Annotated in this window: 133 protein-coding genes, 7 tRNA genes and 1 pseudogene (1 of these 141 cut by a window edge); 43 read left to right on the forward strand and 98 right to left on the reverse strand. The window is 43.1% G+C overall.

Annotated elements, in window-relative coordinates; translation table 11 throughout:
* A partial coding sequence (locus KT990_RS02175; RefSeq protein ID WP_218209056.1) for an acyl carrier protein occupies positions 1-529 on the reverse strand: 529 nt, incomplete at its 3' end.
* A 248-nt stretch (positions 530-777) separates the two neighbouring features.
* On the opposite strand from KT990_RS02175, the gene KT990_RS02180 reads away from it, so the two are divergent.
* From KT990_RS02180 to KT990_RS02190, 3 genes are read left to right on the forward strand one after another with little or no spacing between them, the layout of a single operon-like run.
* Positions 778-1,380, forward strand: a complete 603-nt coding sequence (locus KT990_RS02180) for a PAAR domain-containing protein (protein WP_218209369.1) — start codon at positions 778-780, stop codon at positions 1,378-1,380.
* A gap of 2 nt (positions 1,381-1,382) precedes the next feature.
* The gene (locus KT990_RS02185; RefSeq protein WP_005171502.1) at positions 1,383-1,925 is read left to right on the forward strand and encodes a type VI secretion system amidase effector protein Tae4; all 543 of its coding nucleotides are present in this window, start codon (positions 1,383-1,385) and stop codon (positions 1,923-1,925) included.
* Positions 1,925-2,299, forward strand: coding sequence for a hypothetical protein (locus tag KT990_RS02190; protein WP_100355069.1), 375 nt, complete (start codon positions 1,925-1,927; stop codon positions 2,297-2,299). Before KT990_RS02185 ends, KT990_RS02190 begins: the two co-directional genes overlap by 1 nt.
* A 52-nt stretch (positions 2,300-2,351) precedes the next feature.
* Here the strand turns inward: KT990_RS02190 and KT990_RS02195 are convergent, their stop codons facing one another.
* From KT990_RS02195 to KT990_RS02210, 4 genes are all read right to left on the reverse strand, one after another.
* Entirely contained in the window at positions 2,352-2,768 is a 417-nt protein-coding gene (locus KT990_RS02195; protein ID WP_005171507.1) for a GlcG/HbpS family heme-binding protein, read from the reverse strand.
* 165 nt (positions 2,769-2,933) lie between these two features.
* Positions 2,934-4,235 (reverse strand): glutamate-1-semialdehyde 2,1-aminomutase, encoded by a 1,302-nt coding sequence (gene hemL / locus KT990_RS02200; protein WP_180039854.1) that lies wholly within the window; start codon positions 4,233-4,235, stop codon positions 2,934-2,936.
* A 38-nt stretch (positions 4,236-4,273) separates the two neighbouring features.
* Positions 4,274-4,894: a thiamine phosphate synthase gene (gene thiE / locus KT990_RS02205; RefSeq protein WP_179999552.1), complete on the reverse strand. Its 621-nt coding sequence runs from the start codon at positions 4,892-4,894 to the stop codon at positions 4,274-4,276.
* A 796-nt stretch (positions 4,895-5,690) separates the two neighbouring features.
* Positions 5,691-6,074, reverse strand: a complete 384-nt coding sequence (locus tag KT990_RS02210) for a DUF962 domain-containing protein (RefSeq protein ID WP_005171513.1) — start codon at positions 6,072-6,074, stop codon at positions 5,691-5,693.
* A 335-nt stretch (positions 6,075-6,409) separates the two neighbouring features.
* Between KT990_RS02210 and KT990_RS02215 the strand changes: the two genes are divergently transcribed.
* Positions 6,410-7,867, forward strand: coding sequence for a CYTH domain-containing protein (locus KT990_RS02215; RefSeq protein ID WP_218209057.1), 1,458 nt, complete (start codon positions 6,410-6,412; stop codon positions 7,865-7,867).
* 130 nt (positions 7,868-7,997) lie between these two features.
* On the forward strand, positions 7,998-9,452 hold the full coding sequence (locus tag KT990_RS02220; protein ID WP_218209058.1) for a CYTH and CHAD domain-containing protein: 1,455 nt from the start codon (positions 7,998-8,000) through the stop codon (positions 9,450-9,452).
* A gap of 22 nt (positions 9,453-9,474) precedes the next feature.
* Here the strand turns inward: KT990_RS02220 and KT990_RS02225 are convergent, their stop codons facing one another.
* Complete coding sequence (locus tag KT990_RS02225; protein WP_005096604.1) at positions 9,475-10,107, reverse strand: hypothetical protein; 633 nt, start codon at positions 10,105-10,107, stop codon at positions 9,475-9,477.
* A 112-nt stretch (positions 10,108-10,219) separates the two neighbouring features.
* Here KT990_RS02225 and KT990_RS02230 point away from each other — a divergent pair, with 112 nt between their 5' ends.
* Positions 10,220-10,621: a DUF3144 domain-containing protein gene (locus KT990_RS02230; protein ID WP_005096603.1), complete on the forward strand. Its 402-nt coding sequence runs from the start codon at positions 10,220-10,222 to the stop codon at positions 10,619-10,621.
* Between the two features lie 117 nt (positions 10,622-10,738).
* Positions 10,739-11,803 carry an amidohydrolase family protein gene (locus KT990_RS02235; protein ID WP_180049975.1) on the forward strand — a complete coding sequence of 355 codons (1,065 nt, stop codon included), beginning with the start codon at positions 10,739-10,741 and terminating at the stop codon, positions 11,801-11,803.
* Between the two features lie 377 nt (positions 11,804-12,180).
* On the opposite strand, the gene KT990_RS02240 is transcribed toward KT990_RS02235, so the two are convergent.
* A complete protein-coding gene (locus tag KT990_RS02240) occupies positions 12,181-14,952 on the reverse strand; it encodes a M16 family metallopeptidase (RefSeq protein ID WP_159515898.1) in 2,772 nt (923 codons plus the stop codon).
* Between the two features lie 142 nt (positions 14,953-15,094).
* A complete protein-coding gene (locus KT990_RS02245; protein WP_100329731.1) occupies positions 15,095-15,916 on the reverse strand; it encodes a PhzF family phenazine biosynthesis protein in 822 nt (273 codons plus the stop codon).
* A 153-nt stretch (positions 15,917-16,069) separates the two neighbouring features.
* Here KT990_RS02245 and KT990_RS13455 point away from each other — a divergent pair.
* Positions 16,070-16,413, forward strand: a pseudogene (locus tag KT990_RS13455) (flavin reductase); the annotation flags it as partial.
* A 115-nt stretch (positions 16,414-16,528) separates the two neighbouring features.
* Complete coding sequence (gene gloB / locus KT990_RS02250; RefSeq protein WP_218209059.1) at positions 16,529-17,263, forward strand: hydroxyacylglutathione hydrolase; 735 nt, start codon at positions 16,529-16,531, stop codon at positions 17,261-17,263.
* Positions 17,264-17,278: 15 nt separating this feature from the next.
* On the opposite strand, the gene KT990_RS02255 is transcribed toward gloB, so the two are convergent.
* Positions 17,279-17,551 carry a hypothetical protein gene (locus KT990_RS02255; protein WP_074383176.1) on the reverse strand — a complete coding sequence of 91 codons (273 nt, stop codon included), beginning with the start codon at positions 17,549-17,551 and terminating at the stop codon, positions 17,279-17,281.
* 436 nt (positions 17,552-17,987) lie between these two features.
* Between KT990_RS02255 and KT990_RS02260 the strand changes: the two genes are divergently transcribed.
* Positions 17,988-18,191 (forward strand): hypothetical protein, encoded by a 204-nt coding sequence (locus tag KT990_RS02260; RefSeq protein WP_005096596.1) that lies wholly within the window; start codon positions 17,988-17,990, stop codon positions 18,189-18,191.
* A 159-nt stretch (positions 18,192-18,350) separates the two neighbouring features.
* Here KT990_RS02260 and KT990_RS02265 read toward each other — a convergent pair.
* From KT990_RS02265 to KT990_RS02275, 3 genes are all read right to left on the reverse strand, one after another.
* Positions 18,351-18,435, reverse strand: a tRNA-Leu gene (locus KT990_RS02265).
* 37 nt (positions 18,436-18,472) lie between these two features.
* Positions 18,473-18,546: transfer RNA gene (locus KT990_RS02270), tRNA-Trp, on the reverse strand.
* Between the two features lie 33 nt (positions 18,547-18,579).
* Positions 18,580-18,664 (reverse strand) — tRNA-Leu (locus KT990_RS02275).
* A 573-nt stretch (positions 18,665-19,237) separates the two neighbouring features.
* On the opposite strand from KT990_RS02275, the gene KT990_RS02280 reads away from it, so the two are divergent.
* The gene (locus tag KT990_RS02280; RefSeq protein WP_218209060.1) at positions 19,238-20,263 is read left to right on the forward strand and encodes a site-specific integrase; all 1,026 of its coding nucleotides are present in this window, start codon (positions 19,238-19,240) and stop codon (positions 20,261-20,263) included.
* A 247-nt stretch (positions 20,264-20,510) separates the two neighbouring features.
* Here the strand turns inward: KT990_RS02280 and KT990_RS02285 are convergent, their stop codons facing one another.
* From KT990_RS02285 to KT990_RS02525, 50 genes are all read right to left on the reverse strand, one after another.
* Positions 20,511-20,789, reverse strand: a complete 279-nt coding sequence (locus KT990_RS02285; protein WP_104500359.1) for a hypothetical protein — start codon at positions 20,787-20,789, stop codon at positions 20,511-20,513.
* A complete protein-coding gene (locus tag KT990_RS02290) occupies positions 20,789-21,538 on the reverse strand; it encodes an N-acetylmuramoyl-L-alanine amidase (protein ID WP_218209061.1) in 750 nt (249 codons plus the stop codon). Before KT990_RS02290 ends, KT990_RS02285 begins: the two co-directional genes overlap by 1 nt.
* The gene (locus tag KT990_RS02295) at positions 21,535-22,092 is read right to left on the reverse strand and encodes a DUF1664 domain-containing protein (RefSeq protein ID WP_218209062.1); all 558 of its coding nucleotides are present in this window, start codon (positions 22,090-22,092) and stop codon (positions 21,535-21,537) included. Before KT990_RS02295 ends, KT990_RS02290 begins: the two co-directional genes overlap by 4 nt.
* A 76-nt stretch (positions 22,093-22,168) precedes the next feature.
* The gene (locus KT990_RS02300; RefSeq protein ID WP_218209063.1) at positions 22,169-23,293 is read right to left on the reverse strand and encodes an SGNH/GDSL hydrolase family protein; all 1,125 of its coding nucleotides are present in this window, start codon (positions 23,291-23,293) and stop codon (positions 22,169-22,171) included.
* Positions 23,294-23,424: 131 nt separating this feature from the next.
* On the reverse strand, positions 23,425-25,422 hold the full coding sequence (locus KT990_RS02305) for a right-handed parallel beta-helix repeat-containing protein (protein WP_218209389.1): 1,998 nt from the start codon (positions 25,420-25,422) through the stop codon (positions 23,425-23,427).
* Between the two features lie 54 nt (positions 25,423-25,476).
* Positions 25,477-28,347 (reverse strand): host specificity factor TipJ family phage tail protein, encoded by a 2,871-nt coding sequence (locus KT990_RS02310; RefSeq protein WP_218209064.1) that lies wholly within the window; start codon positions 28,345-28,347, stop codon positions 25,477-25,479.
* A complete protein-coding gene (locus KT990_RS02315) occupies positions 28,322-28,696 on the reverse strand; it encodes a hypothetical protein (RefSeq protein ID WP_218209065.1) in 375 nt (124 codons plus the stop codon). Before KT990_RS02315 ends, KT990_RS02310 begins: the two co-directional genes overlap by 26 nt.
* On the reverse strand, positions 28,693-29,217 hold the full coding sequence (locus tag KT990_RS02320) for a DUF1833 family protein (RefSeq protein ID WP_218209066.1): 525 nt from the start codon (positions 29,215-29,217) through the stop codon (positions 28,693-28,695). Before KT990_RS02320 ends, KT990_RS02315 begins: the two co-directional genes overlap by 4 nt.
* Entirely contained in the window at positions 29,217-29,693 is a 477-nt protein-coding gene (locus KT990_RS02325; protein WP_218209067.1) for a hypothetical protein, read from the reverse strand. The genes KT990_RS02320 and KT990_RS02325 overlap by 1 nt, the downstream gene beginning before the upstream one ends.
* Positions 29,693-32,272: a hypothetical protein gene (locus KT990_RS02330; RefSeq protein WP_218209068.1), complete on the reverse strand. Its 2,580-nt coding sequence runs from the start codon at positions 32,270-32,272 to the stop codon at positions 29,693-29,695. The genes KT990_RS02325 and KT990_RS02330 overlap by 1 nt, the downstream gene beginning before the upstream one ends.
* A 57-nt stretch (positions 32,273-32,329) precedes the next feature.
* The gene (locus tag KT990_RS02335; protein WP_218209069.1) at positions 32,330-32,857 is read right to left on the reverse strand and encodes a hypothetical protein; all 528 of its coding nucleotides are present in this window, start codon (positions 32,855-32,857) and stop codon (positions 32,330-32,332) included.
* Between the two features lie 9 nt (positions 32,858-32,866).
* Positions 32,867-33,298, reverse strand: coding sequence for a hypothetical protein (locus tag KT990_RS02340; protein ID WP_218209070.1), 432 nt, complete (start codon positions 33,296-33,298; stop codon positions 32,867-32,869).
* Positions 33,299-33,362: 64 nt separating this feature from the next.
* Positions 33,363-33,533, reverse strand: a complete 171-nt coding sequence (locus KT990_RS02345; RefSeq protein WP_218209071.1) for a hypothetical protein — start codon at positions 33,531-33,533, stop codon at positions 33,363-33,365.
* 41 nt (positions 33,534-33,574) lie between these two features.
* Positions 33,575-34,024, reverse strand: a complete 450-nt coding sequence (locus tag KT990_RS02350) for a hypothetical protein (protein ID WP_218209072.1) — start codon at positions 34,022-34,024, stop codon at positions 33,575-33,577.
* Positions 34,021-34,509 carry a phage tail tube protein gene (locus tag KT990_RS02355; protein ID WP_218209073.1) on the reverse strand — a complete coding sequence of 163 codons (489 nt, stop codon included), beginning with the start codon at positions 34,507-34,509 and terminating at the stop codon, positions 34,021-34,023. The genes KT990_RS02350 and KT990_RS02355 overlap by 4 nt, the downstream gene beginning before the upstream one ends.
* Positions 34,510-34,580: 71 nt before the next feature.
* Entirely contained in the window at positions 34,581-35,117 is a 537-nt protein-coding gene (locus KT990_RS02360; protein ID WP_218209074.1) for a Rha family transcriptional regulator, read from the reverse strand.
* Between the two features lie 136 nt (positions 35,118-35,253).
* On the reverse strand, positions 35,254-35,586 hold the full coding sequence (locus KT990_RS02365; RefSeq protein WP_218209075.1) for a hypothetical protein: 333 nt from the start codon (positions 35,584-35,586) through the stop codon (positions 35,254-35,256).
* A complete protein-coding gene (locus KT990_RS02370; protein WP_218209076.1) occupies positions 35,579-36,436 on the reverse strand; it encodes a hypothetical protein in 858 nt (285 codons plus the stop codon). Before KT990_RS02370 ends, KT990_RS02365 begins: the two co-directional genes overlap by 8 nt.
* Before the next feature lie 3 nt (positions 36,437-36,439).
* A complete protein-coding gene (locus KT990_RS02375) occupies positions 36,440-36,658 on the reverse strand; it encodes a hypothetical protein (protein ID WP_218209077.1) in 219 nt (72 codons plus the stop codon).
* Positions 36,659-36,721: 63 nt separating this feature from the next.
* Entirely contained in the window at positions 36,722-37,093 is a 372-nt protein-coding gene (locus tag KT990_RS02380; RefSeq protein ID WP_218209078.1) for a DUF3168 domain-containing protein, read from the reverse strand.
* Positions 37,090-37,548 (reverse strand): HK97-gp10 family putative phage morphogenesis protein, encoded by a 459-nt coding sequence (locus tag KT990_RS02385; protein WP_218209079.1) that lies wholly within the window; start codon positions 37,546-37,548, stop codon positions 37,090-37,092. The genes KT990_RS02380 and KT990_RS02385 overlap by 4 nt, the downstream gene beginning before the upstream one ends.
* 3 nt (positions 37,549-37,551) lie before the next feature.
* Positions 37,552-37,881, reverse strand: coding sequence for a phage head closure protein (locus KT990_RS02390; RefSeq protein ID WP_218209080.1), 330 nt, complete (start codon positions 37,879-37,881; stop codon positions 37,552-37,554).
* 121 nt (positions 37,882-38,002) lie between these two features.
* Positions 38,003-38,293: a head-tail connector protein gene (locus KT990_RS02395; RefSeq protein ID WP_218209081.1), complete on the reverse strand. Its 291-nt coding sequence runs from the start codon at positions 38,291-38,293 to the stop codon at positions 38,003-38,005.
* The gene (locus KT990_RS02400) at positions 38,290-39,732 is read right to left on the reverse strand and encodes a phage portal protein (protein ID WP_218209082.1); all 1,443 of its coding nucleotides are present in this window, start codon (positions 39,730-39,732) and stop codon (positions 38,290-38,292) included. Before KT990_RS02400 ends, KT990_RS02395 begins: the two co-directional genes overlap by 4 nt.
* A 10-nt stretch (positions 39,733-39,742) precedes the next feature.
* On the reverse strand, positions 39,743-39,910 hold the full coding sequence (locus tag KT990_RS02405) for a hypothetical protein (protein WP_218209083.1): 168 nt from the start codon (positions 39,908-39,910) through the stop codon (positions 39,743-39,745).
* An 83-nt stretch (positions 39,911-39,993) separates the two neighbouring features.
* Positions 39,994-41,334: a phage major capsid protein gene (locus tag KT990_RS02410; protein ID WP_218209084.1), complete on the reverse strand. Its 1,341-nt coding sequence runs from the start codon at positions 41,332-41,334 to the stop codon at positions 39,994-39,996.
* Positions 41,331-41,921, reverse strand: coding sequence for an HK97 family phage prohead protease (locus tag KT990_RS02415; protein WP_218209085.1), 591 nt, complete (start codon positions 41,919-41,921; stop codon positions 41,331-41,333). Before KT990_RS02415 ends, KT990_RS02410 begins: the two co-directional genes overlap by 4 nt.
* A 54-nt stretch (positions 41,922-41,975) precedes the next feature.
* Positions 41,976-43,643, reverse strand: a complete 1,668-nt coding sequence (locus tag KT990_RS02420) for a terminase large subunit (protein ID WP_218209086.1) — start codon at positions 43,641-43,643, stop codon at positions 41,976-41,978.
* Positions 43,644-43,651: 8 nt separating this feature from the next.
* A complete protein-coding gene (locus KT990_RS02425) occupies positions 43,652-44,113 on the reverse strand; it encodes a terminase small subunit (RefSeq protein WP_218209087.1) in 462 nt (153 codons plus the stop codon).
* A 104-nt stretch (positions 44,114-44,217) separates the two neighbouring features.
* Positions 44,218-44,388: a hypothetical protein gene (locus KT990_RS02430; RefSeq protein WP_218209088.1), complete on the reverse strand. Its 171-nt coding sequence runs from the start codon at positions 44,386-44,388 to the stop codon at positions 44,218-44,220.
* Positions 44,385-44,675 (reverse strand): HNH endonuclease, encoded by a 291-nt coding sequence (locus tag KT990_RS02435; RefSeq protein WP_218209089.1) that lies wholly within the window; start codon positions 44,673-44,675, stop codon positions 44,385-44,387. The genes KT990_RS02430 and KT990_RS02435 overlap by 4 nt, the downstream gene beginning before the upstream one ends.
* Positions 44,611-44,892 (reverse strand): hypothetical protein, encoded by a 282-nt coding sequence (locus tag KT990_RS02440; protein ID WP_218209090.1) that lies wholly within the window; start codon positions 44,890-44,892, stop codon positions 44,611-44,613. Before KT990_RS02440 ends, KT990_RS02435 begins: the two co-directional genes overlap by 65 nt.
* Before the next feature lie 2 nt (positions 44,893-44,894).
* Complete coding sequence (locus tag KT990_RS02445; RefSeq protein WP_218209091.1) at positions 44,895-45,095, reverse strand: hypothetical protein; 201 nt, start codon at positions 45,093-45,095, stop codon at positions 44,895-44,897.
* Between the two features lie 314 nt (positions 45,096-45,409).
* On the reverse strand, positions 45,410-45,901 hold the full coding sequence (locus KT990_RS02450) for a recombination protein NinB (RefSeq protein WP_218209092.1): 492 nt from the start codon (positions 45,899-45,901) through the stop codon (positions 45,410-45,412).
* A gap of 17 nt (positions 45,902-45,918) precedes the next feature.
* Entirely contained in the window at positions 45,919-46,134 is a 216-nt protein-coding gene (locus tag KT990_RS02455) for a hypothetical protein (RefSeq protein WP_218209093.1), read from the reverse strand.
* Positions 46,134-46,409, reverse strand: coding sequence for a hypothetical protein (locus KT990_RS13460; RefSeq protein WP_228730812.1), 276 nt, complete (start codon positions 46,407-46,409; stop codon positions 46,134-46,136). The genes KT990_RS02455 and KT990_RS13460 overlap by 1 nt, the downstream gene beginning before the upstream one ends.
* On the reverse strand, positions 46,351-46,572 hold the full coding sequence (locus KT990_RS02460; protein WP_218209094.1) for a hypothetical protein: 222 nt from the start codon (positions 46,570-46,572) through the stop codon (positions 46,351-46,353). Before KT990_RS02460 ends, KT990_RS13460 begins: the two co-directional genes overlap by 59 nt.
* 17 nt (positions 46,573-46,589) lie before the next feature.
* Positions 46,590-46,778, reverse strand: a complete 189-nt coding sequence (locus KT990_RS02465) for a hypothetical protein (RefSeq protein ID WP_218209095.1) — start codon at positions 46,776-46,778, stop codon at positions 46,590-46,592.
* Positions 46,779-47,577: 799 nt separating this feature from the next.
* Complete coding sequence (locus KT990_RS02470) at positions 47,578-48,018, reverse strand: hypothetical protein (RefSeq protein ID WP_218209096.1); 441 nt, start codon at positions 48,016-48,018, stop codon at positions 47,578-47,580.
* A 10-nt stretch (positions 48,019-48,028) separates the two neighbouring features.
* Positions 48,029-48,367, reverse strand: a complete 339-nt coding sequence (locus KT990_RS02475; RefSeq protein WP_218209097.1) for a DUF1064 domain-containing protein — start codon at positions 48,365-48,367, stop codon at positions 48,029-48,031.
* A complete protein-coding gene (locus tag KT990_RS02480) occupies positions 48,360-48,680 on the reverse strand; it encodes a DUF6378 domain-containing protein (protein WP_218209098.1) in 321 nt (106 codons plus the stop codon). The genes KT990_RS02475 and KT990_RS02480 overlap by 8 nt, the downstream gene beginning before the upstream one ends.
* Positions 48,677-49,120 (reverse strand): hypothetical protein, encoded by a 444-nt coding sequence (locus KT990_RS02485; protein WP_218209099.1) that lies wholly within the window; start codon positions 49,118-49,120, stop codon positions 48,677-48,679. Before KT990_RS02485 ends, KT990_RS02480 begins: the two co-directional genes overlap by 4 nt.
* Entirely contained in the window at positions 49,117-50,337 is a 1,221-nt protein-coding gene (locus KT990_RS02490) for a hypothetical protein (protein ID WP_218209100.1), read from the reverse strand. The genes KT990_RS02485 and KT990_RS02490 overlap by 4 nt, the downstream gene beginning before the upstream one ends.
* On the reverse strand, positions 50,334-51,083 hold the full coding sequence (locus KT990_RS02495; protein ID WP_218209101.1) for a hypothetical protein: 750 nt from the start codon (positions 51,081-51,083) through the stop codon (positions 50,334-50,336). Before KT990_RS02495 ends, KT990_RS02490 begins: the two co-directional genes overlap by 4 nt.
* Positions 51,080-52,399 (reverse strand): replicative DNA helicase, encoded by a 1,320-nt coding sequence (locus tag KT990_RS02500; protein WP_218209102.1) that lies wholly within the window; start codon positions 52,397-52,399, stop codon positions 51,080-51,082. Before KT990_RS02500 ends, KT990_RS02495 begins: the two co-directional genes overlap by 4 nt.
* The gene (locus KT990_RS02505; RefSeq protein ID WP_218209103.1) at positions 52,399-53,130 is read right to left on the reverse strand and encodes a replication protein; all 732 of its coding nucleotides are present in this window, start codon (positions 53,128-53,130) and stop codon (positions 52,399-52,401) included. Before KT990_RS02505 ends, KT990_RS02500 begins: the two co-directional genes overlap by 1 nt.
* A complete protein-coding gene (locus KT990_RS02510; protein ID WP_218209104.1) occupies positions 53,123-53,293 on the reverse strand; it encodes a hypothetical protein in 171 nt (56 codons plus the stop codon). The genes KT990_RS02505 and KT990_RS02510 overlap by 8 nt, the downstream gene beginning before the upstream one ends.
* Positions 53,290-53,865, reverse strand: coding sequence for a GIY-YIG nuclease family protein (locus KT990_RS02515; RefSeq protein WP_218209105.1), 576 nt, complete (start codon positions 53,863-53,865; stop codon positions 53,290-53,292). The genes KT990_RS02510 and KT990_RS02515 overlap by 4 nt, the downstream gene beginning before the upstream one ends.
* A gap of 2 nt (positions 53,866-53,867) precedes the next feature.
* The gene (locus tag KT990_RS02520) at positions 53,868-54,188 is read right to left on the reverse strand and encodes a hypothetical protein (protein ID WP_218209106.1); all 321 of its coding nucleotides are present in this window, start codon (positions 54,186-54,188) and stop codon (positions 53,868-53,870) included.
* A gap of 2 nt (positions 54,189-54,190) precedes the next feature.
* Positions 54,191-54,406, reverse strand: a complete 216-nt coding sequence (locus KT990_RS02525; RefSeq protein ID WP_218209107.1) for a hypothetical protein — start codon at positions 54,404-54,406, stop codon at positions 54,191-54,193.
* Between the two features lie 106 nt (positions 54,407-54,512).
* Here KT990_RS02525 and KT990_RS02530 point away from each other — a divergent pair, with 106 nt between their 5' ends.
* From KT990_RS02530 to KT990_RS02580, 11 genes are all read left to right on the forward strand, one after another.
* Positions 54,513-55,166 carry a LexA family protein gene (locus tag KT990_RS02530; RefSeq protein ID WP_228730813.1) on the forward strand — a complete coding sequence of 218 codons (654 nt, stop codon included), beginning with the start codon at positions 54,513-54,515 and terminating at the stop codon, positions 55,164-55,166.
* Positions 55,167-55,358: 192 nt separating this feature from the next.
* Positions 55,359-55,751 carry a hypothetical protein gene (locus tag KT990_RS02535; protein ID WP_218209108.1) on the forward strand — a complete coding sequence of 131 codons (393 nt, stop codon included), beginning with the start codon at positions 55,359-55,361 and terminating at the stop codon, positions 55,749-55,751.
* On the forward strand, positions 55,741-56,088 hold the full coding sequence (locus KT990_RS02540; RefSeq protein WP_218209109.1) for a hypothetical protein: 348 nt from the start codon (positions 55,741-55,743) through the stop codon (positions 56,086-56,088). The genes KT990_RS02535 and KT990_RS02540 overlap by 11 nt, the downstream gene beginning before the upstream one ends.
* Positions 56,085-56,591 (forward strand): hypothetical protein, encoded by a 507-nt coding sequence (locus KT990_RS02545; protein ID WP_218209110.1) that lies wholly within the window; start codon positions 56,085-56,087, stop codon positions 56,589-56,591. The genes KT990_RS02540 and KT990_RS02545 overlap by 4 nt, the downstream gene beginning before the upstream one ends.
* 1 nt (position 56,592) lies before the next feature.
* Entirely contained in the window at positions 56,593-56,784 is a 192-nt protein-coding gene (locus KT990_RS02550; protein WP_218209111.1) for a hypothetical protein, read from the forward strand.
* Between the two features lie 11 nt (positions 56,785-56,795).
* Complete coding sequence (bet, locus tag KT990_RS02555; protein WP_218209112.1) at positions 56,796-57,677, forward strand: phage recombination protein Bet; 882 nt, start codon at positions 56,796-56,798, stop codon at positions 57,675-57,677.
* Complete coding sequence (locus KT990_RS02560) at positions 57,658-58,275, forward strand: lambda exonuclease family protein (protein WP_218209113.1); 618 nt, start codon at positions 57,658-57,660, stop codon at positions 58,273-58,275. The genes bet and KT990_RS02560 overlap by 20 nt, the downstream gene beginning before the upstream one ends.
* On the forward strand, positions 58,272-58,505 hold the full coding sequence (locus KT990_RS02565; RefSeq protein WP_218209114.1) for a hypothetical protein: 234 nt from the start codon (positions 58,272-58,274) through the stop codon (positions 58,503-58,505). The genes KT990_RS02560 and KT990_RS02565 overlap by 4 nt, the downstream gene beginning before the upstream one ends.
* Entirely contained in the window at positions 58,505-58,819 is a 315-nt protein-coding gene (locus KT990_RS02570) for a hypothetical protein (protein ID WP_218209115.1), read from the forward strand. Before KT990_RS02565 ends, KT990_RS02570 begins: the two co-directional genes overlap by 1 nt.
* Entirely contained in the window at positions 58,816-59,076 is a 261-nt protein-coding gene (locus KT990_RS02575; RefSeq protein WP_218209116.1) for a hypothetical protein, read from the forward strand. Before KT990_RS02570 ends, KT990_RS02575 begins: the two co-directional genes overlap by 4 nt.
* Positions 59,066-59,377 carry a helix-turn-helix transcriptional regulator gene (locus KT990_RS02580; RefSeq protein WP_218209117.1) on the forward strand — a complete coding sequence of 104 codons (312 nt, stop codon included), beginning with the start codon at positions 59,066-59,068 and terminating at the stop codon, positions 59,375-59,377. Before KT990_RS02575 ends, KT990_RS02580 begins: the two co-directional genes overlap by 11 nt.
* A 61-nt stretch (positions 59,378-59,438) precedes the next feature.
* Here the strand turns inward: KT990_RS02580 and KT990_RS02585 are convergent.
* From KT990_RS02585 to KT990_RS02610, 6 genes are all read right to left on the reverse strand, one after another.
* A tRNA-Leu gene (locus KT990_RS02585) sits at positions 59,439-59,524 on the reverse strand.
* 402 nt (positions 59,525-59,926) lie between these two features.
* Positions 59,927-60,011 (reverse strand) — tRNA-Leu (locus tag KT990_RS02590).
* A gap of 37 nt (positions 60,012-60,048) precedes the next feature.
* Positions 60,049-60,122, reverse strand: a tRNA-Trp gene (locus tag KT990_RS02595).
* A 33-nt stretch (positions 60,123-60,155) separates the two neighbouring features.
* Positions 60,156-60,240 (reverse strand) — tRNA-Leu (locus KT990_RS02600).
* Positions 60,241-60,347: 107 nt separating this feature from the next.
* Complete coding sequence (locus KT990_RS02605; RefSeq protein WP_005096595.1) at positions 60,348-61,172, reverse strand: protein kinase domain-containing protein; 825 nt, start codon at positions 61,170-61,172, stop codon at positions 60,348-60,350.
* The gene (locus tag KT990_RS02610) at positions 61,159-62,670 is read right to left on the reverse strand and encodes a DUF3336 domain-containing protein (protein ID WP_218209118.1); all 1,512 of its coding nucleotides are present in this window, start codon (positions 62,668-62,670) and stop codon (positions 61,159-61,161) included. Before KT990_RS02610 ends, KT990_RS02605 begins: the two co-directional genes overlap by 14 nt.
* Positions 62,671-62,858: 188 nt before the next feature.
* Here KT990_RS02610 and KT990_RS02615 point away from each other — a divergent pair, with 188 nt between their 5' ends.
* Positions 62,859-63,731 carry an ATP-binding protein gene (locus tag KT990_RS02615; RefSeq protein ID WP_100358063.1) on the forward strand — a complete coding sequence of 291 codons (873 nt, stop codon included), beginning with the start codon at positions 62,859-62,861 and terminating at the stop codon, positions 63,729-63,731.
* Positions 63,732-63,792: 61 nt separating this feature from the next.
* Here the strand turns inward: KT990_RS02615 and KT990_RS02620 are convergent, their stop codons facing one another.
* Positions 63,793-64,839, reverse strand: coding sequence for a hypothetical protein (locus KT990_RS02620; RefSeq protein WP_180077339.1), 1,047 nt, complete (start codon positions 64,837-64,839; stop codon positions 63,793-63,795).
* A 544-nt stretch (positions 64,840-65,383) separates the two neighbouring features.
* On the opposite strand from KT990_RS02620, the gene KT990_RS02625 reads away from it, so the two are divergent.
* Entirely contained in the window at positions 65,384-65,629 is a 246-nt protein-coding gene (locus KT990_RS02625) for an EexN family lipoprotein (RefSeq protein WP_180072088.1), read from the forward strand.
* A 147-nt stretch (positions 65,630-65,776) separates the two neighbouring features.
* Here KT990_RS02625 and KT990_RS02630 read toward each other — a convergent pair whose 3' ends face one another.
* On the reverse strand, positions 65,777-66,715 hold the full coding sequence (locus KT990_RS02630) for a sensor domain-containing diguanylate cyclase (RefSeq protein ID WP_218209119.1): 939 nt from the start codon (positions 66,713-66,715) through the stop codon (positions 65,777-65,779).
* Positions 66,716-66,917: 202 nt separating this feature from the next.
* Positions 66,918-67,934 carry a tRNA (adenosine(37)-N6)-threonylcarbamoyltransferase complex transferase subunit TsaD gene (gene tsaD / locus KT990_RS02635; RefSeq protein WP_218209120.1) on the reverse strand — a complete coding sequence of 339 codons (1,017 nt, stop codon included), beginning with the start codon at positions 67,932-67,934 and terminating at the stop codon, positions 66,918-66,920.
* A 146-nt stretch (positions 67,935-68,080) separates the two neighbouring features.
* Between tsaD and rpsU the strand changes: the two genes are divergently transcribed.
* On the forward strand, positions 68,081-68,296 hold the full coding sequence (rpsU, locus tag KT990_RS02640) for a 30S ribosomal protein S21 (RefSeq protein ID WP_001136722.1): 216 nt from the start codon (positions 68,081-68,083) through the stop codon (positions 68,294-68,296).
* A 33-nt stretch (positions 68,297-68,329) separates the two neighbouring features.
* On the forward strand, positions 68,330-68,776 hold the full coding sequence (locus KT990_RS02645; RefSeq protein ID WP_218209121.1) for a GatB/YqeY domain-containing protein: 447 nt from the start codon (positions 68,330-68,332) through the stop codon (positions 68,774-68,776).
* Between the two features lie 70 nt (positions 68,777-68,846).
* Here KT990_RS02645 and KT990_RS02650 read toward each other — a convergent pair whose 3' ends face one another.
* The 13 genes from KT990_RS02650 to KT990_RS02710 all read right to left on the reverse strand — a co-directional run bounded on the left by KT990_RS02650 (position 68,847) and on the right by KT990_RS02710 (position 81,771).
* Entirely contained in the window at positions 68,847-69,206 is a 360-nt protein-coding gene (locus KT990_RS02650) for a hypothetical protein (protein ID WP_100355077.1), read from the reverse strand.
* A 109-nt stretch (positions 69,207-69,315) separates the two neighbouring features.
* Positions 69,316-70,758, reverse strand: coding sequence for a M48 family metalloprotease (locus tag KT990_RS02655; RefSeq protein ID WP_218209122.1), 1,443 nt, complete (start codon positions 70,756-70,758; stop codon positions 69,316-69,318).
* A gap of 86 nt (positions 70,759-70,844) precedes the next feature.
* Complete coding sequence (locus KT990_RS02660; protein ID WP_218209123.1) at positions 70,845-71,813, reverse strand: 2-hydroxyacid dehydrogenase; 969 nt, start codon at positions 71,811-71,813, stop codon at positions 70,845-70,847.
* A 21-nt stretch (positions 71,814-71,834) separates the two neighbouring features.
* Positions 71,835-72,476 carry a hypothetical protein gene (locus KT990_RS02665; RefSeq protein WP_100329781.1) on the reverse strand — a complete coding sequence of 214 codons (642 nt, stop codon included), beginning with the start codon at positions 72,474-72,476 and terminating at the stop codon, positions 71,835-71,837.
* A gap of 205 nt (positions 72,477-72,681) precedes the next feature.
* Positions 72,682-74,571 carry a M48 family metalloprotease gene (locus KT990_RS02670; RefSeq protein ID WP_100355079.1) on the reverse strand — a complete coding sequence of 630 codons (1,890 nt, stop codon included), beginning with the start codon at positions 74,569-74,571 and terminating at the stop codon, positions 72,682-72,684.
* 90 nt (positions 74,572-74,661) lie between these two features.
* Entirely contained in the window at positions 74,662-76,197 is a 1,536-nt protein-coding gene (purF, locus tag KT990_RS02675; protein ID WP_218209124.1) for an amidophosphoribosyltransferase, read from the reverse strand.
* A gap of 24 nt (positions 76,198-76,221) precedes the next feature.
* Positions 76,222-76,803: a CvpA family protein gene (locus KT990_RS02680; protein ID WP_005096581.1), complete on the reverse strand. Its 582-nt coding sequence runs from the start codon at positions 76,801-76,803 to the stop codon at positions 76,222-76,224.
* A 5-nt stretch (positions 76,804-76,808) separates the two neighbouring features.
* Positions 76,809-77,810, reverse strand: coding sequence for a quinone-dependent dihydroorotate dehydrogenase (locus KT990_RS02685; protein WP_218209125.1), 1,002 nt, complete (start codon positions 77,808-77,810; stop codon positions 76,809-76,811).
* A gap of 90 nt (positions 77,811-77,900) precedes the next feature.
* Positions 77,901-78,380, reverse strand: a complete 480-nt coding sequence (gspM, locus tag KT990_RS02690) for a type II secretion system protein GspM (RefSeq protein WP_005096579.1) — start codon at positions 78,378-78,380, stop codon at positions 77,901-77,903.
* Positions 78,380-79,519: a type II secretion system protein GspL gene (gene gspL / locus KT990_RS02695; RefSeq protein ID WP_218209126.1), complete on the reverse strand. Its 1,140-nt coding sequence runs from the start codon at positions 79,517-79,519 to the stop codon at positions 78,380-78,382. The genes gspM and gspL overlap by 1 nt, the downstream gene beginning before the upstream one ends.
* A gap of 29 nt (positions 79,520-79,548) precedes the next feature.
* Positions 79,549-80,004: a phosphohistidine phosphatase SixA gene (gene sixA / locus KT990_RS02700; RefSeq protein ID WP_100358070.1), complete on the reverse strand. Its 456-nt coding sequence runs from the start codon at positions 80,002-80,004 to the stop codon at positions 79,549-79,551.
* A gap of 78 nt (positions 80,005-80,082) precedes the next feature.
* Positions 80,083-81,156 (reverse strand): NAD(P)H-dependent glycerol-3-phosphate dehydrogenase, encoded by a 1,074-nt coding sequence (locus KT990_RS02705; RefSeq protein WP_005096576.1) that lies wholly within the window; start codon positions 81,154-81,156, stop codon positions 80,083-80,085.
* A 33-nt stretch (positions 81,157-81,189) separates the two neighbouring features.
* The gene (locus KT990_RS02710; RefSeq protein ID WP_179999566.1) at positions 81,190-81,771 is read right to left on the reverse strand and encodes a nitroreductase family protein; all 582 of its coding nucleotides are present in this window, start codon (positions 81,769-81,771) and stop codon (positions 81,190-81,192) included.
* A 265-nt stretch (positions 81,772-82,036) separates the two neighbouring features.
* Here KT990_RS02710 and KT990_RS02715 point away from each other — a divergent pair, with 265 nt between their 5' ends.
* Positions 82,037-82,414 (forward strand): hypothetical protein, encoded by a 378-nt coding sequence (locus tag KT990_RS02715; RefSeq protein ID WP_005096572.1) that lies wholly within the window; start codon positions 82,037-82,039, stop codon positions 82,412-82,414.
* A 59-nt stretch (positions 82,415-82,473) separates the two neighbouring features.
* Here KT990_RS02715 and rhlB read toward each other — a convergent pair whose 3' ends face one another.
* Together rhlB and KT990_RS02725 are read right to left on the reverse strand one after the other, a co-directional pair.
* A complete protein-coding gene (gene rhlB / locus KT990_RS02720) occupies positions 82,474-83,625 on the reverse strand; it encodes an ATP-dependent RNA helicase RhlB (protein ID WP_005096570.1) in 1,152 nt (383 codons plus the stop codon).
* A gap of 101 nt (positions 83,626-83,726) precedes the next feature.
* On the reverse strand, positions 83,727-83,942 hold the full coding sequence (locus KT990_RS02725) for a cold-shock protein (protein ID WP_004280099.1): 216 nt from the start codon (positions 83,940-83,942) through the stop codon (positions 83,727-83,729).
* 385 nt (positions 83,943-84,327) lie between these two features.
* Here KT990_RS02725 and KT990_RS02730 point away from each other — a divergent pair, with 385 nt between their 5' ends.
* From KT990_RS02730 to KT990_RS02750, 5 genes are all read left to right on the forward strand, one after another.
* Positions 84,328-84,561: a sulfurtransferase TusA family protein gene (locus tag KT990_RS02730; protein WP_227523968.1), complete on the forward strand. Its 234-nt coding sequence runs from the start codon at positions 84,328-84,330 to the stop codon at positions 84,559-84,561.
* A 136-nt stretch (positions 84,562-84,697) separates the two neighbouring features.
* The gene (gene rpoH, locus KT990_RS02735; protein WP_005096567.1) at positions 84,698-85,567 is read left to right on the forward strand and encodes an RNA polymerase sigma factor RpoH; all 870 of its coding nucleotides are present in this window, start codon (positions 84,698-84,700) and stop codon (positions 85,565-85,567) included.
* Between the two features lie 119 nt (positions 85,568-85,686).
* Complete coding sequence (locus KT990_RS02740; protein ID WP_005096565.1) at positions 85,687-86,052, forward strand: DUF423 domain-containing protein; 366 nt, start codon at positions 85,687-85,689, stop codon at positions 86,050-86,052.
* Positions 86,053-86,087: 35 nt separating this feature from the next.
* The gene (thiS, locus tag KT990_RS02745; protein WP_100329788.1) at positions 86,088-86,285 is read left to right on the forward strand and encodes a sulfur carrier protein ThiS; all 198 of its coding nucleotides are present in this window, start codon (positions 86,088-86,090) and stop codon (positions 86,283-86,285) included.
* Positions 86,286-86,299: 14 nt separating this feature from the next.
* Positions 86,300-87,082, forward strand: a complete 783-nt coding sequence (locus KT990_RS02750; protein ID WP_100329789.1) for a thiazole synthase — start codon at positions 86,300-86,302, stop codon at positions 87,080-87,082.
* Positions 87,083-87,146: 64 nt separating this feature from the next.
* Here KT990_RS02750 and KT990_RS02755 read toward each other — a convergent pair whose 3' ends face one another.
* From KT990_RS02755 to KT990_RS02765, 3 genes are all read right to left on the reverse strand, one after another.
* Entirely contained in the window at positions 87,147-87,653 is a 507-nt protein-coding gene (locus KT990_RS02755; protein WP_157797502.1) for a YiiX/YebB-like N1pC/P60 family cysteine hydrolase, read from the reverse strand.
* Between the two features lie 97 nt (positions 87,654-87,750).
* The gene (locus tag KT990_RS02760; protein ID WP_218209127.1) at positions 87,751-88,161 is read right to left on the reverse strand and encodes a DUF4878 domain-containing protein; all 411 of its coding nucleotides are present in this window, start codon (positions 88,159-88,161) and stop codon (positions 87,751-87,753) included.
* A gap of 73 nt (positions 88,162-88,234) precedes the next feature.
* A complete protein-coding gene (locus tag KT990_RS02765) occupies positions 88,235-88,846 on the reverse strand; it encodes a glutathione binding-like protein (protein WP_005171574.1) in 612 nt (203 codons plus the stop codon).
* A gap of 215 nt (positions 88,847-89,061) precedes the next feature.
* On the opposite strand from KT990_RS02765, the gene KT990_RS02770 reads away from it, so the two are divergent.
* Entirely contained in the window at positions 89,062-90,507 is a 1,446-nt protein-coding gene (locus KT990_RS02770) for a SulP family inorganic anion transporter (RefSeq protein WP_218209128.1), read from the forward strand.
* 151 nt (positions 90,508-90,658) lie between these two features.
* Complete coding sequence (gene trmB, locus KT990_RS02775; RefSeq protein WP_218209129.1) at positions 90,659-91,375, forward strand: tRNA (guanosine(46)-N7)-methyltransferase TrmB; 717 nt, start codon at positions 90,659-90,661, stop codon at positions 91,373-91,375.
* Positions 91,376-91,467: 92 nt separating this feature from the next.
* Here trmB and KT990_RS02780 read toward each other — a convergent pair whose 3' ends face one another.
* From KT990_RS02780 to KT990_RS02800, 5 genes are all read right to left on the reverse strand, one after another.
* The gene (locus KT990_RS02780) at positions 91,468-92,244 is read right to left on the reverse strand and encodes a Rossmann-like and DUF2520 domain-containing protein (protein ID WP_218209130.1); all 777 of its coding nucleotides are present in this window, start codon (positions 92,242-92,244) and stop codon (positions 91,468-91,470) included.
* A gap of 83 nt (positions 92,245-92,327) precedes the next feature.
* The gene (locus tag KT990_RS02785; protein WP_005096553.1) at positions 92,328-93,125 is read right to left on the reverse strand and encodes a thioesterase family protein; all 798 of its coding nucleotides are present in this window, start codon (positions 93,123-93,125) and stop codon (positions 92,328-92,330) included.
* A gap of 63 nt (positions 93,126-93,188) precedes the next feature.
* Complete coding sequence (locus tag KT990_RS02790; protein WP_100329794.1) at positions 93,189-93,860, reverse strand: class I SAM-dependent methyltransferase; 672 nt, start codon at positions 93,858-93,860, stop codon at positions 93,189-93,191.
* Positions 93,861-94,226: 366 nt separating this feature from the next.
* The gene (locus KT990_RS02795) at positions 94,227-95,915 is read right to left on the reverse strand and encodes an AMP-binding protein (protein ID WP_005096547.1); all 1,689 of its coding nucleotides are present in this window, start codon (positions 95,913-95,915) and stop codon (positions 94,227-94,229) included.
* A gap of 97 nt (positions 95,916-96,012) precedes the next feature.
* Complete coding sequence (locus KT990_RS02800; RefSeq protein WP_035337915.1) at positions 96,013-96,648, reverse strand: TetR/AcrR family transcriptional regulator; 636 nt, start codon at positions 96,646-96,648, stop codon at positions 96,013-96,015.
* Between the two features lie 147 nt (positions 96,649-96,795).
* Here KT990_RS02800 and KT990_RS02805 point away from each other — a divergent pair, with 147 nt between their 5' ends.
* From KT990_RS02805 to KT990_RS02840, 8 genes are all read left to right on the forward strand, one after another.
* Positions 96,796-97,968 (forward strand): isovaleryl-CoA dehydrogenase, encoded by a 1,173-nt coding sequence (locus KT990_RS02805; protein WP_005096545.1) that lies wholly within the window; start codon positions 96,796-96,798, stop codon positions 97,966-97,968.
* 35 nt (positions 97,969-98,003) lie between these two features.
* Entirely contained in the window at positions 98,004-99,605 is a 1,602-nt protein-coding gene (locus KT990_RS02810) for a carboxyl transferase domain-containing protein (protein WP_218209131.1), read from the forward strand.
* A 12-nt stretch (positions 99,606-99,617) separates the two neighbouring features.
* Entirely contained in the window at positions 99,618-100,412 is a 795-nt protein-coding gene (locus tag KT990_RS02815) for an enoyl-CoA hydratase/isomerase family protein (protein WP_074382975.1), read from the forward strand.
* Between the two features lie 19 nt (positions 100,413-100,431).
* On the forward strand, positions 100,432-102,426 hold the full coding sequence (locus KT990_RS02820) for an acetyl/propionyl/methylcrotonyl-CoA carboxylase subunit alpha (RefSeq protein WP_218209132.1): 1,995 nt from the start codon (positions 100,432-100,434) through the stop codon (positions 102,424-102,426).
* A complete protein-coding gene (locus tag KT990_RS02825) occupies positions 102,423-103,325 on the forward strand; it encodes a hydroxymethylglutaryl-CoA lyase (protein WP_004729990.1) in 903 nt (300 codons plus the stop codon). The genes KT990_RS02820 and KT990_RS02825 overlap by 4 nt, the downstream gene beginning before the upstream one ends.
* 93 nt (positions 103,326-103,418) lie before the next feature.
* Complete coding sequence (locus KT990_RS02830) at positions 103,419-104,123, forward strand: CoA transferase subunit A (protein ID WP_213687121.1); 705 nt, start codon at positions 103,419-103,421, stop codon at positions 104,121-104,123.
* Between the two features lie 2 nt (positions 104,124-104,125).
* Entirely contained in the window at positions 104,126-104,764 is a 639-nt protein-coding gene (locus KT990_RS02835; RefSeq protein ID WP_004646586.1) for a CoA transferase subunit B, read from the forward strand.
* Positions 104,765-104,860: 96 nt separating this feature from the next.
* Positions 104,861-106,273, forward strand: coding sequence for a short-chain fatty acid transporter (locus tag KT990_RS02840; RefSeq protein ID WP_004646585.1), 1,413 nt, complete (start codon positions 104,861-104,863; stop codon positions 106,271-106,273).
* Positions 106,274-106,327: 54 nt separating this feature from the next.
* Here the strand turns inward: KT990_RS02840 and KT990_RS02845 are convergent, their stop codons facing one another.
* The 4 genes from KT990_RS02845 to KT990_RS02860 all read right to left on the reverse strand — a co-directional run bounded on the left by KT990_RS02845 (position 106,328) and on the right by KT990_RS02860 (position 110,831).
* Positions 106,328-107,812 (reverse strand): OmpA family protein, encoded by a 1,485-nt coding sequence (locus tag KT990_RS02845; protein WP_218209133.1) that lies wholly within the window; start codon positions 107,810-107,812, stop codon positions 106,328-106,330.
* A gap of 192 nt (positions 107,813-108,004) precedes the next feature.
* Positions 108,005-109,240 carry a dihydroorotase gene (locus KT990_RS02850; protein ID WP_218209134.1) on the reverse strand — a complete coding sequence of 412 codons (1,236 nt, stop codon included), beginning with the start codon at positions 109,238-109,240 and terminating at the stop codon, positions 108,005-108,007.
* A 10-nt stretch (positions 109,241-109,250) separates the two neighbouring features.
* Positions 109,251-110,267: an aspartate carbamoyltransferase catalytic subunit gene (locus KT990_RS02855; RefSeq protein ID WP_005171612.1), complete on the reverse strand. Its 1,017-nt coding sequence runs from the start codon at positions 110,265-110,267 to the stop codon at positions 109,251-109,253.
* Between the two features lie 219 nt (positions 110,268-110,486).
* A complete protein-coding gene (locus tag KT990_RS02860; protein ID WP_005096530.1) occupies positions 110,487-110,831 on the reverse strand; it encodes a hypothetical protein in 345 nt (114 codons plus the stop codon).
* 232 nt (positions 110,832-111,063) lie between these two features.
* Here KT990_RS02860 and rlmKL point away from each other — a divergent pair, with 232 nt between their 5' ends.
* Positions 111,064-111,745, forward strand: partial view of a bifunctional 23S rRNA (guanine(2069)-N(7))-methyltransferase RlmK/23S rRNA (guanine(2445)-N(2))-methyltransferase RlmL gene (gene rlmKL / locus KT990_RS02865; protein ID WP_005096529.1) — the beginning only. It continues 1,523 nt past the right edge of the window; 682 of the gene's 2,205 nt are visible here — the first part of the coding sequence; its start codon is at positions 111,064-111,066; its stop codon lies beyond the right edge, outside the window.

Raw genomic sequence — 111,745 nt, forward strand, 5'->3', positions numbered from 1 at the left:
TGTCTAGCTGTTCTGCTACAGCCAACATAATACCTTTGGTTGATAAGACATAGTCTGAGGGCGCACTTAAATCCCACAACCGTGTCAGACTATAAGTATTTAAGTGATGCACACCTTGACTGGAAATATTTTCGATCCACTGAATATGCTGTTCCTGATTGGCCAATAAGATTGCGTCATCGACCACACCTATTTGATCCGTCACACTCATCAAATGCGGTAAGATTTGCTTGAGCATCGGTGTGACCTGCCCGGCAAAAATCAGTTGTGGATGCGTGGAGGCATATTCACCAAGCTGTTGCATGCCCTGCATCAGGTCATCACCATATAAATCGACAATGGGAATATCCAGTGCTTTGGCTTTATTGGTCAGTTGAATCAAATTTGCCATGAGTGCACTTTCTTGTATGCCCTGTTGCATACGCAAGTTTTGTAATCCGACTAAAACCAAAACCGATTGGTTCGATGCAAGCTGCCATTTGGCTTGAGATGGGGCAAGTTGGATTTTTTTGGGTATTGGGTACAGCATGGGAGACTCTTTGGCTTCAGACAGTCGGCTTTTTCGTAACTGTATATGCTAACTCAGATTGAGGGTTACTCAATACTTTAAAAGTCAACAGGGCTATATTTAAAAAATTAAAAGCAAAAATGCTTGTATCTATATTCAGATACATTCAGTCATTATATACAAACTGATTAAATGAATTTTAAACTAAACCTTTCATTTTATATTGTCATGTTATTATGGTCTTTAATAAAAATAATAACCAAATAATAATGAGAGCATTAATAACAGTCGGCTGTAAAACCGATCATGGGGGAATCATTACTTTTGGCGACCCTTCCTTTCTGGTGGAAGGAAAAGCTGTGCATTTGGATGGAATGGTACATTATTGTCCTAAATGTAATGTCCTATCGAAAGCTCTTGCTTCTAATCGAGGCTTTATGGTCGTCCTGGGTAGAAGCATTGTTGCGGCAGGAGACACATCAACTTGTGGTTCAAAATTTCTAAAAACTTCTGATTTGGCTGTCATAAGTAATGGTATTATCTCAAGTAAAATTGATCAATTAATATCAGATACAGCTACTAAATACATTGAAGAAAAAGAAGAAAAGATCATTAATAATATTTATTGGAGTTATGGAGATAACCTTATTCTTCTAAAAAGAAAATCTAGATTTTTTGATGACTTGAATTTGCATATAGAAACTTCAGGTTATGCACAAGGAGATACTATTGATATAGAAATAAAACCAGAATCTTCTGAGATAAACTCATTTCATCCATTTACGATTTCACTTGATATTGATGCTGAAGGTAAGGGAGTGCTTAAAAATATTTTTAAAGGAAAAACTATATTAATTGATACGGAATATTAAATATGGTGAGTATAACTGCAAGGGCTGGTGGTCGGTCTTCGACCATACAAGCAAAAAGACCTTTATTTTCCGAATTATGGAAATATTATCCGGTAAAAATGTCAGCAAGTGATGTGTATTCTATGGTGGGAGGTCAAGCTATGGCTTTATATCAAGAAAATCCTACAGGATACGCAAATGCTTGTGCTTTAAGATTAAGTAGATCTTTCAACTACGGCGGAATGCCAATTAAACAGTCAACCAGAGGTTATAAAGTCAGAGGCGCTGATCATAAACCTTATTTACTTAGGGTTCGCGAGATGATCAGCTTTGTTGAACAAAATTTAGGAACTGCAGATCTCTCCTTCAAGCCTCAAAATAACCAGGATTTATCATCACAATTAAAAGGGAAAAAAGGAATTATTATTTTTAAAGTCTCTGGTTGGGGAGATGCTTCTGGACATGTCACTTTATGGAATGGAAATGATTGTGGAGATAGTTGCTACTTTATTCATGATACACCGAGCCTAAGAACCACAGATATTCTGTTTTGGAATTTAAGATAATGAAAATAATTGCTGTACTTTTTAGTTGTCTAGTGATGAGTGCATGTTATGCAAAAGACTTAATTCCATCCATATCAAATGAGGATGAGCTCAATATCAAAAATTTTGGCTTTAGTTATTGTCTGACGAGGGCTCAGGATCAATCCCTCAGTTCTGAGGCTGCTCTAGCGATGGGCGGGTATTTCCAACAGGGTTCATATGAAGAACCCGCGTATAAAAATTTGAAAGAATATATAAACCAATCTATGAAAGCAAAAACTGAGGTGTATAAAAATCAAGCAAGGCCAGCCATATTAATGAGCTGTTTAGAGCTGTATAACTCGACAGAATATAATGAAATGGTTAAACAACAGCATCACTATCTTATCCGATAGTTATTTTTAACTTAGACTTGAGAAGATAAGTACATTCTCAAGCGTATAATGTTTAGCCCTGCTGCGCCAAAAACTTCTTAATCGCCACCTGCGCAATCTCAGCGTCCTCAAATGATTTCACACCTGATACACCCATCGCACCCACTAATTGCCCTTGATACAGAATCGGTTCGCCACCTTCCAGCATTCCCGAGAAACTTTCCATAGTCAGAAAGCCCATCTGCCCGCCTTTGATAATATCTTCAAACAGCTTGGATGGACGACGACTCATCGCCGAGCATCTGGCTTTTTCAATGGCCAGATTTGCAGTCATCGGTGCTGCACCATCCATACGTTTCATCGCAAGCAAATTGCCCGTTTCATCGACTAAGGCAATACTGACATTGAAGCTGTTCTGAATTGCATATTGATGGGCGTGATCCAATAGAAATTCCGCATCACTTAGAGTCAAATAATGTTTGGTTTGCATGAATGAATATCCCTAATTTTAGAATTTAATCTCCCCTAACCCTGAGTCAGATATGGCGCAAGGAAAAGAGGAGTAAATTTTATTATTTGTACAGATAAAACTCCCTCCTTTAAAAAGGTGAAAAGCACCGCTTCGCAAGAGGGAGGATTTTAAAAAAATTAAAATTTAAGCTTTCATCTCAGCAAAAGTCTCGATCGCAGCCTGAATGGTAAATTCAATATCTTCATCGCTGTGTGCAGCCGAGAAGAAGCCAGCTTCGAATGCAGAAGGTGCTAAATTCACACCCCGATTCAACATGCCATGGAAAAATTTACGAAAAGCATCGACATCACATTTCAACATCGAATCAAAGCTGGTGATGTCTTCCTGATCGGTGAAGTACAGACCAAACATCCCACCGACCTGTTGGGTTTTAAAGGGTACGCCCGCCTCGTCTGCTGCTGCTTGTAAACCTGCAAGAAGGTTTGACAACTGCGCAGATAGGTTTTCATAGAAACCTTCAGCACGAAGATGCTTAAACATCTCAATCCCGGCACGCATTGCCAATGGATTACCCGACAATGTTCCTGCTTGATACACTTTACCCAGTGGCGCAATGCATTCCATCACTTCACGTTTACCGCCAAAGGCACCGACTGGCAGACCTGCACCAATAATTTTACCCAATGTGGTTAAATCCGGAGTTACGCCATAATGTGCCTGCGCACCGCCTAAGCCAACACGGAAACCGGTCATCACTTCGTCGATGATAAAGACTGAACCATGCTCATCACAAACATCACGAATCGCTTGCAGAAAACCGTCAATTGGTTTCACCAGATTCATGTTGCCTGCCACAGGCTCCACAATCACGCCGGCAATTTCAGCACCAAACTTGGCAAAGCATTCTTTTAAAGTCGCAATGTCATTGTATGGAAGCGTGATGGTATGCTTGGCAAAATCAGCTGGAACACCCGCAGACGTTGCTTCGCCCTCACCTTTAGTTAACAAGCCCGAACCTGCTTTTACAAGAAGCGAGTCTGAGTGACCGTGATAACAGCCTTCAAATTTTACAATCTTGTCACGGCCGGTATAACCGCGCGCTAAACGAATCGCTGTCATGGTGGCTTCCGTGCCCGAGTTGGTCATACGTACCAATTCAATCGACGGCATGATCTCGCAAATAATATCGGCAAGCGTGGTTTCATGAACTGTTGGCGCACCAAAGCTTAAACCATCTACTGCGGCCTGTTGAACGGCTTGAATAATTGCAGGATGGGCGTGACCCAGAATCATCGGTCCCCATGAACCGACATAGTCCACATAACGTTTTCCGTCTACATCATACAAATATGCGCCTTGGGCTTTTTCGATAAAGACCGGTGTACCACCGACGCCGTTAAATGCGCGTACAGGTGAGTTGACGCCACCCGGAATATGTTTATTGGCTTGTTTGAACAATTGTTCTTGCTTTGGAGATAAGCTCATGAAGGCACTCGACTCAAAATTAAATCAATCAAAAAATTCTATGCTGTAGCTTGAAAAAGCGCAGACCATTCATCTAAACGTTCAGGAATGGCATTCATCGGTAAGCCCAATATATCACTAATCACGGCGCAATAATCCGCACCTGACTCAATGACTTCTTTGGAATTTTCAACCGTTAAACCGCCAATGGCACATAAAGGCACGTTCAATTTCTCTTTGGCCAGTTTTAAGGTTTCCAAGCCAATATTACCGGCTTCAGGTTTACTGTCGGTGGCATAGATGGCACCAAATGCCACATAGTTTGCACCATCGGCAATGGCCCGTTCAGCCAGCTCAAGCGAGTTATTACAGCTACGACCAATCAAGACATTTTTCGGCAAGCGTGCAACTGCCTCGACAATAGACCCGTCATCCTGACCCAAATGCACACCCACCCCGTATTTAACGGCCATTTCAAGATCATCATTAATCACAAAAAGCACACCATATTCAGCACACATGGCTTTCATATACTCGATTTCGTAAATTTGATCTTGTTTGGCGACTTTTTTACGGCGATATTGCAATACTGCAATGCCGCCATTGGCCATTGCGCCTTCCAGTTTTGCCAATAAAAGTTCTACGGGATCATCATTGGTAATTAAATATAAACCGCGCATCTTGCTCGCCACTTGCTAGGATGGCTCTATTATAGGCATAACTCGGTTTAATTGCCGCAGTCCTGCTGTTTCCGCGACCGGGTAGCAACAGATTTGTAGTTTTTTAGCGCAATTTTCCAGTTAAATCTAAAATATCACCATTTTCAGGGATATACCGACTATAAAATATGGGTTTTAATCGCTTTATAACAAAAATAATAAAGTGTTAATGCTTACGCCCTCCGACAAACGCTTTTAGGATTTTGCAGATAACTTGGTGGAGAAGTTGCAAAATTCTAAGAGCGGTTTTTTTTGCCTTTAAATTTTCAATATTGTTAAGCCTCTTTAAGATTAAACTCAAAAAGATTAAAAAATACCCAATTTCAGGGATGGCCCAATTAGCGCGAAAAGACTTAAATAGCGTTAGACACAGAAAATAACCAGAAAAATAAATACCTGTGTTGGTGACACCCGATCCTTTCTAGTTTTGAATAATACGTTTGTGGGGAGACGTTTCAAAGCTAGAAAGGATCATTTTCTTTATGTATGATCCGCATGACTTGTTCTATGAATATTTACGCAATAATGGCAACGAAGTCAGTAAATTTATTTAAAAAATAGAGATATAAAAAAAGCCCGGAGAAGGTCGCTCCAGGCTTGGAAAACTATTTTATTCAGTAAACTATAACTTTTGATCAAATTCCATCAAACTGAATAAGCAATAACACAATTAATAGAATAATAAATGGCGACTTGCAAGTCTTTTATCGAAAGATCATGTTCCCTAGCCACACAATCCGATGAAAGTTACCTGAGTTTAACTTGAAATCTTATCGTATTTGCGATCAAGCAGACTGAGACGACCACGCAGGACATCCGCAAACATACGCCAGTCTGAAATAAAGCTATACACCGGCTGTTTAAAACTGGCCGGTTTGTTGCGTTCAAAGATAAAATGGCCAATCCAGGCACAGGCATAGCCCGAAAGCAAACCATAAGCAAAATATCGCGGTTTGCCCTGGCGAATGGCTTGAGTAAAACAATATAGGCCGATACTGCTACCTGCGACATGTAAACGGCGACTGACCATATGCCGGTGTTCGGTCAAATAAAAGCGGTAAAACTCATGATAATTGCCAATCGGCATCTGGGGTTGATGCGCGATCACATGGGTATTCTCTGGCTGTACTTGTACATTCATTTCTCATCGTCCTGATGTTTTCTTTTACCTTAGCCTATATTTTGGCCAATTAACAGTCTCTTGATTTGCTCGAATATTCTTAGATATTTTCCAAGCAAAGCCGCAATTCCTCTCGCTTTGCAACCCTATTAACAGCTCAAAGCCAATATTTAAATTCCTGTTCAATATTTTTATATGCAGGTCAAGTCTTACATGCATTTTGATTTTGGTTACAATCTGCCACGCATACATCTAAAAATATAATTGCGGCGATTGCCCGCCGAATTTTCAGCATCTCATTAAAGCGAAAAATATCAGTACATGCTGGCGTGTACTAAACAGATAGGAAAATCATTATGGTTGAAGTTGAACTCAAGTTCCAGATTCCTGCGGCACGACGCACTGCGCTGCTCAAGGCACTTGATCCGAAAAAGTCTCAACAGATCCAGCTTCAAGCCAAATATTATGATACTGCCGACCGTCAACTGGCCCAGCACGGGGTAGCACTACGTCAGCGTCTGGAAGGTACGCGCTGGGTGCAAACCCTGAAAGCTGCCGGTAAAAGCCATATTGAACGCTTTGAACATAATCATGATCTGGGGGAATTAACTGAATCTCCTGAACTGGATTTAAGTATTTATACCCAGTCCCCAGAAGCACAGGCGATTCTGAGCCATGCGCTCGGCAATCAGTCTAATCAGCTACAACTGCAATTCGAAACCGATATTGCCCGCACCTTGCGTGTAATTGAATACCAAGACACACAAATCGAAGTCAGTCTGGATATTGGGCAGATCCGTACCCGAAATGCTGAACAAGAGGTACATGAAGTCGAGTTTGAGCTAAAAAGTGGGTTGATACACAATTTATTGGCATTCAGTTTTGAATGGGTCAAGAAATATCAGCTCTGGCTCGATGTACGCAGCAAGGCAGAAATTGGTAATTTATTGGCCACCTCACAACGCGTGAGCCCGGCCACCTTCGCCAAAGAGTTCCAGATCAGTAAAAAAGACAGCGCTGGTAAAACCCTATGCAGTCTGATTGCGCAGCAGATGCAACATTTATTGCCAAATATCGCCGCGATTTCAGCTCAGGTTGCACAGCAGGAACATATTCAGCAGGCTCAACTGGCACTGGATCAGCTATATCTCACTTTGCTGCTGTTTAAAGACTGGCATCCGCAGCTTTCGGACAAATGGGCACATCAAATGGCTGCCTTTAAGCAGCAGTTCGAGCATTTACAACATTTGCAGCATATGCAAAACAGCTTGGCCAGCTTCCTGCAAAATCCGACCACTGCGGAAAATCTGAGTAAAGATATTCTGTATGCTCAGGAAAAACTGGGCAATCTAGTCAAATCAACGCAAAATGTGCATCATTATCTGGAGTTATTGACTTTTAGTTTAACTGAAGATGAACATGCTGCTCTGGATTTAAAAACTGCTGCACAAACCACGCTGCAACAACAGTATAAAGTGCTGCAAGAACAGATGAACCAGACTGAAATTAACAATTTTGAAAGTCTGGATCAATTGGCAAGCCGGATTCAGGAACTCAAATTCAGCTTCCCGATTTTAACCACAATCTATGACGTCAAAAACTTGCAGAAGTACAGCAAAGCGCTGAATGATGCACAACTTGCAGCCGGTGAATATCAAACCTTGGCCTCTTCGGCAGTGTATATTCAGCAAACTGAACTGGAAGCGAGTGACTGGTTTGTATTAGGCTGGCTGACTGCTAAACAGGAAGTCTATGCCCAGAAACTGCTTGAGGCGACAGAACAGTTCCTGGTGAGCCGTAAATTCCTCAAATAAATATCTTTAAGAACATTTCAAAGCACGCTCCCTCTACGGCGTGCTTTTTTTGTTGCAGAAGCACATCACAATGTGACTAATCTTTGAGCTATATTAATCTATAGAACCAACGTCGCGGAGGAATGACCCGATGGCAGAAATAGAACTCAAATTCCAGATCCCGCCACAGTCACGTGCGCAATTTGAACAGGATATTCAGAAGCTTCAGCCGACCCGGCATCGCTTATGTGCACGCTACTTCGATACTGAAGCACAACAACTCCAACAAAATCAAATCGCCTTGCGACAACGTCTAGAAGACCAGCAATGGATTCAAACCCTGAAAGCACCTACTGAGCAGCAATTTGAACGTTTTGAACTTGAACATACATTAAAAAGCCCACCTGCAAGCTGTGATTTTCAGTTATATCGCAAACACAAACCGGCAAAAAAAATCCTGAAACAGGCGCTTGGCGATTTGGATATACCGCTTATTCTGCAATTTGAAACAGATGTCGCGCGTTATGTGCTGACCGAAACACATCAAAATAGCCAGATTGAGATTGCCTTTGATGTAGGGGAAATTCGCCATAAGGATCAAGCCATTGATATTTATGAAGTCGAATTTGAGCTAAAATCCGGTCAATTGAGCGAATTGATTGATTTCATTCGGCCATGGATTCAACGTTATGATTTATGGCTGGATACGCGGAGTAAATCGGAACGCGGTTATGCCCTATTACAGGGTGAAGAAAGTCTGCCTGTGCAGCATCAGCTGCCATTAGAACTTGAGCAGAAAGATCAGATTGCTACTATTTTAAAGAAAATCGTAGCCAACTGTCTGGCTCATCTTTTTCCGAATGCAACTGCGATTGCCGCTGATCATTATAACAGCGATCATGTGCATCAGGCACGTGTCGCGATCCGGCGCTTACGCAGTGCCTTTAAAATTTTCCAGTCTGTGACTGAACATGTACAGCCAGAATGGCCGGAACAGCTGCGAGATATTTTTCAGCAACTGGGTTCTACCCGAGATCGCGATGCCCTTGCAGAAAGTCTGATTCCGCAACTGGAAAAAGCCGGCTCACCCTTATTAAAATTACCACCACATCGACAAAAACAGCCAGATATTAGCGCGCTGTTCAGACATTCAGCTACAGTGGACTTGATACTGCAACTACTCAGCTTTAGTCAGGAAAAAACGCATAGCAAAGCCAAATCTTCGCATAAAATTTTGTGTAAAGGTTTGAGCAAGTTACATCAGCAAATTTGTCAGGATGCCGAAAACTATCAGGAACTGGATATTGAATCGCGGCATCGCACGCGTAAACGGGTGAAACGCTTGCGCTATAACGTAGAATTTTTACAGAGCTTATTTCCTGAAAAGGATGTGAAAACTTATCTGAAAGCCCTAAAACCCTTACAGGAAAGCTTGGGGCATTATAACGACCTGTTTGTGGCAGACGAACTGTTTAGACCGTATGTCAAGCAAAATAGCAAAGCCTGGTTTGTGCTGGGTTGGATAAGCGCGGAACAGCAGCGTTTGTCGAGTGAAGCAGCCGAGCGTTTACAGCAGTTTGCTGAAAATACCAAACCCTTCTGGTGAAAAATGGCTTAATCAAGCTGCATTAGCGATATTTGCCAAACACTTTCCAGGTATTATTATCGGCTAGAGGGTCATTATAACTATCACTGCGTTGCTTACGTGGTTTATCACGGGCATCGATCAGCTCAAAATGTGGCTCGACACTCAGCACGATACCATTCACATAAAAACGGGTACGTGTATATTCACTTTGACCATGCTGAAACACATAAGTACGTAAGTCTACAAATTCGCGGTGTGCCACCAAAGCCGCGGTATCATCACTGTCGAGCCAGTGTCGCATGGCTGCGATCTGTTCGGGTTCAAACTGCCCGCATTTTTCAATCAGGCTGGCCACACCACGAAAAGTTTTAGATTCTTTGGCCCGGGTTTTATTTAGCCTGATTCGGTCAACATGAAAATAAAACAGCGGCAAGTTTAAATGACTGGGAAGATGGATAGCATCTAGGGTTTCATCGTCCATGAAAGGTTGGAACAGATCCTGCGCCCTTTCAATCAGACCAAGCCACTGGGTGTAATATTCTTCGACCTGCGATTTGGTTCCATAATAAATCGGCAGACCTTCGACATTGGCCAGATTTGCCGGTGGCCAGATATTCTGGCGCAATAAGGCAATATCACTTTTCAGACTTTGTACCGCAATCGCATCCTGCATGGCATTCACTTTTATATGCTTAGGCTATTTTTAGATTAAGGCAAAGGTTTAGTTTCTGCAAGGCTTTGCCTATAATTAGCCATTAAGATTTTATGATGGTCAGGAAAAATTCATGGTTCAAAAGATTGAAGCAACCGATGTAACCGAAGAAGAAGCGTTAAATGCGGCATTCTTTGAACGTGCTGATGAATTTATTCAACAAGCCAACGAGTTTTGTCGCGTAGAAAAAGGCTCGCAGGAAAAACCGAGTGATAAGCGCGGTCAAGTCAGTGCAGCCATGTTATTTGGTACTGCCCGTTTCAATACCTGGGTGGCAGCGAATAACTTTAAAGATGGCAACGAAATGCGCGATGCCAAAGATCAGGTGATGTCTTATATTATGCAGCAATTCCAAATGATGCTGGAAGATAACTATGATGAATACTGTGAACAGTTCGAAAACTATTTACGTTTCCGTCACAATGAAGAGTTTCATGCCAACAAGCATAACCATGATCACAAGCACGATCATTGATTAAAATATGAAAAGCCCCGCGGGGCTTTTTTATTTGCCTTAATTTATCATCTTGACTTCGAACTGATTTTAGCCCCATATAAATTGAATAATAAATACACTAAAACAAGGCATAGCATGCAGCAACTTCCCTTCCCGATCATTGACCCACATATTCACCAATGGGATCCGTACAACACCCCACACGCGGCAGCATTTGCCGTAAAACTGTTTGGCAAATATCCTAAATTACTGGACAAAATGGTGCGGCTGCTCAAACCTAAAGATGTGATTGAGACCATTGGCCTGACCGAGCATCTGACCGCCCCTTATCTGCCTGCGAACTACAACAAAGATCTAGGGCATTATGAAGTCGAACAAATTGTGCATGTTGAAGCCAGCTGGCATGATCAGAAAGGTACAGGCGTGGTGGATGAAACCCGTTTTGTGGCCGGACTTTCTTTTGATCAGCATAATATCCAGCTCGGTGGCATTGTCGCTACGGCGGATCCGCGGCAGAAAAACTTTAAGCAATTGATTCAATTGCATCGCGAAGCTTCTCCAAAATTTCGCGGCATCCGTAAAATGGCTGCGGTACATCCAGACAAAGGGATTCATGCCTGGACAGATGAGCCGCATCTCTACCGTAATAAAAACTTCCTGAAAGGATTTGAAGAACTGGCCAAGCAAGACTTAAGTTTTGATGCCTGGGTCTATTCGAGCCAGATTGCGGATGTGACTGCACTGGCCAAAGCCTTTCCTAAAACACCCATCGCACTGGATCACCTCGGTACGCCTGCCGGCTTATTTGGCAAGGTGAGCAAAGCTACAGGCAAGACTGAACAAGAACGCGCCCAGATATTTTCAAGTTGGCAAGATCAACTGGCTGAACTGTCCGAGTGCAGAAATGTATCGACTAAAATGTCTGGCCTGTTTATGCCGGTGCTGGGTCATGATTTTCATCAGCAGAAACGGCTGGCAACTAAACAGGAATTATTGGAACGTGCAGCTCCCCTGATTCAGCATGCCTTAGATTGCTTTGGTTCTGAACGCCTGATGTTTGCCTCCAACTTTCCAATGGACAGTGTCAGCAGCTCACTCGTGAATATCATTGATGCTTTTAGCGATATTGTTCAGGACTATGATGAAAACGCATTAAAGCCGATCTTTTATGAGAATGCGAAAGCATTTTATAAATTATAAAAATAAGAGTCTGAATCCTTAAAAAAAGTAGGAAAATACGTATGCTCTGGGAAGAAATGATCGCGAGTCCCCGATCAGATAAGCTTTTCTATACTTGCTGAGCAATCTTTTCTAGTTTAATCGCATCATATTATTACCAACATATTATTCACTTCGCTTTTAAGAAAGATATCGCTGTTGAAGCAATATTAGTATCAGCTGGGATTTTCCTGTTTCTTTTTGCCACTTTCTGGTGGAACTTACCCAGTGCTGTGCTATCTGGCGTTTTAAGTAGAATCCTGCTTACCAGAAAAGCAACTTAAATTAGAGCTTTTAATTATATTGAAGAATAAAAAATCCCCCTATTAGAGGAGGACTTTTTTTAATGTAGATCAATTCTATGATTTTTTGATTTCTTTTCCATATTGATCGGCCATCACTTCGACCAACTGATCCAGCTTGATGTATTTTTTAATCACGGCATCAATGTCGGCTTTCGTCAGTTGGGCAATCGCCTGATCACGTTTTTCACGGTAAATCAGCTTACGATCTTTTTCCAGTTGAGGAACCAACATACTGTGAATACGGCGATCATCTTCCAGTGCATTGACACGTTTTTTCAAAATGCTGGCTTTGGCCGCTTCCACTTCCTGTTCAGTTACACCACTTGTTAACAGCTCATTGAGTACCTGATGCACCGTTTGAGAAACCTGTGCAGATTTACCTGCGGTATAATTGGCACCCAGTGCCAAAGCACCTGAATCGGCCCATTCATTAAACTGAACATGGGCACTAAAACCGTAGACCAGCGCATTTTTTTCACGTAATTCCTGAGCCAAACGGGAAGACAGTTGAGAGTCACCCAGAATATGACGGAAGACTTGTAAAGCAGGTACATCTGCATGGTCTGCCCCCACCGGGAAGGTCAGCAATGCCTGATAACTACCGAACTCACGTTGTTCAGACAAGGCATGAATTTTTTGGGCTGGATAGCTTCGATATTCTGATTTCAGGCGTTCATAAGGCTGTACCGCTTTCCAGTCCGCGAAACTATTTTTCAGCATTTTCTGTATAGATTTTGGCTGAAATTCCCCAGTCACTGCAATGTGTGCATGATGCGTTTTAAAGAATTGCTGATACAAAGCGACCACTTGCTCACGAGTGGCTGCTTTAAACTGCCTGGTGGCCAGTTCAGGTTCAAAATGGAAACGAATGTCACCGGGTTGATAAACTTCAATGGTTCGCGCCATAGTCAGGCTCGACACTGTATCTGGCTCGGTATAAGGACGATCCAGACTGGATAAGGTCTGACCCTTGATCAAATCAAACTGGCTTTGCTCAAATGCAGGGTTTTTTAGTACATCAACCACATATTGGAAAAACTCTGCAAACTTCTCTTTTTTGGCACTGATCTGTATGTTCAGGCCATTACTCGATGGGCTGGCAGTCGCTGAACCGCCTACTTCGATAATTTTGTCAGCAATCTGCTGCAAGCTCTGGCTTTCCGATGAGCGCAGCATTAAATACGCGGTCAGATCCAGAATCTCGCCTTTATTCATCAGGCTTTGCGCAGTCCCAAAATCCAGAGAAATTGTGGCATACACCTTGTCATCGCGAATATTGGTTGGGAATAGCGCATATTTAATGCCATTTTTTAACTTACCACGCTGAATCTGCTTGTCCTTGGCAGATAAATACTGCTTGGATTGCGCTACATACTGCTTCACTTCCGCCTGATAAACACTGACATCCTTTAAAGGCTCTTCTGTCTCAGCCTGTTGGTCCAGTGTTTTTTTCGGTGCTTCCGTCTGTGTCACTTCCTGCGCTTTTTTCTGATCTTCCGGTGTTGGCAGGATATTGCCAGAAATACGATATTCAGGTTTTAGAAAGCCTTTATAGACCTGATTAACCTGACTCACATTCAGGTTTTCAATCGCATTCAGATCTTTAAAATACTGGCTCCAGTCACCCGAATAAGCCACGGCATAATCACTTAAACGTGAACCTAAAGCAGTCGCGCTATTTTTAATATTATCAGCCTGATTGCGGGTCAGATTTTTAACTCGGTTTAATTCGGCCTCGGTAAATGGCTGGCTTTGCTCTACGCCTTGAATCAAACTTTGTTCCACAGTTTTTGGCTGATGATTGGGTGCATAGATCGCGCCCATAAACACCAGATTAAAGTCTTTATCTAACCAGGTGCTAGATTGCACCATGGTCGACTTTCCACTTTCCACCATGCTCTGATATAAATGCCCGCTCGGTTGCAAGGTATAGAGCGTCGGTGAAACAGCCAAAGCAGTCTTGATCTTTTCATCCGGGCCATTCAGGTAAATATTGAATTTGGCCAGATCACTGCCCTTTTGCACAGTAAATTCACGCTGTTGAATCTGCTCAGGTTTTAAAGCCGGAACTTTCACTTGCGCCGGTACACTTCGCGATTGAATCGGACTGAAATGGCTATCAATCTGCTTTAATACTTCTGCCTTATCAAACTTGCCTGAAATCACCATAAAGGCATTATTCGGTGCATACCAGCTCCGGTAAAACTGGTTCAATTCCTGCATATTGATGGATTGCAGCTCATTCAGATCACCAATCGGTAAACGGCCCAAATACTGATTGCCATAAGCCGACTTAAACACCTGATCCATGAGTACTGAAAATGGCTGATCCAGACGAATTTCGCGTTCGCGCTTTACAATATCAATTTCGGTCGGTACATATTTTTCCTGAAGAACCAGCTGATCCATACGCTCGGCTTCAAGGAAAATTACTTCACTTAGCGCCGTTTTTTCAGGACGAATGACATTGGTATATTTGGTTGAATAATAATCGGTACTGGCATTGGTCATTAAGGTATATTGATCGAGCCGACGCTGAAATTCATCACCTTTGACATTTTTAGTGCCTTTAAAAGCCAAGTGTTCCAGCAGATGCGCCAGACCACCTTTTCCTTTAGGATCATTCAGTGAACCGGTCAAATACACCGTATTCATAAAAATTTTATTTTCTTTATCATTCGGTGCCAGGATAATTCGTAAACCATTATCAAGACGATATTCCTCCACATTCTGTTCAGTTTTCACCAAAACAGGTTGTGCAAAACTCAGCGCACTACAACCCGACAACAAAATCGCCAAGCTTAAATTCTTATAACGTACCAACATTATTCATCCAGATTTTCAATGTAAATTTTTATTCGCGCTCATTTTAGAGAATGATTCTTATTCTGAATAGTCTTTTCTAAATTGAATCATTAAAATAACATGCCGCCTTGCCTGACGACATGCATATCTATGTAATCAGAGATTAAAGATAAAGTTCAGCCTGCATATATAATTTGCCATAACCCGAAATTTCAATTCGTTCCTGATCTTGCAAAGCACAATAAAGTACACCACCGCGCGCTGATGCCTGATAAGCGACCAGTTCATTTTTACCCAGTTTGTCTGCCCAAAGTGGCGCAATTCCGGTGTGAATAGACCCTGTGACCGGGTCTTCATTGATTCCGTTACTCGGTGCAAAATAACGTGAAATACAATCATATTGTGTATCTTGCGAGGTAATCGCGACATCTAAAAAGCTATTCTGAGCAGTAATCGCGGTACGCTTGCCATTTAATTGTTTTAATAATTCAAAATCAGGTGATTCATCTAGCACATCCTGTACCGATTCATATTCGACAATATAACCTTGTGCATTCAGATAAACCTGCTTAAACGGTTTGCTCAATGCCTGTCTTAAGGCCTCAGGATATTCTGTGACGGCTACTGCGCGGCGAATTGGAAAGTTCATTCTGATCTTGCCATCTGTATCCTGATCAACCACAAAGATCCCCAGATCTTTCACATGAAACTGGATCGTTTTTGCCGTACCAAATTGATTGAATAATACAAAGCTGCTGGCCAAGGTTGCATGACCACAAAAATCCACCTCCTTGGTCGGGGTAAACCAGCGAATAGCATAATTTTCTGCATCAATTATTTTCACAAAAGCTGTTTCAGACAGATTATTTTCCAAGGCGATATTTTGCATCAGGCCATCTTCGAGCCAGTCCTCCAGCACAATCACCGCAGCTGGATTTCCTTTAAACAGTTCCGTGGTAAACGCATCGACCTGGTACATTTTCATTTTCTGAAGTCCTCAATATCACAATCTCTAGTTTAAAAGCTTTTTTGCAAGAGTGAACTTGAATATGCTAATAATCTAACTAATCTAGCCACTTAAATACACCAATATAGTGAATGATGCGGTATGACCAACCCCCATCTTCAAAGTATTCTCCTAGAAAAATCCTATCGGCTAGGTAGGCTGAGCCTACATGATGTACCTGAAAAATTGGCACCATCTGGCCTAAGGTTATTTAAATTCTCTGGTTTTGATATTTCTCTGGGCAAGGCTGTGCTGCATGGATACTCTGCGAGCTGATTCCCGGGCCGCATAACCAGCAAATGCATGATCTGTTTATTGGCAAGATGATTGCTGCCTATGCCGATGATCAGATCTTCCGCGACAGTCACTGACATTATCATGTAGTGAGTGAAGAATGGAAAAGCACTCATCATGTGACTGGTGGACAATTTTATAGCATTGGCAAGGCGGTAAGCGTTGATGATTCGGACGTATAATTTTTTAAATGGGACATAAACAAAAATTATCCCGGATGAGCAGATAATATCTGCAAGCCCAGAGCATCTGAAATTATGCTACTTTATTCTCAATCTTCATTTGGTCTAATGCGCTATGATGCCTTTTAAAATTCACTGTATTGATGTCCAGAACTCGCTGCAAAATTATATCTGGTTGCTGGAACATACGGCTTCTCATCAGGTCGCAGTCATTGACCCGACCGAAGCAGGATTGGTGCAAGATTATTGTGCCGAACACGGTTTAATCTTAAGTCAAATCTGGTTAACGCACTGGCATAAAGACCATATTGGCGGTGTGCCCGGCTTAATTCAGGGACAAAATCTGCCTGTTTATGGCCCGCGTGCAGAACTCAGTAAAATTCCGTTTATCACGCATCCACTTGAGCATGAAGAACAGTTCAGCTTTCATGGGGCAGATGTTCAAGTGATCGCAGTACCAGGCCATACATTAGGCCATATCGTTTACTTCATTGATGCGATTGATGTGCTGTTCTGTGGCGATACTTTATTTACCATGGGCTGTGGCCGGGTTTTTGAAGGTACTTATTCACAGATGTATCATTCACTGTCACGTCTGGCAGCCTTACCGCCGCGTACGCAGGTCTATTGCACACATGAATACACCCTCTCGAATGCCCAGTTTGCCAAACATGTCGAACCGGACAATCAGGCAATTCTGGAACGCTTCGAGCATATCGAACGCTTGCGTATGTTAGGCCAGTGCACGCTGCCAAGCAGCATTGAAGATGAATTACAAACCAATCCTTTCCTGCGTGCGGATAGTGTGGAAGAGTTTCAGCGCTTGAGAACCCTGAAGGATCAGTTCTAGAGTTAAAGATCCATATTAAAGAATCTGGTGACTTTGCGCATAAGCATCCAGTTCGTCTTGAGTGACGACACGCACTGCCTGCATTTCGTCAACACGTACCAGCAGCAAACCAGCTAAGGCCGGTTGATAACGACGTGCACTACCAAACGGCGTATAGGCTACTTTCGATTGCACTGTAAAATTCAACCAGTCCTCATGTCCCAGCATCACAGCAACCGGATCTAAGCCCTGTTGCTGCATCCATTCAATTTTCTGATTCACATTGTGTTCAATCGTCAGCTCAGTCATGGCAATCGTATTTAATTCAAGAATTACATTTTTGATAGTATAGGGCATGCATCTCAAACGATAGCTCAGAAAACCAGCAGCTGCTAATGATCCGATTAAATAATCAATGCAACTTTAATATGCCGATGCTTCGGCATTCCCTATTCTTACATTTTATGGTGTTGATAAAGTTCAAATTTAGATCAATAGCAAAATAAACCTTTGAAATTAAAGTATAATTAAATTTATTTACATGCTATAAAAACTTAATATTTAGTTACAACCTATTCAATATTATAAAAATCATTTACTTAAGTCATAAACTGCTTCTTTAGCGAGCATACGATGTTCACTAAACATTCAAATTAGATTAAATTAATTAAATATGGGAATTTGCCCTTTAAAACAAAATTTCTCACCCTTATTTAAGATAGAACAATGATGAAGGAGTGATCTCGTGAAAAAAGTGGTTAAAGCTAAAAATCTGATTGCATTTCGACTATGGTTAGAAAAATTAGGATATTCCGTTCGCACCCTGGCTGATGATCGTGGTTTCAGTTTCAGTTTCAAAAAAGAATACGGTCTGGTCACCTGTGATCTGGCCGGCAATGCACTCGCGATCCAGCTGGGTGAGGAATTTGAAGATCATTTAAAAGCCTGATGCAGGTTATTTTCAATCAAAAAAATAAATAAATTATTCCACTGATTCAGCAACTCTATTCTCCAATCTTTAGCCCGTTTCGATGGGCTTTTCTTTTTATCTTGATTAAATAAATTTCAGGCAATAAAAAAGCAAGGCATCAGCCTTGCTTTAATATGATGGTGGGGACGGAGAGACTCGAACTCTCACACCTCGCGGCGCTGGAACCTAAATCCAGTGCGTCTACCAATTTCGCCACGTCCCCATCAGGGTACCAACTTAGCGTTGGATTTTTCAAACTTTGGCAGAGGATCAAGGACTCGAACCTTGACGAACGGTTTTGGAGACCGTCATGCTACCATTACACCAATCCTCTACTCGGCCAGTTTACTCAATTGCTCAAGTAAATTGGTGGGGACGGAGAGACTCGAACTCTCACACCTCGCGGCGCTGGAACCTAAATCCAGTGCGTCTACCAATTTCGCCACGTCCCCAATGGCTGTGTATATTATAGAGATAGACCGTCATTGACAAGCGATTTTACAAGCAATCACATTCTATTCCGCTAGAAATTAAACAGTTAATTATATTTTTTTACTTTTGATAAAATTTATCAAGACAATTTGACTCTTTGAAGACGAAACCACAAATTCAGTATTTTAAAAGGTCTGAGCTTTATTTTGTGTCATAAAAACCAAAATGTATAAAAAACAAACTACAGATCAAGCCTTATATTGTATGGCCTCAGCATTCAAAATAATGCAACCATGCTTTTTATATAACTTCCGTCACACACGTTCTATCAAGCAAAATAAGGATTTAAGAATAAGATCAATGAAAATTGCTGTATAAAATTTCAGGCAATAAAAAAGCAAGGCATTAGCCTTGCTTCAATATAATGGTGGGGATAGAGAGCATATCGCCATTAAATTGAAACCCTTATTCTGTAAGGGTTTTTCTTTTAGCCATTGATTTTTAATAAATTAATGTTGTATTAGAATGTATTGTAATGTGATTTAATACATCATCTAAACATCTAATTTGCACCAATTCTGCACCACGACATTATGAAGATACCAAAGGCTATTCAGCGCGGTGATAGTTGGCGTATTTGCGTCAATCATCAAAACAAGCGCCACACATCTACCCATGATACAGAAAAAGAAGCACTAGAGTGGGCAGCTCGTAAAATTATTGAACTTAAGGATGCGGCCAAGGCATCAAAAGGCGAATTGCCTAAACACACCTATCAAGAAGCCATTGAGTATTATCTTAAGAATGTCACGCCCAAAAAGAAAGGTGCGCGCTGGGAAACTTTACGCTTAAGAAAGCTGATCCGTGACAATCCGCAATTAGTGTCAAAAAACCTTACAGATCTCAAGTCGTTTGATTTTGTGAAATACCGTGATGCCAGAATCAAGGATGTAACCGCTACGACTGTTTCAAGGGAAATGGAATTGCTTAGTGCTGTACTGCATTGCTGCATCCGTGAGTTGGGTTGGTTGCACTCCTCTCCCTTGACTACAGTATCAAGACCAAAGCTGCCACCACCGCGAAATAGACGTGCAGCAGATCATGAGATTGAGGCTATTTTAAATGCCTGCTCTTATGTTGAAGGTGAACCAGTTAAAACCAAAGGCCAGGAAGTGGCTTGGGCCATGCTGTTTGCACTTGAAACCGCAATGCGACTTGGTGAAATCACAGCAATGACCTGGAAGAATGTTCACATTGATAAAATGTATGTGCATCTGCCAGACACTAAAAATGGCCTAACTAGAAACATTCCTTTATCTGAACGTGCTGAAGAATTGCTGCGCCACATGCAAGGTGTAAATAGTCCACGTGTTTTGAGTATTGATTCGGATTCCCTATCCTCTCTATTTAGAAGATACCGGGATAAATGTGATATTCATGATTTGCGATTCCATGACCTGCGACACGAAGCCACTACTCGCATGGCCCAGATAATCCAAAACCCTGCTGATCTAGCCAAGATTACCGGACATACGGATATTAATATTCTGGTGAATACCTACTACAATCCGACTGCTACCGAGGTTGCGCAACGATTAAGAAATGGGTTTAGGGGATAATAATGAAAACATGGGAACAGCATTACATCGAGCATTGCATTAAATTTGCCGAGCCGTGGGGTAAAAGATTTGGCTGGGCTGTCTGGCATAGTTGCTTTGAATATTGGGATGGATGTACGAGTGAGTATGCCGTTTTAAGCAAAGTGAGAAGCTGAAGTAATTTTTAAATTACTCCAACACATATCCCCACATTCACATTCGTCGCAATTGAATGAGCTGTGTAGCCCTCACTTGAGGGCCTTCTTAATTAAAAAATAGCTTTCTTGAGCAAATTGAATGCGGTCTTAACAGCATTAATAAAGCGGATGATTAAAGGCAGCCAGTAATCAAGATTATTAAACACATCTTTGATTTCTTTCTTAGCATACTCAATAACCCAGTTTCGCTTTTCCTCACCAGACAAAGTGCTTTCTTTTAGCTTTTCAGCCGCATCCATGTACTTCGCAACCTGGCTTAGAATTGGGCCGCCAGATTCAGCAACCTCAAGCGTTGATTTAGCGACTTGTTCAATTGTTAATGCTGTCATTATTTAATCCCTTTCTCATAATCAATCAGCACTTTGACCACAGCCTTAGCAGCCAGCCAGTACCGCGCATTAAATCGAGCAAGTTCATCTTCATTTGAGATAAAGCCAAGCTCTACAATTAAGCCACCGGCATTCACATAAGCAAGACGGCCACGTGCTGACTTAGATTGATCAATCCAACCGTTATCACCACGTAAACGACTACCAAGCGCATCTGCCACGGCCTTCGATAAGTCTTGAGCTAGTTTTTTGTCTTTAAGCAAAGCAATGGTTTCAATACCGTTTGCCTGTTTTGATGTTGCAGCATTCATGTGGAATTCAACCGCCACACTTGAGCCGTGAATCAACTTTACTGCAGCAGATAATGGATCGTTTTTGGTACCAGTGCCATCGGTTTTGACTTGCAGCCCTGCTTCACGCAAATAATGAGTTACTGCATTTCGGAAGTTGACGACCAGATCGGCTTCTTTCACTTTGCCATTGACTGCACCGGGGTCTGTATTACTGTGCCCTGCTGTAACTGTGACAAAACCTAAGGACTGATTGTGTAATTGTGGCTGTGCGATTTTACGACCTACCCAGCTTAGGGCTGGCAATACAGTACCAATGATAAAGGGCGCATATTGCTCAGGGATAAAATTAAAGTCTAATGCCCACTGAATAGCTAAAACTGCAAGCATTAAAAAAGCCCCCAGTAGTGGGAGTTTTACGGATAAGTACTGTAATGCACTTTCTTGGATTAATTTCATTTTTCCTCTCTCATATTTCGCTCATAAAGCTTGTTGCGGATTTCTTCGACTGTTCTCAAAAGCTGATCGGACTGTTTTTCAAGAACTTGAATGGACTGGCTGTTTGCCATGGTTTGAGTGTTTACCGTGTCTGTTTTGCTCGTCTGAGTATTCCAAGCGACGACAAATAAGCCAGCTAAAAAAATGCCACCAAATCGCACAAGACTTGTGGTGTTATCAATCTTGGTTTTGCTTTCACTTAGCACCCTGATCTGCACATCCATTTCTTTAAACTTCGGATCAATCTCATTTCGGACTTGCTTGATCTCGCTTTTGAAGTTTGACTTGGCTCGATCCAGATCATCTTGCAGATTGTCCCGAGTCTGAGTTAAGTCATTCCGAGTCTGCTGATGCTCTTTATTTAGCTGCTCTAACTGCATATTCATGCGATCAAGTTTTTGGGGCATTTCAGCTAACTTATCCATACTTTTTCCAAGATCATTAATCTTGTCTGAGATGGCAAGAAGTTGCCCTGCTGTTGCTACTGGTGGGTCAGATGAGTAGTCATTAGACATTGCGCCCCCTAAATTTTGGCAATAAAAAACCCCGATCTTTATTAAAAGCCGGGGTTTATGGTGGTTTGTTGGGTGTTTAAATAGAAAGAATAGTTAAAAAAGCATGATGAACAAAAATACCCTCTTTACTCCAAGGTCTCAGTCCAATTTTAATTTTTGTACAGTTTTCAGGTATTTCTACATCAAATATTTTTTCAATACGCTTATCCTGGTGGCCTGAAAAATACTTGTAATACCCTATTTCTGGATTTTGAGATTTAATTAAAGTCGTTTGTTTTGGGTCGCAAAAGTAATCAATAACATACAAAGCAGGTGCTTTTGAATCTCCTAAATGCTCAAAATCCACAACCAATTTAATTTTAGTAGTAGGATTTACGATTATTTCATCACTCCATAATGTTTGTTTTTCCAACAATCCTTTACATCCAAAATCTATGACTCTTAATTCTTTTTCGCTATTTTTATCTAAACTATCTTTTAAAGATTCGAATATTTTATTGGCAAAAAATTCAGAACCTTTCGGTAAAAAATGCAACTTATCATAGAAGAAGTCGGGATTTTTTTGAAAATCTAATTCCAAGTCCAAGAAATCAATTTCATGTTCTTTACAATATTCTCGTGCAACATTATTTAAAATATTTAAGCTATCCACATCGCCTGTGTAGCAAATAGATGTAAGTATTAATTTCAATTCAAGTTGTTCACATATAGCCTTTATAAGACCCAAACCCCTCTTGTAGAGATCTAAATCAGGATCAGTGTTTGTTTCAACTCTCTTATCAGTAGCGGGTATGATAGTGGAGTGATAGCGATGAGATGAAAAATACCCATCCTTATAAAGCAGTGGTCCATTATCATTTGATGGCAAGGTTAAAATTACTGTTGATCCCTGCTTGTTATATAATTTATTTATTAACAAGTTAATAATATTAAGCGACTGGCTACCAGAAGCTCCAAGATTATTTACTTCATAATCATACTGATTTTCAAGTAAAAATCGCTCTAATACTGAATGTATTTTCTTGCTTGGACGTAGATACAGACATTCTATAGATGAAGCTCCAAGCATAAATATCTTATTTTTTGAAACATTACCAAGGACCCCAAACTGATTACCGTCTTTATTAGTGCGAACTTCATAAATTTCATTTTTTTGGAGAGCTGGGCAATTTTCCAAATAATCAGAAGAAGGGGTATACACCTTACTTATATCCACCCCCAACTCTTTAAGACGAATACTACGTTTTTGCATAATAAAAAATATTGTGATTTGATTGGCAGCAAATTCTAGAGTGTGTTACTACATATAGCAACACACTGTTTTATGTTGTATTAAAGTGGAAGCACCTCGTTACCGCGGTTAATGTGCGTTCCTGTGCTGCTTTGAATTAACACAGCTCCTTCATACCCAATAGCAGTATTATTAATAGCGATAATATTCTTACAGCCTATAAATTGAATTGCGGATGATGCGCTTACTGCTGATGATGTAGCTTGCACTACATTATCTCTAACGTCTGGATTCTTGAAAGGCATCATTACTCGAACTGTAGCGCCGGAATTAGACTCAACATAATTATCTGAAATTTTCAAACCAAGAACTTCTGTATCCGTTGTATGCTCAAGATTGATAGCTCTTTGACTTTGATTATGGAATTCGCAGTCCGTAATTTGAATATTATCAGGATTTGAAAGAGATTCTCCTGTAATTGTTGAAACACCAAATCGCCCGCCATACTGTTTTAAATTATTAATTTTTAAGTCACGTGCCGCAGACCTTAAAACTACCCCATATTGTGTTGATGCGTCTGGACGTAATGAGCGCACTGTTAAACCATCCACTACCATGTTAGGAACACGAATATCCGCACCAGCAGCGCAACCAGTCGATGAGCAATGAATAATCTTGCCATGTTCATTGTTGGTATGTGTTGCGAATGAAGTACCATTTTGCCCAACACCTTGAGAATTTAAAATGTTTACATATCTCGATACACCCTGCCTTGCTGTACCTGAATCAGTCCATGCTACTGCATGTCGCCCATTCCTTGATGTACCATTTGAGATTTCCCCATACATCGATCCGCCGATAATCGCCACACCGTATTGAGGGCCTGTGGTTGCCAATGTCGGTACGTGTGTTATGTCAAAGTCGGTGATGCTAAAATTTAAGCATCGGTTAGCACTTATTGCGTGAAAATCTACACTATCAATGGTTGATCCAGAAACACTGAAACCTTTAACAAGCTCACCAGATATGCCAGAATCACCACTAGAATCATCAAGAAAACGCCCTGCCCCGATAATATTCATGCCCTCAAAGGCCACATTACTTGCAAAGTTAATCTTACAAACATTTGATACATTAGATACGAGATAGTTTGCATGCAGTGCTTCGTGTAATGTAAGTGCGTCCCCTGACTTCGATACAATCCGCGCAAACTCGCCTTGAGTGTCGTAACTATAAACGCCAAAAACCGCATTTGAAGTGATCAGGATATAATCACCAACATTGTAAGCAGCAGCACCACCTGCTATGAGTGTAATAACTTTTGTGTCAATGAGTGCATCAGAAGCCAAAGCATGAGTTGTTCCGCTCTGTGTTCCACTTGCTTTAAATAGTGTTCTACGCGATCCTGATTTAGCCCAATTTGAGTGATCAAGTACAGCATTCCCTTCACAAATTACACGAGCGCCATCCGGCACAATGATTCCGCTATTTAACCGGCTTGCAAAACGGTATGTTCGTGAGCCAGTGTAAGGATTGGTGAATACAATCTCGCGACCTCGTGCTGCTGCAAATGCTGCTTTCACTCCGGCATAAACGTCCTGTGTGTCATCACTAGATACATAGTCAGCAACATCAATATAACGACGACCTGAAATAAAACCGCGCCAATCATTCATATTTTCATTTGGATCGCTTGTGTTGCCTGTAGTTATTGACTGAACAATAACTCCGTCATCACGGATAACTTTAGAGCCTGGTGGATAAATGCCTGGCTCATGAGTTTTTGCACCATACAGATTGATCTGCTTTTGGTTTTGACTACCATCAACAACAAGGGACGCAGTCCATCCTGCCGCACCAGCACCAGCTGCTAATGCTACATTAATCGCATCAGTTAAATTTGCAATTTCCACATCAGCTTGCAGTTTATATTGATCAATAATCGCTTGAATCGTTGAAACTGAATAACACTTGCGCCCCAGGCGGGTTTCAACCTCAACCAATGGTGCTTCATTCATAATTAATTCAAGCACTTTTGCATCAACTTGAGCATTAATTAGTTCTTGCAAAGAAATAATCTTGTTTGGATTTGAAGTCATTGCTTTTCTCCAGGCAATAAAAAACCACCCGAAGGTGGCTATATTTTTTAAAATCTAAATGAGGTTGTTAATGTGGTCTTTGTCGTTGCTGTAGTAGCGGGTGTCATACTTAATCGCACTCACCCCTGTTTCAAAGGTGGCACTCGGGGATTTCTCTTGAATTAAGTATGCCTCGCTTTCTTGATCACTGGCTTTGGTGATGCTGTATGTAGCACTCACAACACCGCTTACAACCAAGGGCATGAGCGGTATTCGCGCCAATTCAACCCGATTTTCATCAAGTTGATCAATAATATTAATTACATCAACCGAACCATCTTTGAGCTGCAAGTGAATGACATAGCTTTCATCAGCTTCCAGATTGATGGGATTGTCTAGTGTTAAGACTGTATTGTTTTGAGTCTCAACTTCACCACTCCCCAGCATCTTGAAAACATCATCAACGATAGCAATGCGGTCATTTCGTGTCACCAGATCAGCTTCACCGTATGCAGTCAATTCAATGGTTTTACGATTGAACTGCATTTTATTCCAAGCTCGGTGTGCAAGGAGATGCGCCTGAATAGCATTAGTCACGCCATTGCTTTCAATGGTTTTGTAGTTGGCTAAGCCGTCGTGTGGCAGCTTAATCACCGCCTCAGCGTAGTCATCTTCTGCATCACGCCACTTAAATTCAATACCTTCATATTCATCTGGCGCACCAAACAGATTGGTCTTGGTTAGGCTTTCCGGCTTAATATTTCGGTGGTTGAACAAAATCAAAGAGTTTGGTGTTTCTTTCTCAAAGGTGAAAAAGTGTTTGCCATTTTCCCGGCGTGCTGTACAGAAAACCGCTTCAGCAACAGCAAAGGCCATCTCTTGATAACTGCTATTCTTGTTATCAAAAGTGTAATTAAACTCACATGCTTTTGGCGTACCAAAATAGGCTTCTATTTCATCTGACACTTCATACAGCGACTGAACATCAATTTCCGATATACCAAAACGACCAATGAATGGATCGAGGGCTATATTGATAATGATGTCTGCAAAGTTACTGGTTGGTATGCGCTCGGCAGATTGAATGCCATCACGGTATGAGTAAAGCTTTCGTGTTACAGGTAGATTAAGCTCTGACGCATTGGTCCCTGATCCAATGGCAAGACGTTTTAATCTGATCGTCGTATCGTACTCATAAGCCAACTTTTTCGTTTCATAGAAACTGTAAGCGCTCTCAAATACCACATCATCAATCAGATTTGCACTGCTACCATTATCGTTAATACGCTTGGCACGGAAACGAAATTGACCGGTAAACGGTAATGTCTCACGTACGGTTGCCCCCACTTGGTCACGGTTGTTGGCCTTGCCCTGCATCACCAAGCCTGTTTTGTAGATTTGTCCAGTCGGCACACCATCAATCACCTGCTGGTAATGGACTTCAATAGCAACCTGCTTAGCTCGATCCCCCTCATAAATGCCGTTGGCTGCCAAAAAGTTCAGCATCATCCCTTCGGTGTCTTTATTTCCAGCGTAGTACCAACCAATAAAGTTTTCGCTTGTGCCTTTAAAGGTGATGCTCCGCCCAAGCATATCTGCAATCTGCTGCTGTGTAAGGCTCGATAAAAGAAGCCAATCCGGATTGACTGATGCAGGATTCACCAAGGTGATACCGGTGGCTGAAACGGTTGAGATGGTATATGTACCACTGAGGTCGATATTTTCATCATGATCTGTCAGTACGCCAGATAAAATCCCAGTCCCATCCGCTGACATTCGGCTAAAGTTAATATTGGTTTCTGCATAATCTGAAGCCAAAGTAATCTCATAAAACCATGCCCCAGATGATCCAGTCTTGATGATATTTGAAACTAAATACTCCCCGGCAAGACTAAGTTGACCCTCAACCAAATCATCAACTGTGAGTGAAGATATGCGGATCTTCTTATATTTCCCAGGATCAACAATATTGGTGGCCGAAGCAATAGTAAGTATGCCGGTAGCATCAACATCCGTGGTCCCGGAAATATTAATATCAGGTGCTGATCCATAAATTGCATTTTCGATAATGATCTGCTCGCCATTAACGAATTTTTCAGCAAAATTTACGGAGAAATCCACAGTGTTTGAGAAGAAGTTATTAGTGACAGCATTCCATATTAAATTTATTTCCGAGCCTTGAACTCCCGGCCCGGATGATATGGAATTCCCACTAAATGATATGCTTTTATATTTCACAACATTACTGTTTGGCGAAATCAGTTTCTGCTTCCCATCAACCGAACTCACCTGCTTTGCCACAATTGGCGCATCGGTAAATGCTTCACCAATCTGAATCTGTGCAGTTCCAGTGGTCAGCGTATTTGGCTCATAAACGCTTAAGCTTGCCCCTTCAATCGTATTGATCGGGGTTTCGCCCTCTTTAATTTGATCGGGATCAATCTCGAAGTATCCAGTGCCAATCGAAAGCGATGCTTCTTCTACCTGCACACTGTCCGCGTAATACCGGTACAAAGGCGCAATCAGATCCGGGATGGATTTTACATTCCCATATATATCTGGTGCACGCTCACTGGTGCGATGCTTATTCTGGCGCGAAGCCAAACTGTTGTTGCCAGACCCTGATGCCTGATCGGGAATCTCAGGCATGTTCATGTAGGTGTAAACAGCAAGTGCCGCAGATAGGACTGTCACTACAACCAAGAAGATTTCAAAAGGTGTTCCGGCATGACAAAGCACAAAGTAATCACCATCTGCATGCAGCAGTTGAAGTGCTTCTTCTTTGGTTTTTGGTGTTACATCGTTTTGGGCACAGATGCTGTCTTTATATAGTCGAGCTTCCGGGTATTCTTCCCGAATATTTAGCCAGTCTTTAAGCAGGCACTCATACTCTTTTTCATTAAATTCAGTCGGGTCAAGCTCATTGTGATAAATACGAAGCTTCATAAAATCTAAACCTTGAATAATTTCGCTCTAGAGACCGAAGTTCCTGAAAATGCACACCGATTTCAGACAGGTGCAAAACACGACCGCAATAAAAAAGCCCCACATGGGAGCTATTTAGAAGATTAGTCATCAAGACAATGCAACCGTCTTTTGGCCTCTCGATCCTTTTGTTTTTGATCGTGGTATCACGTGAAGTCTGGATGCTTTTAGCCAGATCACCGGTCAAACCAAGAAAGCTTTCTGAATAATCTTTTTCAAAGAGATACTGACCCGCTTCAATAAGAAAATGGACGCAGTGATATTTTTTAGGGTCGTATTGCCGGTCCAGCAAAGCATCAACACTTTTCATATCAATCCTCTCAGGTCTGGGTAGTCCTTAAAGTTATAGGTTCGACCTGTCTTCACGCTATTTTTCCCAGAAGTTGCGGCTTCAAATGTTGTAGCCTGATGATCCTGATTCATTTGTGCCACATACAGACCACGGATCAATTCAATCGGTGTGGCCTTGGTAAGCACCATGGATGCAGCATCAAAAGCAAACGAGCGATAAATTACCTGTGGCTTTTCGTCACTCGATGTATCTTCAATCAACTTGATCAACGGTGGCACCACTTCACCCAAATCCCCGACTGTGATTTTCAGAGATTGATCTAGGTCATCAGAGGTATTGCCGCGCTGAATCATCACCGGGATAAATTCAAACGTGGCCGGCTGACCATTTTCCAAAGTGACAGATACACCGTCTGGGTGATTGGTCACAAGTCGAATCGGGTCAGGCCAGAGTGAATGACTAATTTCCAGTGTTTCCAGTAAAACTACACTGGCCGCACTATCGAGATGAAAGTCTTTAATATCATCAACGGTAATCATCACACCCCCAAGGCATCCGGGAAGCTCTCATTGACCAGCTTCTCAAGTAAATTCAGCATCTCAAGTGGGCTGCCAGATTCCCATAAATCCACAATGCTTTGATCAAAGGCTAGATCACCATTGTTCAATGGCTTACATCGCACCTGGAATGACACGGAATAAATCACACCACTACGCTCACCAACTGACAGTGAATCAGCCACAAACTGACAGGTGTGATCTTGTGCTTTAGATGAATCGGTAATCAATCGCCATAAAAATGGTTTTGGATTGAGTGTGTGCAATCGCCAAAATGCCCAGAAATATTGCTGGTGGAGCTTTGTTTTAAGCAGTACAGATACATTGACCACATGCACGCTATTTACAAACATTCTTCGCTGACGGGCGAACCCGCCAAGAAGTTGCTGCTCTAACATGTTGTTGCTAGGTGAAAAGGAATACCCGGCTTGTAACGGGCATAATGCGAAACTATTCATTACCGTTTAACTCCCGCAGTGGTATTGCGCTGGATTTGCTTGGATGAATACGAGTTAGGATTGTTCAATTCAGACCAAGGCGTTTTAGCTTCTTCTTTGGCAATTTTACGAATACGCACATCCAACTGACCGTTATCCCAAGATATATCAGCGGTTTCACCTGGTAGGGTGTAGACATTGACGTTTGGTGCACTACCACCATTAGCGATAAAGTCCTTCAGATCGCCATTCGTTCGGCTATCAACAACACGTTCACCTTTATCCAGCAACCATGTGCCTTCTTTCGGAATATTGTCGATACCGTCGTGGGCCATACCTGCGATGGTTTGGCCAGCAATAATACCCGCACTCATATATCCATTAACTTTAATCAATGCAGAAAGTGGTGCACCAGCAACCGGACCCAGACCTATTGGCGGTGGAGCTAAGGCTGCCGCAGATGCGACGTTAGCATAAATAATTGCTTGGGCAGCGGCCATTCCTTGCTGAATTAAAAACATCGCCTTGAATGCGCCAGACTGCTCACCTTGGCTATCTTTAACCATTTGGGTCATATTGCCCCAAATCGAACTGACTTGAGATAGCATTTCGCTATACATGCCTATTTTTTCGTTATATTGCTGAAACTCTAAATCCTGGACTTGCTGCTGATAATCAACATCAATTGCAGCCATCGCATCACGATACTCTTGATGTGCCTCCAATAAAGCAGCATAACGTTCATCATCAGTCGAATAAGCATCACTGGTCATGATGTCCTGTTCAACCCTGACGCGCTCATTCTTCAAACCCAATTGAGAATTTGAGCGGTCATTTTCCAGTGACCAGCGATCATAGTCTTGCGGTGACATTGTTGCCTGAGCAAAGATTTCATCAACACCATACGAAAGGCCTTTAATACTTTCTCGCATGGTTTGCTGTACATTTTGAGCATGAAATCTGGCTTTTTGAAGCTCAATAGCGTACTGCTCATCAAGCGCTTTAAGCTTTAATTGTTTAAGCTCATCATTGTATTTTCCTGATTCACTAACAATGATTCGCTGAGTCTCATAAAAATAATCGAGCTTCTGCTCTTCAGACCACTTAAAGGTATTAATTTCCTCAGTGATCTGGCGAAGATACATCTCCTCTTCATATTCATAACGAGCTTTTGCTTTGGCTAGATATTCAGATTCTTGTGGCCCGAAATTGGCTTTTTGAATTTCCTCAAGTTCGCGTTTAAGATCAACAGAGAATTTCGCAAAATCATCCATGTAATCATAGGAGATTGAATCACGCGCTCGGGCTTGCTCTTCAAGCAACCTATTTAATTCTTGCTGAGCCTTGTTGTTTTCCTTAGTGGCTTTGGCTGCTTCATTTTGTTTTTTAATCCATTCATCCGAGCCTTTGGTCACACCAGCCTGACTGTTTTGGATTTTTGCCATAGCTGAAACAGATTGATTAACAGCATCGTTATAAATACGGTTAATAGAGTTTGCGACATCATCAGCAACTTGAGCGTTATCTTGTGCCGCCATTTGCACTGCGCTATCAGGATTTGTTCGAGCATTAGCCACACCCAAGGTTAGTGCCTTGAGAGCCTTCACGCCCGGAAGATTAGCAAGAATTCCTCGACCTTCTGCCGCCTTATCTACCATCTGTTTGGACTGAACAGCTTGAGCCGCAAGACCCGCAATAGAATTGGAAAGCATTTTTACAACAGCATAAACCCCCATGCCTGTTGCTGCGACGCCCTTAAACACCTCGCCAAGTGTTTCACCGGCATCTGACATTAAATTAGTTTGCAATGTAGCATCAGAAAGACCATCACCGACCGACACAAGCGCAGGCATCAAGCCTTGAATAAATTGATTTTTAACGCCTTGCAGTTGAAGATTAAGCAAATCCATTTGAACACGAAGCTCATTTGCCTTTTCTATGGCATGCTCATCCATGATTACACCAGCACGCTCAGCAGCATCAGCCCAATACTCGAACCCTTTGCCACCATCTCTCAAAAGCGGGATAAGGTTGGTTGTATCAGATGCCATGCTTTCTAGATAGAAAGACATTTGTTGCTGGGTAACACCCGCCTCTTCAAGTTTATCTACATAGAGTTGAAGCGCTTTAGGGCCAGAAAGATTCTGCATTTCAAGTGCTAGCTTTCTTGCGGCCTCCGCTGAACCCTCTGTTTTAATCGCGATCTGTTCAAAAAAATCAACAGCACCGCCTGAACCGATAGTGATGAACTCACCCAGCTTTTCATTAAAGTCTTTTAACTGGTCAGATAGCTTTTCTGAGCTGATGCCCATGGTCTCAGCGCCCACAGCCATTCTCTGAAATTCTTGTGTTGTTGTATTTGAGATGGAGGCAAAAGTCTGTAGCTCGCGAGCGGCATTTGCATATTCGTTTGCCATTGCTAGGATGCCAGCGCCAACAGCAGCAGCACTAGCAACCGCCATTGTCCCGTAGGTATTTACATGCTTGCGCATTTTGTCAAAACTGGATTGTGTTTGTCTTTCAGCGTCTCTGATTGGCCCAGTAAAACCACCAATCTTGGCAATTAAATCTAAGGTAAGGGTTCCAAGTTTGGTGCTCATATAAAACCTCAGGCAATAAAAAAGCGCCCCTTCGGACGCTTAACTAAATATTTATTGCTAGAGTTTTTTATATTCCTCTAGCATTTGATTGAATGCTTCTTTAAAACCAACTAAATCAACCTCACCATCCCTGTTGTACTCATAAGGCCATTCTTTGTATCTGGTATAAGCAACTTTGCCATTTTTCATTTGCTCAATAGCTTTTTGAGGGGTGTTGCTTATGCCCTCATACCCATATATAGGGGCATTTTCATCAATTTTTATTGCGCTTTGTGTTCGAGGAAAGTGCTTTCTACCAACATATACGCCATAACGCCCATTAATGATTGTTACCATTACGTCGCCATGTGATTTATTTAGTGAGCATGATTTTGTGTTGTTAAATTTATCCTTAGAGCAATTACTCTTCCATTTTGTAAATTCAGAATTATCGTATTTAACAACTTTTTCTAGTTGTAGATCTCCTCCACCCCTATCTCTTGCAGAAAGTATGGTAGACCCATCCTTATCTTTGTGCACATAGATCTCAGAGGCAAAGGTATTTAAGGCTATCGACGAAAGAACAATAAATGAAAATATTTTCATGCCATCACCTCACAGAAGATCATTAACATTATTGACTGCAAGCTTAACACCATAGCTACCCTCACCATCAGCGTCAAACCACCCACCATCTATGACCGCTGGAACAGTTTTGTTTACCACCTTGCCCGATAGTTTGGCTGCTTCACTCTTGCTTAGATAACCAACAGTCAAGCCATTAATTTCAACTTTAACGGCATTCTTATCATACTGATTAAATGGCTCTGAACTGACTTTTGCCTGACATTCAAAAAACTTCGATTCTTCTTCTTTGGGGCCGGCTATCTTTTTTAAGTTATTTTGATAGGACTGCTCACCCACAATATTGTAGGCATATGAAACGCTGTTTGAGACTAGGCTCGCCTTTGTCTCATTGGTTGCTTTTTTACCTTTTAAAATAAACCAGATAATCACACCAACTGCGATTGCTATTATTATCTCCATACCCTACCCCAAATATTTGTTATTCAGGACAAGATACTAATTATTAGGTGAAAAAGAAACCAAGCTAACCTGATTTCTTTTTAATGGCTTGCATGCGCTGTTCTTCAAAAGTTAGCTCTGGAATTGTTTCATGCGGCATAAAGATACGAGCATCAACACGCTTGTCTTCCTCGACCTTACCATTGAAGTAAAGCGCGTATAGATTACCTGCACCCTGCTCTATGCGACGACCCATATTAAATGAGCCGTATTTATTGCGATATGCCTGCCAGACCCTTAATTCTTTTGGGGTGATTTTCTTTTTGGCTTGCTCGATGGTTCTTCCACCGATTCCGTTGAGGACGAGTTCACACCAGAGTTCGTGCTCTTCAACTTCAACTTGTTCTTTCCCAAAAAATCATTCACTTCATTCGAAGCATCATGAATCGCACCAATAATGGCTGGGTGAAGATTTCCAACCTCTTCAATCGTAGAGCACAATGGCTTCTTCGTATCAGCATTAAAGACTGTAAGTAAAACCCGTCGCTTCACAACATCCGCAACAGTGATTTTTTCAGGATCTTCACCTTTAAACATATTCGTCACTTCATCGTAACTCAATGCTTTTACCAAAATATCTACTTCAAACTCCTCATCATTAATAATGAATTTTGGAGACTTTGGCGATAGGTCGGACAAGGCTGTGCTTGAGAGCGCAAGAAGTGCAGATGTATTTAATTTTTTCATGGTGTAGCCACCTTAAATACATCAAGTGCTTCAGTCTGGCGCTTCATCGGCACCGTATGATTTACCAGAGCATCAGCATCAAATACTGGTGAACCTTTACGTAGAATTGCGCGGAAATATGACCATGTCCGAGTTGCTGGCATCAGCACCTCATCATCATCAACCCCAACTGTTGGAACGCCTTCACCGTCAGACCAGCCTACGTACACACCAACTTCAGCGCGATCTGCTGCAAGCTCAAGTAATTTCATGTGTGAAAGGTTTTTAGGATCGGTATCGATCTGGATCGAGCCTTCACCCGGTGTGGTTAAGCCCCAGTCCGATGTTGCCGTTTTTGGCTCTTCAAGACAGGTTGTATTGATTTCTGTGGTACTGTCATCGCCCATTACAAAGGCTTTAACGCAATCCATCTTTGTCAGTGTTGGAGTATCGCCATGTAAAATCCATACATGCGTACCCTGAGATAAAACACCTTTCTTCGCCATGAGTAGCTACTCCTCAATTTTAGGCATAAAAAAAGCCACCGAGTGGTGGCATTGGTTTGGAAATAATTTGGTTATTCAAATAGACATGGCTGAATTTGCCGATCTACATTTGCAATCGCAGTGGTTAGGCAGTCACGCTGCTTTTTCCAAGTCGATAATCCCTTTCCGCAAGCGCTTGCTATTTCTTTTTCACATTCGAGTTTTGCATTAAGTGCTTCACGTTGCTGGATCAGAGCAAAATAATCTGTTTGAAGCAGGGTTCTAGCTTCAAAGAAGGCTTTCACCAGTGCTTTTTTAAAATCAATAACCTTCGGACTGTTACGCATTAAGGTCATTAGGAAATATGACTGCTGTTCATTTAGAACTGCGTATCGAGTATGGCGACCTCTTGTAGATTCACGTTCTGAATTCGCCATTTCAAATGCGGAATTCAAAGACTCGAATTTAACGCGCCCAAATTCCTGAATATCAGGGAGGTAGGTGCGAACTAACTGAATCACTGTTTTATGGGTTAATCCTAGTCCAACCGCTATCTGCAATGTAGTTGTTGCTGGCTCACCTTTCTGAACATCCACCAGTTTAATTACCGGATTAAATTTAGCATTCATGAGTAACTCCTTTGAGTTGTGTTGACCTGAATGCAGAATGCAAATAAAACACTCAGGCATAAAAAAACCACCTTTCGGTGGCGATAAATTTAGGTAATAAAAAACCGCCCTTTCGGACGGTCATGTTTAATTTGATTTATTCGGGTATTTCGACTGGGGATAAGCTCAACTCTTTAAGTGCAGTCTGCCAATTCTCCCGAGCATCACCATCAAGCATCAGGCGTTCATACAGGAACTCAAGTGATGGCTGCAACTCGGTAGGCACTACCTGCTGTCGCAATTCATCATCACTGAATACTGCGTAATCTTCTGGCTTCCACCACGAATGACAGCCCCAATAGACTGCACCATTACTGTCAATTAACTTTACAGATAGATTGTTTTCACCGCATCCATAGAGTTCTGCAATTTGATTGATTGCGTCTTTGTGTGCATCAGGGATGATGTTGACGACTGATAAATTAAACATTGATTGTAACTCCTACGCGTTTCGCGAGCTCTTTTTCAATGGCCGCTGTTTCACTGTCTGAAGTTAGTTTGCCTATGCCGATAAGACCGTAGATGTGACCGTTAAATGGGAATTGAATACCTCCACGCCTACCGATGTATAGCGGATAGTTACCTAATTGACCTACACCTAAATCTCCTATGAAAGGTGTACCTAAAACACCATCAATACTTACTGTATTTAAACCGTTTGGTATATCACTTTTTGCAGTTATCACGCAATTTCGCATACCGCTTCCCGATTCTGCTTTGGCGATTTGCCCAGGAAGTATGGTTGCGCGAGATCGGAAGAATACAGTACCAGTAAGCGTTTCAGGTACAGCTAGATAGAATGCGTTTGCTTGATATGCTGCTGAGCTACTCGAACTTAGTTCACACAGCATATTTACTGCCGTAGCAGGCATCTTCAGCACCCCTGCAAACAAGCTCACCTTATCCGCAGCAGTGAAGTTAATATTGTTCGTAACAAGGAAGTCGTCAGCACCATCGAATGCTAAGTAATACGCACCTGTTGTAGCGTTACGTTGCAAGATAGGTCGTGTAGCAGAACTTGTAGCAAATGCGTGATTGTTATTCCCTGATTTATCAAGAATGTGCCAAACAGGTTGTCCCTCACCAGTAACAGGGAGCAACTTAGCTTCATCCTGCCACATAGTAGTTAAGTCGTTAGGGTCGTAAGCGAAGCCTTGTTCATTATTTGCGAAGAGCTTGCGTATGTATTGGTCGAAGGTTGGGGTGTTGCCACCAATCACAGTGGCTCCCGGGGTCCAAAATGCACCGCCAATGACGGTGCTTAGCGGTGTTTTGATCATTATTCACCACTCCGAAATATCGACAGCAATTTCACCATGTTCTGACCACGCCCACCACTTACCGCTATCAGCAAAAAACTTCTGCTCGAAATGCCACGAGGTTTTATCGGGTGCGCTCTGTGATTGAATAATCTTGAAATATCCCGCTCTCGATGTGAGATAAACCTTTTTTGTGCCGTCTGAAATGGGTTTCGGCGTGCTATTAAGTACAATTTTAGCCATGATTAATCCTCATTCGGCATAAAAAAGCACCCGGTTGGGTGCCATGTGGAAAATGAAATTTGTTTAACGATCTAAAAACCAATTCGCATCAAAGCCGCGACCAAAAATATTAGTGTCGGCAATGCGTTCAAAGTGGTTCGGGTGAATGTTGGTGACATAGCAGTGTGGTTCTAAAGCTTTTCGTATTGCTTGCCGGATCTCGGATGCTCGCTTCTGCTGAGTGTCATAAACTACGATCTGGAATGACACATGATCTGTATTCGCTGGACAATCTAAATTGTTTTCAGGATTTGCTGTGACTACCGACCAGACTGCATAGGGATATGGTGTTTTGTGTGGTGCAATGTCTTCAAATACTCTTAAAGGATTGGTGCCGAGCAATGCTGTGACCGCTGAAGCTAATTTCAATGTAGAAACTACAGGTAAAATGTTCATAATTTTGCGAGTTCCTTGTCGATTTCTTTATTGAAGTTTTCAGCAAAGCTATTGGTCACGGCTTGGATGTTGTTTTGCAGTGCCGGGCGCATGAATGGAGTACCTGGATTATTAACACTAGGGAATTCAATAAACCTCCAATGTCTAGTGTCCCCACCCGGTGTTTTAGGTGGATTTGGATTAGAGAATGACGCACCACCACGCACGCCGACACGCATCACCACCTCATTCGGGTTTCTGGTTTTACCTGCTGCAATCGCAATATTTTTCCAGATCTTTTCCGCTGTTTGTGGATCATCAATGCCTTTTGCATTATTTCGTGCGGCATCCCGGACAATCGCCATAGCTTTACGAGCAGAACGCCGAGCAGCATTTTTCATTAAGCGAGGATTGCCAAGTCTTTTAAGCTTTTCCTGAACTTCATCCAAGCCTTCAATATTGAATTCTACTGACATGGCTTACTCCACTAATGACAACTCCAAGGTCATATAAATCCGACCGTTTTCATTGTCTGGTTTAGGTGGCGACACGATCTGGAAAGTCTGACCATCAAATAAAACGCGCATACCTGAGTCAATATCTTTACGTTTACGCAGTTTTAGCCGGGCTGTAGTTTCTGATCCTGCGGCTTTCGCTGTAAGGCCGTCTTTTACCGAGAGGAAGGTAATTCGCCCCCAAAGCTTTTTAAACTCAGTCCAGGCTTCGGTTTCATAGTTGTATTCATCATAGGCCGTGGTTTTATGTTGAATCGTTACACGGTGGCAGAGTTCGCCGGCACGTTGGGCCATATAACCTCCTATGCAATCTTTATCTTAACTGGCGGTGGTGGTGGAACATATTCAGGTTTGGCCAAACTCTCAGAATTCGAGTTTTTGCAACATTTGCAGCATTGGCAGCACATACACCCTCCTAAATCGCTGTAGGCTTACGATATGGATAAAGCAGGCTTTGTACCGGCATCGGCAGGAAGTTGCCATTTACCGGCGTTTCCTGCTCAGCATTGCGGTACTGGTCCCAATATCCACACAGCAATAAAATTGCCTGATGAATTGCTTTAGGGTAATCAGGTTCAAGTTCATCAGTGATGTAATTCAACACCACTGAATCTGCTGCATCCAAATACCCCTGAAGCATCAAGTCATTTGAATCATCGTCATAGCGCAAATGTTCTTTTAGGGTCTCAAGACTTACAATACTCATTCTTCACCCCATTTCTTTTGCGCTAATTTGAAGTTTTCATGGCTAAACTCGCCTAAATGATCCTTTTCACAGTGCCATAATGAGCCTTTGTGTGTCACAAACTGGCCTGATTTATACTGATTTTCAGTCTTAAAAATGCCTTGATATTGGCTTTTTTGGTCTGAATTTTCGGCATTTTGCGGTGTATTTGGTGCAGATTTACCAAATGGATCATCCAACTGATCACGCTTAGACAGCGCCTCAAGCGAGAAGTTCTGCTGCTGCATGTAAACCGTGTCACCACCTTCCAGTGGGCCTAAGCCAAGTTTTTGACGCGCCTCATTCGGTGTCATGATTGCTGCACCCACACCCTCTTTAAGTCGCTGCATCTGAGATACCGAATCCATTCGGATCAAGGTATCTAGATCAAGAAAGGCTTCTAAATTCGCGTCTTTAAGCCCAAGGCTTTCATCAAGTAGGTTTTCACGTGATTCAATCAGGCTTTGCAAGCAGTCTGAATAATAGATTTCATTCAGATCGGAAACTTTCTGGCCGGCTGGGATGGTGCCAATACCCAATTTAAACTGCGGTACGTGAAAAACAGCGCAAATCACTTCATTTGTCATTCGCATCTGTTCGATCAACTGAGAATCTGCGGCTGAAACCGAAATGGCTTCGAACTTCATACCATCACCAACTACAGCCGTGCAGCCGGCGTTGGCACCACCATAGCTTTCATTCCACTGTTTTTTAATTGCTGCTGCTTTTTCTGGATCAATAGGCCCGGGCGCAATCAGGATCCCACCTGGTCGACTATTGTTTTTAAAGTGTTGGCGCTGGCTTTTCTGGATCTCTAGGCCATGTCCCGCCGCTACCGCACACGCTGTAATTGGCGATAAGCCTACAAGTGGATGATAAAAGCAGTTAATACGGTCATGAATAATTTCAGATGCTGGCACCACCTCATGAGAAATCTGATTGAGTCGATCATCGTTGAGTTGATAAAAGACATCTCCAGCATCACTGATCAATGGCTTTGTCAGGTCGGGGTTCAATACCTTCAAGCCAACAACTTTGCCCGAAAAAATATCTCGAACTTTAAACACATAGGTATTGCCGCGAAGCAATAATGATGTGGTCCATTGTTCGCTAAATTGCTGCCATGTCTGGTAGTGATTTGGCTTATTTAGGACGCTAAAACGCTCTGGAATTTCTTGATCAATCCAGACGCCCTGCTGCTTCTTTTTTAGCAGAATCGGCATCTTGCCAATATCTTGAGAAATCAATGAAACACAACTAAATACTGCATGATGTGCTGCAAGATCTTCCCGAGTCAGTTCATCATTCTTTTGCCAAGCGCCAGAATAAGGCTCATGCACAAATAAAGAAGTCCACCCTTGGTTTGAATGGACTCCTTGGAGGGATTTCTTTTTACCAAATAAATTTCCGAAAAAGCCCATTCTTTACATCCTATTCTTTGGTTTTATCTTCTTTTTTCGCTTTTGGTGCTGCTTTTTTCGGTTCTGTATAGACCTCTGCAACACCAATTTTGAGCAATACATTTGCCTGAAAATCAGGAATCTCTTTAATATCCCCAACATTGGAATCGTGGGTCATCTTTAAATATTTAATCTTCATAGACTGTTCCTATAGCTAAACAATTGTGATGCTTAGATATAAAAACAGCCCCGATTAAGGAGCTGTTTTTTTGGTGACTTTAATTAGCCGCCAGTTGGTGTGTAGTCCAGGAATGCTGCAGCAATCGGACGACGTTTTGCCCAGGTGATGAACTTCTCAACACGTACCGCAAATTTGTTTTCTTGCCATAAGTGATGAGTCGTACCACCATCAACCAGAGTTGCTTGATCAGAGTAAGACACATCCACACCACCATCCTGAGCAAGCAGGATTTCAGAAGTTTTCACAAGAATGATCTTGTCACCGACTGTTTGTGATGTGATTACCGGAATACCCATCAATGTACGAGTACCGCGAAGCGCCATGCCTTGGAAGTAGGTATTTCCTAGCGCATCACGAAGCAAGCTGATTTGTGCAGCGCGTGTTTCCGACATTACGAAGTATGAGCCATCCAATGAAAGGTTGGCCGTCACAAAGCTATTCACCAGGGCCAGTAAATCAGCTTCATAATTTGCTGCTGTAGTGCCTGTATTTGGAGTGGCTGTTACCCCATTTAAAACACCCGCAGGACGAACCGCAGTAGCAGCACCCGCGTCAAGGAAGGTGTTATCAATTAAAGTTTTTGATGCTTCAATTAAGTCATCACGAACCAAAATATCTACAGCTGGATCAGAGCGACGCATTAATTCCTGTGTGTAGACAGTAATCGCAGCAAGCTTATGCTCTTTGATTTCCACTTCACCATAGGTTGGGTTTGTTAATGGCTTTGGAGCGCCTTCACCTACCCATGAAGCGGTACCGCCGGTCAATTGACTTGGGATTTTTGAGTTGAACGGCACATTACGGAAACCTGTAAGTTGGTCAAATACAGTTGCAGCACGAAGCATGTCAACAAATTCACCAACCAAGCGGTTTTCAGTGACTAATGATGCTGCAAAACCTGCATCAGTAGTGGTACCCAAAGTTGCTTTTGTTACAAGATCTTGAACTTCATCGCCAAAGCCACGTTCTTTTGCAACATCGAGAGCAGACTTGTAGTTGCCCTCTTTTGCTGCTAATTGTGACAGGATTTTTGCACGGGCATATTGAGCAAAACCAACACCTTTAGCGAGTGGCACGATTTCAATTTTTGGCTTTTTGCCTTCAGGATCTGGATCACCTTTTGCCGATTTTGTAGCTTCTTCAGCAGATTGTCCAGCAACAGGAGTTGCAGTTTTTGCAGCAGCTTCAGTGGCAGCAATTTGTTTTTTAGTGCGTTCAATATTCACTTCAATCGCTGCGATATCTTTTTCAATCGCTTGAATTTCTGCTTCAGTTGCTTCATCAGGTGTAGCACCCTCGGCAGCTGACTTTGATAGTGCCGTTTGCATTGCTTGGTTTTTTTCAGCCAATGCTTTAAGCAGCTTTGCTAAATACTCTTTCATAGTTTCACTCCACCCTTTGTTGGGCTATTAAGTTTTACGACAACGTGTTTTTGTTCAGGTGAATCGCCACCTGGAACGTCTTGAGGTTTTTCGCCCAACGCGGCTTTGTGTTCCTCAAATGCTTTTGAAAATTCTGTTTCTGATTCACGGTTACAAGGGATAGTCACCAATGAAAGCTCATACCATTCCCATGAGTTGAACTGGATACCACCACCTTTGATCATTTCTGCTTCATCCCAATTCGGGATAAAACCAACCGATAAGCCTTTGACCAGACCGTATTTCAGTGACTGATATGCCTTATCGACTTCGCGTTTTAGGTCGCCATCTTCCTCAATTTCAGGAATATGAATCTCGACCTCAATGCCATTTGCAGTAACTTTTGCACTTGTCACATGGCCAATGGCTGAACGCGGGTCATGATGGAAAAGTAAAGGCATAGGCAGATCGAAATCCGCACCTTTTGGCACCATTACATCCTTGGCGCGATCTTGATTTGGTGTACTTGCGATTCCTTTGAAGGTTCGCTTTTGCTCATCAAGGCTCTTAATTTCGACAGAGCCAAAGGTTTTATGTAGAGCAGACATAAGGCTCTCCCAATAAAAAAGCCCGCGTAATGCGAGCTTTGGAAAGTGAATAAATTAAACGAAGTAGATGTTGTATTCTTTTTCGGCCTGTTCTGGATTCATTGACATCAAGGCCACCGCGTTAAACGTAGCAATCAATGGGTCAATCTTCCCAACACCCGATTCCTGCTTACTGATCATCATGCCGTTACCCTTGATAACTGCACGCGCATTCCCAACACACCAGGTCATCAAGCCTTGTCCGGCATGGTAAAGATTACCTTCAGCTAATTTGCGCTCAGTCGTGAGGATATAACCCATCAACTTAAAGCCCTGAGCTACCGCAATCAGCTTATCTTCAGGAATACCAGCATCAAGTAAGCCATCCAGTAGACCACCCAAACCAAGTGGATCTAAGCCGATCTTATCGAGCTTGCCAGAGTCAAAGCATTTCTTTGCAATGGCTGCCAGCTGGTCAATATCATCACCGATACGCTCAACAATGGTTAGGCTTTTTTCCTTTTCGTAGTCAGCGTATTTTGGAGCATTCTCTTTGCGTCTTTCGACTGCAGTCTTATTGCACCAAGCATGATTCCAGAGCCACCATTTACGGCTTTTTGCATGCCGACCAAGTACAGCGAAGCCGAGCAAGTCATCAAGGCCGCCACCATCAATACCACAGGTGATGACATCTGACTGCTCGATGAGTTTATCCAGGGTAAATTCTTTGGATTGCTGCAGCCAGTATTCAGCACCCGCCCAACGGTTGGCTCTAAGATTAATACCAATCTCAACATTGAGTCGCTTGGCTAAAAAGTCCCTAAAGTCGGATTCTTCACCATCGCGTGATTGCTCAAAGTCATCTTCAAGCTGAACCGGATCGACCGAGGTGCCATAGTTTGGATTGGGTATATGGAAGTTCTCTTTTTTAAGATGCTCCCCATCCTCAATCATCTGCTTTGGGAACTCGTAAATCAGAGGTAGAAACTTGTTGTTCTGTTTAATCCCATCACGAATATCACGGGCATAATCTAATTTTTGCTTAAATACGCCGCACGGCTGCTCATTGGCCTGAGTTGTCAGGTAGATAATGCAGCCTTCTGGGCGTGATGCCAGACCACCGGTCGCTTCACGAAACATACTTGCTGCACCAGCGTTCTTTTGAAACAAGTGCAACTCGTCAATCAGAATCCATGAAGCCTTTTTACCACCTACCGTATTCGATTCAGCGGCAACCACCTTAAGAGTGGCGTTTGTGGATCGGTGTGTAATTGTCTTGGTGTGCTCAGAGATATTAAGCAGTGCGCTTAATTCTTCATCCGCTTTAATCGCATCCCGAATTGGAATAAAACTATTGTCTGCGACCTCTTTTGTGGGCGCGAGAATAATCAACTCAGCAGATCCACGGTCATTCATAATCAATGCCGTCAGCATAATGAATGCAGCCAGTGTTGATTTTGAGTTCTTTTTTGGGATCAGCAGAAAGAATTCACGGATTAAACGCCGACTCTCATCTTCGCTATAAGCACCAAAGATTGAGGCCACAAATTCAAATACCCAAGGTCGGGTGATTTCACCCATAGTTGGCTGACCAATTACATCCGTCACAACTAGACTCTTGAAAACATCCAAGGCCATTTCCGCTTCTTCTGGGAATAATGGCTTGCATGGCATGAGCGACTGCCCTTTTTTAATTTTTTCATCCCAATCGGGACACGCTGTGGACCAATTGAGTGATGTCATATTTCAACCTAACTGTAATTTGCTTTTCTTGCTGATCGAGTAGCGTATTTACCGCCACCAGTTGCAGCAGCCTTAGCATCATCCGCCTGAGATTCTTTCTTACCTTTCTCAGCAACTTTGCCATGAAAATATGGGAGTGCTGCCTTTGCGGCATCCATTCGCATCTTCATGTCTTCAACCGGATCAGTCCAAATCTCTTCCAGAAACTTTAGCGGGTCAGCACGACAGCCAGCAGTTTCAATGTCTTTTTTGGTGATAATTGGCTTCGGATCGGGTTTAACATCAGTGTTAACATCTTTAACACTTTCAAGTCGCTCAATGTGAGCAATCACATCTGGATCTTTCGCCATTCTTGAACCAGCTTGTGATGCTGTTTCAGGACTACAACCCGCGAAAATAGCGGCTTCCTTGTTATTTGCGCCATCATGTTTAGCTTGGGCAAATGCCTTCTTTTTTGCTGTTAAAGCCATGTGCCCTCCTTTAACATATTTGTGAAATGGGAAATTTTTTTATACGTGAGAGGGGGCGTGGTGTCCGCTGGCTCAGGGTTTCAAACTTTTTGACTCCCCCCATGCTAGTCCACAAAGATTCCATAAGTCGCAGCAGAAAATATATCCGCAAATAGGAAACCTATAAGCACTATAAGAAATGAGTCAGGATTGGTTTCAAATGAGAGCTTAAGCAAGATTGTTTGAATAGTTAAAACACCAAAAACAATTGCAGCCGCTATTGATTGCTTAGTCACACTCGACTCTCCTTGCTCGTCTTCTTCTTATGACAAGGCACACACAACGACTGAAGGTTAACTTCATCATCCGTACCGCCTTGAGCCACATTAACAATATGGTCCAACTCAAGCTCCATAGTCACACGACCACATGAGCAGCAGGTCCACTCATCACGTAAATGAATCTTCTGCTTAAGTCTGCGCCATGGTCTACCACCACGACCTTGACCCCAATTGTTCTTAGGTGGTCTCGGTGCCTTCGGTGTCATCGCCTGTAGTTTGCTTTGCAGTCTGGGTAGTTTCATTACCAATCTCGATTACAACATTGCCATGCAGAACTTCAGTCTCAACCTCTTCACGCTTCCGGTTGATCACAAACTTGCCGTCAACCCTCTTGAATCGCTTGATGTATCCCTCTTCCTCATCAGCAACAACCACATCCCGAACATACTCACCATTAAGCTTGACTTTAACCTTGCCGAGCAACCCGAGATCTATGGCTTCATCTACTGTTAATCTCATAATCATCCATCCAAATACTGTGACTTAGGCTCATCATCCTCATCACCTTCCAACTGAATCAATAGCTCATTGATCTGAGCATTTTGTTCATTGTTGATCTGGATGACTTGGGCCACTTGGTTTATTAGTTGGTTGTTCTGTTCGATTAGCTTTAGAAGTAAGTCGTTCGATGCACAACCGCATTCGTTCTCTTGATCGCTCATATTGTTCTTTCATCCATTTGCGTCTTGCTTCACAGCCTTGGCATGTCATAACACCACCCATTAAAAAACCTCCCGAAGGAGGCTTGATTTACATACTTGACTGTAGCTTGGCTAAGAAGTCTCGATATTGAGTATCACTATTAAAAGTCAGTCTTAAAAAGTCATCTTTTGAGAAGTAGACATTGATAATATTTTCTTGCGCAAAAGCCTGAATAAAATTAATTCTAGACGGATTGATAATGAACTCTGAATATTCAGATTTATAAGTGATTGTCATAGAAATTTCCCAGTAGAAAATTCCATCTTATAAATAATTAAATCAGATCACAACACCACTTCAAATCATCCGGCACAGTCAAATGAATACCTAATCTTGTGACAGTAAAGTCATGCACATACCCCAAATATTCAGTCATCTGCTTAACGCTTAATTTGGTTGTACTGCAAAGTCTTATCACCTGCTCTGCAATCACCCGGTATTCTTCACACTCATTCTGCTTCAACATTGCAATCGCATTACAGGTCTCAGCAAACTCCTGATCATCACGACGATAGATATAAATCAAAAAGCGCTTCTTAAACTCGTAATGCAGTGAGTCTTTATCTTGACCAGTCTTTTTCTCTATCTGGCCAAGCCACATCCACATGAGTCTATTCTGTGCAGTGGACCTATCATCCTGCTTCTGATCAATCACCACCCTTAACGGCTTACCCTCATTAATCGCCTGAGTGTAATTGGTATGCATGAAGTTAATAGCTTTGGTGATGTCGGCATGTGACTGGATAGGAAACACGGCTTTTTGCATTTCCTATCTCCTAAGACTTATTCCATGTCATGAATAATCTTTAAGATCTCTTCGCCATTATCAGACAAGAGCAATTTAAATTTCTTAGCCAAATCAATCTGGCCATGTGCAGCAACACATGCATCTTTATTACCTGGATTTAATCTGATGATCTGCTGATTTTGCGCAATCACTTTTTCCGCATACTCATATGCCGTTTCGATCTGCTTTACTTTTACTTCTTTACTGGACATCAAAACACCTCTCTATCTTCCATCACCAACATCCGATTCACTCTCACCAACCACTGATCAAACATTGCTTCACTCTCGGCCCGACTGCCCAATTCAAAACGATCGAATGCAGCATGGCATTTAAAACAAAGGGAAACGGTTTTGCTGTCATCGGCCTTGATTCCACGCCCTTTACCGTCACGGCTTGAATTTGAATGAGCAGCCTGACTATTGGGATTACCGCATCGAATACATGGCAGCTTTCTGATTGCTGCGAGTCTTTTTTGATTCCGCATTTAATTGTTCTTCTATGCCGTGGATCTGCTTATTTACTTTGCGAAGTTCAGCACCGCACATTTCTTTAAATGCATAGCTTGAGAACAGATGGTTGTAATTCATTAATCGGCTGCGATTCTTTTCGAGTACTTCTAAATTCCGTTTTGCTTCTACTATGTCCATAAACACCACCAATAAAATCAACTCACAGGCTTTAGGATGTGCTCTGGTATTGTTGAGAATTTCACTTTTGAACCATCGCCATAAATATCGAGATCCATGTTCACGGTCATAAATTTCACCCCAAGTTTGTCTTGGGTGCGCGCTACCGCTCGAATCAACTCAGCCTGCAACTCTCGCGCAATAACTTCATCACTATACTGAGTCATATCCACCACCAATAAGAAAAGAAAACCCCTCAACATCTAGAATGCGAGGGGCTTTGTTTGCCGTAATACGTTCGGCAAATGTAATTATTTGTTAATGCAACATTAACAATAATGCTTTAAATTTCTATCAACTATTAATTTATTGTGATGAAAATCATGGGATATTTTATTTTATTGACCCTTTCCCTATTGTTATTTATAGGAGGTGTCATTGGTGTTGGAGTTGGCATCCATACAAAGGATTCATTTTTCATAGTGATTGGAGCGCTACTACTTGTTGCCTCGGCCTTAGCCTACTTTCAATCAAAGGAAATAAAACAGGATCCCTTCTTATGAGTGAAACTATTCAACTCCTTTCAAACAATCACGACATACTTTGATCTCTTCATCATCAATCGTGTAATCGATCTCAGTCGCACCATGCAGGCCGAATAAGCACATCAGTAATCTAAGCATGATTTTACTCCTGGACAATCAAGCAATCATGTCGCAAGATATGTCAGTTATTTTCACTTATAAAACATAAATTTATGATATTTATTTCTGAAATAATGTCATTAACTTTGTCGAACTAAGCAAGATTCCTTCCTGGTTAATCAAGCAATGATCAAGCATTTTAATTTGGTGTAATTTCATCTAATTAGAATCTGGTGCCCCGATATTGCTTACACCAACATTTCTCAGGGCATTAAAAAAGCCCACCATTTGGCGAGCTTCTTTTGGAACCAAGTGCATTATTTACACTTCGGTCACTTATAACACAAAATAGCATATTCGCATTTAAACGCAAGTTATTTAATCATTTTAAGCGAAGTCTTTTGTCATGGCCTGCCAAGTAATAACTTCCTGCATATACCATGTTGTTTATCGAGCTTCTTGATAGAGTAAATTCTTTCTCCATCTGGCTTAATGACATCCCTCTCACATTCTTCTCAATGAACAACTGCACAGCAACTTTGGCCGAAGCACAAACCGAACTAGACTTATTAAAATCTACAATCAATTTCCGCACCTGCTCCACTTCAAAGTCATTAATCTGGCAAATAACCTGATCTTTACGTGGTGCCACCCCTTTGTTATTTTCAAGAATCAGCCAGTAAATTTGATTTACCCCAAGTGAGTCCGGTTCATTGCCCGACTTCATGCGTGAAATCTGGATGTATGCTCCATACTGCTTAAGCCAATCTTCAATACTAAAACGATCCCAATTCATTACTTCTGCCTTCACCATCGCATTCATCCCTATTCCCCTAAATTTCTCTAATCTCGATACCGTGTACCGACTTCATCAAGTGCTTCTTCAAACGGTAAACTGGCAAATTCCGCGTCATTGCGCTTTTCACATCTTCAACAACCAACTGCCCATTTTCCTGATAAACAAAATCTGCGACATATTTCACTGCTGGCTTGCGTCTTGGCTCATTTTCAAACTTTACCGATTCAGCCAGGACAAACGGCTTCTGCAACTCCAGTTCTTTAATTTCCCCGACACGCTCAAGCAAGGACAGATCCCGATAACGTCTAGCCTCTTTCTGACTATCGAAAGTGATGCCGTTAAGCACCACCTTCTTGTTTCCGTACTTACTCATGCACAAGCCCCGCATAATTTGGCTTGTAGTTCGCAATGGCTTCAGGCAATCCACCATCTGCACATGACTTTTCTGCCAAAGCTGCATATCCGGCAATGTCGTGCCAATTGTCTTCATAATCAGGGTCGCCATTCACAGCCCGAGCAATCTTATTGAAGATCATAAAAAGACTGGTTTTCTGCTCTGCGTTTAAATGCTTGTAGTTTGCGCCAGATTCAACGATAGCCATTAACTGTTGAGTTGTACCCGCCACATCGGAATAATTGCCATATCGAGCGCCACGTTCGTTTAGGGTGCTATCTATCTCACTCATCTTTCAATCACCTTCGTATTCGGGCTAATGTGGTTTTTGATATCACTGCAATGGTCCGTAATATCTCGTACCATCTGTACAGCCTTGGAGTTATCACCAATAAGCATGGCACCGCCTTCAATTTTTTCTTGGCTTAACAGCGCATATTGCTCAAGCTCTTTTTCTTCACTTTGGCCGTAATAGTGATGATCGATTTCAGATTTAAGATCGGACAGCAATTCAAGCTGATCTAAAATATATTCATTACCATCATGGTAAATAGACTTAATCCAGCCCTTTTCCGCATCATGCACAATCAAAGCTCCAGCAAACCATCGGTAATGCAAAATCTCATTTGGGCTACAGACTGAGTCCATATCGCGCCAGTATTCAGCCCCCTCCGGTGCCCCATCCACAATCTGCTTACACTTTTCCAATCCCAATTTCTCGATTAAGTTCATGCTGCCACTCCTTGCAATTGCGCCTTAAACTCTTTGATTTTTTCCCACTGGTTGTCTGGAATTGCCGCATTCCCTAATCCATAATTTGAAACCGTAGTGATGGACACACCTAAGAATCTGGCCAATGCTGAAACTCGCCCGTTCTTCTCATCACTTCTTAAAAATTCCCGAAGTTCGATTGTTCGCGGATTGCTCTCAAGTTCAGCGCGGGTTTTTATTCGGGTTTTCTGCATGGCTTCGGCTGAACATGCTTTGCACTTGAATGAATTAATATCGTGAATGCGGAACGATGTTTCTCCGTGATGCTTGCAGACCCCTACAAATGATTTAAGGTTTTGAGCTTGCGCCTCAAGCATCCGTTTTCTGTTTTCCGATACCTCGCGTGGTTTTTTTGCAGTTAATTCACGCTTTCTCTTTTGCGAAGCCTTACTACACGACACACATGCAGATACGTCACGAGTCGCATAAATACGGAAAATCGTTTCTTTATTTTCCTTATGACAAAACCCGATAAACTTCCGATGACCTTTTGCCAGAGCTGCATTTTTGGCCTCATGGTTTCTGATCCATATCTGGCGCTTTGGTGAAATTTCTCTTGCCACCACTTTGCTGCGGTTTACATGTGTGCCGTATTCAAAAGTCGGCAGGATTTCTTCGAGTAGCACCAGACGCTTTGCACTCAACGCCACGCCACCAGACGCCAATTTGCATATAATGTCTTTCTTGAATCCAAGCATTCTAGACATGGCTTGCATATCCCCCATCTGCGCCTTGCTTCTAAACTCAGCCAATAGCAACATTTGACGATTGATTCTTGCAGCACGATCCACTTGAACCTGAGTCTGACCCAGTGCTTTAAGTTCCGCCTTGATCTCTGCCTGCTCTTTTTTGGCTGCATCACGTTCAAGTTTGGCAATCGCACGTTCGATCTTCCTAGCTTCCATCTCCTTTTGGCGCTTGATTCGATCCGCTTCTTTCTGGCGCTTGATTACTGCTTTGGATTGACGCGCCTCCTGATTAATTCGTTCAAGCTTGGCATTGCGTTCAGCTTCCGGCTTTACCACCTGTTTCTTATCCAGTGGCACCACACCATCTGGAAAGTGCGTAAAACCAAACTCAAGCGTCTTTGGTTTATTGCCCTGATTCAGCCATTCTGAAATATCCCAATCCGAACGGCCTTTAATTTGAGTCGATACTTTTTCTGTTTCAAAAATCATGCTGCACCCCCAAAAATACACAGTTGCTTAGATACTTCTTCTGGCTTGTAAAAGTTCGCTGAATTTACTGACTCAATACGTGAGCGCATCACGGCAGCTCTCATCTCCTTGGTTGGCGGCATATAGTTGCCCTTCCACGCCTGATCGATTCCAATATTTCGAGCAATATTGGTTGAATCGGCCGACTCAAGTGGTAACTTGCTGAAAATCGCAGGATTCAACATACGAAGACCATGCATCTTGATCAGCGGGTAGCCATCCTTATCACATACGATTTCCATCATTTGATTCATCCGACCCCACCACTCATTCGTGCCAATCGCGGAAAATTCACCAGAAGACCCGAGTGCAATGCGGTGGTAATCAGTTGCAAGACGCTCTAATCGATCCAGACTTTCATGCATGTGATAGACCGGAACTGCGAACTCTTTCTGAATCGGACACTCAGCAAGCAATGCATCGTTATCCGCCTCATTTCCGTCAATAACGTCTGGAATTACAATCCAGTCGCAATGCGGGTACTTCAAACAATCAAATGCAAAGTCATAGAACTCAGACCAGTCTTGGACTGGATTTCCTGATTTCCATGCGCTAAATGCTCCGTTATCAATTGCAAATGACTGAGAAACCTCGATAGCAACACCCAGTTGCTGCTTATGGGCAAACGATACAAATGCATGACCTTGCTTTACCGCCTCATAAGCTGCCGTTGCAGGTGTGATTGGCAAACCGTGATAATGCTTCACACCCCACCCCCTACTTGCTCTTGAGCCACACTTGCAAAACGGCATACGTCCAATTGATCCTGAACCAACACGATCCCCTTCTTGCCATGACGGTTTTTAGTCACCAGCACCTCAGTCACACCAGTCGGCATTAAGTCCTCTGATTGCAGCTTTGGGTGTAATAAAACGATCTGGTCTGCATCCTGTTCAATCTGACCCGATTCTTTAATGTCTGAACTCTTAGGACGTGAGCCTTTGTCTGCGTCACGGTTTAACTGGACTAATGCAATCACTGGACACTCAAATTCCTTCGCCATTGATTTGAGTTCACGGCTGATGGATGCCACCTCTTGAATGCGGTCTCTTTGGCTCGGATTGCGAAGTAACTGCAAGTAGTCAATAACGATGCACCCAAGCCCTATCTTCTTGTAGCGGCGCTCTGCTTTGCGTACATAGGTACGAACTTCACTTAATGTCGGCTTTTGCTTCGGTTCGATCCAGATTGGCAGCTTTGCATAGGTAGCTTGGGCGCTGGTGAAGTCCTGCATCACACCTGACGACATACGAGCGTTATGTAATTCGTCATAAGGGATCAGACTCAAGGCACTAATCATTCGATTGGCCAAAGTCTCTTTATCCATCTCAGCCGATACAAACAGCACACCTTTGTTTTTGATTGCAGTATCCAGTGCCAGCATTTGCGCCAAAGTAGACTTGCCCGATCCTGGTCTGCCACCAACGACACACAAATGACCTTTTTGAACTGTACCGATGAGGTTATCCAGTGTAGGCAGATTAAACCTCACACCTGACGGCTTACCTGCTGCCAGTGCTTCAGCCTTCTCGATCATCTTTTTCAAAGCGCTATCAATGGAGTCTTCAAAGCTTGAACCTAAGTTATTCTGATCCTGATTGTCTGATCCGCTAAATAGCCCCTCTGCTTCAGCAAAAACATCATCCAGATTCAGGTCATGGGCGATCATGGCAATCTTCTTGCCAATTTCCTCAACCTTGCGGTGTGATTTCAGTTTGTTGAGTTCAGATACATAGCTGCCCAAGTTATAAAAACTTGATGGTGATTCAGACATGATGGTCATCAGGTAGTCAGTCGCATCAACCAGTGATTTACTTTGATTCAGTTTCTGTTCAACCAGTACAGCGTCATAAGGTCTTCCAGAATCAGCCAATTCGGAAATAGCTTTGAAAACCTCTTGGTGCTTTGTTGAGAAGAAGCAGTCTTGAGTTAAGTCACCTGCAACAGTTTCATAAGAGTTTTGAACTGTCATCAATGCAGCAAGGACACATTGCTCGATTGCGATGTTATGGATGTCAGACATTACCAAGCTCCTTTTACTGTTTTAAGGTTTTGAGGTGCTGGTGCTGCTTGGTTAAATACTGGTTGTTGAGTTGTCCAGTAATCGTTCTCCCAATTCTTTTGGTTTAGCCAGGTAGTCGGTGCTGGAATAAATTCACCATCCTGTTTAATCCAAGACTGATCTTGTTTTTGAGCATTTAGAATTTTGATCAATGTTTCAGTAGTCACAACTGATTTGTATTTCTCAAAAGTTTTAAATGTTCCAGACTTGTCTGATTTACGCTTACAACGTGGATATGATTCCCAGAATTTTTCAAAGTCTTCCGAGTACACCCCTTGTTTTTGATTAGTTGTTTTTATAGTTGTTTTTGTGTGTGGAAATTTTCCACTAGTAACTGGTGGAATTTCTCCACTAGTATGGTGTAAATTTTCCACTAGTGGAGATTCTGCTAGTGTAGAAAATACACTATCGTTTAGGGCATAAGACTTGGCTGCTTTAGCGTTCTTTTGGGCATACTCTTTCACAAAACCAAATTCAATTAGTTCATTAATCGCCTTGATTACAGTTTTTCTTGATAGACCAGTGATTGCCTCAAACTGAGTTAATGAGATGGCATCCTTGTTCTTTTGCCAGCCACGAGTTTTGCGAACAATCACAATGTATAGGAGGTTTGCTGTAGGGCTGAGTTTCTTCATTGCTTCATCAACAAAAGCATTCGGCAACTGGAAGCTGTTAGGGATAAAATTACTCACAATCTCCCCCTTCTTTAAATTCTTCGTACTCATCCTGCACTTCTTCAATGTGAAACATATCCAAGTCGCTGTCGTATAGATCAACAACGGCACATACACGGAAAGCAAAGTCTGGATGCTCCCTGTCGTATTGGTCGATAAATTGGCGGGTTAGGTAGTTCATGCTGCACCACCTTGCTTTGCAGCAAATGCAGCGATCAAGCCTTTTGAGTCATCAAACCATTCACCAATAGTTCTGAGTTCAGCAAACTGCCTGTGCAACATGTTTTCGATGTTTTTTTCGATAATGCAAAGTATGTCTAATTTGCACCCAGACTGGTTTTGAAGCGTTTTGACTCGAAACCCAACATCGATTGTTTTCCCAATTTTTATTTCATTGGTGCCGCGTTTTTTTACAATGTAGGTTTTTTCAGCTTTTGGCCCACCAGCTTCTGGGTAGATGCTTTCTTTGGTCTTTGGATCTAAACCACAAGATATATAACCAACATCCGAGTATGTTCTGTCCATGCTGCTTGGTAGTGCATTAATAAATTTTTCGATAACATCATGAGGAGCAAAGTCGCTATTCTCGTTTTGTTTGATGAAGTAATCGCTTGTTATTTTTCCAGGGTGAAAAGCGGTTAAGGCAACAACCATCACACACTGCTCAACAAAAGAAAGATCCTCTTTGCTTTCCAGTTTTTTTATTACCTGTTTAAACAGGGTGGATGCTTCACTTTCATTTTGTGCTAACATATTCACTGTTCATTTCCCTCTAGGTTTTGAATATCAGGCTCATCTGTTCCCGCAGATGGGCTTTCTTTTTGGTGTACCAAAGTGCCCGAAGTACACTTTGACCGATTACGCGCTCTTGCCATACGCTCGTACTTAGCGTCTTCAGCTAGTAGGGCTTTCGCTATGACCTCACGCACCCAGTTACACGAATCCTGCTCATTGGTTTCGCTAGCAATAGCGATTGCATCAAGCATTTCATGTGTAAATTTGATGGTTTTGGGAACGTTGTATTTCCCGCCCAAATATCCTTTTTCGATTGCTTCTTTCAAATCATCGACTCCCATGTTTAGCTCACTTTTTCCCTTCTTTGCTTGTCGTTCATGCGGTACTGGCGAAGCTCAAGTGCGTCCTGAACGTGTTGAGGAACAACACCACCCCACAAATAAATTGTTTGTCGTGAGCCAGTTCTTAAAATTCCAATTTTTGCCAATGCTTCAGCTAACTTTTGATCTGAATCGGCATTAAAGTGCTTTTTAAGAGAGGCTACGGAAGAAAAGTCCATAGTAAAAAACCCTTAACTAAAATGTTAAATATAATTTACCACACGTAAAATACATTTACAACGCCACTTGTTAAAATGTTTTTACATTGAGATGAGGGAATACCTTGTGAGTATTGGTCAGAGAATTTCAAAATTAATGCTTGATATGGATGTGAGTAATGCAAAGCTTGCTCGTATGATCGGTGTATCTCGCCCAACCATAGGGAATTGGATAGAAGGAAAGTCAGCACCAACTGGCGAAAATCTTACAAATCTAGCTAACGCACTCAAGGTAGACCCGAACTGGCTTATGTCAGGAAAAGAATCTCGGGTGCGGCTTGATAATAATGTGGATATTTCCCAGAGAATATCTTTTGAAGGTCGCCCGGTTCCTGTGATTTCATGGGTGGCTGCTGGATCATTCGGCTCAATAGAAACAGTCCTAAAGGATGCTGAAGTTGATGAATACCTCCCACCTATCAGGGAGTGCGGAAAAAACGGCTATGGATTGGTAGTGACTGGTATCTCAATGTCTCCAAAGTTCGAGCCCGAAGACCGCATATATGTAAATCCAGATTTTCAGGTGAGCGATTTAAAGACCGGGGATCTGGTTATTGTTTCTTGCACTGGGGACAATGAGGCCACCTTTAAGCAACTTATTATCGAAGGTACAACCAAATACCTGAAGCCATTAAACCCGAAGTGGGATGAGCAAATTATTAAGCTGACAGAGGATTGCCGATTAGTTGGTAAGGTTGTTGGCTTATATCGAAAGATTTAAAAAACACAGCAATCACACCCGCTTATATGGCGGGTTTTCTTTTGTCTAAAAAAAATAAAATCAAAATGATGTTAAATTTATTTTACCGAATCACTTTACAACTTGTTAAATCTATTTTACTATTGATCTCGTAAACACAAAAAAGCCCAGCAACTTTCGAGGGGAACTGGGCTTCAACACAACGAGGTTATTATGAATACAAAAGTTGATGAAGGCAAGTTGATTAGTAAGAAGCAAGCAGCGACAGCATTTATAGATGGTGAAGATGTTGAGTTTATGGATCAAACAGGGCAATGGCGAACAATCCTTGATAATACAGTATTAAAAGTTTTTCTTGATCGTGCTCAATTCCGCCTAAAACCACGCACCATCCCAATCAATGAAATTGAGGTTCCTGCTTGTGGTGTTGATTACAAGCCACACACATTTATGTTTGTTTTGAATAGCCTTGAGCCATGTGAATACTCAAAGATTATTCTTGATGAGTCTGATGAAATTCCGCCTTACTGGTGGTCAACAGAAGAAGAAATCAAACAGGTCGTTGCTGCCCTTCGCCAAGTATTCGGAGGCAGCCATGACAACTAAATCCAATATTCTCAAGTCTGCATTCATTGCAGCATCAATCAGCGCGGGGATAGCAGTAGCTTACGCTTTCCAGCCTGCCAAAGTTGCTGATGATAATCCTCAAGTGGTTATCACCGCTCAAAAATATGAAGTGCTTAAACGTACTTGCCATGAAACCTGCATCGCTACTGTCAAAGCTAATGATTACAGCATTTATGTTGAATATGCCCTAGATGATGCCTCAGTCGAGTTTTTAGACATTCTGAACGTGGTGCATTTTGACAAGACGATTAATGCCTATGTTGATCGTTATGAGATTGAAAAGATTAATGCTGCGGTTGCTGGGGGTGTTAAATGAACTCAATAGCTCAATTCTGTGGATGTGGTGCGGCAATGCGTCCTATCGACCACATCGGAAACCAGTCTTTATTCCTATGCCGTGATGGTCATAGCACCAAGGTAACTGACTGCAAGGTGAATGAAGATTTCACCCGTGATTTGTACTTTTCAGACCTGCCAAGCTTCAAGGTTGATTCTGATATTTCGATTGAAGATAACGTGCTGACGTTTGGTTTATATCGCCAGATTGGTGAAAACCTGTGGGCAACGGCTGATTGTTCAATGGCTGTGTTACCTCACACGATGACGCAAATGCGTAGTCCGAATGGTGACATGCGATATGCCGAGCCAGTGGATATTGACTCTTGGTTGGTGGTGAAAGATACGCCTGTGACTTTGCTGGATGTTTGGAATTTTGAAGCTGAAGAAGGTCAGACATTTGCGCTGACGGATGAGCAGATTCGGGAATTGAATCGTCTTGTTGCTGAGTACGCGGAACAACTATTTGAAGAGGTGGTTTGAGATGGAAGTTTCTCAAAAAAGAAAGCTGCTCGAAGCAATAGATACTTTGATTCGTCGCCCTGCTCAAGCTAACGAAAGAACACTGGTTGAGGCAATGGCTTATTTCAAGCTGCTGGTTGAAGAAGTCGCACAAGGTGAAATTACTGTCACCTATATCGATACAACCAACCCAAATAATCCAATGCCGTTTTAAGGAATAAGAATATGAATGCAGTAGCTCAAGTTGAAAGCCAATTAGGCTTATCAATCAAAGATTATGACCTTGATGAGTCGATGTGGTCTGCCCTTACATCTTCGATCTTTCCAGGTGCTAAACCTGAGTCGATCATCATGGCGGTTGAGTATGCGAAAGCACGTAACCTCGACATCATGAAGAAGCCTTGCCATATCGTACCAATGAGTGTGAAGGACTCTAAAACGGGTCAATCACAATGGCGTGATGTGATTATGCCGTCTATCACTGAGCATCGAATTACCGCAACACGTACCAACCAGTATGCAGGTCAAGATGCACCAGTATTTGGCCCAATGGTTGATATTAAGTTTGGCAATGTTGTGCACACGGTTCCAGAGTCATGCACCGTGACTGTGTACCGGATCATCCATGGTGACAAGGTTCCGTTCTGCCACACCGAATATTTTGAAGAAGCATGCGCCACTGTTAAGGATGGCGGTCTGAACTCAATGTGGACTAAGCGCAAACGCGGCCAATTGGCTAAATGTGCTGAAGCTGGTGCTTTGCGCAAAGCCTTTCCAGAGGAGATTGGAAACGAATACACAGTCGAAGAAATGCAGGGCAAGGAAATTACGGTCGGTGGATCTGAACTGTTTACTGACACTCAAAAAGCAATTGGGAGTTCGGTGCCCGCTGACTATCAAGAATTTGAGGATGAGTTTTTATCTCATCTTCAAAATGAGGCTCAATACGGATCAAATCGACTTCAGGAGGCTTATATCGCCTTACCTAAAGGTGATTGCAAAAAGCATTTCTGGACCACTCATTCGGTAAGCTTAAAACAAGTCGCAGAACTCGCAGACCAAGCATTAACACGCCAAGGAGAAGTTTATGACCATTCTCCAGCGTAGTGAAGATTGGCACGCTGATCGATGCGGAAAAGTCACAGCAAGCCGTGTCAAAGATATCAGTGCTAAGCCTAAGACTGGCAAAGCATATAACGCTTTAACCTTAACTATTCTGACTGAGCGCCTAACTGGCGTTCAGGAGGAATCCTTTACCAACTCAGCAATGCAATGGGGCATTGATCAAGAGCCTTATGCGATTGCAGCCTATGAAAATGAAACCGGTAATTTTGTAGTTGGTACAGGCCTGATTGATCACCCGGCTATCAAAATGAGTGGCGCAAGTCCTGACGGCCTGGTTGATCAAGATGGGCAGTTGGAAGTGAAGTGTCCAGGCTCTCAAACTCACTTGAATACCATTTTGACCAAAGAAGTACCTGCTGAATATGTTCCGCAGATCACCTGGCAATTGGCCTGTACTCGTCGCAAGTGGTGTGACTTTGTGAGTTATGACCCTCGCCTGCCTGAGCATTTGCAGTTAGTGGTTATTCGTGTGAATGCAGAGGATTTGGATATCGCAGGCATTGAGCAGTCAGTGATTCGGTTTAATCAAAAAGTTGACCAGATCATTTGTGAGCTAAATCCAAAGGAGGCGGCAGCATGAAAAAACCAACTCTAATCCACCCTCTCATGACTGAAGCATTCATTATCTGGCTGCTTAGTATTGGCTACAGAGCAACGGTCAATCAGCATGGCGTTCGCTTCTTTTGTGAAGTGGTGAATAAGAACTTTCCGCGTGATGTGGTGATTGCAGGCACTGGCCGATTGAACAAGCCAGCGACTCAATTGTTTGAAGAATTTAAGAAATATAAGCCGTTTGGCGAGGTGGCGTGATGACTGAAATTCAATTAACCAACGTACAGTTCGCCCAGCTCCAGGTCGATAACCTCGTGTCCAAAGACAAGCCATACAATGAAACATGGTCTGCCGGTGATGTTGGCTCATTCAATGCGATTTTAAACGCGGTGGATTTTGACAATGAGTTCACATATCACATGCGAGGTTGGTCAAGACAGCGTGTTAAGTCTGGTACTGGTGGGATTATCACGGTAGATGAAAGTAATGCGGATAAGTTGTATCACCTGTTCACCTGCTATTTGAGCAAGTTGCCGAGTGGTGTGGTGAAGAGTTTGGAGGAGGTGTCGTGAGAAGTCCTGATCAAATTGGAATTAGTTGGGAAGAAAACCAACTCTTGATGCAGCAGCTAAGAGAAAAGGCTGCATTAGAAAATCGTCGCCAGCACAATATTTTTGAGGTTGGGGATAGATTTGTAATTGATGGGTTGTTTGGTGTTTTTTATGCGAATGATGGAAATATACCATATCTTGATTACAACAAGATTCGCCACGCCACCGATGCAGAAATCAAAGCAGGTAAAAGATTGGAGGTGGATAATGGAAGTTAGCTCAAGCCGATGGATGCCTCAAATTTTTGAAATGTTTGAAGATCTTAAATCTCAGAATCAATATCTGGTTGAGAAGGTCGAGCGCCTGGAAGAAATTGTCGATAAAAAGCCTTTGACATTAAATACTGCTGAAGCAGCAAAAATTTTGGGTTATTCAGCGGAATATGTGAGAAAGCTTGATCGTGATGGTAAAATGCCAAAGCGTGTGTCGAAAGATGGACAGCGCTCTCGATGGAATCGATCAGATATTGAAAAAATGGCTAAATCTAAGAAAACCGGAAGACCGAGAAGCAACTCTTAAGAGTAAGGGTTGCACCAAATCTGCACCAAAGAGTTATAAGTTATTGATTTTATATAATGTATGGTGGGGATAGAGAGACTCGAACTCTCACGCCCAGAAGGCGCTGCGACCTGAACACAGTGCGTCTACCAATTCCGCCATATCCCCATGGCTGTGTATATTATAGCGATCAGACCCGATTCACAAGCAATTCTGTAGCAGGAAAATACTTTTATATCAAAATTTAAGCAATTAATTCAGTATTGCGTAAATACTGACCTATTTGCACTGTTGTCGCCTAGTTTCATCGAAACAGATAAGATCAATACGCACCACAGGAGAATCACATATTCCAATTTAGACTTTAGCTGACTTGGATAATATCAATTATTGCATCTAATAAAACAAAGTTTCCTGAAGCTCTGCCCTTTCCTGAGCATTGACCCGTTTTCTAACGCTCTTCAACAGACTAAACCTATGCGTAAAAGACAGCAAAATTTTACAGCTTAAAAAAGCTGGTATAAATTTCAGGCAATAAAAAAGCAAGGCACCAGCCTTGCTTTAATATGATGGTGGGGACGGAGAGACTCGAACTCTCACACCTCGCGGCGCTGGAACCTAAATCCAGTGCGTCTACCAATTTCGCCACGTCCCCATCGGGGTACCAACTTAGCGTTGGATTTTTCAAACTTTGGCAGAGGATCAAGGACTCGAACCTTGACGAACGGTTTTGGAGACCGTCATGCTACCATTACACCAATCCTCTACTCGGCCAGTTTACTCAATTACTCAAGTAAATTGGTGGGGACGGAGAGACTCGAACTCTCACACCTCGCGGCGCTGGAACCTAAATCCAGTGCGTCTACCAATTTCGCCACGTCCCCAATGGCTGTGTATAATATAGAGATCATTTCCAGCTGACAAGCCGTTTATAAGAAAAAAACACTCGTTTGATTAAATAAGAAACAATCCCGATTTTATTGTATTTTTCTCATTCGATTTCAGTCACTAAGTAGTGTTTAACCGCTTTAAAATCTGCCAACCGATGCTGTTTTTGCTTGCCTAGCATCAGCGCTAACAACTTTTCAAAAATCTGAATTTGTTCAGGCAACTCAACTTTTAGGCGCTGACAATGTAAAAACGCCCAATCCAGATAGTCAGTTGCCTGCAAGCGCTGTCCACTCAGCCATTCATAAAAAATCACGCCCAAAGCATAAACTTCGCTCTGCAAGCTTTTGGCTTTTCCTTGGAATAATTCCGGTGCCATATAACGTGGTGTCGCATTAAGCTTATGAACTTCAAGCTGATCCAGAGGCTGGACGTGTTCAAAATCAAGTAGACATACCCTACCCTGATCATCAACAAAATGCTCCCGCTTTAAATCCGCATGCAAATAACCCAGCTGTTGCAGGCAGATTAAAGGTTCTACCGCTTGCAGCAAATGTTGTCGAATCTGCGTTACAGAAAGTTGATCTGGCATGATCTGAAAATGTGCTGGTGCATCGACCAGAATCAAAGCCTGCTCAAATTGTTCATGTTGAATGGTGAATGGCTGTTGAATGATTTGATGCGGAAGGAAAAAGTTCAGATCACTCGAACGGCTATGCGTTTGATAAAAATTCAGCTCCTGCTGCAAGCCCAGCTTTGCATGCGGAGATGATATTGAGCTGTCAGATTTAGTCGACACTTGAGTTTTTAGCCAGAATGCGGGCTGACCCGCAGCATAATACAGGCGTCGGCCAAAACTCAGACTGCGGGTTTTGGTTCTTGGTTGAAAATCGAAAGTATCAAGATGATCTAAATTAAGTGGTTGCAATATATTCAGGCTTTGGATCAGCAGTATATTGATAATTTAGCAGCTCCAGACAATGCTGAATAGTTTTCCCCACCCGTTCCTGAGTCTCAATTAAGGAAATTTTTGGCCAAGTGGCCCGTTCGCCTTCGCGCTGCAAGATTTTAAAGAGATAGGGCCGTGGATTTTGCAGCATATAGCTATAGTGGCGCAGGCTATATTTACCGACAATATTCACATCGCCATAATAACGCTGATCGACCACCCCATAGCCGTGATCGAGTATACGGCGTACAGGTGGCAAGCTTCCGGCATGTTCCCGGGCAAAATCCATCATTCCTTTGGTAATCACCGCACCCTGACGGCGTACAATCCGTTGTGGCCAGCTTAAGGTACCTTTGCGGAAACGTGCAACATCATCTTGCATAAATGGCACGATATGCGGATTGACCTGGCTGGCAATGGTGTAATTGATATTGTATAACCGGGCCATTTTTTCCTGCGGGAAATCACTGCGTACACTGCCATCGACCCAACGTGTTGCTCCCATATAAGGGGTATATTCACCATCATAACGCTTACTGGTCAGGCGTACTGGCGGAAACAGAATAGGGACTGCACAAGAGGCCAATACCGCACTCCAGACCAGCACATCCGGAGAAGTATAGGCATTTAAAATACGGGCATCCTGCGCCGAATCATAGGGGGCAACAGCAATATTGATATGCAGACCTGAGGTTTTGAGTGCTTCTTCAAAGGTCAGATCACCTAAATTTTCGACCAGAAATTTTTTCAGGTATTTGACATCTGCCAGACCTCCATTGCCTTTCAGCAATTCACCCATGGTTCGGAAATGAAAAGCCTCATGAAAAAAATTATGCCCCTTCAAAAGATCGACATACTGCGAGGGTTTGGATACACCCAACATTGCCGTCATGATGGCACCTGCACTAGAACCTGACATGACCTTTGGCAATAAATCCTGCCCCATCAGAGCCTTACAAACGCCGGTATGAAACAGACCCAAGGTCGAGCCACCGGAAAACATCAGGGCCGGCTGACCATAGGCACGCTGACAGCCTTTAAAAAATTCAATTTTTTCTTCAATATTTAAACAGCTACAGTCTGTTGAAGCGATATGTGCCAGCCCCTGACTAACCTGCTCCACATAATCTTCAATAATTCTTTTGGTGCCGACATAGGCTTCGGTGAACAATAAAGGATGGGCAATATTGGCGATATCGTAGCTTAGACCTTCGCGCAGAATATACATCAGGTCGTGGGTACGTTTCTGTTGTCTATAGCGTCTTAATTTACCCAAACGATGCGCAATAACTTCTGCATCAAAATAGGGAGAACTATTGTCGAATTTCCATTCTTGCGCCCCGGATTCTTCATCTATTTTTAGCGCAATATATTTCCATTCCTCATAGGACTCAGCTTGTTGCAGCTGCTGCTTGAGTTTTTTAATACGATAGGCCTGATGTGGATTAATGTCCTGAGTAAAATCTTTAAACAGCATCTGCCTTCTTCCCTATATTGTATTTTTCATTCATCTTGCACTGCGTAGAAAATATGCACCGATCTGTTCATAACAACAATAGCGAAAATTCTCTGCTTTAAGCAAATTATCACACTTTTCAGGCTTTGACTGTGAATTTTAGGGTGATAGTATCCTAGACATAATTTTAAATCTGTAATGCTGAGATCATGGCGAAAATTGAGTTACCTGACAATATCTTGAATACCCTTTCGACTGTTCTGCTGCAACTTCAGCAAAGCCTACCCGAGCTGAAACATGCTCCTGATTTTTCTGCACATGCCTATAAATGGCAACAGGGTGAACTCAAGCCCATTCATCAGCTTAGACAGATGGAACTGGCCGATTTAAAAGGGATTGAGCGACAAAAAGAAAAAGTCATCCAGAATACTTTACAGTTCTTAAATGGCTTGCCTGCCAATGATGTCTTGCTGACTGGTTCGCGTGGTACCGGTAAATCCTCTATCGTTCGTGCTCTGCTGACCGAATACGCAGCGCAAGGTTTACGCCTGATTGAGATTGAACGCGATGACTTGTCAGAACTTCCGGAAATTCAGAAACTGATTGCAGACCGTCCTGAAAAGTTTATTGTCTATTGTGATGATCTGGCCTTTAATGCAGAAGATGAAAATTATCGCAGTTTAAAAAGTGTATTAGATGGTTCATTGCAATCGGGTTCGAGTAATTTTGTGATTTATGCGACCAGTAACCGCCGCCATTTACTGCCAGAATTTATGCATGAAAATACGCCTGTCACCCGGGTCGATGTTCCGCAATATACTGAGCTACATCCTCAGGAAGCAATTGAAGAGAAGATTTCGCTATCTGACCGTTTCGGCTTATGGCTGTCTTTTTATCCAATGGATCAGAATTTATATCTGGAAATTGTAGAGCATTATCTTAAAAAAGCTGAGATGGAATTGACCCCGGAAACCCGAGCCGAAGCCTTGCGCTGGTGTCAGGCACGCGGTCAACGTTCGGGACGTGCCGCGTATCAGTTTTCCAAGCACTGGATTGGGTCGCAGCAGTTAAACTCTTTGTAAATTATTACTACTCAAAAAATAAAAAGCTCCGCCAGTACGGAGCTTCTTACTCACCTCAATCTTAGTTTTTATCACCAATAATCGTAGACCAGAACAAGTCATCAATCTCGCTACCATTAAAATAAACGGTGGCCTTTAACGATTCAGGCTGATTCTGTTTCACTTCAATCACCTGATCATAACGGTCAGTAATTTTCAGTACACCCTCTTTTGGCAAATGCTTATAATTATTTAATACAGTTTCATCCATCTTGAATGGTGTGGTGGTATCAAAGTCAAAACTGTAACGATAATCTGCCAGAGCAGGCTGACCGATAATCGTGCCACGACTGCTTAAGGTACGGATACCTTTGCTCTCACGACCATAATCATCGACTAGGCTATAACGATAATTTCTTACCTGCAAATACTCCTTACTCTTGCTGTTAAATTCCGCACCCGAAGCGCCGGCCTGATCCGTCTCTGCTATACGCTGAAATTCTAATTGATCGATTTGATAAAACTCGGATTGCCCTAATGCATCTTTACTTTTACGATGCACAATCGTGCCAGAAATCAGATAATCATCCTTGAGATTAAAATCTACATTTGAGCCATAGCGGACATTGGTGAAAGTTAAAGTGGTAGTGTCGCCATTTACGGTCTGAGTGATGCTCGAACCTTTACGATAGGTTTTATCCAGAACCACACAATTGTCTTTATTGTCTTTTAATTTCAGCGTCTTAACCGCACTATTGGTATTTACTTCCGAACAGATCAGATTTGGATATTTAATACTGTTTATACCCAGATTATAGATCTTGATGATACGGCCAGTGCGGCCATAGGGATAATCTCCAAATACCTCACCAATCATGTGACCCAAGGCAACGTTATAGTCGGTATCATTACTGCTATTTCCAGAAATTTTATCGCGAATTTTATCTAAGATTTTCTGATTTTCAAAAGGGATAAACTCTTTTGAAAGTTCAGGGGAAATGCTTTCCTTAGGAACATTTGGAGGCGTGGTCACTGCAGCACGATCTGAATCACTGCCGCTTGCGCCGCCACAGGCACTAAGTAAACCCGAGACAACAGCGAATCCGAATAGAGAAATCGGCTTTTTCATAAAATTTATTCCCTAAATTTCTATGCATTTTTATTTGATTATTACTAAAGATTAACCATCTCAAAAGTGAACAGCCAAACGCTATAACTGCCGATTGATATTTTTTCTTGGCACTGCTTCTGTTTGGCACGTTTCATCATTCATTAAAGGAACTGTTATTTCTGTAAATTTAATGTAAATATTAAATGACATAGATCATGAAAAAATGAGCGGCTAGCCTGCTGTTCTTGCTGATCAGTCTTAGGCTTGAGTAATTTTTTAGTCGAATAAATAAGAAACATTATCTGTAATAAAATGCATCATATTTGTAAACTAAGCGTTAAAATCAGCTCTATATGGCAAACCATTAAAATGTATCATCCCCCTAGAAAAGCGATTTTCCGGAAAAAGTAATTGTGTTGTTAAATATATAAAAAAACAATGTATTACAATTATTTAAATATACTTAAAAAGCTAGACTTTAGTGTAAAGGATTGTTTTTTTTAAGCAACTTTTACTTTAGACTAGCTTTTCATTTTTTATATTTAAATTAACGGTTTAGGCAATGAAAATCCAAACAACATTATTAATCACTTGCGTGATAACACTAATGACAGCATGCAGCCAAGTTAAGACACAAGAATATTATGCTGAACATCTTGAAGAAGCACAAAAAGTCGTACAAAAGTGTGAGATTGAAGCCCGCAAAAACAAAGAACTAAAAGATAAGTTTGTAGAAAACTGTACCAATGCCAGCATGGCAGTCATGAATGGCATGCTTAACAATTTAAGCCAAGGCCTATTCAAATAAATACTTATAGCCTAACAACAAAGAGAACAATAATTTTGATGTTGGGCTATTTATATAGCCATAAATGGCTGTGTTTTTATTACTCTATTTAACCCGTTTACAATCTAAAAAATAATTTTACCCATTATATTTCAATATCTTGAAAAATTATGTTGCTTTATTCAGACGTTTATACTCAAACATATTCCTATCCGCTTGTGCGAGTGCTTCAAATAAACCATGCGCTGGATGGCGCATTGCCATACCAATTGCTGCTCCGATGTTTGCCGTGCTAAACGCTTCGATCAAACGTTCAAGCAGACTCACATTACTAGACTCATCATTTTCAATGCTCAGAATTACGAACTCATCTCCACCCAGACGGGCGATAATATCATTAATCCGTACATTTTCCCGGAGCACCTGAGCCGCTTTCTGAAGCAGCTTATCCCCTTCATCATGCCCTAGGCTGTCATTAACTTTTTTGAGGTCATTCAGGTCAATAAATAATACAGCAGCAGGATGACCATACCGTTTGCAGCGCTCTTCTTCTGCCCGTAACAGTTTTTTCCAGGCACGCCGGTTATATAATCCAGTTAACTCATCTTTACTGGCTTCTTCCTGCAATAATTCATGTTGTCTGATCTGCTCGCTTTGACGCAGTTCCGCCTGCAAAATCGAACTCAGTAGTTGACCAAATAACTCGACCATTCCCATATCCTGAAGAATCGCTTCGGATTTGATTTCCGGATCAATCGCACACAGTGTTCCAAACAGACTACCATCTTCATTGATTAAAGGCTGACCAATATAAGCCTTGATACTCACCTGCTGGTTAATCGGTGCAGTCGCATAAAGCGGAATATCTTCAGAACGAGGGGCAATTTTAGGTGCTTTACCTGCCACCATATGAGAACAGAAAGAGTCGGCCCATTGAAAAACCTGTCCAGCTTGTACATTGTAGCCATGATCTTCACTTTGCAGCACAATCCAGTCCTTAGCTTCTACTCGGGTGATCATCCATAAATTAAAGCCAAAATGCTGATGCAGAAACTTTAATACTGCCTGCCCAGCATCCTGAAAACTTTTAAAATTTATATTCTCCATCCGAAGTAACCCCTGCTCCACATTTGCCAAAATATGAGTGATATAAAATTGGAAGTATTAAACTATTTTTCTGTATTTAATAGCGTGTATTTATCTTATAACAGCTATAAAAATAAATATTCACAACACATCGTTTCATAAGTTTTCATTAAAGAATTAACCATAAAAAAAGAGGCCTAAGCCTCTTTCTGTCAAGCTGAATTTATACTTCCGCAGGATTGGTTAATTCCGTCATTGGCCAACGTGGTGTCGTCGTCACCGCCAAGCCCTCCTGTTGGCCTGCTTTTAAACGCTGATAACCGGCAAAGGCAATCATCGCGCCATTATCAGTACAGAGTGCCGGTTCTGCATAATAAACAGTCGCTTTAATTTTGGCTAAATCTGCTTCTAAACGCTCACGTAAGCGTTTGTTGGCACTGACACCACCGGCAATCACTAAGCGCTTCAAGCCCGTCTGTTTCAATGCTTTAACTGACTTTTTCACCAAGGTATCGACAATGGCTTCCTGAAAACTTGCTGCAATATCTGCATCACGGTTTTCATCACCCAGTTTTTTCATTTGTACAGATACAGCAGTTTTTAAACCGCTAAATGAGAATTCCAGCCCTTGATGGAGCATTGGACGTGGGAAAGCAAAAGCAGCAGGATTGCCTTGTTCAGCCAGTTTGGAAATGTTTGGCCCACCTGGATAGGGCAGACCCATCATTTTCGCCACTTTATCGAATGCTTCTCCGGCTGCATCATCAATCGATTCACCCAGCAATTCATACTGGCCAATGCCATAGGCTGCCATCAGCTGTGAATGCCCACCAGAGACCAACAGCGCCACAAATGGAAATTCTGGCGCTGTTTCAGACAATAATGGTGCAAGCATATGCCCTTCCATATGATGAACACCAATTGCCGGTTTGTTCAGTGCAAAGGCCAAAGTTCGACCAAACAACGCACCTGTCATTAATGCGCCCATTAAACCTGGCCCACGCGTATATGCAATGGCATCAATTTCCGATTTTTTGACGTCAGTTTGCTCCAATAATTCATTCATTAATGGAATTAGTTTACGCACATGATCACGTGACGCCAGCTCTGGAACCACACCGCCATATTCTGCATGCAGTTTAATCTGGCTATAAAGCACCTGCCCGCGTAAACCCAACTCGCTGTCATACAGCGCAAGTCCTGTTTCATCACACGACGTTTCCAAGCCTAAAACGATCATTAAACTGCCTATAACCTGTATCAATTCTATTGCAGTCACTATTATATGCTTGTGGTATGAGATGTAAATGAGTAAAATACTGACCTTCACTTGTGATCACAGGCATTCGGCCTGCGATCTTATCCATAACTTTATGAGGATTCTTCATGCCACAAGTTAAATTGAAAGAAGGCGAACCAGTAGACGTAGCTATCCGTCGTTTCAAACGTTCATGCGAAAAAGCGGGTGTTCTAGCTGACGTACGTAAGCGTGAATTCTACGAGAAACCAACTCAAGAACGTAAGCGCAAAAAAGCTGCTGCTGTTAAACGCTACCAAAAGAAATTGGCGCGTGAATCAGTACGTACGACTCGCCTTTACTAAGATTAATTTGTGATTGACTGCCTGGATTAAATAATGACGACTTTAAAAGACCAAATCATGGATGTTTTGAAAGCAACAATGCGTGCCAAAGAAATGTCCAAGCTGACGGTCATACGTGGTCTACAGGCGGCAATTAAGCAAATCGAAGTCGATGAGCGCAAAGAACTTGACGACGCTCAAGTTCTTGCGGTCATTGAAAAACAAATTAAACAACGTAAAGAATCGATCAAGGCCTTTGATGGTGCTGGTCGAGAAGATTTAGCTAGTAAGGAACAAGCCGAGGTTGAGGTGTTATCTCAATTTCTACCAGAAGCTATGACTGAGGAAGAACTTGATTCCATCATTGCGCAAACGATTGCAGCGCAAGAAGCTACTAGCATGAAAGATATGGGTAAGGTGATGAATTCTCTGCGTCCGCTCATAGCCGGGCGCGCCGATCCTGCACAAGTTTCAGCTAAAATTAAAGCGAAACTTGCTTAATCCCACTTCTCTAATATTCGATCTTTAACGTTGAACTGACTTTTTATAAAAGACAGTTCTTAACGTATTCTTATTGCAAATAACAGTCAACCTGATAACGTTTCAGCAATTGCATCTCTTTTGAAGATTTCACTTCTATAATCACATCCTGTTTAGTTATCTTCTGAAATTGACGATCCAGATAGGCACGATTTTGGTCAGCCGCCTGATATAAGCGATCGGCATAACGTTGCACAATACTACAAAAATGTGAATTCTGTGCTGCGCTAAAACCTTGTTGCTGCGGATTCAAACCACCCAAGAATTGACGCGATTCCTTTTTATAGTCAGCATTAATACGCTCTACCGCGTCTACATACTCAACAGCACTCGCAGCAAATACCGCATAACTCCACCCCAATAGACAGATGCCCAATAATATTTTCTTCATAGCATGCTTCAGATTTAATCGCACTGATCATTAAAAAAAGATTGTAGCCCGATTCAGTATATCCTGACCATATCATCCTGATATAAAAAGCTTAAAACCTGACTAAGGCTTAAATTTTATATTGACGTGCCTGCTGCATCTGTTTCAGGCGTTGGTTAATGGTTGCCGATAAAGATTGATTATTTTTCACTGTACGCTGTGCATGTAATAATGACTTGATGGCGGTTTCTTCATAACCGGACCAGTATTCTACTTCTGCACGATAACGCAGCACATTGGCGGCCTTGATTGCCGATGCAGGCTCTGCATTGGTCGCCAGTTGCATCAGTCGCCAGCCGCTCACATCGCGGGAATTGGCATTCAAAAACTTTTGTACAATTTGTTTAGCTTGATCAGGTTGCTGGGCACGAATCAAGACTTCTGCATATTTATAATTGAGCGCACGATTTTCCGGCATGATCCGCGCTGCCGAAGCCACACTTTTCAGCGCTGCATTCAACTGGTTCCGACCTAAGTAAATATCAGTCTGAAACAAGACCAATAAAGGATGCATCTGGTTATGCTTTTTCGCCTGATCTAAAGCAGCCTGTGCGGCCTGAAAATCACTTTGCTGTATCTGGTAGGCAGCCAAAGCAAGCTGACCGGCAAAATTATTCTGCCGATTCATCAAACTGAGCTGTTCCTCACTGGTCTGGCGAGACAGCACCCTGCTATACCATTTGATAATCTCAAAGTCCGGATCATTCAGCTTAGGTTTGACCGTAGGCAGTTGATTGGCACGTAAACGCGCTTCACTCATACGCTCAGTCGTCAGTGGATGGGTAAACCAGAAATCCGGCAGGAAGCTTAAGCGACTGGTCGAGCGATGCATGACTTCGAAGAAGTCTGCCATACTATGCGGGTTATAGCCGGAACGATACATGTATTGCATGCCAATTCGGTCTGCTTCACGCTCCTGATTACGACTATAAGTCAGCTGTTTATCCATCAACGCGGCTTGCGAACCCATCATCACCGCAGCACCCGCATCACCATCCGCCTGAGAGGCCACCAACGCCCCGACCAAAATTCCGGCCAATGCCAGCAAACCCTGCCCCTTAAAAGCATCTTGAGAGCGACTGTAATGACGTTGTGTGACATGTGCAATTTCATGCGCCATCACCCCCGCCACTTCATCCATATTTCGGGCTGAATTGATTAAACCAGCATTAAGAGCAAACAGCCCTCCCGGCACAGCAAAAGCATTAATTTGTGGATCATTAATCACCAGCAAACCAATGGGCTGTTGTAACTGAGTCTGACTGAGAATATGAGAAAATACCGACAGCAGCTGGTCTTCCAGCCATGGATTCTGCATGACTGGCATTTGCTTATGCACTTCGCGATAGACTTTTTCACCGATCATTCTTTCTTTTTGCTGATCGAGTAAACCCACGCCTGTACCAATATCAGGCACAGAAAAGTGTGCAGTCGCTTGATTAAAATCATGGCTAGAGCTATGCCCTGTCACCATGCACATCGTTAAGCCACACGCCAACGCCAATCGTTTCAATGAAAAATCTCTAAATCTATTGTTCTAAGCTGCCTTGAATATAGCATTGAAAAATGGGCATATACGCAAGAAAATGTTATTTAATATTATTGAAACTCAGGATTAACCACATAGCGTGGCACTCGCCCTTCTAAAGCATCCACCAGATTCTGATAGGCCAATTCGGCCATTTTTTTACGGGTTGCAGCCGTCGCAGAACCCAAATGTGGCAATGTAACCACATTGTCCAACTGAAATAATTCAGATTCTTTTAAAGGTTCTTTCTGATAGACATCGAGACCGGCAGCAAAAATCTGCTTGGCTTTTAAAGCGTCAATTAAAGCCTGCTCATCAATGACTGAGCCACGTGAAATATTCACCAATACCGCATGTGGTTGCATTTTTTCCAACTCAGCCGCTGCAATCAGCGCTTTAGAATCAGCATTTAAGTCAACCGCAATAACGACAAAGTCGGAACGCTGTAATAGTTCATCTAAGTCAGAATACTGTGCATTCAGGCCTTGGGCCAATTCTGGTTTTTCACGGCGATTATGGTACAGAATATTCATATTGAAACCATAAAAACCACGACGTGCAACTGCAGCTCCAATATGACCCAGACCGATAATACCTAAAGTTTTTCCAAAAATATCCAGACCAAATTGTGCTTCACCGACAGTACGCTGCCATTGTCCTTGTTTGGTCCAGTGATCCAGATAAGCCACTTTACGTGCCGCAGACATCAACAATGTAAAAGCCAGATCTGCCGTGGTTTCAGTCAGTACATGCGGGGTATGGCTGAGATAGATATTTTTTTCATTTAAATAATCAAGTTCATAGTTGTCATAACCGACACTGACACTAGAAATGACTTTAAGCCGGGTGGCAGTCACCAGATTGTCACGATTCAGCAATCGACCTGCACCAATCATGCCATCGGCATCCTGAACCTCCTGCAAAAGCTGCCGGTTCACATCGCCTAACTTGGGTTGTATATAAGCGACATCATAATGTTGTTCAAGTTTATTTTGAATATCAGCATCGATCTGACTAAATACAACCACTTTTTGTTTCATATTTTTTATTCCAAACTCATATTATTTCAAGCTGGCAGACCTATTTTGCATAAACTGCCATAAACGTTTTTTCAGAATTGGCTGATCTAGCATTTCCTGTAAAGAAGCCAACTGGATTATTTTACTATTTGAAATATAAGGTACAGTTCCCAAAAAAATAATATTTTTCTCGGCACTCATCCCATCGAGAAAACCCTGAATATAAGAGTCCACACCGCGCCCATCCTGAACATTGGCCCAAGGAAATGGCCAGTTCAGCTCACAAAACTCGCTGACCACTGCACGCTGGATATTCGTCCATAAATTCTGGGTTTCTTCAGTCATTGCAGTCGCATCAATCACAATACTGCAATGGGCCAGACTTAAAATCTGCAAACTAAATGGCAGAATTTGTATGATTTCACGCTGTTCCTGAACCAGTACTGGCGTGGGCACTGATACCACAGGCATGACTTCAGCTTCGGGCTGAATAACCGGCTCAGGAATTGATAGATCTGTAAATACCTCGGGCTGCTTGGACTGAGGCAAGACAATGTCACTGTGAAATTCTGGTGCAGCCTGATCACGCCAGATCGAGACCTGATGTGGCTGACATGCGCTGTCCCTAGGAATCCAGAGATCAATTCCTAATGTTGCCAGTATGTCACGCTGATGCCCTATCATCTTTTCATCATCACCAATTTCAGGCTGAACATTTTAGCCGGATTGCCTCTACTTTGCCGAACTTTTTCCGCTTTTCTTTTTTATCCTGATGGATTCTAATACAAAGTCGATCTGCCTGCTAAAAACTGTACTTTTAATACTCAATTAAATCACTGCCTCTGTTATAACAGATGCAGTTTCAAACTGTGAATTGTTGTCTTCTTTTTTACATAATGGTTAAACTGTTTTTCTTCAACATTTGTTGAATAATCTGCTCTGCCTCAAAACCCAAGCGCCAATAAAGCAGTTCCATCACATCCAGTTCGTCCTGAGTCACAATACGGTCGCTCCACAAACAGGCTTCTGCGATACCCAAAATCCCGAGACGTTCACGCAGTAAAAGTCCCGCAATATCATTCAGAATTTCCGCCAGATCAATCGGCTCATCAGAAATTTCATTGTATAAGTCCAATTCTCGAGCCGACAAAATCCGGTTTAAAATGCGTTCGCGAACCTCAAGCTGGTTTCCGCTATTAATCTGCTGCACATGCAACAAGGCATCAATCAGACGCACAATCTGGGGCTTAACTTCATCCAAAGCTGTTGGAATATGTGCGGGCAATAGATTCAGTTCATATTTGACACATTCCAGCAATAAGGCATCGAGCAAGCCAATTTCACCATCTTCCTGAATAATTCGTGCCAGTTTCATCAAAAACTGACGTGCAACTGTGGTGGGCATCCCGCCAATATTCTTACAAGCTTGCTGGAAAATCGAAATATGCACCCGCCCATCCAGATTCAGCAGTGAATCTACAATGGCGCGGCTCACCTCAGCCTCAGTCGGAATAAATTCACGATATTGACGAATCATCAAAATGGCAACCATGACTTCACGCGAGCCGGTCGCCGTCTGCAATGCACGTTCAAGCAACTCCGGACGCGGCATACTCAGCCGCAGCTCTGGATTCAGTGGCTTGATCGCATCTTTAATTGCAAAGCTGATTGGAGATAGACGCAACAACGGCAGAGGCTGTGGCGAACTCCAGCTCATCGCAGTCTCGGGCACCACTTCTTCCAGAGAACGAAATAAACTGAATAAAGGCTGATTCTTGAGTTTCTTCAAGTTCTCGAGCTGCAAATCCTGAATCAGGGCAGGATTTAATTCATAAATTCGTTGATTAATATTTGGGTGAATATTCAACCAGTTTTGCGGACTCAAGGAATTGGCAAAACACATATGGGAAATGGATTCGGCATATTCACTATAGATTTGCGAACCGGAATGATGCACATGAATTCTGAGTAAAGTCTGGATATTGGCATCATTTTGAATCAGGCGGCGAGTTTTCTGGTCATTCTTAAAAGTGCGTCCACCCAGTGAAATATATTTAATAAAGCGTGTGATCAATACCCCCAAACTGCCAATCAGCCAGATTACTGCGCCAATTGCGACATAAAAGGTTTCAAACTTATTTTCACGTCGAATACCAGTTCGATAGAAACCAGATTTGGCAATTTTGCTGCCCCACTGGCTAAAGGTGGTTAAACTGCTATACAAAATTTTTAAGCGGGTATTTTCCGCAGTTTCACCCGACAGAATTTTATTAAATTCGTGACTGAGTAAACCATACAGCTCGACTTTATCCAGAGTTTGTACCGCACCCCAAGTCAGAATAATCGCGGTATCTCGCGGGCTAAAACCCGCCGTCAGCGTATTAACTCCAACTTCATCGGGCAGTACATACACCGCCGGAGGTTCAATTAAAAAGGTATCGGCCAGCTGCTGGGTAATTTGCAGTGCCGCACTTTCCTCAGGAATACTTTCCATCGGGCTGAGACGGCGCGCACCCATCTGTTTTGCCAGCGAATAACCGCCATTCCGGAAAAGATAAAATTCATAGATGACCGAGATCAGCATCACACATAACAGCAACGCAATCAGATAAGGACTGAGCATATGCCAGAAAATAGACTGGGTAGAATCAACATAAAAAACGAATAGACCAACAACGGTATTGATAATAAAAATAGTTAACAGCACAGCAATCAAGCAGAAGCTTACAGGCAATACGATATTCTTGTTTTTTATAAAATCATATCCTACGTTGCGCAATGTAGAACCCTAGTTAAGATTATTTTCAATGGGTTCATCATAAAACAAAAAAGCGGGAAATTCCCGCTTTTTCATGATGATTTTAAGCGCTTAGACTTCACGTACGCCAGTTAAATCCACAGAAGCTGCATCGATATTCACATCGATGTAATTCCCTTCTTTCATGGCACTGTCACTACGTTTTTGCTGTAGATCATCCAGATACTGCGCATCAATACCACCCGCGACATAAACGCCGTCAAATACCGAACAGTCAAAATCTTTCAGATCTGGCACTTTGGTGGTTCGAACTGCATCTTTTAAATCTTCCAGATCCTGGAACACCAAACGGTCTGCACCAATAATTTCACGAATTTCTTCAACGCTACGATCTGAGGCAATTAGCTCTGATTTTGCCGGCATATCGATACCGTACACGTTTGGATATTTCACCATCGGTGCTGCGGAAGCAAAGAAGACTTTTTTCGCACCAGAATCACGTGCCATCTGGATAATTTCATTACAGGTCGTACCACGCACAATCGAGTCATCGACCAATAGTACGTTTTTACCCTTAAATTCAAGCTCAACCGGGTTCAGTTTTTGACGTACCGATTTTTTACGTAGTTGCTGACCTGGCATAATAAAAGTACGACCGATATAACGGTTTTTCATGAAACCTTCACGGAATTTCACACCCAGCATATTGGCAAGTTCCAATGCAGAAGTACGTGAAGTATCCGGAATCGGAATCACCACATCGATATCATGCTCTTCACCCCACTCGCGCAGAATTTTTTGCGCCAGCTTCTCACCCATTTTCAGACGTGCTTTATACACCGAGATTCCATCAATAATGGCATCCGGACGGGCAAAATACACATATTCAAAAACACATGGACGATATTCAGGATTGCTCGCACATTGCTTGGTAAAGAAATTACCTTGTAAATCGATAAATACCGCTTCACCTGGCTGAATATCACGCTCAACTTTGAAGCCCAGCGCAGTAATCGCAACCGATTCAGAAGCTATGATATATTCCATGCCCTGTTCAGTTTCACGTGAACCGTAAATCAGTGGACGGATACCATTCGGATCACGGAAGCCCACCAGACCTTGTCCGGTAATCATTGCTACCACACCATAAGCGCCTTTACAACGCTCATGCACACGTGTTACCGCATGGAAAATATCTTCCGAAGTCGGCACCAATTTGCCATGTTTTTGCAATTCATGCGCTAGCACGTTTAGCAGCACTTCTGAATCAGAATCCGTGTTCATATGACGCAAGTCAGTTTTGAACAGGTCATCGTGAATTTCTTCGGCATTGGTCAAATTACCGTTATGCGCCAAGGTAATTCCATACGGCGAGTTCACATAAAATGGCTGTGCTTCTGCACTGCTCGATGAACCGGCTGTTGGATAACGCACATGACCAATCCCGTAATTTCCTTTCAAGGCACGCATATGACGGGTATGAAATACATCACGCACCATCCCATTGTCTTTACGAAGGAACAGACGCCCTTCATCACATGTCACGATCCCAGCTGCATCTTGTCCACGATGTTGTAACATCGTTAATGCATCAAACAACATTTGGTTAACGGGTGATTTACCAGCTATACCAACTACTCCACACATAGCAACCTCGCAGACAAGCTAGGATTAATAAAAAGGATTATTTGTAGACTCATCTGCAGCTCCAGATTTGGACGATGTTTCAGATGATACAGCTGAAGGTTTCGATGTCCCTTCAGGCTTGATATGTTGTAGTGCGCCATTCGCGGCGTCTTTCGACATTTGAGTCGCCCAAGGCGCATAAGGCAATAAGGCTTGAATAAACTTGGACTGTTTCCAGTGCGGTGAGCTTTCTACCCACGGGCCAATCCCCTGCATGGTAATCAGCACAATCAGCAAACCTTTGAGGCTACCAAAGACACCACCGGCCAGACGGTTGAGAGGACCCAGTTTAAGACTCTTTAAAATACGGTTCAACAGTGCAGTAACGATCCAGGTCAGAACTACAATCAGCAGGACGATAAAGGCGAAGGCCGCAATCTTTTGTACAACTGGATCTGTACTCAGAGCAACCATAGACGGCGCAAGTAGCGTTGAATATTTTGCCGCAACAATCAGGGCAAAGATCCATCCCACTAAGTTCGCAAAGGCTTTAATAAATCCTTGACGCAAACCGTTGAGCCCTCCAATGAGCAAGATAATCAGTAGAAAGATATCAATGGCATTCATAGGATTTAAAGTGCGTCTACACAATCTTTTACAAGTTTAGGTCCAGTATAGATGAGGCCACTATAAACCTGTACAAGGCTGGCGCCTGCCTGTTTTTTGGCAACAGCATCTGCACCTGAAAGAATACCACCCACACCAATCAATGGAATTTGTCCTTTTAATACCGCAGCAAATGCAGCCAGACATGCGGTACTTTTCTCAAATACCGGCGCGCCAGACAAACCGCCCGCTTCTTCTGCATGCTCCAGACCCTCTACACCTTCACGTGACAGTGTGGTATTGGTCACGATCAGACCATCGATCTTGAATTGCAATAACTGTTTGGCAATAAAGGCAATATCGCTGTTATCCAGATCAGGCGCCACTTTCAGTACCAAAGGTACATAATGCTGGTATTCCTGAGCCAATTCAAGCTGACGCTTCTTCAATGTTTCCAGCAGTTCGGTGAGTGCATCACCACTTTGCAGGCTGCGCAGGTTTTTGGTATTGGGAGAAGAAATATTGACGGTAATATAAGAAGCATAATTATAGACTTTTTCTAAACAGATGAGGTAATCATCTACTGCTTTTTCTACCGGAGTATCAGCGTTTTTACCGATATTAATACCGAGAATGCCTTTGAATTTGGCCGCTTTGACATTTTCAACCAGCTGATCCACGCCATCATTGTTAAAGCCCATACGGTTAATAATGGCTTTGGCCTGTGGCAAACGAAATAAACGCGGATGAGGATTGCCGGCTTGCGGTCTCGGGGTAATGGTACCAATTTCAATAAAACCAAAACCTTGACCAGCAAGGGCATCAATATAAGCACCATTTTTGTCTAAACCTGCCGCAAGACCTACTGGATTGGGAAATTCGATTCCCATACAAGTCACAGGTTTCGCAGCAACATTTTGACGCATCAAGCCCATTTTATAGGATGATTTTAATAGTGATAGTGTCAGCTCATGTGCACGCTCTGGTGCTAAAGAAAACAACAAAGGGCGGGCTAGAGAATACAACATATCTAGAAAAGTCTACTGCTTTTTAAGTCGGCATATTATAGGCATAGGCTGACAAAAAAACCATGCTTTGCAAATCTTTATTTTTACCGTTTATTGCACGGTCGCGGTTAATTTAATCTGTCCTGCTTCATTATTTAGTTCCATTTTCTCAACACTTAGACCCATTTGTGCCAGTTGAGTCAGGAAGTTTGCCAATACTGCATAATTTTCATGCATGACTGCCAATTGAATTTTCCCATCTATTTGCTGCGATGCAACCGAAAGACCTTGTTGCTGTGCCACCCGCTGTACTTTCTCTGCGGCATCCAGCTGCATGTCTCCAGCAGGTTTCATGGTGACTGCATTACTTTGCATCCAGACAATGGTATCTTTCAGCTGATTTAAACGTTTCTGCTGGGTGTCTGCTGCCTGATGCATATACCAGAGTGCTGAACTGACCGCAGCCACAACTACAAAAATAGTGGTAAAAATCACCAATACCCGTTCACGTGCCGAGAGACTGTCCAGATAATCCCTCAGTTTTTCAAAAGACTGATCCATGCGATTTTGTAGCGCTTCGATGGCTTTCATTATTGCACCCTCACCAGCCCAATGGCACCTGTTCCGCTGGCCTGAATATTCCCCAGCTCCACTTTAAAGCCTTGCTGACTCAATTGCTTGGTCAATGCATTTAGCATATCTGATGAATTGGCCTTGAGCTCCATACTCAACACAGACACATCATAATTGATCCGTTGTGCCACAATCTGGTTCTGCATCAAGACTGGCCCCACCCGGCTAATCAGCTGCAATGCCTGTGTATCGGCAATCTGGCTTTGACGCAACTGCCCTTCAAACTGGCTTTTGATATTCTGCTCAGTGACCGGATAATTTTGCCCAAACCAGTACTTGAACTGATCAACGGCCTGTGCAGCGGTCTGATTTGCCACTTTTTTGTATTGATACCAGCGCACCGCATCATAACCAAACTGTAAGACTAATATGCCCAGAAATACAGCTGCACATGCTTTCCAGTAACCGGAAATGGCACCTTCAGATTTGGCTTTGGGCAATACATTAAACGCATGCTGTTTAGGTTTTTTCAATACAGGAAGGACATACTGAAAAGATTCTAACTGCTCCTGTGTGACCAGTGCTTCTAGGCTACTTAACTGATCCTGACTCAGATTACTGACTTTATAATGCAAATCTTTGGGCTGATAATCCAGATACAGACTCAGATCATCCAGTGACTGGCCGATATATTCTGCTTCTCGTACCAACAAGCGCCCACCAATTTGGGTAATCATCCGCTGATTGGCTTCAGGAACCGGCAGCACCAAAAAGTCTGGCAGCAAAGCCGCCAGCTTGACGGGAATCAGGTTGAGAGAATACTGCAAGGTCTCGAGGGTCGAATTCGCAACCCCCATAATACTGACCTGATCAGGCTGCTGAAAATGATGCAGCACTTTCATGGCATCGACTGGCAGCACCACATACTCTTCAAGCAGATACTTGATGCCCTCATTGCCCATTTTTTTATATTGGCTCTTGGGCAAAGTCTGCTGCAAAATTTGCACATGACGGCTCGGGAAAAACACTACTGCTTCTTCGCCATGATGAGCCTGAATCTCCTGAATCAACTGCTCAAGTGTGGCCGCAGTGTTCCAGAATTCCCCAGTTGACCATTGCCAAACCCCATTGGCCTCAGGCATCCATAAATACAACATCGATTGTGTACTACCGTTTTAATTGGTTTTTATAATGTAGGAATAAAACTTTTAACTGTTGTCGACAAACCCGCGGCAATGACTGGCTGCGCATAGATACGTGCTTCTGCCAATGCATAGGGATGAAAAGACTCCGCCAGCAAAATAGAAGAAATGTGCGCCACCACATTCATATGACACACCACGGCAATTGATTCATAAGGCAGTTGCGACAACCATTCAACCGCGACCTTGGCATCATCATCGGGTTTAATCGCATTACAGATCACCACGGGTACATCTTGAAAATACTGCTGCAGATGAGCCAGGGTCTCTTGTGCACGCAATAAGGGACTCACCACAAATACTTCAGGCTTAATCATATTTTTTAAGAACTGTGCGGCTTGCTCAGCCTGCTGATGACCACGCTCCGTCAATGGACGCTTGCTATCATTGCCATTGACTGGTGGAGCAGCCTCACCATGTCGCACTAAAGTCAGTTGCATTGGGTTTCCTTATTTTCTTTTGCCTGCATGATAACTGGCCAATATGACAATTCACATACAGTCTCTTTGGGTTATAGATCAGACTTGATGATGTGGCAAGACAAATTCCACATCACTGCGATGACCATTTTTCATCAATGACAAGGCAATATTAAGTGGTGGTGCACCTTCAAAAATCACATCATACAAAGCAGAAGTAATTGGCATATAGACATCCAGTTCTTCGGAACGCGCCTTGACCTGTACGATGGTATTGATCCCTTCTGCAGTTTGACCCAGTTCAGTAGTAGCCTGCTCCAAAGTCTTGCCTTTGCCTAAGGCAAAACCAACCTGATAATTACGACTCAGCGGACTGCTACAAGTCGCAAATAAATCACCCACACCGGAAAGCCCGAGGAAAGTCAGCGGATTCGCGCCCAATTTTACCGCAAAACGGCTCATTTCGGCCAGTGCACGGGTCAGGATCATACTCTTGGTATTTTCACCCACGTTATACGCGGCTGCCATCCCCATCGCGACGGCATAGATATTTTTCAAGGCACCACCGAGTTCTACACCATGTACATCATCACTGGCAAAAACACGGAACAAGGCACTATGTAAGGCTTGCTGTACGGCATAACGTACCAGCTCAGATTCGCTGGCAATCACGGTTCCTGCCGGCTGACCTGCCACAATTTCCTTGGCGAGATTCGGCCCGGACAACACTCCATAAGGCACTTCTGGCAATACTTCCCGAATAATATCACTCATGAAGCTAAAAGTTTTGGCTTCAATCCCTTTGGTGAGTGAAATCACGGCTTGTGAGGTGATAAAAGGCTTGATTTGTTGCAGGACATCCCGAAAAGAATGACTTGGAATCGCGACTAAAATAATATCACGATCACGCACAGCCAGTTCCAGATCCGACACAGCCAGTAAGTTTTCTTCCAGCTGGAAATCTGGCAAATAACGTTTATTGATATGCGTGGCATTGATATCTGCCGCAACAGCTTCATCACGAATCCAGATCATGGTATTACAACCATTACGCACTGCGGTATTGGCCATTGCGGTACCAAAACTGCCCCCACCCAACACCGTGACTCTTAAAGCGGTCTTATGATCGACTGCAACCGGCTCGACCAGTGCTGAAAAATTTAATTCTGACATGTTATTTTTTAATACCCTGTTATACCGTGCAAATTAACCGTTCTGATTCCAATAACTTACAAAATTACTGGTCTGAATCTCTGCGCGTGCTGGAATTGCTTTTGCTGCAGTGCCAATATAAATAATACCCGAGACCAAATCATCTTTTGAAATTCCTAATGCCTGCTTAAACAGGCCAGACTCGACTACAGCACCACTGCGCCACATGGTCGAGAAACCCTGAACCTGGAGTGATAACAGAAAATTCTGTATGGCGGCACCTGAACTGAGAATCTGTTCAAAATGTGGAACTTTAGGATGATCTTGCAAACGCGTTAAAGCCAGCACCAATAGTGGCGCACGGAATGGATGATTCTTGACCCGTTCAATCTGTGCCGTTTCAGTTTCACCCAGATCGACCAGTGCCTGAGACAACAGCTCCCCAAATGCTTCACGCTGTGCATCAGGTATCACCACAAAGGTGGTGGGTTTCAACCGATGATGATCCGGTGCTGTCAATGCCGCCTGAAAAGCCAGCTCCAGCTGTTCTGCATTCGGTGCCGGTGCCAGCAAATGTCCTATTGATTGACGTTGGCGAATATTTTGATGAACGATGTCGACCACGGATTCCGTCATTGCTTTGTAGATCTATACTTAAAAACTGTTTTCAAGATTAGCATATTCCCGCTGTAATACTCTATAAACTTCACCGCGACTTAGCCGCAAAAATTACTCAAGTAACATTACAATATTTTTATTTTAATCAATGAAATGCTCAGTTGAATTACTTTTTTAGCATAGAGTCACACTAAAAATTTCCAAACTTATACAACAGCTCCAAACTCTGTGCGCTTTGCTATGCTCAAATAAACTTAATTCTGTTTTCACCCGAGATTTTATCATGAAAAAAACAATTGCGATCAGCGGATTAGCAGCTTCAGTTCTACTTTTAACTGCCTGCGCTTCTAACCCAACCTCACTGGCAATTCAGAAAGAAAACAATCAGTTTGAGGTTACCGGATTAGGTAAAAATCAACTAACTGCTAAAAATAATGCCATTAATGCTGCCAGCAAAACCTGTGGTTCGAAAGCTACTGCGATTATTATCGATGAAAAGACGGGTTATAACGGGGCATTAAAAGGTGTCGTTGATGATCAGACTGGACAAATGATTCAGGCAGCAGCGACTGTTTTAGGTAATATCGCAGGCACCAATACCGGTTTAAACCAGAATGATGACTATCAAACCATTTTGACTTTCCGTTGTCAGGCCAAATAAGTCCAGATCACATGGTCATAAAAAAAACCGCTCTTCAAGAGCGGTTTTTTTAATCTGGATTAGCAATAACCTTCCAGACGGGTCAAAGGCAATTTCTGTCCAATCGCCTTCTCAATTTCTGGTAGATAGAACGCATCATCTTCGGCAAGGAAACTAATACTCACACCACGTGTTCCCGCACGGCCAGTACGTCCAATACGATGTACATAATCATCTGACTGTTCAGGTAAAGTGAAGTTCACCACATGTGAAACACCATCCACATGAATACCACGACCCGCAACATCTGTTGCAATCATAATGTTGTGCTTACCATTCTTGAACTGGTCTAGCATTTTTAGACGCTTGTCTTGAGCAATCTCACCAGACAGCATGACCACCTTATAACCATCACGTTTTAAATGATCATAAAGCTTACGCACCTGATCACGACGGTTGGCGAAAATCATCACCTTTTCAATCGGCTCATCACGCAAGATTTCTTGCAACAGTTTATATTTATCGGCCTTAGCCACCATATACACCCGTTGCTCGACATCGGCATTGGTTTTCTTTTCCGGTTCAATTTCAACTGTGACCGGTTCAAATAACCATTGCTGGGCCAAATTTAGTACATCATAGCTGAATGTTGCAGAGAACATTAAAGTCTGACGTTGCTCCTTACGCGGCGAAAAACGCACAATGCGTTTCACTGAAGGAATAAAGCCCATATCGAGTAGACGATCCGCTTCATCAATGACCAGAAATTCAATCTGATCCAGCCAGACTTCTTTTTGCTCGACAAAATCGATCAAACGACCGGGTGTCGCGACCATAATATCGACAGGTGCTTTATTTAGTTGATTCTTTTGCTTGTCAAAATCTACACCACCCAGCAAAGTCACGACATTGAGACCGGCATATTTGGCCAGATCCTGTGCATCGCTTTCAATTTGCAGTGCCAGTTCACGGGTCGGTGCCAAAATCAGGGCACGCGGTTCACCACGATAACGCTGCTCCTGAATTGGGTTATTTAATAGATCATTCATGATACTAATTAAAAAAGCTGCAGTTTTACCTGTACCTGTCTGTGCGCGGCCAATGGCATCATGTCCTGCCAGCGTGAATTTTAAAACCTTCTGCTGGATAGGCGTCATGGTGGTAAAGCCTAAAGCATCAATCGCTTTTTTTAGATTGGGATGTAAATTTAAGGTTTCAAAACCAGATGACATAAAGCGGTGCTCTACTTGGGTAATCACTAAGATGGGGATAGTATAAACAAAAAACGCCCCAAGTTATATTGGAGCGTTTTCTTTTTAGCTTAATCCGAAGATTAGTCTAATGGTTGAACTTCTTCAGCTTGAAAGCCTTTTTGGCCTTTAACAACACTGAATTCAACGCGTTGACCATCACGAAGTGAACGGTGGCCGTCACCTTGGATAGCACGGAAATGAACAAATACGTCATCACCGCCGTTACGTTGAATAAAGCCGAAGCCTTTAGTATCGTTAAACCACTTAACTACGCCTTGTTCGCGAGCAGCTGTCATAAGTTAATCCTCATTGAAACTAAAAGAAGGACCACCCGGTGTTGCAAACAGCAGAGCAAACAAGTTTGAAAATATTATTTTTAAGCTTGTAATCATTCTGTAAAACTATCAACAAAATCCCGGTTACATCCATTTATGTAATAGGGTGAAAAACAATCACTTTGTTTATTCAAAGTCCCAAATACGCAACGAGCTTAACATGGGTTTATCACAATTAATAGATTTTTTTTAGCATGTTCTGTTTGATTTAGTTATTTTTTTCATGAAAATTGTCAAAAGACTTTATATCTTCTTTTAGATTGTGATCTTTATTAAAGCAGTTTGGTTCCATGCGCTTCTTTGTTACTATTTATTGTCATTTTTTTGCTATATGAATGAAACCCTAATGTCGCAAGATCCAGAGCAATATTGTCTTATCGATGCCATGGGAAAACCCTGCCCGATGCCGCTATTAATGTTAAAACGGGCACTAAAGGCCGGTAATCAGAAAACTTTCTTGCTGAAATCCTCTGATCCACATAGTCAGACGGATATCAGCCGTTATTGCCAGATTCATCAACTCAAGCTTGAATCAAGAAAAATTTCTGATTCAGAGTTTCACTACTTGATTGAATCTTAAAAATTTTCAATTAAACTGTTTATCTTAGTTTCGTATACTTTTTTACATTTCTCTACCCAAATATCCATTATTTGCGGAGAGATTGGATTAAGATAAAACCTATGTTTAGGGTTATCCCGCACTTCAAGGAGAACACATGAGTGACAGCCGCAATCAGTTGATGCCCCTGTCATTATCGGCGCCAGGGGTCAACCTCGGTGCTTATATCAGCACTGTCAATCAGATTCCGATTTTAACGGCCGAACAAGAAAAAGAGTTGGCTGAACGCTATTACTATGACCAGGATTTAGATGCAGCAAAAATGCTGGTCATGTCACATTTGCGTTTTGTGGTGCATATTGCACGCAGTTATGCAGGTTATGGTCTGCCACAAGGCGACCTGATTCAGGAAGGCAACCTGGGTCTGATGAAAGCTGTAAAACGTTTTGACCCGAATATGGGCGTACGTTTGGTGTCATTTGCTGTGCACTGGATTAAGGCGGAAATTCATGAATATGTGATCCGTAACTGGCGTATTGTTAAAATCGCCACCACCAAAGCGCAACGTAAACTGTTTTTTAATCTGCGTAGCCTGAAAAAATCATCGAAAAAGTTGACCCTCGCAGAAGCACAGTCGATTGCCAATGATTTAAATGTCACACCAGAACAAGTTCTGGAGATGGAAGGCCGTTTGACGGCATATGATGCTGCTTTTGATGCTTCCGGCGATGACGATGATGAAGGTTCAACTTATGTTGCACCGGCTTTATATCTTGAAGATAACCGTTATGATCCGGCCCGTCTGATTGAAAATGAGGATTATGAGGAACAAAGTACCTCTGCTCTGCACGAAGCCATGGATCAGCTCGATGATCGTTCACGTAATATCTTGCAGCGCCGCTGGCTAGATGACGAGAAATCAACCCTGCATGAGCTGGCCGCCGAATATAACGTTTCCGCGGAACGTATTCGCCAACTCGAAAAAAATGCCATGGAAAAAATTAAAGTGGCGATGTCCTCCAATTAATACCAAATTCTGTTATTGATTTAATCTGAAAAAGCCTTCTTTGATGAAGGCTTTTTTATGTCCGAATTTTGAATTTATGCTAAGGTTGGGCGCAAACTTTATCACGAAGATCAATTCAAATGTGGATTGCGATTTCAGCACTCAACTTGGCGCTTGCAGTGATGCTCGGTGCCTTTGGTGCACATGGTTTAAAAGCGCGCGCGACTGAAGCCCAGCTCGGCTGGTGGCAAACGGCAACGGATTATTTTTTCTATCATGCCTTAGGTTTGCTTATTCTGGCCTTGCTCGCGAAAGTCATTCCGACACTCCCGATTCAATGGAGTTTTTGGCTAATTCAGGTCGGTATTTTATTATTTTCTGGTTCACTGTATATCATGGCCTTGGGTTTACCACGTGGATTAGGCGCAATTACGCCAATTGGTGGTGCTTTAATGATTGCAGGATGGTTAATTCTGGCTTGGAATGCTTTAAAATACGCCAGATAAGTCTGAAAATCACTTAATCATGGAGGGTAGCTAGAATGATGATTTATATCAATGGCGAACAACAGGAAACTCACTGCAAGAATCTGCTGGAACTGATTCAGAGTATGGCGCTTGAGGGTAAGCGTTTTGCAGTTGAAGTCAATGAAATGATTATTCCTAAAAGCAAATTAGGCGATACGCCGATTTGCGATACAGACAAAATAGAAATTATTCACGCGGTCGGTGGCGGCTAATACTCGGGACAATTATGCAAGATTTATTACAGATTGGTTCACGCCAATTCCAGTCTCGCCTTTTGGTAGGCACAGGCAAATATAAAGATTTAAATGAAACTCAGCAAGCCATTCAAACCAGTGGCGCAGAGATTGTTACTGTCGCGATTCGTCGGGTCAATATTGGACAGCATCCAGATCAGCCGAATCTGCTGTCAGTCATTCCTCCGGAAAAATATACCATTTTGCCAAATACCGCAGGTTGTTTCGATGCCAATAGTGCCGTTCGCACCTGTATGCTGGCACGCGAACTCCTTGATGGCCATAATCTGGTCAAGCTTGAAGTTTTAGGCGATGAAAAGACCTTATATCCGAATGTGACCGAAACCCTGAAAGCTGCACGTACCTTGATTGACGATGGCTTTGAGATCATGGTCTATACTTCGGATGATCCAATCGTGGCGCAAGAACTGGAAAGCATGGGCTGTGTGGCAATTATGCCTTTGGGCAGCCTGATTGGTTCGGGCTTGGGAATTCTCAATCCACATACCCTGTCGATTATTAAAGAAAATGCCAAAGTGCCTGTACTGGTCGATGCCGGTGTTGGTACTGCAAGTGATGCCGCAATTGCGATGGAACTGGGCTGTGATGGTGTACTGATGAATACGGCGATTGCGGCTGCACAGAATCCGGTACTCATGGCCTCAGCCATGAAAAAAGCAGTCGAAGCTGGCCGTGAAGCTTTTCTGGCCGGCCGTATGCCACGCAAACGTATGGCCAATGCCAGCTCGCCGGAAACTGGTTATTTCTTTAAATAAATCTCATCGTAGTCAAAGGATTGTATGATTCTTTGACTATCATTTAGCTTTTACTCATCCTAAATTATCTATTTTTATAAATCAGCTCGACGGATTCAAGCTTTAATAAAGCATCAGGAAAAAGCAGCTCCCCCTGCAAGCCTGGCAATTCAATCTTGCTCCAGACCAGTTTATTACGTAAAGACAATGGAAGTTTCTCTGCAATAATCGTAGTGCAATAACGATGCGTCTCACCTCTTGATCCTAAAATAAATTGCTCTCCTACCTGCCTTGTCACGGCCCTAGCAATATCTTTTCTTTTATATGGCTCTAAACTGCTTTCTCTATAAACTGCCCACTTTTTTGCTCGTTTTGAGTCAATAAAATCACTGATATCTGATTGAATCACTTGATTTACATGTGAGGGATCATCATCTGTGGTCGCATGCACCACCAAAATATTCGGTTGAGTTTCTGCAATCACGCCAATATGTGAGTATTCACTCCCACTCAGTTTTTTGATTAAAAAACTTTCGTAACCCACCCCTTCCCGAACAATCCAATCACCCACTTGAAATGCGTGCTCGGGCATATAAATCTGTTTATCTTGCTTTATAGTATCTTGGGGGGGAAACCCAATAAAAAGGCAGATTAGAATAACTAATCTGCCCAAAATCAAACTAAACCGATTATAAATCAACTTTCCATTTATCTTCATTTTTGATAAGTTTTACTCGATCTGTTACAGAATTAGAGCCTTCATTTTTAAAGCTGACTCCGATAGTCACCCGTCCTTTTCCATTTGCTTCATCGATATTTTTGTCTACCACACTAATTTCTTTGACTCCGCCTTTACGTTCAGCTTGCTCTTTAGCCTTTGCCGCGCCAGCTTTTATTTTGCCTTGAATCATTTCTTCAGAACCTGCTTGGGCTTTAATATTTTCAGGTATATAAATATAAGAGAGCATTTTTTCTGAATCGCCTTTATAGGCTGCTGTAACATATTCTTGAGCTACATTTTCTGGATTTTTAACACTACTACATGCAACCAGCATTCCCGTTAAACCGAAACTTAATACTAAATTCAGTATTCTCTTCATCTTATTTATTCCAATAGCAATTATTAAATGAAAGTCAAAAAAAAAGCATAATAATTATGCTTTTTTTTAAATTTTATGGAATTAGACCTTCATCTCGCATTGCAATCTGTACAGACTGACGCTCTGCGACTTTATTGCGGATATGAATAATATTCTTATACGGACTTAAATCATGCTCAATATGATTCGACCAATTGGTCAACACAAACAGATAAGCATCGGCTGGGCCAAAGTTATCATCAACCAGATAGTCATTGTCTGATTCAGCAATCGCTTTGTCGATATAACTTAATAGACGATCGACTTCTGCATAGGCTTTTTTCTTTTCATCATCGGATAACTTGCCACCAAAGAACACCGCATAAGCATCATGCAATTCTGAATTGAGATAACCCAGCCATTCCAGAACTTTGGCACGTCCCATACCAGATGGCGGAATCAGATCTTGTTTTGGATCGTGTTGAGCCAGAAAAGGTAAAATGGCTACGTTTTCTGTCAGGATCAGACCAGGATTAATTTCTAAGGCTGGTACATAGCCTTTAGGATTAATTTCGTAATAATCCGTACCTTTCTCTGTTTTATGTGTTTTTAAATCAACACGTTCCAAATCAAAATCGACATTAATTTCATTTAAAATAATATGAGCTGCCAGTGAGCATGCACCCGGCGAATAGTAAAGCTTCATTTCTGATCCTTGTTATACACTTCTCTATGTTTTAAATCGCTTCTGTCAAACTTTCAAGTGATCAAACCTGTAAATTGCAAAAAAGCGTAACTGCCCCTCAGGACATTTACTCATTCAATATTCAGGAAATTAACGGCTTTTTCAAGCCCATCTCTGTAGATTTTTGACCACATCTGTTTAAGATACCCAGGTTTTCCAAATTTAGATGATATTTCGTGATTAGCCTTAAAAAAGAAGAATGGTTTTCCAATGTCCGGACGGATGTACTCGCAGGTTTGGTGGTTGGACTGGCCTTGATTCCCGAGTCGATTGCCTTCTCTGCAATTGCTGGCGTCGATCCGCAGGTCGGTCTCTATGCTTCGTTTTGTATTGCTGTGACGATTGCTTTTTTTGGCGGCCGCCCTGCCATGATCTCAGCGGCTACGGGTGCGATGGCACTGCTGATGATTACGCTGGTAAAAGACCATGGACTGCAATATCTGCTGGTAGCGACTATTCTGACCGGAATTATTCAGGTCATTGCCGGTTATTTTAAAGTGGCCAAGTTGATGCGCTTTGTTTCGCAAGCTGTGGTGTATGGATTTTTGAATGCATTGGCAATTCTGATTTTTGTCGCACAGCTTCCCGAGATGCAAAAAATGAATGGGATGGGCTATCTGTTTATTGCCATGGGTCTGGCAATTATCTATCTATTTCCTTATCTGCCTAAAATTGGTAAAGCCATTCCTTCTCCGCTAATTTGCATCATCGTGCTGAGTGGACTGGCGCTGTTCTTGGGTGCAGATATGCGAACCGTGAGTGATCTGGGGCAATTTCCGGACACCTTACCAGTGTTCCTGCTGCCGGAGATTCCGCTCAACTTGGAAACCCTACAAATTGTACTGCCTTATTCATTGACGCTGGCGACTGTCGGTTTGCTGGAAAGCATGATGACCACGACTGTAATTGATGAAGTCACCGGAACTGAAGGTGACCGTCATCAGGAATGTCGTGGTCAGGGTATGGCCAATATTGTCAGTGGTTTTATGGGTGGCATGGCCGGTTGTGCCATGATCGGTCAATCGATTATTAATGTGTCTTCCGGTGCACGAACCCGTTTATCGACGCTGATTGCCGGTGTATTTTTGCTGTGCCTGGTGGTGTTTCTGAAAGACTGGCTGGCTTATATTCCGATGGCGGCTTTGGTGGCGATTATGGTGATGGTCGCCTTTACCACTTTCCAGTGGGGTTCAGTCAAACAATTCAATAAACATCCGCTGGAATTTAATGTGGTTATGATTGCGGTGGTGCTGGTGGTTTTAGCCACCCATAATCTGGCACTGGGTGTATTTGTTGGCGTGCTGCTTTCTGCTCTGTTCTTTATCAATAAACTGGAAAGAACCGTACATGTCTATACGCATTTGAATTCGGCTCATTCACGCAGCTACTTTATTTCTGGACAGATTTTCTTTAGCAGTTCAGAGAAGTTCTATCAGTTCTTTGATTTTAAAGAAAAGCTTGAACATGTTGAACTTGATCTGACCCATGCGCATATTTGGGATGTGACCTCAGTGAATATGCTGAATAACGTCATCCAGAAATTTAAAGCTCAAGGTATAGAGGTGACCGTGATTGGTTTAAATGAAGCCAGCAGCACCTTGATTGACCGTTTTAGTAGCTGAGGCATGATGATTAATAAAAGAGCCAAGCGAGGCTCTTTTATTGTATCTGGAAGATCTTGCCGATTTTTATGGAGAAATACCGAGAAAAGTTTGACTTGCTCGGCTCAGGACTTAAAATACCGCATTCTGAATTTTTAGATTTGCCAAAGTTATGTCGAACGATCAATTAGACCAGCAAGTCGTGGAGCTGGACAATTTAAGCGAGCACCGTGAAATCGTGACGTTTATGCGCCGCTCAATGCCGCTGAACACCTCTCAACGTACTGCGCTTGAACAATATGGTCACTTAATTTTGGAATATCCGGTGGGCGATTTACGTCAACACTTTGAACATCCGGAGCGTCCTTTAACGGTAGAAATCGGTTTTGGTATGGGTCGTTCTCTGGTGCTGATGGCCAAGGCCAATCCCGAGCGTAATTTTGTCGGGATTGAAGTTCATGTACCAGGCATTGCGCAGTGTATCTATGAAGCAGGTATGGCCGGCGTAACCAACTTACGTGTACTGGATGCTGATGCGATTCAAGTGCTGCGTGAAATGCCGGACGATAGTATCAATACGGTTCAGCTTTACTTCCCTGATCCATGGCAGAAAAAACGTCATTTTAAACGCCGTTTTGTTTCACATGAACGTATGCCACTGGTTGAGCAAAAGCTGGAGCTGGGCGGCACCTTCCATGCTGCAACAGATTGGGAACCATATGCAGAATGGATGCTTGAAGTTTTGGAAGAACGTCCACGTCTGGAAAACCTCGCAGGTAAAGGCAACAGCTATCCTCGTCCTGACTGGCGTCCACAAACCAAGTTTGAGCGTCGCGGCATTGAAGCCGGTCACAAGATTAATGACTTTATCTTCAAGAAAATTTCTTAATCTAAGACTCACAAAAGCGCTGATTATTCGGCGCTTTTTTATAGAGAAAATTTGTCTTTGAACCCTGCTCTGTAGATAAATCATTAGCTTCTTCATTTTTGATGACGCGTGAGAATCTGCTGGCTCAACAACTGATAGACATTTTGTAAATCTGCTCGCTGCCGATTCGCCAGCATCTGCTGATGCATATTTAGGATATTTTGATCACCACGCATGGCGGGGCCAGTCTGCATTTGCCTTGGATCATTTTCGGTAGCTTTATGGGCAGTTTCTAGTATTAAGGGATACAGCAGACTGAAATCGACCTGCTCAGCATCTACAATCTGTTTGGCCATATCATAACAATAATTACTGAAATTACAGGCAAATACTGCGGCCAGATGCAAACTTAAGCGTTGTTCAGAGCTATAGTGATAGACTCTATTGCTTAGGCTATTTGCTAGATCATGCAGTTTTTCTTGATCTTCAGCATTATCCGCTTCAATAAATAAAGGCGTATTCGACCAGTCGATGTCACGTTCCAGACTAAAAGTCTGTAAAGGGTAAAATACACCTGAACGTGGGTGAACATCCTGCAAAACGTTTAAGTGGGTACTGCCAGAGGTATGCACAATCAGTACATCAGGAAGATAGGCATGTATCTGCTCGATGACAGATCGAATGGATTGGTCACTGACGGCAATGATTAAAAGATCAATTTCGGAATGCAGTAATTCAGGAGCGTTGATTGCCTGAGCCTTAAATTTAGATGCCAGCTGTTCTGCCTTGGCAAAACTACGGCTATAGATTTGTACAAGCTCATGCTGTCCATTTAAGCCTTGGGCAAGATGAAAGGCAACTCGACCTGCCCCAATAATACTAATCCGCATTTACTGATCTTCCAGAATAATTGCGCACAGCATGCCAATAAAAAAAGGACGAAGCAATTCGTCCTTTTTATGTGAATCAGATTTTAAAATTTACGTAGCGTTAAAATCTGCTCACTGCGGCCAAATGGCCCATGAAGATCATGTAAAATTCCACTGGTTAAACCAATGCCATCTTCACCATATTGCTGTAGCACTTCTAGTCCTAGCCATGTGCCTTTAGGCAAACGATGCAAATGAATCTGCAAGTCCAGATTTGGGAAACCCCATCCCGCATTTGGATCCTGACGCGGCACCACACCGTTGGCTGTATCCACCATTCCCATCAAGCGGCTAAAGTCGCTGGTCGTCTGACCTTCTACCATTTCCAGGGCATTCGATAACCAGACAATACCTTTGCCCGCACGATGATCGACATGGGCACGGGTATTAATACTTTGAATATAACCACCTGGCCAGCAGCGCATCCCTTCCCACACCGGCAGGTCTTCAGGGTGCTGAACCGGAAAATCTTCCAGACCGGCGATCGCGCGGGTATCCGAAGTCATCATTTTCCAGGCACGTGCCACAATACAGGTTTTCCCGTTGGCACACATTTCTGCTTCAATGAGTTCGATGGTTTTACCCGGACGAATCATGCGCGTAGTAATGGAAAATTCACCAAAAGCAATCAGTCCAAAGATATCCAGACTCACCCGGCCAATGCGCATCTCTGCACGTGGCTGAAACTGTTCCAGTTCTGCACAAATAATGCCAGTCGCGGGCGCCATATGCTGCTCATGCGGATTCCATGCACCTTGCGCATGAATATTAGATTCATAATAAGCAGTGCTGCTGCCATCGGCATGCTGTTCGCGGTTGATGAAACGATAGTAGGCTGACATTGTTTTTACACTTCCTTGAATCTTATATTTAAATTTCTAGTTAACTGTTTCAGTTAGCTATGCTTATTTCTGTATAAAAAAACCATAATAATTCATGATTTGACAGTAAATTTTGCTATGTTTAAATCCGACTTTGGTTAAAAGCGCTGCTAAATCTTGGGCAGAGATTAAATGAAAGTCCTGCTGTAACCGTTCAAGCATTTTTTCGCTTTGTTGAATACTGAGTCCTGTCTGCTGTGCCATTTTTTGCAAGATTTTTAATTCAGTTTTATTTTCAGGTTGCATCAAGTCATAGGTTAACAGGATTCCATCGGTCTTAAGACTATCGGATATATCCTGAAAAAATTCAGTTTTATTTTCTGATGGAATAAAATGTGCCACCAAAATTGCTAGAGCCGCATCGAACTGATTATCTTGATTTAAGCTTTGTGTATCTGTCTGAATAAAACGAATCCGCTGCGATCCCAGGTCTAACCCAATATTTTTCTGCGCCTGTTCCAGCATAGTCGCCGATGGATCAATTGCAGTAAATGTCCAGTTTGGGTGGCGTTGCAACAGATAAGATAGCTCATAGCCTGTCCCGCAACCAACCACCAATATATGGGCAATTTCGGGTAAATGAGTGGTTAGAATGGCATCAATTTGCTGATGTACCAGTTCATAGCCGGGAATCAGTTTACGGATGTGCTCATCATAATTAGCGACGACGAGTTCACTATGGAAGTTTTTTGCCATATTTTCACTTTACCTCACACCATTCAACAGACTAAAGAGCATTAGGTTTATCAGTTATTACAATATTGATAAAGATTCCATCTAAAGGTTTTAAATTTTCGACCATTATCCTAAATCTAATCACATGACAGGCGACATGAATGTCGCCATTTTGCTGAAGGAGATGGATGTCCCTTCAGCAAAATAAAGGGCTTTTGTTTATTTTGGCCCATCAAAAGTCAAAGCATGGCCTACACGTTAAAATCAAAATCTTTCTTTCTAAGTGAGGCTGTGCAGATCTTTCGCTTTTTCTTAATAGTTTCTCTTCAACTTTTTTTAATGATAAAAAAGTTGAAGAATTCACCAATCTCAAAAACTAAACAATACTTAAGCTATTTCCTTTAAGTTCAACTCTTCACGCATAAATTCACGCAATTTAAACTTCTGCGCCTTACCGGAAGCTGTCATCGGGAACTCATGGAAGAAACGCACATAGCGCGGCACTTTATTGTGTGAGATATGCTCGGCACAATACTGGCGAATAGTTTCTTCAGTACACGGATCGTTTTCATGCAAAATGATGCAGGCACAGAGTTCTTCACCATACTTATGATCTGGCACACCAATCACCTGAACATCTGAAACCGCAGGATGAGTATAAAGGAAGTCTTCAATTTCTTTAGGGAACAGGTTTTCACCGCCACGAATGACGACATCCTTGATTCGCCCCTTGATTTTGACAAAGCCTTCATCATCCATTTCAGCAATATCACCCGTATGCATCCAGCGCGCATTATCAATTACTTCTGCAGTTTTATCCTGATCTTCCCAATAACCGAGCATCACCGAATAACCACGCACACAGAGTTCACCGAGTTGTCCGCGCGGCACCACCTTGCCCTCTTCATCGACAATTTTCACTTCCAGATGCGGATGTACCCGGCCGACTGTCGTAACACGCTGTTCAATGGAGTCTGCGGTAGAGCTTTGCGCACTGACCGGTGCGGTTTCAGTCATGCCATAACAGATGGTAATGTCTGACATATGCATCCGGTCAATCACACGCTGCATAATTTCCTGTGGACATGGACTGCCGGCCATAATACCGGTACGCAAACTGCTCAGATCAAATTCATCAAACTGTTCATGCTCAAGAATGGCAATAAACATGGTCGGCACCCCATAAGCCGCCGTACATTTTTCTTGTTGAATGGCTTTGAGGGTTTCCAGAGGATTGAAAACGGCAGATGGATAAATCATGGCTGAACCATGGGTAATACAGGCCAGATTTCCCATCACCATACCAAAGCAGTGGAACAGTGGTACCGAAATACAAACCCGATCTTCTGGACTTAAATGAATGGCTTCACCGACAAAATAGCCATTATTTAAAATATTGTTATGGGTCAACATAGTACCTTTCGGATTCCCGGTCGTCCCTGAAGTAAATTGAATATTGATGGTTTCATCAAACTGCAATTCACTCGAAACTTGCTGCAATTTTTCTAAGGCGTTTGCGCTCGGTTCCACCAATAAGTCCTGAAAACGATGTAGACCCGCATGTTCCTGTTCATCAATTTTAATCACATGCTTCAAATGCGGCAGACGCTCTGCATTGAGTAATTTACTTTCAGTCTGCATTAGCTCAGGAGCAATTTTAGTCAGAATTTCCTGATAGTCAGTGGTTTTAAACTGCGCTGCAATCACCAGTCCCTTACAGGAGACCTTGTTTAAGACATATTCCAGTTCATTACTTTTATAAGCTGGATTCAAATTCACCAGAATAATCCCGGCCTTAAATGCAGCAAACTGGGTAATGGTCCATTCCACACAGTTCGGCGACCAGATGGCCAGACGGTCACCTTTTTCCAGGCCCAGTTTCTGCAAACTACAGGCAAAAGCATTCACTTGCTGCTGCAACTGCTGATAGCTCAGACGCACATTCTGGTGCAAGCTGACGATTGCATCAGAATATGCATACTGTTCGCATGCCTGATCAAATTTTTCGCCAATTGTCATGCCCAATAAGGGTTGGCTGCTTGTTCCGTAGGCATAGCTTAACCGTACTTGTGTCATTGAATCGATCTCCTTGATTCTTTGTAATTCTGATTTTCAACTCTATTAATTGTTTTTTGACCACGACAACCCTGTCTTCCTGCCTGTTTTTTGTGTTTTATGCTCCTGCTACTCCCTCCTGTCGACGTACTGCGTTGACACAAAAATCGGCAATCTGTTTGACAAAGTGATCCTTATAATTTTGATCAAACCTGATATTCCGAGATGGATTCAAAGGTTCAATTACCACAAAGGTCATGGAACCAACCACACCCAGCGCTGCGGTATTTAAATCTTCAAATTCAAACTCGCCATTGACTTTTCCTTCAGCCAAAATTTCCTTAATGCTTTGCTTGATTAGCTGTTTACTGTGAAAACGCTCATGTTCCATTTCCGGATCGACCGGTTCGAACATCAGCGAATACGCCAACTGGGGGCTGTTCATGGCTCGCTTCACAAAAGTTGTAACAGATTTTTGCAATTTCTGTTTTGGCGATAAATCCGAGGCAGCAATGTGATTTAAAATCTCAATCTCAAGCCGAATTGCTTCTGACAAAACCTGAATCAAAATCTGATTCTTGTTTTCGAAATATCGATACACCAAGCCTGTAGAAACGCCTGCACGTTCTGCAATCGCCTGAATCGACGCCTCTTTAAAGCCCCCTTGAGTAATCAGCTCACGAGCAGATTGCAAGATCGCCAAGCGATTTTGCTCCATTCGTTCCTGCATCAATGATGATCTTTTATAACTCATAAAATTAATCTCAACAAGATAAAATGAATTGTAAATCATTTTGTGAATATTGATTCACTTTTTTAAATTTTCGATGTATGTTAAATAACAAGCACAACAAAAATGCTTTTTTGGATACAACAAATAGAACCACAGGATGGATGAACAATGAATTTACAAAGCTTGGATTTCGGTTTGGACGAAACACTTATTGCACTTCGTGATTCAGTGGCTGCATTTTGCGCCAAGGAAATTGCTCCAATTGCTCAACAAGTGGACCGTGACAATGAATTCCCTGCTCACCTTTGGAAAAAATTTGGCGAGATGGGCCTGCTCGGTCTGACGGTCAGTGAGGAATATGGCGGTTCAAATTTCGGTTATCTGGCGCACATCATTGCCATGCAGGAAATTTCCCGTGCTTCAGCATCGATTGGTTTGTCCTATGGCGCACATTCTAACCTATGTGTAAACCAGATTAAGCGTAATGGCAGCGAAGAACAAAAGCAGCGCTATCTGCCCAAACTGGTATCTGGTGATTATGTCGGTGCCTTGGCCATGTCCGAACCCAATGCCGGATCCGATGTGGTCAGCATGAAACTCAAAGCGGAAGACAAAGGTGATCATTACCTGCTGAATGGTTCGAAAATGTGGATCACCAATGGCGGCGATGCCGATGTACTGGTGGTCTACGCAAAAACCGATTTACAAGCCGGTGCCAAAGGCATGACCGCTTTTCTGGTTGAAAAAAATATGCCGGGGTTTAGTCACGGTACGCACCTAGACAAACTCGGCATGCGTGGCTCAAACACTTATCCACTATTTTTTGACAATGTCGCAGTGCCAAAAGAAAACGTGCTCGGCGGTGTCGGCAATGGCACCAAAGTGCTGATGAGCGGTCTGGACTATGAACGTGCTGTTTTAAGTGCAGGCCCACTCGGCATTATGGATGCCTGTATGGATACCGTGATTCCGTATATTCATGATCGTAAACAGTTTGGTCAGGCGCTGGGTGAATTCCAGTTGATGCAGGGCAAAATTGCTGACATGTATTCCACCTGGCTGGCCTGTAAAGCCCTGGTCTATGCAGTTGGCGCAGAATGTGACAAGGCAGAGCATAGCCGTAGCCTGCGTAAAGATGCCGCCAGTGCGATTTTATATGCAGCTGAAAAAGCCACCTGGATGGCGGGCGAAACCATTCAAACCTTGGGTGGCAACGGTTATATCAACGAGTTTGCTGCGGGACGTCTATGGCGCGATGCCAAACTGTATGAAATTGGCGCAGGCACCTCAGAAATTCGCCGCATGCTGATTGGCCGCGAACTGTTTAATGAAACTGCCTAAAAAATAAATCACAAGAATAGACAAGGATGTTCGGCATGAATCAATTAAAGAGCAAAATTCATATTCGCAGCGACGAATTTAAAAACAACCAGACGGCGATGCAAAATCTGGTCGAAGACCTGAAACAGAAAGTCCAAAAAATTGCCTTGGGTGGGGGTGAAACTGCCCGTCAAAAACATTTGGATCGCGGTAAATTACTAGCCAGAGAACGTATTGATCATCTGATTGATCCTGGCACGGCATTTATTGAAATTGGACAACTGGCTGCCTATCAGGTCTATCAGGACGATGTGCCTGCTGCGGGCGTGGTCGCTGGCGTTGGTCAGGTCAATGGCGTAACCTGCATGATCATTGCCAATGATGCGACTGTTAAAGGGGGCACTTATTATCCACTGACCGTAAAAAAACATTTGCGTGCTCAGGAAATTGCCGAGCAGAATCATTTGACCTGTATTTATCTGGTCGATTCTGGCGGTGCCTATTTGCCGCTACAAGATGAAGTCTTCCCGGATCGTGATCACTTCGGACGTATTTTCTATAATCAGGCGCGTATGTCGAGCCAAGGCATTGCCCAGATTGCTGTGGTGATGGGCAGTTGTACGGCGGGTGGTGCCTATGTGCCTGCCATGTCGGATGAAACTATTATTGTACGCAATCAGGGAACCATTTTCCTCGGTGGCCCGCCACTGGTCAAAGCTGCAACCGGTGAAGTTGTTTCCAGTGAAGACCTTGGTGGTGGTGATGTGCATACCCGCCTCTCCGGTGTAGCCGATCATCTGGCTGAAAATGACCAGCATGCCCTGGAAATTGCCCGCAATATTGTGGCCAATTTAAATAAAAAACCAAATCCGTTGCCTGAACATGTGGAAGCGCCTTTGTTTGATGCTTCAGAGCTATACGGTATCGTGCCAACAGATTCGCGTAAACCTTTTGATGTCCGTGAAGTGATTGCCCGGATTGTCGATGGTTCGCGTTTTGATGAATTCAAGGCTCGATTTGGTACTACCTTGATTACCGGATTTGCCAGCCTATACGGTATGCCAGTCGGGATTATTGCCAATAACGGCATTCTGTTTTCCGAGTCAGCACAAAAAGGTGCACATTTTATTGAGCTGTGCTGTCAGCGCAATATTCCCCTGCTATTTATCCAGAATATCACTGGCTTTATGGTTGGCCGCCAGTATGAAAATGAAGGCATTGCCAAAAATGGCGCCAAACTGGTGATGGCTGTGGCCAATGCCAATGTGCCTAAACTGACCATGGTGATTGGCGGCTCATTTGGTGCCGGCAACTATGGTATGTGTGGCCGCGCCTATTCACCACGCTTTATGTGGACCTGGCCCAACTCACGTATTTCAGTGATGGGCGGTGAACAGGCCTCCAGCGTATTGTCGACCTTAAAACGTGATCAGATTGAAGCCAAAGGCGCTAACTGGTCTGCGGAAGAAGAAGACCAGTTTAAACAGCCAATTCGTGATCAGTACGAACGCCAAGGTCATCCTTATTATGCCTCTGCACGTTTATGGGATGACGGTGTCATTGATCCAGCGCAATCGCGTGAAGTGTTAGGTCTTAGTTTAGCTGCGGCACTGAATGCGCCAATCCAGCCGACCAAGTTTGGCGTGTTCCGCATGTAAGAGGTGAAAAAAATGACATATCAATTTTTACAGCTCGAACAGCAAAATCAAGTGGCAACAGTCTGGATTAATCGCGCTGAACTGCACAATGCCTTTAATACTCAGGTCATTGAAGAATTGTATCGCTGCTTCCAGTCTTTAAATAGCCGTGATGATGTACGTGTGGTGATTCTGGCAGGGCGCGGCAAAAGCTTTTCGGCTGGTGCCGATCTGAACTGGATGAAACAGGCCGGTCAGGCTTCTCAAGCAGACAACGAAGCAGATGCATTAAAACTGGCGAAAATGCTGCAAAGCCTAGCGACTTTAAAGCAGCCAACCATCGCCCGGGTGCATGGCATTGCTTTTGGCGGTGGTATGGGTCTGGCATCAGCTTGTGATATTTGCGTGGCCAGTACCGATGCCAAGTTTGCCACCTCTGAAGTACGCCTAGGTCTGGCACCTTCGACCATCAGCCCGTATGTGATTCGTGCGATTGGTGCGCGTCAGGCTTCACGTTATTTCCTGACCGCCGAGCGAATTTCTGCGGAACAGGCCAAAACCATTGGACTGGCGCATGAAGTCACTCCACCGGAACAGCTCGACAGCAAAATTGATGAAATTGTGGAAGCCCTGTTACTCGGTGGCCCTGCTGCACAAAATTCCTCAAAACAACTGATTCAACTGGTCGACCAACAGGTTTTGACCGAAGATTTACTTCTTAAAACAGCACAGCATATTGCCCATATTCGCCAGGGAGATGAGGCGAAAAATGGACTGAATGCATTTTTAAACAAACAAAGCCCGGCCTGGATCAAGACCACGGCATAACAACAAGAAGGATGCTACGATGTTTGAAAAGATTTTAATTGCCAACCGTGGTGAAATTGCCTGCCGTGTGATTCGTACAGCAAAAAAACTCGGTATTGCCACCGTTGCCGTATACTCCGATGCCGATGCACAGGCACAGCATGTCAAACTGGCGGATGAAGCGATCTATATTGGTGAATCGCCAGCAGCACAAAGCTATTTACAGATCGAACGTATTATTCAGGCGGCCAAAAACACCGGTGCGCAAGCAATTCACCCAGGTTATGGCTTTTTGTCGGAAAATGACCAGTTTGCCCTGGCCTGTCAGGACAATAATATTGTCTTTATTGGCCCGCCTGTCGATGCCATTTTGGCGATGGGTCTCAAAGCCACCTCTAAAGCGTTGATGGAAAAAGCTGGTGTGCCTTTAACCCCGGGCTATCACGGTAGCAATCAGGATGCCGACTTCCTGAAACAGCAGGCTGACAGCATCGGCTATCCGGTGCTAATCAAAGCCAGTGCTGGCGGTGGCGGTAAAGGCATGCGTCTGGTCGAGCGCAGTGAAGATTTTCTGAGTTCGCTGGCTTCATGTAAAAGCGAAGCGCGTTCCAGTTTTGGCAATGAAGATGTGCTAATTGAACGCTATGTGATTCAGCCACGTCATATTGAAGTACAGGTTTTTGGCGATACCCACGGCAATTATGTGCATTTATTTGAACGTGATTGCTCGGTACAACGTCGTCATCAAAAAGTCCTTGAAGAAGCGCCTGCACCAAAAATGCCAGAAGACAAACTTGAAGCGATGCGCCAGGCCGCGATTGATGCCGCACGTGCGGTCGATTATGTCGGTGCCGGTACGGTAGAGTTTATCGTCGAGCAAGATGGTACTGCCTATTTCATGGAAATGAATACCCGTTTGCAGGTTGAGCACCCGGTCACTGAAATGATTACAGGTCAGGATCTGGTGGAATGGCAACTGCGCGTAGCTTTTGGTGAGCCTTTACCCAAACAGCAGCATGAATTACAGATCCACGGGCATGCACTGGAAGCACGTGTCTATGCCGAAGAACCAGAGAAAGGCTTTATTCCTGCGATTGGCCAGATCAGCTATTTACACTATCCAGAGCAAAATGACTGTGTACGTGTGGATAGTGGCATTGTCGAAGGTGATGAAATCAGCACCTATTATGATCCGATGATTGCCAAACTGATTGTCTGGGGCAAAAACCGCGAAGCTGCTTTAACGCAAATGCATCATGCCCTGGGCCATTTCCATGTGGATGGTTTGGGCAATAATATTGCATTCCTCGACCGTTTGGTGCTGTGTGATTCGTTTAAAAATGCCCATCTGGATACCGGCCTGATTCAACGTGAAGAAGAGTTCTTATTAAAACCTTCGACTGAGATCAATGCTGAACTGATCGTTAGTGCTGCATTCATCGAATTATTATCACGCCAAGCTCAAAACCCGGTTGCGAATAACTCAGTCTGGCAACAACACGCTTTCTGGCGCCTGAATCAGCAAAATGCATATACAGTGCAATTACAACGCAATGGCATTATGCTTAAAGTTCAGTTCAGTACGCAAGAGCAAGGTTTTATCGCCACTTATAATGGTCAGCAGATTCAGCTACAAGGTCAGTTGATTGATGCACATACTTTAGCTTTGCAACTGGCAGGCAAACAGCAAAAACTGGCCTTTAGCCAGACTGAACATGGCATTACCCTGTTCCAGAATGGTCAGACACATAAATTCGAGTCTATCCAGCCGGATTATGATCAGCATGATGATCAAGGGACAGAAAACAACCTCACTGCACCAATGCCAGGTGTGATCACGCAAGTACTGGTCGCTGCCAATGACAAGGTCAAAAAAGACGATGTCTTGATGACGCTGGAAGCGATGAAAATTGAATACTCGATTCGTGCACCACATGACGGCATCATCGCCAGTTCATATTTCCAGAAAGGTGATCAGGTCAAAGCCGGTGATGAACTGATTGAGTTCCAGCCACTGGCGGAGGAAGTGGCATGACGGATTTTGTCAAAATCGTAGAAGTCGGGCCACGCGATGGCCTGCAAAATGAAAAAACACCTTTGACATTGGATGACCGGAAAAACCTGATTGTGGACCTGATGAAAACCGGTCTGCAGTCCATCGAAGTTGGTTCCTGCGTTTCAGCCAAATGGGTACCGCAAATGGCAGACAGTGATGTGCTCTTTGCCAGCCTACCTCAAGATCCAAATATTCAGTTCAGTCTGCTGACCCCAAATCTGAAAGGTTTTGAATCGGCACTGGCTGTGGGTTGCAAGGAAGTGGCAGTATTTACCGCTGCTTCTGAAAGCTTTACCCGCAAAAACATCAACTGCTCGATTGATGAAAGTTTTGAGAAGTTTGCCGATGTGATGTCAGCCGCCAAAGCCAATGACATCAAGGTACGCGGTTATGTCTCCTGTATGGTGGACTGTCCTTATGAAGGTGCGATTGATCCCAAGCAGGTGGTGAAAGTCACGCAGCGTTTGCTGGAGATGGGCTGCTATGAAGTGTCGTTGGGTGAAACCATTGGCACGGCCACCCCAGACCGGGTTAAATACGTCTGGGAAGCTTGTTTGGCTGAACTTGATGCCAAAGTGCTGGCCGGTCATTTCCATAATACCTACGGCATGGCGATTGCCAATATTTATCAGTCACTGTTGCAAGGCATTCGGGTCTTTGACTCCTCCATTGCTGGACTGGGTGGCTGTCCTTATGCCCAAGGTGCATCTGGCAATGTCTCGACCGAAGACCTGTATTACCTGCTCTCGAATATGGGCTTTGAAACCGGTATTCAGCTGGATGCACTGATGCAGGCCAGTCGTAATATCAGTGAAGTCTTGCAGCGCAATAATCCATCCAATTATGCCAATGCCTACTGGCAAAAAGCCTGTGCTTAACAATAATCATGCTTGAGCAAAATAAACTTAAGCAACCCATAAGGATATAAACAGCAGATTTAAGTCTGCTGTAATAACAATAGAGGTGACGAGATGTCAAACAAGGTTTATGACGGCGCTCAATCCGCCTTAAAGGATGTGGTGCAAGATGGTCATACTCTGGCTGTCGGTGGTTTCGGCCTATGTGGTATTCCAGAAGCTTTGATCACGGCCCTAAAAGAAACTGGTGCCAAAAATTTGACCTGTATTTCCAATAATGCCGGTGTAGACGGCTTCGGTCTGGGGCTTTTACTGGAAACAAAACAGATTAAAAAAATGATCTCCTCTTATGTCGGTGAAAACAAGGAATTCGAACGTCAATATTTGAATGGCGAACTGGAAGTTGAACTGACCCCACAGGGTACACTGGCAGAAAAATTACGTGCTGGCGGTGCCGGTATTCCGGCTTTTTATACGGCGACGGGTGTCGGAACCGTGATCGCTGAAGGTAAGGATGTCCGTGAATTTAATGGCAAGTCTTACATTCTGGAAGAATCTTTAACAGCTGATGTTGCTCTGGTTAAAGCCTATAAGGCCGATAAAGCCGGCAACCTGATTTTCCGTAAAACCGCCCAGAACTTTAATCCGGTCTGTGCCATGGCCGGCAAAATTACCATTGCTGAAGTCGAAGAGATTGTCGAAATTGGCGTGCTAGATCCGGACGAAATCCATCTTCCGGGAATTTATGTGAACCGGATAGTCCTGAATGCTCAACCGGAAAAACGTATTGAACAGATGACTTTAAAGGCGGAGGCTTGATCATGGCTTGGACACGTAATGAAATGGCGCAGCGCGCGGCACAAGAGCTTGAAGATGGTTTCTACGTCAATCTAGGGATTGGCCTGCCGACGCTAGTCGCGAACTATATTCCGGAAAATATCAATGTCTGGCTGCAGTCGGAAAATGGCCTGCTGGGGATTGGCGAATTTCCAACCGAGGAGACAGTGGATGCCGACCTGATCAATGCCGGTAAACAGACGGTTACCGCGCGTAAAGGTGCTTCATTTTTCTCAAGTGCCGACTCCTTTGCCATGATCCGTGGCGGTCATGTCAATATTGCCATTCTGGGTGCTATGGAAGTGTCCGAAACTGGTGATCTGGCCAACTGGATGATTCCAGGCAAAAAGGTCAAAGGCATGGGCGGTGCCATGGATCTGGTCGCGGGTGTACAAAAGGTCGTGGTCTTGATGGAACACTGCGCCAAAGATGGTACACCTAAGATAGTTCCAGAATGTAGTCTGCCGCTGACCGGCCAGGCTGTGGTGAACCGGATTATTACCGATCTCGGTGTACTGGATGTTACTCCTGATGGAATTCGACTGGTTGAACTGGCACCAGAGGTAAGTTTTGAAGAGATTCAAAAAGTCACGGGGGTAGCGCTACTACGTAACGCTGCCTGATCCAGCCAGCCCTTAAGAATGAAGCATCTTAAGGGCTTTTTTATATATAGCTGTTTCATTTCAAAATAATAATCGCAGAATAAATGGATTTTAATCATGCAAACTCAACAAAATATTTTGCAGCGCTTCGCCTTGCGCGTCAGCGACTGGTCTGAAAAATGGTTTCCGGATTCTTATATTTTTGCCCTGCTTGGCGTCATCATTGTGGCGATTGCCGCCATCGGAATTGGTGCACCCGCACAGGATGTCGCGATTTCCTTTGGAGACGGCTTCTGGAGCCTGATTCCCTTTACCTTGCAGATGTGCATGCTGATCGTGGTCGGTTATGTGGTTTCCGTATCTAAGCCTGTCCAGCTTCTGATCCAGAAAATGGCGCGCCTGCCACATTCCGGTCGTGGTGCGATTGTCCTGGTCGCCACGGTCAGCCTGTTAATTTCTCTGATTAATTGGGCCATGAGTACTGTACTGACTGCACTCCTAGTGATTGCACTGGCACAGCGTAAAGAGCTTAACATGGATTACCGCGCTGCTGCGGCTGCCGCGATTATCGGGATGGGTGCGACCTGGGCACTGGGGATCAGTTCTTCAGCTGCACAGTTACAGGCCAATAAAAGCAGTCTGCCTGAACCGATTTATAATCTAACGGGCGTGATTCCATTTACCGAAACCATTTTCCTGCCGCAATCCATGATCATGACGGCGGTACTGATTGTAGCTTCAATTGCGATTGCTTACTGGTCAGCACCTAAAGGGTCTGACATTAAAACCATTGAGCACTTTCCGATTCAGATTGAAGAAGAAAAACCGGAAGTATCTGCCGAAAAAAGACCGGGGGATTGGCTGGAAAATTCACCCATTTTAAGCATTCTGATTGTGATTCTGGGCGCAGTCTGGATGTTTAACGAATTTTCCAAAAGCAATCCGATTCTGGCCATTTCCAGCTTAAATACCTATAACTTTATCTTCCTGATTTTGGGCGTGGCCTTACACGGTACACCGCGAAATTTCCTGAATGCGGTATCCAAAGCCGTACCCGCCATTTCTGGGGTACTGATCCAGTTTCCGCTGTATGGCAGTATTGCCTTTATGATGACCAATGCGCTAAACCCGGCCGATCTGTCATTGTCACATTACATTGCCGAGTTCTTTGTTTCCATTGCCTCGCAGGAAACCTTTGCCATTGTGATGGGCTTATACTCGGCGATTCTGGGTTTCTTTATTCCTTCTGGCGGAGGGAAATGGATTATCGAAGCGCCCTATGTGATGCAGGCTGCGCATGACCTGAAAGTGCATCTGGGCTGGTCGGTACAGATTTATAATGCGGCAGAAGCCTTGCCGAATCTGATTAATCCATTCTTTATGCTTCCGATGTTGGGTATCCTGAAATTAAAAGCCAAAGATGTGATTGGATTTACGGTGACCCAGCTGATTTTCCATTTGCCTTTGGTACTGTTCCTGCTGTGGTTCCTTGGTCGGACATTGACTTATAGCCCGCCGGTATTTTCTTAATTTAAGATAATAAAAAAGGACGAAAATTCGTCCTTTTTTATTTAGGCCGCTCTCTTAATTTCCTGTCTTCTCAACTACACCTTCATCATCTACTTCACGTACAATTCCCGTTTCGGTATTCACGACCTCAAAGGTCACGCGACGATTCTGAAACTGTCCGGCAGGTGTGGCATTGGGTTCAACCGGCTGATCCTCTCCCATGCCAACTGCCTGTAACTGTGCAGGATTGACCCCCTTTTCAATCAGATAACCCACAATTGCTTGCGCGCGTTGCACAGACAGCACTTTATTCTCGGCCTCACTTCCTTGCGCATCGGTATGTCCTTTGACCTTGAGAATAACATGCGGTGCGCGCTGCAATAATGCGGCAGCCTGATCCAGCACCAATTTATTGACCTCGGGAACTTCAGTCGATGCCGTATCAAAATTAATGATCTGTAAATTCAGTGCAGTCGCCACATCCAGCGCTTTAACATTATCGGTCTTGATACTGGCCAAGGCTTGTTCTGCCTCGCTATTGGCAGCCTGAATCGCCTCACTCCTATTGACCGGCTGTTGAGTCACAACAGTGACATTTTTGGCCAGATTACGAATTTGTGTTGCCAGACGTTCTGCTTCTGCATTACTCGCTGCACGTATAGCAACCTGATTACCAATCCAGTCTAGTGAGACATTTGGCATGCCTTGAATCAGTTTCAAAACGGAAGGAATGCTATCCTGATCAATAAATTCCGAATGATAAACCTCACTGCTGAGCGCCCCACAACCAATATTATAATTAAAGATCTGTTTAATCTCGGTTTGCAAAATTTGCATATATTGGGGATTATTCAGCTGTAACTGACAACTGATAATTTCACCATTAGTGCCGGTACTCAACTGTAAAGAAGCCGGTTGGGCTGCGGCAATTTCACGGGTCGTTTGGGTGTTTGCCGAATCCTCAGCATCATCCTGCATACAGCTACGAACAAAAAACAGGATTAAAGCTGCCAGAATCAGAAAAATAATAAACGGCCATAAAAAACCGCTTTTTTTCTGTTGCTGTACCACAACAGTATATTCTGGTTCTAGTTCAGGCGCCTGATTCAAATGCTGCCCTGCCAATGGAGAAACACCTAATGCCGCTAAAATTGATCCGACCCAAACAGGTAATGCACGCTGGATCGATTCGGCGTGGGTTTCCAGCAAATGACTAATCGCTTCTGGACTTGAAGCACCGGCTTCGGTCTGTAAAAAATTGAGGGTCGGTACAATGGCCCGATTCAGGGTTTGCTCTATTTGATCTTGTGGTGCGCTCTGATCAAGTTGATCCAGAAACTGCTGCTTGAGTGCCGAATTTCCATTAAACAGTTCATGGATTTTTGGATTGAGTTGCTGGCTTAAACTTTCAATCCATGCAGGACGTGCACGCAATATACTTAAGAATATGGGATAGAACTGACTCAGTGCCTGATCTTTGGCAAATAGATGTTCGGTTTCGCCTTGTAGCACAATCGCTGTAACATCGCTTTTTAAGCGTTCCATCAGATCTACATTCATATTGTCACCATTCTTTTGATTTTTCTAATGTTTAATATTCAATCAGTGTAACGATGCCAGTTTTTTGAAAATGTAAATAATTGTATGAATATCATAAAGTTTCACTGTTTTTGTTGAGTACTCATTTTACTGACACAGAATTCAAAAACAAAAAAAGCCAGCCGAAGCTGACTTTTATAAAAGCTGGATCTATTAAGCGAGGAACGTTTTTAAAACTTTAGCTCGCACTTTTTGATTGATCAGCGGTGTATTTTTACCTTGCGACACGATGCTTTCTTTGTTCAGCGTCCATTCTAGCTCTGGATCTACCAGCACCCAACCCGCCTCTTTTGTCCAGCGATCTGCCATTTGTGCAACACGTGCCGGAGCCAAAGTCACTTTTTCTACCCATTCCAGTGGTGTAAACAAACCTTCATTGACCAGTTGAATCCCAAAAGGTACATAAGTATCAAAAGCGCTAAAGCCAGGCTGGGTTTCAGCAAATGGTGCCATTTTCGCAGAGCTGCTCAGCGGTTCATGATGGGTACAAATCGCATCAATCACCCCAGATTTTACTCCTTGGCGTAGCAATTCTTTGTCTTGTTCAGCACGCAGTGGCGGACGTACATGTGCCAGCGAATTAAAACCGTCAATTAAGGCATCGGTCAGATGTAATTGGTGCATGGCCACATCACAGGTGACAGGCAAGCCTTTTTCTTTGGCAATCCGGATTAGCTCTACTGACGCACCACAAGATAATAAACCGAAATGCGCACGAACTTTGGTCACTTCAATCATTAACAGGTATTTGGCAATTGCCACGGTTTCAGCAAGTGCTGGAATCATCGGCAAGCCTTGACGCGAGGCAATAAAGCCTTCATGTACACAGCCATCTTTGGCAATTTGCGGCTCTTCTGCATAGAACACCACAGTCAGATCTAAACCTGCAGCATATTCCAGGGTACGTAGTACCACGTCATCATTGACAAAAGGCGCACTGGCATTGGACACCGCAGTACATCCGCCTTTTTTCAAACCGGCCATATTGGCAGGTTGCTGGCCTTGCAAGCCTTGGGTTTGAGCACCAATCACTTCAAGATAAATACCACCGTCCAGCATGGCTTTCTCAACCAGACCATGAATCAGTGCGCCATTGTCCTGCACGATCGGCTTTGAATCTGGTGGTGTAAACACGTGCAAAATCCCATTTTCACGTGCTGCTTTACCTTCAGATTTTAAGGTGCCATGTTGTTGCTGACCCGGTTCCCGTAAACGTGCACACAGATCGACCATGGTGGGCATCAACCATTTGCCCTGACCATCAATCGTTTCAGAAACAGCAGCCGTTTCCGCAACGAACTTACCATTTTCCAGATACACGGTCTGAACAGAATCAGTGTTTTGGATCGGATCGAGCACACGAACATTTTCAATTTTTACAATAGTCATGACTTATTCCTTAACCCGCAATCGCTGCAATCAAACCCTGTTCCTGAAGCTGGCCTTGCATTGACAAAGCCAACACCGCCATACGTACCGCAATACCATTGGTCACCTGATTCAGAATCACCGACTGCGGTCCATCGGCAATACTGGAGTCAATCTCCACCCCACGGTTCATTGGACCCGGATGCATCACGATACAATCCGGTTTTGCCATCGCTAAACGTTCTTTGTTCAGGCCATACATCTTGTAGAATTCAGCTTGCGATGCCAGTGCCGGAGAATCAATCCGCTCATTTTGAATACGCAGGGTAATGATCACGTCGCAATCTTTGATGCCATCTTCCATGTTGTTAAATAGACGAATACCATCACCATATTCTTCAAAACCGTATGGCAGCAAGGTATTTGGTGCAATCACCCGAATATCTTCGCAGCCTAAGGTTTGCAAAGCCGCTACATCTGAACGCGCGACACGTGAATGTTTGATATCGCCAATAATGGCAATCGACATCTCTTCAAATTTTTTATGGGTTTCCCGGCGAATGGTGAGCATGTCCAGCATCGCCTGGGTTGGATGCGCATGACGGCCATCACCGGCATTAATAATCGCCACTGTTGGGCAGACATCTTTGGCAATAAAATGCGCCGCACCTGAAGATGAATGACGCACCACGAAAATATCGGCGGCCATCGCTTCAAGGTTCCATAAGGTGTCACGCAAGGTTTCACCTTTAGAGGTACTCGAACGGGCAATATCGATATTCAGAACGTTGGCAGAAAGGCGCTTGGCAGCGGCTTCAAAAGTAGTGCGGGTACGGGTAGAGTTCTCGAAAAACAGGTTCATCACCGTTTTGCCTTCCAGCAAATTATTGGTAATGAGCTGATTTTGGTCATTAAAAAAGGACTGCGCAGTGTCCAATATTTTTGTCAGGGTTTCTTTGGAAAGACCTTCGATGGTCAAGAAGTGTTTTAGATTACCTTCTTTATTGAGTTGAATCTGGCTCGGTGTATGCAATGCCGCCAAGTGCATGAGAGATTCCTTATGCGTTAAGTCAACATATTATACAGAGATTGGCCAGTCTGAGTAGTTGGCAATGTGACTACTTGTACAAAAACCACCTCGATAATAAAAATAGAAATTGAAATTCCTATGTATTTTTTCAATAAGATAATTTAACCATTTTCCATCCTGCTGACTTTCAGTACAAAATTATGGGTGCTTCAGTCTGGCACATTCACACCCATCGTTTTATCGCAGCGCACCGATATAATGATGTGCAACCTGTGCACGGTAAATATCGTCCTGATCGGGTTCAACCGAGACCAATTTCTCCTGCTGTGGCAGATGTGCAGATTTTTCAAACTGTTGCTGCCGAACCACAGGCAGATCCCAAACCTGTTTTAAACGCTCGATTAAACGCTGCAACTCTGGATCTTGGGTCTGTTCTACCAGCTCAATCACATGCCGCGCATAGTCCAGATTTTCTGCCAGATAAAGCGCATCCACGACCCGGCCTGACACACGTCTCAAACGTGTATAAATTAAAGTGGCCACTGAAAAAGCGTCATGGTTGCGTAACTGATTCTCTAACATTTTAACCCCCATTATAAAATTGAAAAATCAGGCAGCCATCGCTCTCCTCCGACTGACTGCCTGATTTGCTGTGTATAGAGCAAAATGCGTACCAGTTCATCAATTTATCATGTGAATATTATTTTTCACTCGTACACGGCAAGGCCTTTCAGAGAATTTAAAAAGCTTTCAATATAAAAATACGGTAAACTTGGCGCAGTTTTTTATTTATCTTTTTTGGTCTCTCTATTATATGAATACCTCTCCACGTTTAAGCAATTATTGGGTCACCTGTGCCGATGGTCTGGAAACCTTATTAGAAGAAGAACTACAAGGCTTAGGTGTTCAGAATATTGAGCGTTTTCCCGGTCGTTTAATCTTTAAAGGCAGTCTGGAAAATGCTTATCGGATTTGTATGTGGTCACGTCTGGCTTCACGTGTGCTCATGCCAATTCATACCCATGAAATTGAATTTTCTCACGATGCCCGTGATGTGGCAGAAGAGCTATATGAAGGTGCAATCAGCTTTGACTGGTCGCTCATTTTTGCACCACAAAGTACCTTTGCGATTCGCTTGCATGTCGAGCGTGACATCAAGGTCAATACCCAGTTCGCAACTTTGCGTGCCAAAGATGGTGTCGTAGATTCCTTCATGGAAGCTGTGGGTAAACGCCCAAGTATCGATACCAAACAGCCAGAAATTACCATGTATATTCTGGCTGGGAAGAAAGAACATACCTATTGTCTGGACTTGTCCGGCGACTCATTACATAAACGTGGTTATCGCCACTTTATGACCGATGCACCAATCAAGGAAAATCTGGCTGCTGCAATTTTGCAAAAAGGTCAGCTTAAACAGATTAATCCGGACATCATTGTCGATCCAATGTGTGGTTCAGGTACCTTTATCATTGAATCACTGATGATCCTGACCG

This window comes from Acinetobacter sp. F9 (genome assembly GCF_019195275.1).
In the GTDB taxonomy this organism is placed as follows: domain Bacteria; phylum Pseudomonadota; class Gammaproteobacteria; order Pseudomonadales; family Moraxellaceae; genus Acinetobacter; species Acinetobacter pseudolwoffii.

What these genes read in the sequence shown, in the direction of transcription:
- hemL (WP_180039854.1), bottom strand. Translation starts at nt 4,235, where the DNA reads ATGAGCTTATCTCCAAAGCAAGAACAATTGTTCAAACAAGCCAATAAA.
- KT990_RS02790 (WP_100329794.1), bottom strand. Translation starts at nt 93,860, where the DNA reads ATGGCAAAAAACTTCCATAGTGAACTCGTCGTCGCTAATTATGATGAG.
- KT990_RS02500 (WP_218209102.1), bottom strand. Translation starts at nt 52,399, where the DNA reads ATGTCTGACATCCATAACATCGCAATCGAGCAATGTGTCCTTGCTGCA.
- KT990_RS02740 (WP_005096565.1), top strand. Translation starts at nt 85,687, where the DNA reads ATGTGGATTGCGATTTCAGCACTCAACTTGGCGCTTGCAGTGATGCTC.
- KT990_RS02320 (WP_218209066.1), bottom strand. Translation starts at nt 29,217, where the DNA reads ATGATTACCGTTGATGATATTAAAGACTTTCATCTCGATAGTGCGGCC.
- KT990_RS02780 (WP_218209130.1), bottom strand. Translation starts at nt 92,244, where the DNA reads ATGCGGATTAGTATTATTGGGGCAGGTCGAGTTGCCTTTCATCTTGCC.
- KT990_RS02365 (WP_218209075.1), bottom strand. Translation starts at nt 35,586, where the DNA reads ATGTTTAATTTATCAGTCGTCAACATCATCCCTGATGCACACAAAGAC.
- trmB (WP_218209129.1), top strand. Translation starts at nt 90,659, where the DNA reads ATGTCGAACGATCAATTAGACCAGCAAGTCGTGGAGCTGGACAATTTA.
- KT990_RS02625 (WP_180072088.1), top strand. Translation starts at nt 65,384, where the DNA reads ATGAAAATCCAAACAACATTATTAATCACTTGCGTGATAACACTAATG.
- KT990_RS02725 (WP_004280099.1), bottom strand. Translation starts at nt 83,942, where the DNA reads ATGACAGCTGCTCGCGAACAAGGCGTAGTTAAGTGGTTTAACGATACT.
- KT990_RS02610 (WP_218209118.1), bottom strand. Translation starts at nt 62,670, where the DNA reads ATGCTGTTTAAAGATTTTACTCAGGACATTAATCCACATCAGGCCTAT.
- KT990_RS02630 (WP_218209119.1), bottom strand. Translation starts at nt 66,715, where the DNA reads ATGGAGAATATAAATTTTAAAAGTTTTCAGGATGCTGGGCAGGCAGTA.
- KT990_RS02810 (WP_218209131.1), top strand. Translation starts at nt 98,004, where the DNA reads ATGAATCAATTAAAGAGCAAAATTCATATTCGCAGCGACGAATTTAAA.
- KT990_RS02435 (WP_218209089.1), bottom strand. Translation starts at nt 44,675, where the DNA reads ATGAAACTACCCAGACTGCAAAGCAAACTACAGGCGATGACACCGAAG.
- KT990_RS02550 (WP_218209111.1), top strand. Translation starts at nt 56,593, where the DNA reads ATGGAAGTTTCTCAAAAAAGAAAGCTGCTCGAAGCAATAGATACTTTG.
- KT990_RS02765 (WP_005171574.1), bottom strand. Translation starts at nt 88,846, where the DNA reads ATGAAGCTTTACTATTCGCCGGGTGCATGCTCACTGGCAGCTCATATT.
- KT990_RS02540 (WP_218209109.1), top strand. Translation starts at nt 55,741, where the DNA reads ATGACAACTAAATCCAATATTCTCAAGTCTGCATTCATTGCAGCATCA.
- thiS (WP_100329788.1), top strand. Translation starts at nt 86,088, where the DNA reads ATGATGATTTATATCAATGGCGAACAACAGGAAACTCACTGCAAGAAT.
- KT990_RS02425 (WP_218209087.1), bottom strand. Translation starts at nt 44,113, where the DNA reads ATGGCTTTAACAGCAAAAAAGAAGGCATTTGCCCAAGCTAAACATGAT.
- KT990_RS02290 (WP_218209061.1), bottom strand. Translation starts at nt 21,538, where the DNA reads ATGAAATTAATCCAAGAAAGTGCATTACAGTACTTATCCGTAAAACTC.
- rhlB (WP_005096570.1), bottom strand. Translation starts at nt 83,625, where the DNA reads ATGTCATCTGGTTTTGAAACCTTAAATTTACATCCCAATCTAAAAAAA.
- KT990_RS02750 (WP_100329789.1), top strand. Translation starts at nt 86,300, where the DNA reads ATGCAAGATTTATTACAGATTGGTTCACGCCAATTCCAGTCTCGCCTT.
- KT990_RS02470 (WP_218209096.1), bottom strand. Translation starts at nt 48,018, where the DNA reads ATGAATGCGATGGTGAAGGCAGAAGTAATGAATTGGGATCGTTTTAGT.
- KT990_RS02350 (WP_218209072.1), bottom strand. Translation starts at nt 34,024, where the DNA reads ATGAAAAAATTAAATACATCTGCACTTCTTGCGCTCTCAAGCACAGCC.
- KT990_RS02800 (WP_035337915.1), bottom strand. Translation starts at nt 96,648, where the DNA reads ATGAGTTATAAAAGATCATCATTGATGCAGGAACGAATGGAGCAAAAT.
- KT990_RS02835 (WP_004646586.1), top strand. Translation starts at nt 104,126, where the DNA reads ATGGCTTGGACACGTAATGAAATGGCGCAGCGCGCGGCACAAGAGCTT.
- sixA (WP_100358070.1), bottom strand. Translation starts at nt 80,004, where the DNA reads ATGCAACTGACTTTAGTGCGACATGGTGAGGCTGCTCCACCAGTCAAT.
- KT990_RS02415 (WP_218209085.1), bottom strand. Translation starts at nt 41,921, where the DNA reads ATGTCTGCTCTACATAAAACCTTTGGCTCTGTCGAAATTAAGAGCCTT.
- KT990_RS02705 (WP_005096576.1), bottom strand. Translation starts at nt 81,156, where the DNA reads ATGTCAGAATTAAATTTTTCAGCACTGGTCGAGCCGGTTGCAGTCGAT.
- KT990_RS02685 (WP_218209125.1), bottom strand. Translation starts at nt 77,810, where the DNA reads ATGTTGTATTCTCTAGCCCGCCCTTTGTTGTTTTCTTTAGCACCAGAG.
- KT990_RS02440 (WP_218209090.1), bottom strand. Translation starts at nt 44,892, where the DNA reads ATGAGATTAACAGTAGATGAAGCCATAGATCTCGGGTTGCTCGGCAAG.
- KT990_RS02190 (WP_100355069.1), top strand. Translation starts at nt 1,925, where the DNA reads ATGAAAATAATTGCTGTACTTTTTAGTTGTCTAGTGATGAGTGCATGT.
- KT990_RS02485 (WP_218209099.1), bottom strand. Translation starts at nt 49,120, where the DNA reads ATGAACTTAATCGAGAAATTGGGATTGGAAAAGTGTAAGCAGATTGTG.
- purF (WP_218209124.1), bottom strand. Translation starts at nt 76,197, where the DNA reads ATGTGTGGAGTAGTTGGTATAGCTGGTAAATCACCCGTTAACCAAATG.
- KT990_RS02565 (WP_218209114.1), top strand. Translation starts at nt 58,272, where the DNA reads ATGAAAAAACCAACTCTAATCCACCCTCTCATGACTGAAGCATTCATT.
- KT990_RS02845 (WP_218209133.1), bottom strand. Translation starts at nt 107,812, where the DNA reads ATGAATGTAGATCTGATGGAACGCTTAAAAAGCGATGTTACAGCGATT.
- KT990_RS02195 (WP_005171507.1), bottom strand. Translation starts at nt 2,768, where the DNA reads ATGCAAACCAAACATTATTTGACTCTAAGTGATGCGGAATTTCTATTG.
- KT990_RS02785 (WP_005096553.1), bottom strand. Translation starts at nt 93,125, where the DNA reads ATGTCAGCCTACTATCGTTTCATCAACCGCGAACAGCATGCCGATGGC.
- KT990_RS02185 (WP_005171502.1), top strand. Translation starts at nt 1,383, where the DNA reads ATGGTGAGTATAACTGCAAGGGCTGGTGGTCGGTCTTCGACCATACAA.
- KT990_RS02855 (WP_005171612.1), bottom strand. Translation starts at nt 110,267, where the DNA reads ATGCACTTGGCGGCATTGCATACACCGAGCCAGATTCAACTCAATAAA.
- KT990_RS02355 (WP_218209073.1), bottom strand. Translation starts at nt 34,509, where the DNA reads ATGGCGAAGAAAGGTGTTTTATCTCAGGGTACGCATGTATGGATTTTA.
- KT990_RS02310 (WP_218209064.1), bottom strand. Translation starts at nt 28,347, where the DNA reads ATGAAGCTTCGTATTTATCACAATGAGCTTGACCCGACTGAATTTAAT.
- KT990_RS02760 (WP_218209127.1), bottom strand. Translation starts at nt 88,161, where the DNA reads ATGAAGAGAATACTGAATTTAGTATTAAGTTTCGGTTTAACGGGAATG.
- KT990_RS02620 (WP_180077339.1), bottom strand. Translation starts at nt 64,839, where the DNA reads ATGAAAAAGCCGATTTCTCTATTCGGATTCGCTGTTGTCTCGGGTTTA.
- KT990_RS02715 (WP_005096572.1), top strand. Translation starts at nt 82,037, where the DNA reads ATGAAAAAAACAATTGCGATCAGCGGATTAGCAGCTTCAGTTCTACTT.
- KT990_RS02520 (WP_218209106.1), bottom strand. Translation starts at nt 54,188, where the DNA reads ATGGGAGTCGATGATTTGAAAGAAGCAATCGAAAAAGGATATTTGGGC.
- KT990_RS02360 (WP_218209074.1), bottom strand. Translation starts at nt 35,117, where the DNA reads ATGAATGCTAAATTTAATCCGGTAATTAAACTGGTGGATGTTCAGAAA.
- KT990_RS02450 (WP_218209092.1), bottom strand. Translation starts at nt 45,901, where the DNA reads ATGCAAAAAGCCGTGTTTCCTATCCAGTCACATGCCGACATCACCAAA.
- KT990_RS02390 (WP_218209080.1), bottom strand. Translation starts at nt 37,881, where the DNA reads ATGGCCCAACGTGCCGGCGAACTCTGCCACCGTGTAACGATTCAACAT.
- KT990_RS02840 (WP_004646585.1), top strand. Translation starts at nt 104,861, where the DNA reads ATGCAAACTCAACAAAATATTTTGCAGCGCTTCGCCTTGCGCGTCAGC.
- KT990_RS02380 (WP_218209078.1), bottom strand. Translation starts at nt 37,093, where the DNA reads ATGAACATTTTACCTGTAGTTTCTACATTGAAATTAGCTTCAGCGGTC.
- KT990_RS02730 (WP_227523968.1), top strand. Translation starts at nt 84,328, where the DNA reads ATGTCGCAAGATCCAGAGCAATATTGTCTTATCGATGCCATGGGAAAA.
- KT990_RS02615 (WP_100358063.1), top strand. Translation starts at nt 62,859, where the DNA reads ATGGCGAAAATTGAGTTACCTGACAATATCTTGAATACCCTTTCGACT.
- KT990_RS02340 (WP_218209070.1), bottom strand. Translation starts at nt 33,298, where the DNA reads ATGGAGATAATAATAGCAATCGCAGTTGGTGTGATTATCTGGTTTATT.
- KT990_RS02820 (WP_218209132.1), top strand. Translation starts at nt 100,432, where the DNA reads ATGTTTGAAAAGATTTTAATTGCCAACCGTGGTGAAATTGCCTGCCGT.
- KT990_RS02650 (WP_100355077.1), bottom strand. Translation starts at nt 69,206, where the DNA reads ATGAAGAAAATATTATTGGGCATCTGTCTATTGGGGTGGAGTTATGCG.
- thiE (WP_179999552.1), bottom strand. Translation starts at nt 4,894, where the DNA reads ATGCGCGGTTTATATTTAATTACCAATGATGATCCCGTAGAACTTTTA.
- gspM (WP_005096579.1), bottom strand. Translation starts at nt 78,380, where the DNA reads ATGAAAGCCATCGAAGCGCTACAAAATCGCATGGATCAGTCTTTTGAA.
- KT990_RS02345 (WP_218209071.1), bottom strand. Translation starts at nt 33,533, where the DNA reads ATGGGTCGTCGCATAGAGCAGGGTGCAGGTAATCTATACGCGCTTTAC.
- KT990_RS02830 (WP_213687121.1), top strand. Translation starts at nt 103,419, where the DNA reads ATGTCAAACAAGGTTTATGACGGCGCTCAATCCGCCTTAAAGGATGTG.
- bet (WP_218209112.1), top strand. Translation starts at nt 56,796, where the DNA reads ATGAATGCAGTAGCTCAAGTTGAAAGCCAATTAGGCTTATCAATCAAA.
- KT990_RS02480 (WP_218209098.1), bottom strand. Translation starts at nt 48,680, where the DNA reads ATGAGTGAGATAGATAGCACCCTAAACGAACGTGGCGCTCGATATGGC.
- KT990_RS02305 (WP_218209389.1), bottom strand. Translation starts at nt 25,422, where the DNA reads ATGACTTCAAATCCAAACAAGATTATTTCTTTGCAAGAACTAATTAAT.
- KT990_RS02545 (WP_218209110.1), top strand. Translation starts at nt 56,085, where the DNA reads ATGAACTCAATAGCTCAATTCTGTGGATGTGGTGCGGCAATGCGTCCT.
- KT990_RS02645 (WP_218209121.1), top strand. Translation starts at nt 68,330, where the DNA reads ATGACGACTTTAAAAGACCAAATCATGGATGTTTTGAAAGCAACAATG.
- KT990_RS02455 (WP_218209093.1), bottom strand. Translation starts at nt 46,134, where the DNA reads ATGTCCAGTAAAGAAGTAAAAGTAAAGCAGATCGAAACGGCATATGAG.
- KT990_RS02475 (WP_218209097.1), bottom strand. Translation starts at nt 48,367, where the DNA reads ATGAGTAAGTACGGAAACAAGAAGGTGGTGCTTAACGGCATCACTTTC.
- KT990_RS02825 (WP_004729990.1), top strand. Translation starts at nt 102,423, where the DNA reads ATGACGGATTTTGTCAAAATCGTAGAAGTCGGGCCACGCGATGGCCTG.
- KT990_RS02850 (WP_218209134.1), bottom strand. Translation starts at nt 109,240, where the DNA reads ATGACTATTGTAAAAATTGAAAATGTTCGTGTGCTCGATCCGATCCAA.
- KT990_RS02535 (WP_218209108.1), top strand. Translation starts at nt 55,359, where the DNA reads ATGAATACAAAAGTTGATGAAGGCAAGTTGATTAGTAAGAAGCAAGCA.
- KT990_RS02245 (WP_100329731.1), bottom strand. Translation starts at nt 15,916, where the DNA reads ATGAAAATGTACCAGGTCGATGCGTTTACCACGGAACTGTTTAAAGGA.
- KT990_RS02385 (WP_218209079.1), bottom strand. Translation starts at nt 37,548, where the DNA reads ATGTCAGTAGAATTCAATATTGAAGGCTTGGATGAAGTTCAGGAAAAG.
- KT990_RS02225 (WP_005096604.1), bottom strand. Translation starts at nt 10,107, where the DNA reads ATGCAGGATGCGATTGCGGTACAAAGTCTGAAAAGTGATATTGCCTTA.
- KT990_RS02330 (WP_218209068.1), bottom strand. Translation starts at nt 32,272, where the DNA reads ATGAGCACCAAACTTGGAACCCTTACCTTAGATTTAATTGCCAAGATT.
- KT990_RS02400 (WP_218209082.1), bottom strand. Translation starts at nt 39,732, where the DNA reads ATGGGCTTTTTCGGAAATTTATTTGGTAAAAAGAAATCCCTCCAAGGA.
- KT990_RS02410 (WP_218209084.1), bottom strand. Translation starts at nt 41,334, where the DNA reads ATGAAAGAGTATTTAGCAAAGCTGCTTAAAGCATTGGCTGAAAAAAAC.
- KT990_RS02460 (WP_218209094.1), bottom strand. Translation starts at nt 46,572, where the DNA reads ATGGACATAGTAGAAGCAAAACGGAATTTAGAAGTACTCGAAAAGAAT.
- KT990_RS02325 (WP_218209067.1), bottom strand. Translation starts at nt 29,693, where the DNA reads ATGAATAGTTTCGCATTATGCCCGTTACAAGCCGGGTATTCCTTTTCA.
- KT990_RS02860 (WP_005096530.1), bottom strand. Translation starts at nt 110,831, where the DNA reads ATGTTAGAGAATCAGTTACGCAACCATGACGCTTTTTCAGTGGCCACT.
- KT990_RS02815 (WP_074382975.1), top strand. Translation starts at nt 99,618, where the DNA reads ATGACATATCAATTTTTACAGCTCGAACAGCAAAATCAAGTGGCAACA.
- KT990_RS02560 (WP_218209113.1), top strand. Translation starts at nt 57,658, where the DNA reads ATGACCATTCTCCAGCGTAGTGAAGATTGGCACGCTGATCGATGCGGA.
- KT990_RS02420 (WP_218209086.1), bottom strand. Translation starts at nt 43,643, where the DNA reads ATGACATCACTCAATTGGTCCACAGCGTGTCCCGATTGGGATGAAAAA.
- KT990_RS02395 (WP_218209081.1), bottom strand. Translation starts at nt 38,293, where the DNA reads ATGAGTATTGTAAGTCTTGAGACCCTAAAAGAACATTTGCGCTATGAC.
- KT990_RS02680 (WP_005096581.1), bottom strand. Translation starts at nt 76,803, where the DNA reads ATGAATGCCATTGATATCTTTCTACTGATTATCTTGCTCATTGGAGGG.
- KT990_RS02580 (WP_218209117.1), top strand. Translation starts at nt 59,066, where the DNA reads ATGGAAGTTAGCTCAAGCCGATGGATGCCTCAAATTTTTGAAATGTTT.
- KT990_RS02510 (WP_218209104.1), bottom strand. Translation starts at nt 53,293, where the DNA reads ATGAACTACCTAACCCGCCAATTTATCGACCAATACGACAGGGAGCAT.
- KT990_RS02210 (WP_005171513.1), bottom strand. Translation starts at nt 6,074, where the DNA reads ATGAATGTACAAGTACAGCCAGAGAATACCCATGTGATCGCGCATCAA.
- KT990_RS02525 (WP_218209107.1), bottom strand. Translation starts at nt 54,406, where the DNA reads ATGGACTTTTCTTCCGTAGCCTCTCTTAAAAAGCACTTTAATGCCGAT.
- KT990_RS02490 (WP_218209100.1), bottom strand. Translation starts at nt 50,337, where the DNA reads ATGATTTTTGAAACAGAAAAAGTATCGACTCAAATTAAAGGCCGTTCG.
- KT990_RS13460 (WP_228730812.1), bottom strand. Translation starts at nt 46,409, where the DNA reads ATGCGGAATCAAAAAAGACTCGCAGCAATCAGAAAGCTGCCATGTATT.
- KT990_RS02405 (WP_218209083.1), bottom strand. Translation starts at nt 39,910, where the DNA reads ATGAAGATTAAATATTTAAAGATGACCCACGATTCCAATGTTGGGGAT.
- KT990_RS02570 (WP_218209115.1), top strand. Translation starts at nt 58,505, where the DNA reads ATGACTGAAATTCAATTAACCAACGTACAGTTCGCCCAGCTCCAGGTC.
- KT990_RS02335 (WP_218209069.1), bottom strand. Translation starts at nt 32,857, where the DNA reads ATGAAAATATTTTCATTTATTGTTCTTTCGTCGATAGCCTTAAATACC.
- KT990_RS02215 (WP_218209057.1), top strand. Translation starts at nt 6,410, where the DNA reads ATGGTTGAAGTTGAACTCAAGTTCCAGATTCCTGCGGCACGACGCACT.
- KT990_RS02465 (WP_218209095.1), bottom strand. Translation starts at nt 46,778, where the DNA reads ATGACTCAGTATAGTGATGAAGTTATTGCGCGAGAGTTGCAGGCTGAG.
- KT990_RS02370 (WP_218209076.1), bottom strand. Translation starts at nt 36,436, where the DNA reads ATGATCAAAACACCGCTAAGCACCGTCATTGGCGGTGCATTTTGGACC.
- KT990_RS02375 (WP_218209077.1), bottom strand. Translation starts at nt 36,658, where the DNA reads ATGGCTAAAATTGTACTTAATAGCACGCCGAAACCCATTTCAGACGGC.
- rpoH (WP_005096567.1), top strand. Translation starts at nt 84,698, where the DNA reads ATGAGTGACAGCCGCAATCAGTTGATGCCCCTGTCATTATCGGCGCCA.
- gloB (WP_218209059.1), top strand. Translation starts at nt 16,529, where the DNA reads ATGATGCCTTTTAAAATTCACTGTATTGATGTCCAGAACTCGCTGCAA.
- KT990_RS02280 (WP_218209060.1), top strand. Translation starts at nt 19,238, where the DNA reads ATGAAGATACCAAAGGCTATTCAGCGCGGTGATAGTTGGCGTATTTGC.
- KT990_RS02755 (WP_157797502.1), bottom strand. Translation starts at nt 87,653, where the DNA reads ATGCCCGAGCACGCATTTCAAGTGGGTGATTGGATTGTTCGGGAAGGG.
- rpsU (WP_001136722.1), top strand. Translation starts at nt 68,081, where the DNA reads ATGCCACAAGTTAAATTGAAAGAAGGCGAACCAGTAGACGTAGCTATC.
- KT990_RS02255 (WP_074383176.1), bottom strand. Translation starts at nt 17,551, where the DNA reads ATGACTGAGCTGACGATTGAACACAATGTGAATCAGAAAATTGAATGG.
- KT990_RS02795 (WP_005096547.1), bottom strand. Translation starts at nt 95,915, where the DNA reads ATGACACAAGTACGGTTAAGCTATGCCTACGGAACAAGCAGCCAACCC.
- KT990_RS02295 (WP_218209062.1), bottom strand. Translation starts at nt 22,092, where the DNA reads ATGTCTAATGACTACTCATCTGACCCACCAGTAGCAACAGCAGGGCAA.
- KT990_RS02235 (WP_180049975.1), top strand. Translation starts at nt 10,739, where the DNA reads ATGCAGCAACTTCCCTTCCCGATCATTGACCCACATATTCACCAATGG.
- KT990_RS02240 (WP_159515898.1), bottom strand. Translation starts at nt 14,952, where the DNA reads ATGTTGGTACGTTATAAGAATTTAAGCTTGGCGATTTTGTTGTCGGGT.
- KT990_RS02710 (WP_179999566.1), bottom strand. Translation starts at nt 81,771, where the DNA reads ATGACGGAATCCGTGGTCGACATCGTTCATCAAAATATTCGCCAACGT.
- KT990_RS02180 (WP_218209369.1), top strand. Translation starts at nt 778, where the DNA reads ATGAGAGCATTAATAACAGTCGGCTGTAAAACCGATCATGGGGGAATC.
- tsaD (WP_218209120.1), bottom strand. Translation starts at nt 67,934, where the DNA reads ATGATCGTTTTAGGCTTGGAAACGTCGTGTGATGAAACAGGACTTGCG.
- KT990_RS02285 (WP_104500359.1), bottom strand. Translation starts at nt 20,789, where the DNA reads ATGACAGCATTAACAATTGAACAAGTCGCTAAATCAACGCTTGAGGTT.
- KT990_RS02515 (WP_218209105.1), bottom strand. Translation starts at nt 53,865, where the DNA reads ATGTTAGCACAAAATGAAAGTGAAGCATCCACCCTGTTTAAACAGGTA.
- KT990_RS02665 (WP_100329781.1), bottom strand. Translation starts at nt 72,476, where the DNA reads ATGATAGGGCATCAGCGTGACATACTGGCAACATTAGGAATTGATCTC.
- KT990_RS02315 (WP_218209065.1), bottom strand. Translation starts at nt 28,696, where the DNA reads ATGAAAAGTGTTGATGCTTTGCTGGACCGGCAATACGACCCTAAAAAA.
- gspL (WP_218209126.1), bottom strand. Translation starts at nt 79,519, where the DNA reads ATGTTGTATTTATGGATGCCTGAGGCCAATGGGGTTTGGCAATGGTCA.
- KT990_RS02230 (WP_005096603.1), top strand. Translation starts at nt 10,220, where the DNA reads ATGGTTCAAAAGATTGAAGCAACCGATGTAACCGAAGAAGAAGCGTTA.
- KT990_RS02220 (WP_218209058.1), top strand. Translation starts at nt 7,998, where the DNA reads ATGGCAGAAATAGAACTCAAATTCCAGATCCCGCCACAGTCACGTGCG.
- KT990_RS02660 (WP_218209123.1), bottom strand. Translation starts at nt 71,813, where the DNA reads ATGAAACAAAAAGTGGTTGTATTTAGTCAGATCGATGCTGATATTCAA.
- KT990_RS02445 (WP_218209091.1), bottom strand. Translation starts at nt 45,095, where the DNA reads ATGAGCGATCAAGAGAACGAATGCGGTTGTGCATCGAACGACTTACTT.
- KT990_RS02805 (WP_005096545.1), top strand. Translation starts at nt 96,796, where the DNA reads ATGAATTTACAAAGCTTGGATTTCGGTTTGGACGAAACACTTATTGCA.